We start from the raw sequence: 115,343 nt of genomic DNA, 5'->3' as shown, positions 1-115,343 counted from the left end.
AATGTCGCACTGTTAGCGAAAATCGTGTTATTGCCAATGATGCAATCGTGTGCAATGTGCACGTAAGCCATGATCCAGTTATCATCCCCGATCACGGTTTTGCCCTTGTCTTGCGCAGTGCCACGGTTCAAGGTGCAGCATTCGCGGATGACATTGCGATCACCAATGATTAACTCGGTCGGCTCACCGTTGAATTTTTTATCCTGAGGGGCAGCGCCCACTGAGGCAAACTGGTAAATCTGGTTTTCCGCACCAATGCGCGTCGGGCCGTCAATCACCACATGCGAACCAATGCGGCTGGCCTGACCGATGCTGACATCCGCACCGATCACGCTGTACGCGCCCACTTCCACGCCATCAGCCAGTTGCGCCGACGGGTGTATAATCGCGGTAGGGTGAATCAAACGGCTCAAGCCGCAGTCTCTTTTTTCGCCGCACACATCAATTCAGCCGACACCGCGAGCTTGCCATCGACCCGTGCTTCCGCCGTGAACACCCACATAATGCCTTTACGCTTCACCAATTCCACCTTCATCACCAACTGATCACCGGGAACCACCGCTTGTTTAAAACGCGCTTTATCCACTGCCACCAACAAATACAGGGTATCGGTTTGCGGCTCTTCACCCATCGTGCGGAAACCTAACAAACCAGTGGCTTGTGCCAAGGCTTCGATAATGAGCACCCCCGGCATAATCGGCTGATGCGGGAAATGCCCGTTGACCCACGGCTCATTCACAGTGACATTCTTAATCGCGGTCAATGACTTACCGACTTCGTATTCCACCACGCGGTCAACCAACAAAAACGGGTAACGGTGCGGTAGGTAATTTCTGATTTGTTCAACGTTCATGGTGCCCATAGCGGTTCACGTACTCCCTTTGTTTTGTAAAGCCGCCAGTTGTTTTTCTAACTCCTGTAAGCGGCGTGCTAATTTGTCCAACTGGTTAAAACGCACTGCGTTTTTACGCCAAAGCGCATTTTCCTCTATTGTTGTGCCAGAAGAGTATACCCCTGGTTTGGTAATCGAATGCGAAACCATGCTCGTCCCCGTTACCACGACATTATCGGCAATACTCAAATGCCCCGCAATCGCACACATTCCCGCAATCTGGCAATGCTTGCCAATCTGCACACTGCCCGCCACCGCAGTACAGGCAGCCATCGCGGTATAATCGCCAATCTGGGTGTTATGCCCAATCTGAATCAGATTATCGAGTTTAACCCCGTTACCAATAACGGTTGAACCCAGCGCCGCACGGTCAATGGTAGTGTTTGCACCGATTTCGACATCATCGCCGACTACCACGTTGCCCACTTGCGGAATTTTAAACCAAGTGCGCTGATCAGGGGCAAACCCAAAGCCATCCGCCCCCAATACCGCGCCGGAATGGATAATGCAACGCTGCCCAATCTGGGTATCGGCATACAAGGTCACATTTGCGTGCAACCAACTGCCCGCCCCAATCCGGCAGCTCGCGCCAATCACGCAACCCGCTTCAATCACCACACCCTCACCCAATTCAACCCCAGCACCGATCACCGCGCTAGGGTGAATCGCGGGCATGGGGCGCACGGTGGGGTAAATAATGCCGACTACTTGCGCATACGCAAGGTAAGGATTGGGATTGATCAAACAATTACCATCGTAGGCTTGTGCCATATCCGGTGGCAGAATCAAAGCACTGGCCTGTGAGGTTTGTAAATAATGACGGTATTTCGCATCACGGATGTAGCTAATCTCACCGACTTGCGCTTTTTCAATCGAAGCCACCGCATACAGGCGTAATTGCGCATCACCTTGCAAGGTAGAACCCGTGTGCTCGGCTAATGCCTGCAACGAAACGCCTTCGGGCATGGCCATCACTCCTGTTTACCTGTCGCGGGTGTTGCAGCGGCTTTTGCTTGGAATTTTTGCTCCAAATGCTGCATGACTTGCGCGGTCATATCAATGCGGTCGCTGGCAACAATGTAATTGCTTTCGCGTAACACGAGGTCAATTTTTTCCCGTTCACGCACTTCAACAATCGCCTGCACAATCTCGGCTTGCAAAGCACCAATCGCCGTATCGCGGGCAAGGCGGACTGCCTCACGAAAATCTTCCATCTCACGCGCATAAGTGCGCTGTAGGTCACGTAACTTGCGTTGGCCTTCCACTTTTTCAAGATCAGGCAATACACCGGATTGAATACTGGTGGACAGCTCGTCCTCCAATTGCCGGATAGCTTTTTGATCAGCCTCCAGCCTGCGTTCACGCGGCACAAAATCCAGCTTCAATTGAGCATCCGCTGCTTTAGACTGCGGCGCATTCTCCAGTAAACCCGCCATATTCACAATCGCAATACGCACCGGGCGTTGTTCTGCTTCATCAGCGGCAATAACCACGGATTGTTGCCCCATCAAGAGCAACAACCCGCACATGCATAACGCGCCTAATTTCAACATGGCTTAGAACGATGCCCCAATACTGAATTGTACCTTCTGCTCTTTATCCGTTTCTTCAGCATTCAACGGTTTCGCATAACTGACTTCCAGCGGGCCAATCGGCGATAACCAGACCGCGCCTACACCAGCGGAATAACGCATCTCATCCGCTTTAAAATCACCGGTATCATCAAACACATTCCCGCCGTCCACGAAGGCGCTCATTTTCAAGCCTTTCACATCTTCTGCTAAAGGAACAGGGAATTGCACTTCAGCCGTCGCCGTCACTAACAAATCACCGCCGGTTGGATCATCGTTTTCATCACGTGAACCCAATGAACTCTGGTCAAAACCACGCACACTGTTAATGCCGCCCGCGTAGTATTTATCGAAAAACGGTAAATTATCGAGATCACCGCCCGTCGTACTCGTACCAACTTTCCCTTTTACCGCGAACGTAACATTATCGGTAATGGGTTTATAAGCAGCACCGTCATAATTCAATTTGTGGTATTCCAAATCGCTACCCGGCACGGCTGTTTGCAAAGAAACCCGATGACGCTGGCCTTCAGTTGGGAAAACGGTACGGTTGCGGGTGTCATGCACATAGCTGACCGTCACTGGCAATTGATTGTATTCATCACCGTTGGTATCGACGAAATCTTTAATGCGCTGCGCCGGGGCAGTACCCAACACAATTTCACGCTTTTCCGCACCGACGCTGGCGTATACCGAATCATGCTCACTCAATGGCACGGTATAATTGACGCTGCCGCCGTAACGATTAGACGCATAGCTGGCAATATCTTCCGCCTCAGCATCGTATTCTTTGTAATAACCGCTGAAACCACGGCTAATACCATCAGGCGTATAATAAGGATTGGTATAACCGATGCTGTAATTTTTATTGACCTTGCTGTTATCAACGTTCACATCCAGCTTTTTACCGGTTCCCATGAAGTTATCTTGGTTAAGGTTAACGTTGAATAACACGCCTTGCGATTGTGAATAACCCGCCCCCACCCGGAATTGGTTAGAAGAACGCTCATTCACGGTGACAATCAAATCTACCTGATCTTCTGTACCAGCAACCGGTTCTACCTCAATCGTGGCTTCTTCAACGTAAGGCAGGCGCTGCAAGCGGGTTTTGGAACGCTCCACCTGCTCTTTCGAGAACCACGAACTTTCTACCTGACGCAATTCACGGCGGTACACTTCATCTTTGGTACGGTTATTACCACGAATGTCGATGCGGCGGACATACGTGCGCTTACCCTGATCGACGGACAGCAAAATACCTACTTGCTTATTGTTTTCATCAAAATCCGGGGTTGCCGCCACTTTGGTAAACGCATAACCTTGCGCACCAAGCTGATTGGAAAGGTTTTTACGGGTTTCTTCCAACGCTTTTTGTGAAAACACTTCACCTTTGCGTAATTTAACCGATTTAGCCAATTGTTCTTTGGATAAACCAGGATTTCCCGCGACACTCACGTCACCAATGCGGTATTGCGCTCCTTCGTTCACGCTGACATTCAGGAAAATATCTTTTTTATCCGGCGACATTGACACATCAGCCGAAGCGATTTCAAAATTGATATAACCACGGTCACGGTAGAAACTGTTGAGCGCATCCAAATCCGCCATCAGTTTTTCTTTGGAATACTTGTCGCTATCGCTCAAAAAGGGAATCGAAAACGCCCCGCGTGGCCCTGATTCCAATTGTTTCAGCAATACCGATTCGGGAAAAGCTTTATTGCCGATAATTTTAACTTTTTGAATACGTGCCACATTGCCTTCGTTAATATTAATATTAACGGCGACCCGATTGCGCGGCAAAGCTTCAATTGCAGTATTAATATCAACGCCGTAATGCCCCATGCCTTGGTATTGTTCCGCCAATTCGCGCTGAATGGTTGCCAAGGCCGCTTTATCAAGAGTATTGCCTTTGCTGATATTGCGCAGTTTCAACACTTCCATTAACTTATCGGTAGGAATTTTGCGATTGCCTTTAATGGTCAATTCACCAATAGCGGGGCGCTCCACCACCGTCACCACCAACACATCGCCACGCCGACCAAGTTGCACGTCTTCAAACAAACCCGTCTGGAATAATGTACGAATCGCTTCAGCCGATTGCGCATCATTAAACGGTTGACCAACTTGGGCGGGTAAGTAATTTAATACCGTACCGGCGGCAATGCGTTCCAAACCATTCACTTCAATGTCGCGGACTACGAAGGCAGCAGCCCAAACCGCTTGAGAAACTGCCAACAGACAGCTTACAGCCGAAATTACAAGAGTGTGTTTTTTCATAATTAATTTAATAACCGTGTAACGTCATTATACAAGGCAAGCACCATCAGTCCGCCAATGATTGCCATTCCTACCCGAAAACCGACGGCCTCCGTTTCTGCCGACACCGGGCTACCTTTTATCCATTCAATCAAATAATAAAATAAATGCCCACCATCCAACATCGGAATAGGCAGTAAATTCAATACCCCAAGGCTAACACTTACAATCGCAAGAAACCCTAGGTAAACCGTGAAACCAATCGACGCAGTAACACCGGCATATTGCGCAATCGTTACCGGCCCACTGACGTTTTTCAACGACACATCACCTGTCAGCATTCGTCCCATTAATTTCAAAGTCACGACCGACATCTGCCAAGTTTTATTCATTCCGCGCCATAGCGATTCGCCAAAACCATACGATTGAGTGAAATACACTTGCTCACGCAAACTCGCGGGCGGCGGGGCTAATTGCGCCCCAATGGTAGCAACCTCCACACCGCTGGCGGGATTAATACGCGGCGTAAGCGTCAAGGTTTGCACACTACCAGCACGCTCAAGCGTTAACGTCACCGCTTGATCGGCATGTTGCTGAATATGTTCAATGAAAACGCGCCCATTGGTCGGTTTCAAATCGTCAATTTGCAGAATTTTATCCTGCGCTTGCAAGCCTGCTTGCGCAGCGGGGGTATCCGGTAAAACCGCATGAACCACTACATCGTAGGGCGGCAACCACGGATTCAAACCGAGCTTATCCAATGCGCCCGCTTCTTCATCAAACATCGCCACCTTACTCAGATCCAATTGGCGTTGCAGGGCGACACCATCCGCCGCTTTCACACTGAACAACAATTGCGGGGATTTCAAATATTCATCAATCAACAACATGCGCATGTCTTCCCACGAATCCGTGGCAATGCCGTTAATCGCGGTCACTTCTTCACCGGGCTGAAAACCTGCCGCTGCCATCGGGGAATCTTTCACCACATCGACATACGGACGCATCGCATCCTGACCGATCATATTCACCAGCGCATAAATCAGGATAGCCAATAGGAAATTAGCCACCGGGCCTGCCACCACAATCGCGGCACGCTTCCACAACACCTGACGGTTAAATGCGCGGGGCAAATCTTTCTCAGGAATGTCGCAACCCTCTTCGCATTCGCGCTCGTCCAGCATTTTGACGTAGCCACCAAAGGGCAGCGCAGCTAACACATACTCAATCTGATCGGCATCGTTGGACACACGCCGCCACAGCGGTTTACCAAAACCCACCGAAAAACGCAGGACTTTGACGCCCAGTTTACGAGCGACCCAGAAATGTCCGAATTCGTGTACTGTGACCAATATACCAATCGCGACAAGGAATGCAGGAATTATGATTAACAAGTTCATGATTTAATGTATTTTCTTGTTTTTTATCCAAGATAGTGAACGCACACGGCTTTCCTCATCCTGAATAAGTATCTCTTCGAGGTTCATCGGCGTGCCGGTGGACGCTGTAAGCATCACAGCCTTGACCAGCACTGGAATATCGGTAAAACCGATTTCGCGCCCCAGAAAGGCTTTCACTGCCACTTCATTCGCCGCATTCAACGCGATCGTGGCATAACCACCGCGCACATGGGCATCATACGCCAGTTGCAGACATGGAAAACGTTCCCGATCCGGTTGTTCAAAATCCAATCTTGCGGTCGCAAACAAATCCAACGGTGCGACCCCTGACACCAAACGCTCAGGCCACCCCAAAGCATACGCAATCGGGGTACGCATATCGGGGTTGCCCAATTGCGCCAACACCGAACCATCATTATAGGACACCATTGAATGAATAGTGCTTTGTGGGTGTACAACCACCTCGACGCGCTCGGCTGGCAGACCAAATAACCAGCAAGCTTCAATGACTTCCAAACCTTTATTCATCAAGGTCGCCGAATCGACCGAAATCTTTTGCCCCATCGACCAATTCGGGTGTGCCACGGCTTGTTCGGGGTAATATCATGCAGATCGCGGGCTGCCCATGTACGGAAAGGCCCCCCAGAAGCAGTCAGCAAAATCTTTTCCACCCCGCGATGTTCGCGTTCCCTGAGCGAAGCCGAAGGGAGACACTGGAATACCGCGTTATGTTCGCTATCAATCGGCAATAATTCGGCACCGTGCGCACACACCGCATCAATGAACAATTGCCCCGACATTACCAACGCTTCTTTATTCGCCAACATGACGCGCTTACCGGCACGCGCCGCTGCCAACGTTGGCACTAAACCCGCCGCACCAACAATCGCCGCCATCACGTAATCGGTGTCAGGGCTGCTCGCAACCGCATCCAAAGCTTCCGCACCCGCTAACACCACCACGTCACTGCCCACCGCTTGTAAGCGCTTTTCCAGCAAGGACGCTGCTAGGGGATCAACCATTACCGCATAACGCGGCTGAAATTGCTGGCATTGCTCGAATAATTTATCCACATTGCTGTGCGCGGTCAGGGCGTAAACGTGAAAGCGCTCAGGGTGACGCGCCAAGACATCCAAGGTGCTGACCCCGATACTGCCACTTGCGCCTAAAATCGTAATGCCTTTAGATGCCACGCGAAATCCCCAGCCACAGTAAACCCAATGTGAATAACGGTGCTGCCGCTAACAGGCTATCAATGCGATCCAGAATGCCGCCGTGTCCCGGCAAAATGCGTCCGCTGTCTTTCACTCCCGCTTCGCGCTTGAGCAAACTTTCAAACAAATCACCTGCCACCGACATTAGCACCACAAACATGGATAACATCATAAAAATTACACCCTTGCCTTCAGGAATATCCAACCAGAAACTGGCTAAAGACGCCCAAACAGCCGTAGCAAGCACTGCGCCTGACATGCCTTCTCTGGTTTTACCGGGGCTTAAATCCGGGGCTAATTTATTTTTTCCCAGCTTACGCCCCGTGAAATACGCCGCTGTATCCGCCAATGCAATCAAGGTAATCAAATAGATAACATAGGTATAATGCATCACATGCAAATGCATCAACGCATACCAAGCAGGCAACAGCACCAAAATACCGGATAAACGCATCGCCAGCGCGTGCTTTTTATAAAATCCCGCGTTGCGCGGATATACTTGCAACGCCACCAACACCAGCAACCACACCGGAATACTCACCGCCAACACCCAAACGGGATCGGGGCGAATAAACACCAACGGAATCGAAGCGGTCAAAATCATCATCGTGCCAGCCATGCGCTTTTCAGGCAGGTAACAACCGGTCAACCCCGCCCATTCCCAAGCGCCCAAGCCAACAATAAACATCAATGAAAACAAACCAAACAACTCGACTGGCAGGAACACGATACCGGCAAATACCAATAAAATCAGTACCAGCCCCGTAATCACCCGTTGTTTAAGCATGTTTTCCTCCTGATACCTGTTCGCCAGTCATCCCGAAACGCCGCTGCCGACACGCAAAATCCGCAAAGGCATCACGCAAGCATTGTTCATCAAATTCCGGCCATAATACATCCGTGAAATACAATTCCGCGTATGCCATTTGCCACATCAGGAAATTACTGATGCGTTTTTCCCCACCTGTACGAATAAATAAATCAGGTTCAGGCACACCGCTAGTGGACAATAAACCGCTGAACGTTGCCTCATCCAACGCCACCGCATCCAACTCACCTGCCGCAATCTGACTGGCCACGGTACGCACCGCCTGCAAAATGTCCCAGCGCCCGCCGTAATTTGCCGCAATCAGCAAACGCATTCCGGTACAACTGGCGGTCATGGCCTCCACTTGCTGGATTTTTTCCTGCAAACTCACCGAAAAACCGCTGCGGTCGCCAATAAAACGCATGTTGACATTGTGACGGAATAAAGCAGCGGATTCACGCTCCAGCGCTGACATGAACAATGACATCAGACCGCTGACTTCTTCTTCGGGTCTGCGCCAATTTTCACTGCTGAACGCGAATAGCGTCAGGCATTCCACCCCAGCGCTATTGCAACCACGGATCACTTTGCGAGCAGCTTCAACTCCGCGATGATGCCCCATCAAACGGGGCAGATAACGCGCTTTCGCCCAACGTCCGTTGCCATCCATCACAATGGCAACATGCCGGGGAACCGCGTCTTTTGGCGTTGTATTTGTCATTCAGGCCCCATCGTATGCAAGCACGCCCCGAACCGAGGCAGCAGCAATCATCAAACCACCATTAATTCTTTTTCTTTGGTTTCCAGCACTGTTTCCACTTCTTTAATGAAATGGTCAGTCAGCTTCTGGATTTCCTCTGCCGCACGGCGCTCTTCATCTTCGGAAATCTCTTTTTCCTTGAGCAGTGCCTTGAAATCAGAGTTAGCATCGCGGCGAATATTGCGAATCGCCACCCGCGCACCTTCGGCTTCCCCTTTCACCACTTTTACCAAATCACGGCGACGTTCTTCAGTCAATGCAGGCAACGGCACGCGAATCACATTGCCATCGCTAGACGGGTTTAAACCCAAATTGGAGGTCAAGATCGCTTTTTCGATTTTCGCCGCCATTGGCTTTTCCCACGGCGTGACCTTCAAGGTACGCGCATCTTCCGTGCCGATATTCGCCACTTGGCTTAAGGGAACGTCCGAACCGTAGTAATCCACGGTGATTTGATCCAGCAAGCTGGGGTGAGCGCGACCTGTACGAATTTTTGCCAAATCATTGCGTAGCGCGTCAATACTTTTGTGCATCCGCTGCTCTGCATCTTTTTTAATGTCTGCAATCATTGCCTTAAACCTCAACCAATGTTCCAACAATCTCGCCGCGAACCATCGCAGCAAGCGCCCCCGGTGCGAACATATCGAACACACCCAACGGCAGTTTATTATCACGGCACATGACCATTGCCGTTAAGTCCATCACGCCTAATTGGCGCTGGATAGCGTCCTCGAAGGATAACCGATCGAAGCGTTTCGCCGTAGGATTTTTTTTCGGATCAGCATCATAGATACCGTCCACTTTGGTCGCCTTCAGCAATAGGTCACATTGTAATTCAACCCCGCGCAAGCTGGCAGCCGTATCGGTGGTAAAAAACGGGTTGCCACTGCCTGCTGCACAAATAATGATGTCGCCCTGCTCTAAATAACGGCGGGCTTGATGCGCAGAATAGCGTTCGCCGACTTGATCAATGCCGAGCGCGGTCAATACGCGGCAGTTACCACCGAGCTTTTCGATCGCATCCTGCATCGCGAGGGAATTCATCACCGTTGCCAACATGCCCATTTGGTCGCCACGCACCCGATCCATGCCTTTCTCCGCCAAGCCTGCACCCCGGAACAAGTTGCCGCCGCCAATGACGATAGCGACTTGTACGCCAGAACGTTGTACGGCAAGGGCTTCGCTCGCGACGCGATAGAGGATGTCGGGGTCGATGCCGGAATCTTGGTTGCCTAACAGGGCTTCACCACTGAGTTTTAATAAGATCCGACGGAAACGAATGGCAGGGTTGGATGCTGAAGAGGTCATGAGTATGCCTGTGTTAAATTAGATGGGTGTATTTATACAGGGGACAGCAAAAAGGGGCAACCAGTGCCCCTCCTTACTAAAGAACCCGAAGGTCTTCTTAGTTCCCTGCTGCCGCAGCCGCTTGCGCCGCTACTTCCTCAGCAAAGTTATCCTGTTTCTTCTCGATGCCTTCGCCCACTTCCAGACGCACAAACTGAGAAATGCTTGCGCCTTTGGATGCGAGGAATTCGCCAACGGTTTGATCAGGGTTCATGACGAACGGTTGACCCACCAAAGTGATTTCGCCCATGAATTTCTTCATGCGACCAACCACCATCTTTTCAGCGATTTCACGGGCTTTGCCGCTTTGCATCGCGATGTCGATCTGGATTTCGCGCTCACGCTCCACCATTTCAGGGGGTACGCCAGATTCGTCAACGCAAGCCGGACGGCTGGCAGCGATATGCATCGCAACGTGCTTGCCTGCTTCGCCATCATCGCCTGTCATGCAAACCACTACGCCGATTTTCGCGCCGTGTTGGTAAGTAGCCAGTTGACCGTCACCCGCATCGACCCATACCAAACGACGCACTTGCACGTTTTCACCAATTTTGGCGATTAACGCAGTACGGCTGGCTTCGGTCAGCGCTGACAAAGCTTCAACATCAGCAACATTGTTTGCCAGTGCAGTTGCGCCCACTTCATCAGCAAATGCCACGAAGAAGCTGTCTTTTGCCGCGAAGTCGGTTTCGCTGTTGACTTCAATAACCGCTGCACGTTTCGCATCAGCCGTCAGTGCAATCACCACGCGACCTTCCGCAGCAACACGACCGGCTTTCTTGTCAGCTTTCGCTGCACCGGATTTGCGCATCAGGTCGATAGCCGCTTCCATGTCACCATTGGTTTCAGTCAGGGCTTTTTTGCATTCCATCATGCCTGCGCCGGTACGTTCGCGCAGCTCTTTCACCATTCCAGCAGTAATTGCCATTAGGGTAACTCCTTGTTTGAACGGGCTGACTTATTCGCCAGCAGCGTCAGTGGTTTGTGCTTCGTCAGCAGCTTCTGCCGGTGCTTCCGCTTCTGGCATTGGCGTAATAGCCGCTGCGGTGTGACCTTCGTTGATCGCATCAGCAGCCGCAGAAACGTACAATTGGATAGCGCGGATCGCGTCATCGTTGCCCGGAATCACGTAATCAACACCTTGCAGGGAGTTGTTAGTGTCCACAATACCAATAACCGGAATGCCCAGTTTGTTAGCTTCTTGTACTGCGATTTTTTCGTAGCCTACGTCGATAACGAAAATCGCATCGGGCAGACCGCGCATGTCTTTGATCCCACCGAGGCTGCGTTCCAGCTTTTCGGATTCACGGGTCAAAGTCAGGATTTCTTTTTTGCCCAATTTCTGGAACGTGCCGTCTTCAGCCATGCGCTCCAGATCTTTCAAACGCTTGATGGATTGCTTAACGGTTTTAAAGTTAGTCAGCATCCCACCCAACCAGCGATGGTTGACGTAAGGCATTTTGCAAGCCGCAGCCGCTTCGCTGACCGCATCACGCGCTGAACGCTTGGTGCCAACGAACATGATTTTGCCGCCTTTCGCCGCCAACTTGCCGATGAAGTTGGTTGCATCATTGAACATTGGCAAAGATTGCTCAAGGTTGATAATGTGGATTTTGTTGCGCTCACCAAAGATGAACTGACCCATTTTAGGGTTCCAGTAACGGGTCTGGTGACCGAAGTGAACGCCTGCTTCGAGCATTTGGCGCATAGTAACTTTAGGCATGATAAGCTCCTGTATGGGTTATGCCTCCATACATCCCAACAAACGCAACCTGTTTTTTTAGTCAGGCACCCTGCGTGTCGTGTCGATGTATGTGTGGATTTAAAATAAAACAGTTAGACAATATGTAAAACTATTTGCGGAATTCGCGGGCGCTTTATACCATGAAACGCTTTTGAGTGCTACCGGGAACAACTAGAAATGGCAAAGACACAACGTGATCAAACAATAACGATCAAAACGGCGGACGAAATCGCCAAAATGCGGGTAGCAGGCAAGCTGGCAGCCGACGTGCTGGACATGATTGCAGAACACGTTAAACCCGGAATCACCACCGATGAATTGGATAAAATTTGCCACGACTACATTGTTAATGTGCAGCAAGCGATTCCCGCCCCGTTAAATTACGGTACGCCGCCTTTCCCTAAATCCATCTGCACATCGCTCAATAATGTCGTGTGTCACGGCATTCCCGGCGATAAGAAACTGAAAAACGGCGATGCCTTGAATATCGACATTACCGTGATCAAAGATGGCTACCACGGCGACACCAGCAAAATGTTCCACGTTGGTGAACCGACCATTGCAGGCAAACGCTTAAGCCACGTTACCCAGCAATGTATGTATCTTGGTATTTTGCAAGTCCGCCCCGGCGCAACCTTCGGCGAGATTGGCAAAGTGATCCAAAAACACGCGCACGCCTACAATTACAGTGTGGTCGAAGAATTCTGCGGACACGGCATCGGCAGCCGTTTCCACGAAGCGCCGCAAATCCTGCATTACTACAGCAAAGACAGCGATAAAATCATTATGGAAGCGGGGATGATTTTCACCATCGAACCGATGATCAACCAAGGCAAACGCCACCTGAAAATCCTTCCCGATCAATGGACCGCCGTCACTAAAGACCATAAATTATCCGCACAATGGGAACACACCGTGCTAGTGACCGAAGAGGGTTTTGAAATTCTCACCCTCCGCGCCGAAGAAGCTAACTGGCGTGCCAGTCTATGATTCAAACCAACGCCTTATTGGATGTTTATGACCAACTCCTGGCACGCGACCCGCCACGCACGGCCGATTACGCTCAAGCGATTAAGGATGCGCGGCGCTTATTAGGGGAAGCGTTTCACGCAGGCACCAACATTCGCACCCTATTGCAAGATCATGCGGAATTCATCGACACCCTGTTACAGCATTTGTGGGGGCTGAACGGTATTCCCCAACACCACCGCGCCACCTTGATTGCCGTGGGTGGTTATGGCAGGCGTGAACTTCACCCCGCCTCAGACATTGATTTGCTGATTCTGCTCACCGACACACCGGGCGAAGAATGCCGCGACCGTCTCTCCAGCTTTATCACCCTGCTGTGGGACATTGGCTTAGACGTGGGTCACAGTGTGCGCACCCTCGATGAATGTTTAGAAACCGCACGCGCTGACCTTACCGTCATTACCAATTTGATCGAATCGCGCTACCTCAGCGGCAATGAGCAATTGTTCCAGCGCTTACGTGAAGCCATTACGCCCGCACACATGTGGAGCAGCGCGGAATTTTTCCAAGCCAAATTTGAGGAACAGCAAAAACGTTACCTCAAATTAGGCGACACCTCGCACCGGGTTGAACCCAACCTCAAGGAAGGTCGCGGCGGCTTGCGGGATATTCAGACGATTAGCTGGGTAACACACCGCGAATACGGCACAATGTCCTTGCAAGAGTTGCACGAAAACCGGCTATTAGAATACGACGAATTCCAAACCTTACGCGAAGGCCGTGAATTTTTATGGCGAATTCGCTTCGCCCTGCACGAACTCGCCAACCGCAAAGAAGACCGCTTGCTGTTTGATTATCAGCGCAGTTTAGCGCACCTGTTCGGGTATACCGACGATGCCGATAATGCAGCGGTGGAGGCGTTTATGCAGCGTTATTACCGCACGATTACGGATCTCGAACGCTTAAACGATATGCTGATGGGGATTTTCCGCGACCGCATCCTCACGCAACACCCGCCATTACCCGAAATGTTAGGCGAGTGGTATCAAAAGCGCGGCAACCTGATTTCGGTGAATTCGCCCGATGTGTTCGTGCTCTACCCGACAGCGTTGCTGGAAATTTTCCTGCTGCTGCAAATGATACCGGGCGTAACCGGGCTGACACCCGATACCACCCGCTTGATTCGGCACAATTTGCACCGGATTGATGCCAGTTTCCGCCAGCAAGCCCGCCACCGGCAATTATTCGTCCAAATCTTGCGCCAACCCAAAGGCATTACCTTTGTAATGCGCTTGATGAACCGCTACGGCATTTTGGCGGCGTATATCCCCGCCTTTGCCAATATCGTCGGGCGGATGCAATACGACCTGTTCCACATGTACACCGTGGATGAACACACCCTGTTTGTGGTGCGCAATATACGGCGTTACAGCACCGCACTGGGCGCTCAAGAATTGCCCTTGTGTGCCGAAGTCTTTAAAACCTTGCGTGACCCGGAAATTTTGTACCTCGCTGGGTTATTCCACGACATTGCTAAAGGCCGTAAAGGGGATCATTCGGTATTAGGCGCAACCGATGCTTACGATTTCTGCCGGGAACACGGCCTCAATTTGCACGATGCTTCGCTGGTCAGTTGGTTGGTGCGCCATCATTTGCTAATGAGCATGACCGCGCAGCGCAAAGACATTAGCGACCCTGCCGTGATTCACGAATTCGCGGGCATTGTGGCATCGCAAAGCCGTCTTGACTGCTTATTTTTGCTCACCATTGCGGATATTCGCGGCACCAATCCCAAGCTATGGAACAGTTGGAAACAATCCCTGTTGCATGAACTCTACCACTCTACCCGCCGCTTATTGAGCAACCGAACCCTGCTGACCCACGAAAGCCAGCTATTGATCGAAGAAAAGCGCAGCGCAGCACTCGAACCACTCTTGCAAGAAGGCTTTAGCGCCGCCGAATGCAGCGCCCTCTGGCAGCAATTCGGTGCTGATTATCACCTGATGCATTCGGTGGAATCGGTACTCTGGCATACCCGCCACATTCTCGCCGAAGCCCCCTTCAAACCCACGCTGATTCACATCCGCCGCACCGTATCGGGCAGCAGCAACGTCCTGTTTGTCTACAGCAAAGACCGCGACGACCTGTTTTCGCGGGTGGTCGCGTCGTTGGAACAACTTAACCTCAACGTGGTGCAAGCCCGTATTGTCTCGACCACCGAAGGTTTCGACCTGTACACCCTGCACATCCTCGGCCCTGACAATCAACTCATTATCAGTGACATTGATCAGCAACACATTATTGATACGTTATGTAACAATTTGGAACGCGACCAACCCTACCATCACAGCCATCGCAAACCGCGCATTTTGCGTAATTTCAATGTGCCGACGCGCATTCACTTCAGCCAGCAACCCGAAAAAAACCTGACACTGCTGGAAATCAATGCCGGTGACATGCCGGGCCTACTTTCACGCCTTGGTGAAGCAATGGATGGCTTGGGGCTGCGGGTACACAACGCCCGCATCAATACCCTCGGCGAACAGGCGCAGGATATTTTCTACATCACCACCCGCAACTGCGAAATGATTGTGAATGAAGCGCAACAAGCCCACATTCGGCACACGCTCGAACAAGCCTTGCAACTCCATTAACCACACCGGATTAACCATGAGAACCGCCCATGACCCACACGTGTGACCTCTTACCCCCCGGCATTTTAAGTGTCGAACAGGCGCAAGCCCACATTCTCGGCAGTGTTGCGGGGTTGCAAGCCAGCGAATCCGTCACTTTATGGCAAGCGCAGGGGCGTATTCTTGCAGAAACGGTGTGCGCACCGCTGGATGTTCCGCCGCACCGCAATTCCGCGATGGATGGTTACGCCCTGCGTTATGCCGATCTTGCCAGCGACAAACCGCTGCACCTGGTGGGTGCATCCTTTGCAGGTCGCCCGTTTGCGGGTGAGGTACAGCCCGGTGAATGCGTGCGCATTATGACTGGAGCAGTCGTTCCTGATGGTGCAGACAGCGTAGTCATGCAAGAAAATGTGCAACGTGACGGCGACCATATCCGCATCACCAGCAGCCTGACGCACGGTGAAAATGTGCGGCATCCCGGCGAAGACATGCGCACTGGCGACACGGTTCTCGATGCAGGGCGCAAACTGAATGCGGCTGACCTTGGCTTGCTTGCCTCGCTCGGCATTAGCGACGTTAGGGTATTACGTCGCCCGCGTATCGCGTTTTGCTCCACCGGCGACGAACTCAAAAGCATTGGCGAACCCCTGCAACCCGGTGATATTTACGACAGCAATCGCTACACTTTGTACGGCTTGCTGCAAAATCTCGACGTGGAAATCATCGACCTCGGCGTGGTGCGCGATACCCCCGAAGCGGTGGAACATGCTTTCCAACAAGCCATGCAACAAGCGGATGTTTTCATCACCAGTGGCGGCGCATCGGTCGGAGAAGCCGATTACGTCACGTCTACATTGGAACGCTTGGGGCAGGTAAATTTCTGGAAAATCGCCATGAAACCGGGCAAACCGCTGGCGTTTGGCACCTTGGGTGAATGTGTATTCTTTGGGCTACCCGGCAACCCTGTGTCCGTTATGGCAACCTTTATGCTGTTTGTGCGCCCTGCCATTTTGCGGCTGCGCGGCGAAAGCCTACCCACCGTGCCGGAATACACCGCGCTGTGTACCACCCCGCTGAAAAAAGTACCGGGGCGCACCGACTATCAACGCGGCATTTGCGAACGTGACACACACGGGCAATGGCAAGTCCGCAGCACGGGCGGGCAAGGCTCACATATCTTGCGCTCCATGAGTCAGGCGAATTGCTTCATCGCCTTGCCACGGGAGGCGGGGAATTTGGAAGCGGGAGCGGCGGTGACGATTATACCGTTTGAGGGGTTTTTGTAGGCGTTGCCTTGAGATTTTCGGGAAATCTTCCTTCTAATAAGGAAGATTTCTACTAAAATAGCAGTATGACTAAGAAAGAACTGCTGAAAACCTTGATCCGTGACTTTCATCTGCGTGATATTCCCACGCTGAAACCGCGCCTGTTAGACATCCCCTTACACCTCAACAAAGTGGTGACATTGACCGGCGTGCGGCGTAGCGGCAAGTCATCCATCCTCTTGCAAGCTATTGAACAATTACGCCAAACCGTGCCGCGTGAGCAGATTGTTTACCTGAATTTCGAGGATGAGCGGCTGGATCTCGCTACCCACGAGCTTGATTTGATTGTGCAGGCTTACCGTGAACTGTATCCAGCATTGGATTTAGCGCAGTGCTACTTTTTCTTTGACGAAATCCAAAATATTTCACGTTGGGAGTTGTTTGTGCGGCGGCTGGATGACAGTGTGTCACGCCATTTGTTTATTACGGGGTCTAACAGCAAATTGCTGGGGAGCGAAATCGCGACTGCCTTGCGGGGCAGAACCTTGCGTTATGAAGTATTTCCGCTGTCATTTGGCGAATATCTGGCGTTTCAAGGGATTGTGCCTGACCTGCATTCTTCGCAATCCGTCGCCTTAATCAACGTTGCTTTTGAACAATTTATGCTGCACGGTGGCTTTCCTGAGGTGGTGTTGCTGGATGATGACAACATCCGCCGCAAACTGCTGACCGAATATTTCGATGTGATGATCTATCGCGACCTGATCGAGCGTTATCAGGAACGTAATGTGCAGGCACTCAAGTTTTTTCTCCGGCGTTGCATCGAGAGTGTGACTAGCCCGTTGTCAATCAACAAAATTCACAACGAACTCAAGTCTGCGGGATTTCGTGTCAGCAAAGATACCTTGCACCAGTATTTGGAACAAGCGAATGCGATTTACTTGCTGCAATTAGCGTACAAATATGACCCGTCATTGGTGCGGCGTGAATTAGGCGACAAAAAAGCCTATATCGTCGATAACGGCTTGATCAATGCCTTTAGCTGGCGAGCGGGGCAAGACAAAGGCAAGTTGCTGGAAAATCTGATGGCAATGGAGTTACGCAAACAAGGGTTGGAACTGCTGTTTGTGAAAGGGGCGCAGGAGTGCGATTTTGTGGTGCAGCAAGCAACGGGCGAGTTGTTACCGATGCAGGTGTGTTATGAGCTGGGTGATCCCACCACCCGTGCTCGGGAGGTGGCAGGATTGCTGGCGGCTTGCCGTTTTTGCGGCGTTCAGCAAGGGGTGATTGTGACGCGGGATGAAGACGCACAGTGGCAGGAAGATGGAGTGATGATCAGAGTTGTGGCGGCTTGGCGGTATTTGCTTTGAAAGCCATTCACCGCACCTTCACCACCTCCACCCGCACCCCATCGCTGACCAGCAACCAAGCACTGAGCTTAGGCAACACGGCGATATTGGGCAACTGCAAATACCCTTGCACTTGCTCAATGCCCGCTTGCCGCTTGGCTTGCCAACCCGCCTCACCATCGGTTTGTTTGCTGTATTTCAGCTCAATCAAATGCTGGTGATCCACCACAAACGGGCTGCGTTCCAGCAGCATAATGTCAGGGTACTTGCGATTAATTTCCCGCTCGCTCTGAATGAAATACACGGAGGTTTGGTACAGCAAGGTTAGCAGCAACACCTTAACGTGCTTCTCATCCATCCCCATCGCATCGCGGTTAGAGAGCAATTGCAACGCTTGCACCATTTCCACCACCAACGGCTGAATGTCGTCCTGCAACGCCAAGGCTTCCACCGCAAACGCAATTGCCTGATTAGAAATCGTCATTTGGTTGCGACGTTCCAACTCCACCTTGAAATACTGGAAATACAATTCCTGCATCACATAATTGGGGATGCTAAACACCTCGCCTGCCAGACTTTTCTTGATCGGTGAAACAAACCCCATATACGCCACTAAACTGATGAAATCGTCACGCCCAAAGCCTTTGTCAAAGTCAAATTTACGGCGTTGTTGCGCAGTGACCTCCCCGTTCGTGATCAAATCATCCAGCACCATAAAATTGTCATCACGATTGCCGATACTGAACATCCCAAGGATTTTGCCGTAATCCGAGGCAATGTTTTCATCCAACATAGGATCGGGGTAAGAGCAATCTCTGCGGCGGAAGTTCTTCAGGAAATACAACACCATATTGGCATTGAAAACCGTATCAATCGCTTTAGGATAAAAACGGTAGCCGTTGTACCAGCGCGTGATGTCCGCCAATAAAGCATCGGGATCAAGCTGGCAGGCATCCACCAACGGCTGAAGCAACCCCGCCACTTCGCTTCTGGTAAAACCCACTGCCTCATTGAAATCTTCGTGCAATGACAAATTTTCACCGATATTAAAACCACTGGTCATACTATCGAGCATGATCGGGGTAACACCCGTCACAAATAAACGGTCAATCGCGCCGCGCTGGGTCGCGGTTTTGAGCGTTTCGTAAAAGCTCCGCACGAAACCGCCTTTGCCCATCACTTGCTGGAATAATTTGAGGTCGTCCGCCAGAATGGTATTGGCAAAATGGTCGTATTCATCAATCAGCAGTAGGATTTTACTCCCCTCAGTCACCCTGAAAAAATATTTCATCTGGGATTGCGGGGATGGTTCACGCTCGATAGCAGCCAAGGTACTCTCTGGATAACCATAACGACTAAGAAACTTTTGCAATGCCTGCGCTATTTCGCGCCCAAAATCCTCATACAGCCGCTCGAATCCCTGCCCAGTCGCAATCCCGCTGAATTCCATGAACAGCACTTGGTAACTGCTTTTAAGGGGAGTAGGGTGTTTGCCGAGGTAGAGATTGCCAAACAACGCCTCAAAGTCGTCCTGATAAGCGATGTCGTAATAATATTCCATCGCCGACAGCAACAGGCTTTTACCAAAACGGCGCGGACGCAGCAGGATAAGGTGGCGACCTGCCGCTTCTAGTTTGGCGATGTAATCGGTCTTATCGACATACACATAGCCCTCGCTGATGACTTGCTTAAAATTGCTGAGACCGTAGGGGATTTTCATCCTAGTAGTTTAGCACACGCCGCGCCACTCAATCCAAACGCTGCAAATACGCCGCCCCACCAATCGAACGCATCTGCCGCATAATCCGCCCCTGCCGCGCTCGCACATACCCCGACGGCTTCACCGCGCTGTATTTACTCGGCGCAGGCAACACCGCCGCCAGCAACGCCGCCTCCGCCGCCCCCAGCTTACCCACCGGCTTATGCAGCAAATTCGCACTTGCCGCCCCCACGCCATAATCCGCCTTACCAAACTGCGCGGTATTCAGGTAAACCTCCAAAATCCGCTCTTTCGACCAGAAGATTTCCATCAAACCCGCAATACCCCACTCCAAGCCCTTGCGCAGATAACTCCGCCCTTCCCACAGGAACAGGTTTTTCACCAACTGCTGGGTAATCGTGCTGCCGCCACCTTTGCCACGCCCGCGCATTTCCGCCCGAATCGCCGCCTCCGTTGCCGCCACATCAATGCCCCAATGCTCCGCAAAACGCTGGTCTTCCGACGCAATCACTGCAATTTGCATGTGGCGCGGAATCTCCGCCAAACTCACCCAGTCATGGCGCACAAACGGCGTTTCCGCGCTAAAGATTGCCACCACATCTTGGCGCAACATAAACGCCGACGTCGGCACTGGCAGCCAACGAAAAATCAGCAACCACACACACAATGCCATGAACAGCAGCAATGGCACGCGCCACAGCCAGTGCACCCAATGTTGAGCTTTCCATTTCGCAAACAGATCATACAATTTCATAATGTCGCGCATTATGTCACAACAAAACCTCACCCGTGAGATACGTGGTAACATTCGCGTTTCGTTTTCAACAGAAAAACCACCATGACGACGGCTCTCGACATTCAAGGCTTACAAAAAACCTACGGCAACGGCTTCACCGCCCTCAAAGGCATCGACTTGCGCGTGGAACAAGGCGACTTCTTCGCCCTGCTCGGTGCGAACGGCGCTGGTAAATCCACCACCATCGGTATTGCCAGCTCCTTGGTGAACAAAACCGCAGGCAAAGTCAGCATTTTCGGCTACGACCTCGACACCCAACGCGAACAAGCCAAAGCGCACATCGGGCTAGTCCCGCAAGAATTCAACTTCAATATTTTCGAGCCAGTCGTCGAAATCCTCGTGAATCAGGGCGGCTATTACGGCATTCCCCGTGCGGAAGCCTTTGCTCGCGCCGAAGTCTTGCTCAAGCAACTCGGCTTGTGGGAAAAAGCCCGCGATCAAGCCCGCACCCTCTCCGGTGGCATGAAACGCCGCTTAATGATTGCGCGTTCGCTCATTCACCAACCGCGCCTGCTAATCCTCGACGAACCCACCGCTGGCGTTGACATCGAAATCCGTCGCTCGATGTGGGAATTCCTGCGCAAACTCAACGCGGATGGCACAACCATCATCCTCACCACCCACTATCTGGAAGAAGCCGAAAGCCTGTGCCGTAATATCGGCATTATCGACCGAGGCGAGTTGATCGAAAACACCAGCATGAAACAGCTTCTCAACCGACTGGATACCGAAAGCTACGTCTTCGACCTTGCCAGCCCCGTGGATGCATTACCGACCACCAGCAACCTGTGCCATTTCACCCTGCAAGACCCGACTACCGTGGAAGTGGTGTTCCACAAAGAACACTATTCACTCAACAAAGTCTTCGCCTTCCTCAATGAACACGGGGTCATCGTCAACAGTATGCGCAATAAAACCAACCGCTTAGAACAGCTTTTCATGGATTTGGTGGAGAACAACAAGCAATGAATGCACAACAACTCTGGACGGCCTACACCACCATTCTGGTCAAAGAAGTGCTGCGGTTTGCGCGAATTTGGGTGCAAACCATCATTCCCCCCGTGATTACCACGGCGCTGTATTTCGTGATTTTCGGCAATCTGATCGGCTCGCAAATTGGCGACATGGGCGGGCATAGCTACATCGACTTCATCACACCGGGGTTGATCATGATGACCGTGATTACCAACTCCTACGCCAACGTGGTGTCGTCGTTTTACGGCAGCAAGTTTCAAGGCAATATCGCCGAAATGCTGGTGTCACCCATGCCAAATTGGATCATTCTGGCAGGTTTTATCAGCGGTGGCGTGGCGCGGGGGTTAGCCGTCGGGCTGGCGGTCACGTTGGTGTCGTTGCTGTTCAGCGATTTGAGCGTGCAACACATTTTCATCACCTTTACCATCGTGCTGCTGACTTCCACGCTGTTTTCGCTGGCGGGGCTGATCAATGCGGTGTACGCGACCAGTTTCGATGACATCACCATTGTGCCGACCTTTGTGCTGACACCGCTGACGTATTTGGGTGGGGTGTTTTACTCGATTGCGATGCTTTCACCGCTTTGGCAGAACATTTCCTTGCTGAATCCCGTGCTTTACATGGTAAATGGCTTCCGTTATGGCATTTTGGGTGCGTCGGATATGTCGATCTGGCTGAGTTACGGGGTAATCATGGCATTTATCCTGCTGCTAGGCGGGTTTAGCCTGCATTTATTGAATAAAGGTATTGGGATTCGCAGTTGAGCGTGATCATTATTGGCGGCGGCCCCGCTGGGTTGATGGCTGCCGAACAGCTTACCAATGCGGGCTATGCAGTGGATTTGTACGATGCCATGCCGACGCTGGGGCGCAAGTTCTTGCTGGCGGGGATTGGCGGTTTGAACATTACGCACTCTGAACCGTTTGAGGCGTTTTGTGGTCGTTATGCTGAACGGCAGCCGCAGATACAGCCATTGTTGTCACGTTTTGGCGCGGAGGAATTGCGGGCGTGGTGTGCGGAATTGGGCGTGGAAACGTTTGTTGGCACATCGGGACGGGTGTTTCCCAAGGAAATGAAAGCTGCGCCGTTGTTGCGGGCGTGGTTGGCGCGGCTGAAGCGTAACGGATTGCGGGTGCATCCGCGTTATCGTTGGGTGGGGTGGGATACGCAGGGGCAGCTCGTGTTTGAAACACCCCAAGGTACAATTACCGTTCCCTACACCGCCGTCATTCTCGCGCTCGGTGGCGGTAGCTGGAAAAAACTCGGCAGCGATGGCGCATGGGTCAAGCTACTAACCGCCCGTCACATCCCCATCGCTCCCTTAAAACCCGCCAACGGCGGCTTTCTGTGTGTATGGAGCGAACACCTCAGCAGCCGCTTTGCCGGTTCACCCCTAAAATCCGTCACCCTAAGTTTCACCGATCTTAATGGTCAAACCGAAACGCGCATGGGTGAAATGATCGTCACCGCACGCGGCGTGGAAGGCAGCTTGATATACGCCTTTTCTGCTCGCTTGCGTGACACGCTAGATGTGCACGGTTCAGCCACCTTCCATCTGGATTTGCTCCCCAACCACAGCCACGCCCAACTTGAAGCCGCTTTACACAAAAAGCCCGCCAACAAAACGCTGGGCAACTTCCTGAAAAGTCACTGGAAATTGGATGGGGTAAAAGCAGCATTGCTGTTTGAAACGCTGGATAAAGCACACTGGCAAAACATTCCACTGCTCGTGTCGACCTTAAAAGCCATCCCGATTACCGTGACCGCCACCACACCCATTGATGAGGCGATCAGCACCGCAGGCGGCGTACCGTTTGAAGCCTTGGATGAAAATTTGATGTTGCGGCACTTACCGGGGGTATTTTGTGCGGGGGAAATGCTGGATTGGGAAGCGCCGACAGGTGGTTATCTCCTGACGGCGTGCTTTGCCAGCGGACGAGAGGTCGGAGAGGGCATCATCCGCTGGTTAGCATCAGTCAGTGAGGCACGTCTAACTCCGCCGCACTAAAGCCCGGCATCCGTGCCGCCATAATCGCATTCGTGAACGTTGCACTCGGACGCATCACCGCTTTGGTCTTTGCGGAATCGGCAAAGAAATGACCGCCAATATCAACTGGCTGCCCCTGAACATTCCTAATCTCGGTAATGATGTTTTCTTCATTTTCCGTCAGAACTTGCGCCAGCTTGCCGAAATGCTCCGCCATTTCCGGCTCTTCGGTTTGCTTGGCAAGTGCTTGCGCCCAATACATCGCCAAATAGAAGTGATTGCCGCGCGTATCCAATTCGCCGGTGCGTGGCTTCGGTGACTTATCGCTCAACAACACATTGCCAATGGCTTCATCCAACGTGACCGAGAGCACTTTGGCTTTATTGCTGCCGTATTGTCTCGCCACCTGTTCAAACGAAACCGTCAGTGCCAAAAACTCACCCAGCGAATCCCAGCTCAGGTGGTTTTCTTCCAGTAATTGCTTAACCAAGACTGGCGCAGTACCACCCGCACCGGTTTCATACAAACCGCCGCCTTTCATCAATGGGACAACCGACAACATTTTGGCACTCGTGCCAACTTCCATAATCGGGAACAGGTCGGTCAGGTAGTCGCGCAAAATATTGCCCGTCACGGAAATCGTGTTCTTGCCGCGAATAATCCGCTCCAGACTGAAACGCATCCCGCGCAGGGGCGACATAATGCAAATATCCACATCCGTCAGATCATGATCGTTCAGGTACAGTTTCACCTTTTTGATCAGCTCATGTTCATGCGGGCGGTACTCATCCAGCCAGAACACCGCAGGCAATTGGGATTCACGCGCCCGTCTGACCGCCAGACCCACCCAGTCACGCACAGGCAGGTCTTTGGTTTGGCACATACGCCAGATGTCGCCCGCTTCCACGTTTTGCTCAATCAGGACATTGCCTTGGTCGTCGACAATACGCGCCACGCCATCTTCGGGAATTTCAAAGGTCTTGTCGTGCGAACCGTATTCTTCGGCTTTTTGCGCCATCAGACCGACGTTCGGCACAGTGCCCAAGGTGCGCGGATCGAAAGAACCGTGGGTTTTACAGAAGTTGATAATCTCCTGATAAATACGCGCAAAGGTGCTTTCCGGCATCACCGCCTTGGTATCTTTCAACTTACCCGCCGGGCCATACATTTTGCCGCCATTGCGGATCATGGCGGGCATCGAAGCATCCACGATGACATGGTTGGGGGAATGCAGGTTGGAAATGCCTTTGGCGGAATCCACCATCGCCAGTTCCGGGCGGTGTTCGTAGCAGGCATGAATATCGCGCTCAATTTCTTCACGCAACGAAGTGGGCAGCGTGGCAATCTTTTCATACACACTGCTCATGCCGTTGTTGGGGTTGACACCCAATTCCTTGAACAACTGCGCGTGTTTTTCAAACAGCTCTTTGTAGAAAATCTTGACACAGTGACCGAACACAATCGGGTGCGACACTTTCATCATGGTGGCTTTGACGTGCAGCGAGAACATCACACCCGTTTCCTTCGCGTCCTCAATCTGCTTTTCATAGAACTCGCACAGGGCTTTTTTGCTCATGAACATGCTGTCGATGATTTCGCCTTCCAGCAGGGAAACTTTGGGCTTGAGCACGATGGTTTTGCCGCTGTTAGTCACCAAATCCATGCTGACATCGCAGGCACGATCCAGCGTCAGGCATTTTTCGCTGCTGTAAAAGTCACCGTGATGCATGTGCGAAACGTGGGTGCGTGAAGCTTGACTCCACTCCTTCATTTCATGCGGAAAGGTTTGCGCGTAACGTTTGACGGCGGCGGGGACGCGACGATCCGAGTTGCCTTCGCGCAGTACCGGGTTTACCGCACTGCCCAATACTTTGGAATAACGGCGCAGCAGGGCTTTTTCGTCTTCGGTTTGCGGGTCTTCGGGGTAATCCGGTAGTGGGTAGCCTGCGGCTTGCAATTCTTTGACCGTCGCTACCAGTTGCGGGACAGATGCGCTGATATTAGGCAGCTTGACGATGTTGCTATCCGGTTCTTGCGTCAGTTGTGCCAGTATCCCCAGATCGTCAGATACCTGTTGTGCTGCACTCAGATAGTCAGCGAACTCGACAAGGGTACGTGCAGGCAGTGACAGATCACTTTTGGTGATTTCAATGCCAGCGCCTGATGCAAAGGTGCGGATAATCGGTAGCAAAGAGCAAGTCGCCAGCAGTGGCGCTTCATCCGTCAGTGTGTAAATGACCTTTGGTGTTTCATTATTCATGTATAAGTATTCCTAGAAGCGGTATTGTCAGACAATTTTATATAAAACAGGCCGAAATCGCCACAAAATCCGCATAATAAAACACTAATTGTCGACAATATGCCATTTCAATGCGTTTGTTGCAGCGCACATAAATATTCCTGTAATATTCTGACCTCTTTCCTTGGATATTTTGGGTGGGTAGGGTATGGCAGAACAGGCTTTGCAGATTAATTCTCTTGCACGCGGCATCGCCACCACCATCCTGCAAGGCTTTAACCGGCACTTTGATATTTTCCAGCAAATCACCGCTGGTGCACGGCAGCGTTTTGAAGAAGCCGATTGGAAAGCGGTACAACTCGCCTCCCGCGAACGCATTGTGTTGTACGATTGGCGCGTTAAAGAAACCGTCTCAATGGTGCAAGAACTCTACGAAATCAAAACCGTGAATCTAGCGCTGTGGCGTGAAGTGAAACATTGCTACATGCGTCTGTTATTGGATCACCAACAACCCGAATTAGCCGAAACCTTTTATACCTCGGTATTCTGCCGCCAGTTTCCGCGTGAGCATTACACCAACGAATTTATTTTCGTGCGCAGTTCCATTTCGACCGAATACATTGATTCACAAGAAACCAGCTACCTGTGTTATTACCCCGGCAAAATTGGTTTGCGCGAATCCCTAGCGCGTATTCTACAAAATGCGGGATTTGAATTGCCATTTGAAAATTTGGAGCGGGATGTACGCAATATTTTCCGCGCCATTGTCAAACACTACCGAGGAAAATCCGCCCGCAAAGCGCAATTGAATTTCCAACTCTCGGTGATTCGCCACCCGTTTTTCCGCAATAAAGCCGCATATTTGGTGGGACGCATGATCAACGGGCGTGAAGACATTCCGTTCGCGCTGCCGATTCTCAATAATGAAAATGGTGGTTTGTACATCGACGCATTGTTGCTAGGGGAAAAGCAACTTTCGGTGGTTTTCAGCTATTCACAAGCGTATTTCATGATGGAACACCAAGTGCCTTCCGCTGTGGTGTCGTTTTTGCAGCACTTATTACCGCGCCGTGATACCTCAGAACTGTATTCGGCGATTGGCTTGCACAAGCAAGGCAAATCCGCGTTTTATCGCGATTTCTTGCACCATTTGCGGCATTCCAGCGATGAATTCGTGGTCGCGCCGGGGATACGCGGCATGGTCATGATGGTATTCACCCTGCCCTCTTACCCTTACGTGTTCAAAATCATCAAAGACAAATTTGCACCGCAAAAAGAATTCACCCGCCAACAAGTCGAAGACAAATACCAGTTGGTAAAACGCCATGACCGCGTGGGGCGCATGGCGGATATGCTGGAATATTCCAATGTGGTGCTGCCAATCGAACGTTTCGTACCAGAACTGCTGCAAGAATTGCAGGAAACCTGTGCCAGCAGCATTAGCTTTGACGGCGATAACATTATATTCCGGCATATTTATTTAGAACGGCGCATGATTCCGTTGAATATTTTCATCGAAACCGCCGATGATGAAACACTGGAACGGGTGATAGACGATTACGGCAATGCCATTAAACAACTGGCAGGCGCGAATATTTTTCCCGGCGATTTCCTGTATAAAAACTTTGGGGTCACGCAATTGGGGCGGGTGGTGTTTTACGATTACGATGAAATCACCTACATGACCGAATGCAATTTCCGCCGAATTCCGCCACCGCGCTTCCCCGAAGACGAATTCCGTTCCGAACCTTGGTATTCGGTCGAGCCTAACGATGTGTTCCCGGAAGAATTCGGTACGTTTTTGTTGTCTACGCCCAAAATCCGTAAGTTTTTCCTTAAATACCACCGCAATTTGTTGGATGCACGTTATTGGCAAGACAAAAAAGACAAGATTAATAACGGGCAATACGAAGATGTGTTCCCCTACCCAGAGGCATTGCGCTTCAAGCGATAGTATACTCACGGCATGACTGAAGCAGCCGAACCCGATTTTTTACAGCAACCTGTGACCGCCCTGCGTGGGGTGGGTGATGCGGTGGCGGAAAAATTGGTACGGCTCGGCATTTTGCGCGTGGCAGATTTGCTGTTTCATTTGCCGCTGCGCTATCAGGATCGCACCCGCATTTACCCGATCGCCAGCCTCAAAGTTGGGCAGGAAGTGCTGGTCGAAGGTGAAATCGAATACGCCGAAGTGGTGCAACGCGGGCGCACCATGTTGCTGTGCTACCTCAGCGACGGCAGCGGCACACTAATCCTACGCTTTTTCCACTTCACCTCTGCCCAGAAATACAGCTTGCGCAAAGGCGTATGGCTACGTTGCTTTGGCGAAGTGCGCCAATCCGGTATGAAGCTGGAAATGGCACACCCCGAATGCCATTACCTCAGAGCCGATGAACACGAACCGATTGCGAACACACTGACGCCGACTTACCCCACGACCGAAGGTTTGCAACAACGTAGTTTACGCCGCTTGATTGATTTGGCGTTGGAACATGTGGAGGAATTGCCCGATTTGCTGCCGGAAAGCGTGGTTAAGCAACACCGTTTTCCGCCGCTGGCGCACGAATTACGCAAATTGCATACGCCGCCATCGGGTTCAACGGTGGAAGGAATGCGTCCGTACCGGCTAATTTTCGAGGAATTACTCGCGCACCAACTCGGCGTGCAACAAGCGCGGCACGAACTCAAGCGCGTGCAAGCGCACACCATGCCAGAAACCAATCACTATTGGCGGCAATTGTTGCGCACCTTGCCATTCGCCCCGACGGGCGCACAAAATCGCGTGATTGCTGAAATCACCACCGATTTGCAACAAACCGTGCCGATGAATCGCTTGGTGCAAGGCGATGTCGGTTCAGGCAAAACGCTGGTTGCCGTTGCCGCAGCGTTACACGCCATTGCCAACGGTTTCCAAGTCGCGCTCATGGCTCCCACCGAATTGCTGGCGGAACAGCATTACCAAAATCTGGTGCGCTGGCTCGAACCGTTGGGGGTGGAAACGGTGTACATTTCCGGCAATCAAACCCCACGCCAACGCCGCCGCAAAGTCGAAAATTTGTTGCTGGGCATTGGGCATATTGCGGTCGGCACACACGCTTTGTTCCAGCGCACCGTCGAATTCCTGCAACTGGGGCTGATCATTATAGACGAACAGCACCGTTTCGGCGTGCATCAGCGCATGGCCTTGCGCGAAAAAGGCAAGCAAGGCGACCATTACCCGCACCAGTTGGTGATGACCGCAACACCGATTCCACGCACCTTGGCGATGACAGCTTACGGCGATCTGGATTATTCGGTGATTGATGAATTACCGCCGGGGCGTACCCCGATTACCACCGTTGCCCTGAACAATGAGCGCCGCGATGAGGTGATTGAACGCATTTCAGCCGCGTGCCGCGAAGGTCGGCAGGTGTATTGGGTTTGCACGCTAATCGAAGAATCGGAAGCCTTGCAATGCGAAGCGGCGGAAGTCACCGCTGCGATGTTGCACGAACGCTTGCCGCATGTCGCCGTGGGGCTGGTACACGGACGGCTGCATGGTTCGGAAAAAGAAAGCATTATGCGCCAGTTCAAGCTGGGGGAAATCCAGCTACTGGTGGCAACGACGGTGATTGAGGTCGGGGTGGATGTGCCGAATGCGTCCTTGATGGTGATCGAAAATGCCGAGCGTATGGGCTTGTCGCAATTGCATCAGTTGCGCGGACGGGTTGGGCGCGGCAGCGTTGCGAGTAGTTGTGTGCTGCTGTACCAACATCCACTCGGCAGGACGGCGCGGAAACGGCTGGATGCGATGCGCACCACCACCGACGGTTTCATGATTGCGGATATTGATCTGGAATTGCGCGGCCCCGGCGAAGTATTGGGAACGCGCCAGACGGGAGATGTGCGGCTGCGAATTGCCAGTTTGCTGCGCGATCAACATTTGTTGCCAGCGGTGCAAACCGCAGCGCGGGACGTGGTGGCGCATTACCCAGAGCGGGTGGAAGCGTTGACCCAACGTTGGTTACAGCAACCGGATGGCGAAACGGCTACGCAGTTTTTCCAGAGTTAAGTTTACAAACACAACCATTCCAGTACATGACGAATGTCGATGCTTAGACCGTCTTGCACCAGCGTTTCGCTCTCATCCAGTGTCAGAATCAGCGGCTTGATCGGCTTGTGTAACTCCGCTGCGGCAACCGCAAACACCCGCAATTCGCGCTGGCGGGTGGCACTGTCTTGCAGCGTTGCACACACCTGAATCAGTTCGTAGCAATCATCCCGTTCCACCAAAAAATCCACTTCCAGATTGTTGGCAGTCTTGTAGTAAAAAACGTTTTCATGCCGCCGTTTCAGCTCCAAAAACACGATATTTTCGAGATTCTGGGCAATCTTGGCGGATACGTTGAATGACACATTATTGGACAAGCCAGTATCTACCGCATAAAACTTCTTCGGATTAACCACCTGTTTTTTATACGAATAATCAAACTTGTTGAGCGTAAAAATCAGGTAAGCCCCTTGCAGAAATTCCACGTACTCGCGAATCATCTCAAACGACACATTGAAGGTGTTTTTCAGCTTGTTATAGGCATTAAGGGTGGCATTATTTGACAGCAAAAACAGCGACAATTCCTGAAGCACCGCGAAATTATTCAGCTTGTGACGGCTGACAATATCGCGCAGTAAGATGGAATCGAAGTAAACTTTGAGCGTTTCTTTCGCCAGTAATTCATCATCGGTCAGCGCAATTTTAGGGAAACCGCCAAACGCCACGTAACGCCGGAAAAGCTGCCTGATTTTAAGCTGTTGCTGGATGAAATCTGCCCGTGAATGGATTTCAACCGCGTGGAATAACAGGAACTCTTTGAAGCCCAGCGGGTAAACTTCTATATCAAGGTAACGCCCGGTGAGGGCTGTGCCGAATTCTACCCCCAGCAATTGTGAATTCGAGCCGGTGACGTACAGCTTACTATTGCCGATTTCGTATTCCTTCAGCACCCATTTTTCCCATTGGGGAATGTTTTGTACCTCATCCAGCATAATCACGGTATCGCCTTGTGGCTGCACGTATTCCAACCAGGTTTCCTTGATTTTTTCTAGCAGAGTGAGCGGCTCGAACAGGGAGAAACGCTGATCTTCCAAATTCACGAACAGGATATTTTTCGCGGGCATTCCCGACGCTTGCAGGCGTTTGATTTCGTTGATCAACAGGGTGGATTTACCGCTGCGGCGCACGCCCTTGATCACAATCACTTCGCCGGACTTAGCTTTGCGGGCGATTTCCTGCTCGTACAGCGGGCGGCTGAACGTGGCGGTTAAAGGCTTGTTCCAAGCGTTCCAATCGCTCAGGATAGCGAAGATTTTGTCTTTTTCCATGAGAAATCCTCCAACTTTACGACTGACCACATGTCAAAATCAGTCAAACTTACGACTGATTTTAGCACTGAATCTTTGAAATAGAAGATCATTCTTGAAATATGCTATGGTTAATCTCATGTAGAGAAAAGCTTAGGAGTACGACCAATGGGTGCAGCAGAAAAATTGCAAGAACACTTTACCTACGCCGATTACGCCAAATGGCCGGAAGATGAGCGTTGGGAGCTGATTGAGGGTGTCGCATATGCAATGGCTGCTCCGTCACGGCAACATCAGCGGGTAAGTTTTGAAGTGGGCTTTCAGATACGCTCTCATTTAACAGATAAGTCTTGCAGCATCTATTCTGCCCCGTTTGACATACGCCTCCCCAATCACAACGAAGCCGACAACGATGTAGACACCACTGTGCAACCCGACCTTGCCGTAATCTGCGACAAAAATAAACTGGATGACAAAGGCTGTCGGGGTGCGCCCGACTGGATTATCGAAGTGCTTTCGCCTTCCACCGCGCTCAAGGATATGGACAAAAAACGCTGGTTATATGAGCGTCATGGGGTGAAGGAATATTGGATTATCCACCCGATTGACCGTTGGGTGATGGTGTATACGCTGAAAGATGACGGGCAATACGGTTTGCCGCTGATGTTTGGGATGGATGAGGCGACGGCGGTGGGGTTGTTTCCTGAATTGCTGATTGATTGGGGGTTTATGCAGGAAGCGTAGTTGCCTTCGACTACGCTCAGGCAACGGTGGATGCTGCAACACTGGGGCGTATAAATATAACCATAGCACCATGTTGAGCCTTCCTAGATAGTCATACCTAATGACCGATGATGGCGTTAATCGCAGTACCGATCAATACATCCCCTATCACATTCCCAATAGCGTCATTAGGAGGGTTTAAAGGCTTGTTGTTTACCCATTCGCCTTCGTAATAAAGCGAACCATCAGCATAATAATATTTACCCTGACCTTCCCATTTATTATCTTTCCACTGCCCTTCGTAGCGATTACCATTAACGAAAGTCATTACTCCCTGACCTTCCCATTTATCATCTTTCCACTGCCCTTCGTAGCTTTTACGTTTACCATCGGCGAAAGTCATTACTCCCTGACCTTCCCTCTTACCATTCTTGTACTGCCCTTCGTGGCGATTACCATTGGCGAAAGTCATTACTCCCTGACCTTCCTTCTTATCATTCTTGTACTGCCCTTCGTAGCGATCACCGCTGGCGTAAGTGAATATTCCCTTTCCATTATATCTACCATCCTTGTACTGACCTTCGTAGCGGTTGCCATCACTCATTTCAGCTACTGCATATCCTTGGCACTTACCATCTTGGAAAGTACAAGTGAGCTTGGCATTCAAACTACCATCTTCTTGGAAATAAGATGCAGTGCCTTGTCCATTAGCTTTACCGTTGAGACAATCACCATCCCATGTAATGGTTGGTATACGACCACCTCCCCTCCACAGCAGACAACCTGTATTGGTGTCTTTGTACCAAAGGTTGGCGTCGTAGGCGACTGTTAGTGCGACAGCCTTGGCTTTCGCGGCGGCTGATTCAGCAGCGAGGCGTTCGGTTTCTTCGCGCTGTTGACGTTCTTGTTCGGCGGCGGCTTGTTCTTTTTCTTTCTCGGCAGCAGCGGCTTCGTTAGCCTTGCGGGTCGCTTCTTTTTTAGCGGCTACGCGCTCCGCTTCTTCTTTCTTAGCTTTTGCAGCAAGGGCTGCTTTGCGTTCTTTTTCCTTTTTGGCAGCAGCGGCCTCATTGGCTTTGCGGGTTTCTTCCGCTTTAGCAATGGCTTGTTTCGCAAGATCGTCGCCAATGCTAAGATTTTCAGCATAACTCGGCATACCATAAACCAAGGTGCCAACCAGACATAGCGTCAAAGCATGACGGTATTTATTTGCATTTGAGATCCGCATAAGTTTTCCCCGCTTGTGAGTGACCGTCTGCATCGGCCTGTTTATAGAGTTTACAACCTTCCTTGGTGCTGCGTTTTACGCCTTTACGACCAAGGTAATAAAGCCCGCCCAATATGTAACTAGTGCATTGCCAAATTCAGAAATTAGGGTTTTAAGTCACCTGATTTAGGTAGATGCTATGGGCAACACACGAAAGGTTAGCCCATGCAAAAGAAATACATTGTCCGCTTAAGCGATGAAGAGCGTCAGATCCTTGAAGAAACCATCAAGAAACTCCGTGGCAGTGGACAAAGAGTCCGCCGTGCACAGATTTTGCTGAAAGCTGATGTAGAAGGAGCCAACTGGACAGACCGTCAGATAGCTGAAGCCTTCAACTGCCGGACAAAGACCGTTGAAAATATTCGCCAACAGTTGGTGCAGCACGGTTTTCAGCAGGCATTGGACGGCAAGCGACGTGAACACCCACCCATCCCAACAATACTGGATGGCGAACAAGAGGCGAAGATTATCGCGTTGCGCTTAGGTTCGCCGCCAGCGGGTTATGCCAACTGGTCATTGCGCCTGCTCACCCGCCACGTGATTGAATTGGCGATCGTGGAGTCGGTTAGCCACGAAACCCTACGGAAGATGCTAAAAAAAACGGTATGACCTCGCGCAAGCTCCAATATTGGGTTATCCCACCGGACAGTGATGCCGAGTTTGTGGCTAATATGGAGGAAGTGCTTGAAACCTATGCGAAACCCTATGATGCCCAGCATCCGGTGATTTGCATGGATGAGCAACCCGTGCAGCTCACCAAAGAAACCCGCCAACCGATTGCAGCGACCCAAACCCATCCCCGTCGGGTGGATTACGAATACGAACGGGCGGGTACAGCCAGCATCTTTATGTTCACCGAACCGCTATCGGGTTGGCGCGAAGCCCATGCCCGCCCACGCCGGACGAAAGTGGACTGGGCGATTGAAGTTGCCGAGCTGCTGGAAGGGCGTTACGCGGAGTGTGACAAAATCACCTTGGTTAGCGACAACCTTAACACCCACACCAAGGGTGCATTTTATGAAGCCTTTGAACCGGAACGGGCGCGGGCATTGGTACGTCGGATTGAGTTCTGCCATACCCCTAAACATGGCAGTTGGCTCAACATCGCTGAAAATGAATTGAGTTCCATGACGCGCCAGTGTGTATCAGGTCGCCGTATTGGCGATATTGAAACCTTACAGAAAGAAATTGCAGCATGGTCTACCGACGTGAATAGCCAGCAGCGTGGGGTGGATTGGCAGATGAACATCAGCGATGCACGCTGTAAACTCAAATCCATTTATCCCAAATCTAAGGAATGACGATGCACTAGCTTCAGCGTTATCTGCTTCCGCTAATATCTTCAATTGTTTGATCGCCTCTGCCCATTGAATCTTATCTTTACCATCTAACCAAATTTCTGCCTGACTGATTTTTTCTGCCGGAGTAGGATCTGGAGGTGGTGGAGGCTCTTTCGCAACTTCAACCTGCACTACTGTTTCAGGAGTAACCCCATCCACAGATGATGTGTTACTCACAACCGAAACCGCCTTTTTATCGTCTGACGTACTGATAAATTGCCAAGAATAAATTCCACCAAATACGGCACTAGAGAGAAAAAGTACTGGAATCAACACAAATACATTGAAAGGAGGCTTTGGCTTCTTCTCATCATGTTGAGTTTGAATGCTTTCTTGATCAGCCTCAAGCTGTACTTGTTGAGTTTTTGCCTCACACTCTTTCTCTTTGGATGTTTTTTGTTCTACAACAATCTCTTCACCTAACTTTTTTTGCTCGGCTTCTTCTACCCATCGCTGACGTGATGCGGCTTCATGTTCAGCTAATACTTTTTCTTTTGCTAACCGTTCCTGTTCAGCAACCTCTGCTTCACGACGCAAACGATCTTCCTCTTCCAAACGTCGCAGGCGTTCGGCTTCTTCTTCCAGCAACTGTTGCTCCGCCGTTGCCTTTTCGCGGGCAAGCCGTTCACGTTCGGCAACCTCTTCTTCTGCTTCACGACGCAAACGATCTTCCTCTTCCAAACGTCGCAGGCGTTCGGCTTCTTCTTCTCGTAACCGTTGCTCAACCACTGCCTTTTCGCGGGCACGCCGTTCACGCTCGGCAGCTTCTTCTGCTTCACTGCGCAAGCGATCTTCCTCTTCCAAACGCCGCTGACGTTCCGCCTCTTCCTTTTCGGTTGCTAATCGTTCTTTTTCAGCAAGCTCTGCTTCACGCTTGGCTTGTCCCTCAAGCAATAAACGGATGCGCTCCGTCAGTCTAATGAACTCTGGATAATCCGTTGCCCCATTCCAGCCAACAAAATTACCTGCATGATCTTCCCTGAAACCGAACGGGGGCAATACATCATCCATACGGATAGGCATTAGCACATTACGGCTGATACCCTCAGATGCCTCCTCTTTGACCCATCTAGATTTAACGGAAGTTTGCGACCATACGACGAGAACACAACGACACTGACAAACAGCCTCCTCGATAACCTCCCGCCACTTCTCACCAATCGGTATAGAACGGTGATCCCAAAACACCGACCAGCCTTGTTCTTCCAAAGCGGCAACTAACGTTACAAGCCGTTCACGATCAACTGTTGAGTAACTCAGAAAAATGTCATACATATCGATAACTGATGATAAAGCCCAGATGAATGGATAATAAACTATATTTGGTATAATTTCTGCCTATCAGTAACACGCGAGAGACAAATTCTTAAAGGTTTGAAGACAGAACTTAGTGACACGTCATAACACCCTGCTACAATTACACCTTGTTATTGCTGGACTTCTCCATGCCCTCTAATCTCCCCCGCTTCGGTGAATTCGTCGCTCTAATCGCCATGCTCACTTCCCTAACCGCGCTGGCAATTGATGCCATGCTGCCCGCACTCGTCACCATCGGACGCGAATTGGGCGTGCAACACGACAACGACGCGCAATTAATCCTCACCACTTTATTTCTGGGTTTGGCGCTGGGGCAAATATTTTTCGGCCCCTTATCCGATGCGACCGGGCGCAAACCGCTGATGTACGTGGGCTTGGGCATCTTTATGCTCGGCAGTCTGCTCTCAATGTTCGCACAAGATTTTTCGCACATGCTGATCGGGCGCTTTTTGCAAGGGGTCGGCGCATCTGCCCCGCGTGTGTTAACGATGGCACTGGTGCGCGATTGCTATTCCGGGCGGGCAATGGCGCGGGTCATGTCATTCACCATGAGTATTTTTATCCTCGTGCCGATGATTGCGCCATCATTAGGGCAAGGTATTTTGCTTGTAGCAGGCTGGCGTAGTATTTTCACACTGTTTTTTGTGCTGGCGCTCAGCCTAGCGGTGTGGTTTTGGTGGCGAATGCCGGAAACTCTAGCCACTGATAAACGCCGTGCATTCCGTTTCGGTGAGTTCTGGCGAGGGCTAAAAGAAGTCGTCAGCAACCGTATCAGCATGACCTACACCCTCACGACGGGGATTGTGTTTGGCGCATTTCTCGGCTATTTGAGTTCCGCGCAACAAATCCTGCAAATCCAATACGGCTTGGGGGAACGCTTCCCGCTGTATTTTGCGCTGCTGGCACTGGCGATTGGCGGCGCATCGTTACTGAATGCCGAGCTGGTAATGCGCTACGGAATGCACTGGATTTCAAAGCGGGCATTGCTGCTGTTCACCTTGCTATCGGGAGCATTTTGGTTCGTGACCTACAGCAGCGCCGGACACCCGCCACTGCCGCTGTTGATGGCGTATTTCATGCTGGCCTTCTTGGCATTAGGTATGTTATTTGGCAATCTGAATGCGCTGGCGATGGAACCACTGGGGCATATTGCCGGAATTGGCGCATCGGTCATCGGCTCACTCTCGACTCTAATCGCGATTCCGCTAGGAACGTTTGTCGGGCAAGCCTACGATGGCACGGTATTACCCCTGATCAGCGGCTTCTTGATTTTCGGCTTAGCCGCCACCACCGCTCTATTTTCACAGCGAAAACCAGCATGACAACCACCCTGACTTTTTTACGCCACGCCACCGCTGAAGATCACAATCTGCCGATTCCTGATGAAGCACGCCACCTCACCCCCAAAGGTCACAAGCAAGTGCAACGGGTTGCCCGCTTTTGCCAACGCCACGCCTTACTGCCCAGCCACTTGCTGTGCAGCCCACTGGTAAGGGCGTTAGAAACCGCGCAAGATTTACGTAAACACCTACCCGATTGCCCCAAAATAATCATAGTGCCGTGGTTAGCGCATAGCGCAGATACCCAAACCGCGCTGCAAGCACTGGCAGCATTAGCCGCAAACGGTGACAACAATATTTGGCTGGTGGGTCATGAACCGGCATTTTCAACCCTAATCGCCCACTTGCTAGGCAGCCCTAACAGCCGTATTAAAGTCAAAAAAGCCGGATTGATACGCCTAGAAGTCGATATGACAAGCGGCGTTGGGGAACTCCAATGGAACATCCCCAACGCGCTAATGAAGTAGTGGGGAATCTATTACACGTTAAACAAGAAATTCAATACATCGCCATCTTTTACAATGTATTCCTTGCCTTCCGCACGCATTTTCCCCGCTTCTTTCGCGCCTTGCTCACCTTTGTAAGCAATGAAATCTTCAAACGCAATGGTTTGCGCACGGATGAAACCGCGTTCAAAGTCCGTATGAATCACGCCAGCCGCTTGGGGCGCAGTCGCATTTTTTGGAATCGTCCACGCCCGCACTTCTTTCACGCCTGCGGTGAAATACGTCTGCAAGCCCAGCAAGTCGTAACCGGCGCGAATCACGCGGTTCAAACCCGGCTCATCCAGCCCCATGCCCGCCAAAAACTCATCGCGTTCCGCATCGTCTAATTGCGAGAGTTCGGATTCCATTTCCGCACATACCGGCACCACCACGGCATTTTCACGTACCGCAATGGCGCGAACTTGATCCAGATACGGGTTGTTTTCAAAGCCGTCTTCACTGACGTTAGCAATGAACATCAACGGTTTGATGGTAATCAGGTGGAATTCGCGGATAGCCAAAGTGCGTTCTTCAGACGTCATGTCCATTGAACGTGCCGAATGCCCTTCGGACAAGTGCGCGAATAAGCGCTCTGCCAAAACTTTTTGCGCCAGTAAATCTTTGCTGCCGGATTTAGCCGAACGGGTCAAACGGTTCACTGCTTTTTCCGCCGTATCCAAATCCGCCAGCGCCAGTTCGGTATTGATGGTGTCGATGTCGGAAGCGGGGTCAATTTTGCCCGCAACGTGGATAATGTCATCGTTATCAAAGCAACGTACCACTTGCGCAATCGCGTCAGTTTCGCGGATATGCGCCAGAAACTTATTGCCCAAGCCTTCGCCTTGCGATGCGCCAGCCACCAAGCCTGCAATGTCCACGAATTCCATCGTGGTCGGGAGAATTTTGATCGGCTTAACAATGGCTGCTAAAGCATCCAAACGCGGATCAGGCATTGGCACAATGCCGACGTTCGGCTCAATCGTACAAAACGGGTAGTTAGCGGCTTGAATGCCTGCCTTGGTCAACGCATTGAATAATGTGGATTTCCCCACGTTTGGTAAACCAACAATGCCGCACTTGAATCCCATGAGTTGTACCTGCTTATGTTTACTTAGTGTGCAGTGCATTCATCGCTTTCTGCATTTCACCTGATAAAATCAATTCAATCTGGTCGGCGGCTTTATCAATCGCCCGCGAAATGACGATTTCATCATCCTGTGAGGGGCGTGACAGCACATAATCGACCACTTTATTACGGTCGCCGGGGTGTCCGACACCTAAGCGCAACCGCCAATATTCCGCGCTCAAATGCGCATGGCAATCACGCAAACCGTTATGTCCGCCGTGACCACCGGCTAGTTTCAAACGCACGTCACCGGGTGCAATATCCAGCTCGTCGTGCGCCACTAAAATTTGTTCCACCGAAATTTGGTAGAAACTGGCTAACTGCTTCACTGCCAGCCCGCAACGGTTCATGAAGGTCATGGGCTTAATCAGCAATACCGTGGTGCTGCCGACTTGCAGTTTACAGACTTCACCGGAAAAACGCTTCTCAACAGCAAACTTGCCGGAGTAACGCCTTGCCAGCTCGTCAACAAACCAAAACCCGGCATTGTGCCGGGTTTTGTCGTACTGGCTACCGGGGTTGCCCAAGCCTGCAATAAGGCGGATCGGGGTTCCCATCGGTATAAACCTTAGTGAATCGCCGCGATGGCGTTATCGTGGTCTTCGCCCAGTGCCAATGCGGGCAGGCTTACGCCTTCTGGCAATTTCAGATCAGACAGGTGCAGAATCTGGCCTTTTTCGACGTTGATCATGTCAACTTCGATAAATTCAGGCAAGTTCTTCGGCAAGCAAGACACTTCTACTTCAGAAATCATGTGGCTAACCGTACCACCTTGCTCTTTCACACCTTTTGACACGTCGTCATTGAGGAAGTGCAGCGCCACGTGGACGTTGATTTCTTCATCATCACGGATGCGCTGTAAGTCAGCGTGCATAATGATTGGCTTAGCCGGGTGACGTTGCAGATCACGCAAAATCACTTGCTCTTTACGATCACCGAAATCAACCGTGATGATTTGCGAGTAGAAACCTTCTTCCTGCAAATTACGGATCATTTCATTGTGACGCAAAGAAATGGATTGTGCTTCACCGCCTGCACCGTAAATAACGGCAGGCACTAAACCGGTGTTACGCAGGCGGCGGCTCGCACCCTTACCCTGCAATTCACGTACCTGCGCTTGCAGAACGTATTGTTTTGACATGTTATCTCTCCAACAAAATCGTTACCGAACGCGACCGGACGGCAACTAAAAAACCCGCGAACGGGGACTAAACTTATAAACCTTCAAACAGTGAGCTGACTGACTCATCCTGATTGATGCGTAAAATGGTTTTCGCTAACACCCCTGCTACCGAAAGCTGGCGAATCTTAGCACATTTTTTCGCAGCGTCGCTTAATGGAATGGTATCGGTGATAACCACCTCATCAAGCTGAGAATGTTCGATATTGCTGACCGCTTTACCCGAAAAGACGGCGTGCGTGGCATACGCGCGGACGCTTAATGCGCCGTGCTGCTTTAATGCAGTCGCGGCATTGCATAGCGTACCGCCAGTGTCGATCAAATCGTCGATCAAAATGCAATTGCGCCCTTCCACATTCCCGATGATATTCATAATCTCGGATTTATTGGGTTCAGGGCGGCGCTTGTCGATAATCGCCAATTCGACTTCACCAAGACCTTTGGCTAAAGCACGAGCACGTACTACACCGCCAACGTCCGGTGACACCACCATAATGTTATCCAGCTCACAGGCCAATACGTCTTTAATCAACACACCGGATGCATACACATTGTCCACGGGTAAGTCGAAAAAGCCTTGAACTTGGTCGGAGTGCAAATCAATGGTTAGAACGCGATCAACATGCCCTGTGGCAATCATATCGGCGACGAGCTTGGCAGAAATCGGCACACGCCGTGAACGTACCCGGCGGTCTTGCCGCGCATAACCGTAATACGGAATAACAGCGGTGATTCGCCCTGCGGACGCACGATACAACGCATCGGCGATGATCAGCAGTTCCATCAGGTTATCGTTGGTCGGTGCGCAGGTAGATTGCACGATGAAGACATCACGACCACGCACGTTTTCCAAAATCTCCACATGCACTTCGCCATCGCTGAAGCGTTCTGCTTTGATTTTACCGGGGGAAATTCCGAGGTGATCGACGATTTTTTCAGTGAGTTCAGGGTTAGCGTTGCCTGTAAACACCATCATTCTATCGTCAGACATGACATATCCGCATTGAGTGGGGAGGAAAAAATGGCAGGGCCGCCAGGATTCGAACCTGGGAATGCTGGAATCAAAATCCAGTGCCTTACCGCTTGGCGACGGCCCTTCTGAAACTAGTTGTGAAGCGCTGGCAATGTTAACAATTTCTGTTGCAACGGTGAAGTATTCACACTGCTTGCGACAAAACCGAACCACTGATCAGGTAAGTTTTGCAGGATTATTTCACCGTCTTGCTTACTTTCGACCGAGGCGAACAGGCAACTGCCTGAACCTGTCAACACCGCGTTTGAATACCGAGATAACCAACGTAAGGCCGTGGCAACTTCGGGATAACGCTTTTCTACCACCGGTTGAAAGACATTTCTGCCTAGCCCCGCGTGGAAGGTCGCTAATGTAATGGGAGGACAGTCACGTGTCAAGCCCGAATCAGAAAAAAGTTCGGCAGTAGGCACATGCACACCGGGATGAATCACCACATACCAAGCGTCAGGCAAGCTCACGGGGGTTAACTGCTCCCCGACGCCTTCCGCCCATGCTGCATGACCACGCACAAAAACCGGCACATCCGCCCCTAAACGCAAACCCAAAACAGCCAATTCATCCGTACTCAAGCCGCAACGCCATAGGTAGTTCAGCCCCAGCAACACCGTTGCTGCATCGGAGCTACCACCACCTAAACCACCGCCCATGGGAATGCGCTTCAACACCTGAATATCCGCCCCCAAAGAACAGCCCGTCACCTGCTGCAACAACCGCGCTGCCCGCACCGTCAGATCAGCCGCTTCCGGCACGCCCACCGCACCGACGGAGCGCTGAATCACCCCGTCATCGCGCACGCTCAAGGTAATTTCATCGCCAAAATCGAGAAACACAAACAGGGTTTGCAGCAAATGGTAGCCATCCGCGCGTCTGCCGGTAATGTGCAGAAACAGATTGAGCTTAGCGGGTGCAGGCAATATTAACGTTTGCATGGGAATCAATAACGTGTCTGCCAATCTTTCGCAATCACTTTCACCTTGGTGTTATCCGGGGTGCGACTCAGGTTGATTCTTTCCGGTAACGCTTTCCAATCCGTGCCTTTCCAGCCGCTGTATTCCACCTGCCAGCCGGATTGTTGCAGCAGTTCGGGGCGGCCTTGCGCATCCAGTTTGACTTGCTGCACGGGGGAATCGGGGGCAGGAATACCGCGCACCCAATATTTCATGCCATCCAGCGGTAAAGACACCCCCAGTTGCGCTTGCAACAAACGTTCGGCATTCGAGTCTTTATAAGTCTTGCCATTGGCTTGCATCACCACTTCGGAACGCTCGCCCTTGAGATAAGCGACAATTGAACCGGTCAGCGGATTTTTAATGTTCATCTCATACTGATCATTGCCGGTCTGAAGCCATGAAATATTGAACGAAGCGCTTTGCTCCTGAAACTGCACGCCCACTTTGCCTTGTAAACGCCAGCTACTCATGCGGGCAAATTCAGCCTGACGTTGCTGCCAAGCACTTTGCGCATCCGCAGGCTTATTCGGAACTTCAGCGCCTGCGGTGGGGCTTTTGGTTTGCGTTGCACACCCGCCCAGCGTCAGGGCGCAACACGCCGCAACCAGCATCCATTGTTTCATGAGTCGTTATCCTTAAGTAATGAGAAGCTTACAAACTAACCAGCTTTGCCTTGGCGTTAAGCAGCAAGCTATCGTCTGGAAACTTGCTGAGCATGGCATCGAGAATACCTTGCGCTTCGGTTTTATTGCCACGCGCCGCCAGCACTCCAATCAAATGGCTGGCAACTTCAGGGTCTGGTAACAGAGTATAGGCTTTGCGTAACCAAGTTTCTGCTTCTTGCGGTTTGCCCGACAGGAATAATACCCACCCCATGCTATCCATAATCGCCGGATCATCCGGGCGACCGGTGAGCGCTTTGGTGATCAAATCGCTGGCTTCTGCATAACGTTGCGTATTCACCGCCAGCATATACCCCAAGGCATTCAATACGGTGGCATTGTCAGGCTGTAATTTCAGTACCGCGCGTAAATCGGCTTCCGCTTTGCCGAAATCACCGAGCTTTTCGGTGCTCAAAGCGCGGGAATACAGCACATCCGGGTCATCGGCTTTCACCGCCAATGCCTTGCCAAAACTCTCGACAGCCTCCGCATATTTTTCCTGATCATGCAGAAGCTGCCCATCTAACTGTAACAACAACACTTTGCGCTCATTGTCAGATGTGGCCTTCAATTGCGCTCCCAGCCAGTCACGCGCACGCGCCAAACTCGTGGTTTCAACCAGTAAATCGGCAATACGTAACGTCGCTTGACGGCTGTATTGCCCGCCAAGCGCTTGTTGATAAACCTCAAGCGCTTGTTTGGGGCGTTGCAAACCTTCATGAATTTGCCCCATGAAATAACTGGCATCCGCCGCACGCTCCGGCACAGTCAGCAATTTAGTAATCAACGGCTCAGCAGCGGTGAAAGACTTTTGCTCAAGAAATAACAAGCTTAAGGTATAAATAATATCCACGTTATTGGGAAGCGTAGCGTAAAGCTGTTGGTAAATCGGTAGCGCTTCCACTCGCCGGTCCGCCAAAATCAGTAGGCGAGCGTAATCCAATTTAAATTCGGTATCCTGACTATCCTTGCCAAGGGCTTCCAGCTCTTGGATAGCGTCGGGTAATTTCCCCAAACCTGCTAACGCTTTAGCAACCCACCGCGCTGCCTGCACCTTCTCGGCGGCAGTACCCTGCTTTTTTGCCGCCTGACTCGCCTGCAAAGCCACCTCAAATTGCTCTACCTTAAGGGCAAACGACGCTAACGCGAGTTGCGCCTGCGGTGAACTGTCCACAGTCTCCACATAGCGCTTGAAGGTTTCGTAAGACTTATTCGAGTCCGGCTCCAATGCCAGCAAAGACACGATGAAAGCAAAACCATGCCCGGCTTCTTTTTCGGCAGCATCACGAATTTTCACCAAATCCTTGACCGCTTCTGCGTATTTTTCAGCACGTAAATTCGCCAAGGCTTGATACTGAACCGCTTCGGTGGAATCCGGCGATAACGTCATCCAACGTTCCAGCGCACGCCCTGCCAACGGCGTATCCTCGGCACTCATCGCCAATTCCACCGCTCGCTGCGCCACGGCTGGGTCGGTAGTCTGCTGAGCGGCAGCGACGTAATGCAACGCTGCCTGTGCTACATTGCCCTGTTTTACAAACATTTCTCCCGCAAGAATATTGTAAACCTGATAGCTTAAAGGACTACTAAAGGTAGCGACATTACCGATCGACTGGTCGGCAAACGGGGCGTTCCCCAACGTACACCCACCAATCAAGAGCGCGAGACCTAAACTCACAAAACGGCGCGGTAAACGGCTGCTGGGCATGTATTTCTCCGGTCTATCACAACACCTGATTGTGACTGATCGTATTATGTTGTCGGAAGTTTTAAGGATATATTCAGCGAATTACCTTGTAATAAGCCATAACGTATCAGAAAATTCGCGGTTCTGAAAGTTAACTACCTCGCCCTAGAAAAGTGCAAAGGCTGAAATGTATCTGTTGGTAAACTACTGAATGTCCATCCTGATCGTTGGAGTCAATCATAAAACCGCCCCAGTCTCCATCCGGGAAAAGGTTTCGTTCTCACTCGACAGCTTGCCGTTGGCCTTGCACGCTGCGCATCAGGTCGTGCCTGAAAACCTAATACTCTCGACCTGCAATCGCACCGAAATCTACGCCGCTGCGCACCCGCAACAGTCCGTCGCCGCGCTGATCGACTGGCTGGCAGGCTGGCACAAAATGTCCGCCGCGCAATTGCAACCCTATTTGTATATCTACCAGCAAGACGACGCGGTGCGCCACGCCTTGCGGGTTGCCTGCGGGCTGGATTCGCTGGTCTTGGGCGAACCGCAAATTCTGGGGCAACTCAAAACCGCCCTGCAAGCCGCCAGCGACCAAGCCACCACCGGCAATCAATTAAACCGTTTGATGCAGCACGCTTTTTCCACCGCCAAAAAAGTGCGCACCCAAACCAGCATCGGTGCCAACCCCGTCTCGGTAGCATTCGCCGCCGTCAGCCTTGCCAAGCAAATTTTCAGCAAACTCGAAACCCAAACCGCGCTGCTGATTGGGGCGGGCGAAACCATCGAACTCGTCGGCAAACACCTTGCCACCAATCACATTGGTAAAATCATCGTTGCCAACCGCAGCATCGACAAAGCGCAAAAACTCGCCGCAGAATACGGTGGCAAAGGCATCGGCCTGCCCGAATTAGCCGATCATTTGCCCCAAGCGGACATTATTATTTCCTCCACTGCCTCACCTGTACCCATTTTAGGCAAGGGTGCGGTGGAACGGGCACTAAAAATCCGCAAACACCGCCCCATGTTCATGGTCGACATCGCCGTTCCGCGTGACATTGAACAAGAAGTCGCGCAACTCGATGACGTCTATTTGTACACCGTGGACGATTTGCACTCGGTTATCGAAGAAAATCTCCAATCACGCCGCGCTGCCGCCGAACAAGCCGAAGGCATGGTCATCACCGAAGTCAGCAATTTCATGGCATGGCTGCGGGCGCAAGACCACATGAACACGATTCGGGCATACCGCGCTCGCACCGAGAGCATCCGCCAAGAAGTCTTCGACAAAGCCACTGCCTTGTTGCAAAACGGCAAAAGCCCCGCCGAAGCTTTGCAATTTCTGGCACACACGCTGACGAATAAACTCTCACACGACGCGACCCAAGCCATGCACGCGGCGGCACGCAACGGCGACCACCAATTGTTGGCACACGCCCGCACCTTATTTAACCTTTCTACTGACGACAACGGCTAACCCTCTGTGAAAGCATCTATCCTGCAAAAACTCGAAGCCTTAAGCGAACGCTACGCCGAAATTTCCGCCCTGTTGGGTGAACCGGATGTGATTGGCGATCAGCAACAATTCCGCAAACTCTCGATTGAATACAGCCAGCTCGAACCGGTGTCGCAAGGCTTTCACGCCTACCAACAAACCGCCGCCGACATGGAAGCCGCACAGGAAATGCTCGCCGACCCCGAAATGCGCGACATGGCACAAGAAGAAATCGAAGCCGCCAAAGCCCGTCGCGCCGCGCTCGAACTCGACCTGCAAAAACTGTTATTGCCGCAAGACCCGCACGATAACAGCAACGTGTTCCTCGAAATCCGTGCAGGCACGGGCGGGGATGAAGCCGCGATTTTCGCCGGAGACTTGTTCCGCATGTACGCGCGTTACGCCGAAAGCCGCCGCTGGCAGGTGGAAATCATTAGCCAAAACGAAGGCGAACACGGCGGTTTCAAAGAAATCATTTCGCGCGTCATTGGGCAAGGCGCGTATTCACGGCTGAAATTTGAATCCGGCGCACACCGGGTGCAGCGTGTGCCTGCCACCGAATCGCAGGGGCGGATTCACACCTCGGCTGCCACGGTTGCAGTCATGCCAGAGCTGGATGAAGTCGAAGCCACCGACATTAATCCGGCCGATTTGAAGGTGGATACCTACCGCGCGTCAGGGGCGGGTGGGCAGCACATCAATAAAACCGAATCCGCTATCCGCATTACCCACCTTCCCACCGGCATCGTGGTCGAATGCCAAGAAGAGCGTTCGCAACACAAAAACCGCGCCAAAGCGATGGGGCTGTTGCAATCGCGCATTTTTGAAGGCGAACGCCAAAAACAAGCCGCTGAACAAGCCGAAACCCGCAAAAGCTTGGTTGGGTCTGGGGATCGTTCCGAACGCATCCGCACTTACAACTTTCCGCAGGGGCGCGTCACCGATCACCGCATTAACCTGACGTTGTATAAGTTGGATGAAATCTTAGTGGGTAACGTTGATCAGGTGATTGAGCCGCTGATTAATGAGTATCAAGCCGATCAGTTAGCGGCGTTGGCGGATGAGTGAGAAGAACCCCCCTTCCCCAGCCCTTCCCCCGCAAGGGGGGCAGGGAGCAAGAATTCGGGACATTTTACGGGAAGCGGCGAAGCAATTAACCAGCACATCGGAATCGGCGCGGGCGGATGCGGAAATTTTGCTGGCACATTGCCTGCAAAAATCGCGCACTTGGTTGATGACATGGCCTGAAAAACGGATCGAGCCAGAAGCTGAAGCAGCATTTCAACAATTGCTGACGGAACGTATACGCGGCGTACCCATTGCGCACCTCACAGGACAACGCGAATTCTGGACGCTTAACCTAAAAGTTACGCCCGACACCCTAATCCCCCGCCCCGAAACCGAACTGCTCGTCGAAACCACTCTTTCTTTGCTCCCCTCGCCCCTTGAGGGAGAGGGGCTGGGGGTGAGGGGTCAGCGCGTCAGCGCTTTAGACCTAGGCACTGGCACTGGCGCAATCGCCTTAAGCCTCGCCAGCGAACGCCCTGACCTCAATATCACCGCCTGCGACTTTTCTGCCGCCGCCTTAGCCGTTGCCACAGAAAACGCTCACAGCAATCACATTCACACCGTGCAATTTATCCAATCCGACTGGTTCAGCAATCTATCGCCACAACGCTTTGCTGTCATTGTTTCCAACCCGCCCTATATCGAAACCAACGACCCGCACCTGACACAAGGCGATGTGCGCTTTGAACCGCTAACCGCGCTCACTGCGGGGCAAGACGGGCTGGATGACATTCGCCACATTGTGCAAACCGCGCCGCATTGGTTGACACACGGCGGCTGGTTGCTGCTAGAACACGGCTACAATCAGGGAACAGCGGTTACAACACTGCTGCAAATAGCGGGCTTCCAACAAGTACGCTGCCTACCGGATTTAGCAGGCAACGATCGGGTTAGTTTAGGGCAATGGCTGGCGGCCTAGTCAGTCACATTGTGATCCAACCAGAACATACGCGGTAAAATGTCAGTCAAATCAACGCTGCCCGTTACGCCACCGATACCGGTGCCGGGTTCGTGATTGCTTTCATCCAAGATCGGCATTTCTAGCTTACCGACTCGAATTTCCACCGTTTGTTGGCAATCACCGGCGGCACAATCACCCCCATCCGCAGCACTGGGCATACGGAAGATGATTTTGGCGGCATCCAAGATTTCGTTGAAACCTGCCACCACAAATTCATCTTTGCCACTGTTGCCTGTCGCGCTGTCGCGGTCAAGGTCAGCAACGGCTTTGCCGGTGAACAAATCCAGCACATAAGCGCGGGCGCTGTTGGGGGGAACGATGCATGGGTCATCCGGCGGTTCTTGCCCAGCTTCATCCACCGGCACAAACGTGGTAAAGACGACTTTGTTGAGGAATGTAACCGCAGGCGCGAGTACTTTTTCACCTTTGTGCGTGAAGTCGTAATACCAACCTTTGTGCGTGCCGTTGAGCAAATTATCGTTCGGATCAGTGAAACCGGTTTTAGCATTCACCAAATCGGTGTTAGTCAGCGTCACGAAATCGGCTGGCGGTTCGTTGTACACATTCGGTTCCATCAACACGTAGAAACGGTCTTCGGTGTTGGTATTCAAAGGGTGCGTGCGGTAGCCGCTGCCCAAGGAAATCGTCATGTGTACTTTGCCATTGTGTTGAATCAGTGCAGTATCGGGTTCGTAAAAGAACTTGCGGGTATCCGTGCCGTGATCGCCGTTTTCACCCAATTCCGCAATTTTGGTGAGAACTGCGTCATCGTAGTTGTACATATCCGGGTCGCTGTCACGCAAATCGTGATCCATATCCACGCGCCACAAATTGCCGCCGGTGTCCGCGAAATACAGCCGGTCGAGTGTGCCGTTGCGATCCATATCCAAGACCCGAATATCACCGGGGACACTGTGTTTGACCGGATTAGTAGCTGCGTTTCCACCGTAGACATCGCGTTGCAATGACCAGTGCAGTTCACCGGTTAAGGCATCCACAATCATGACGTCATTGCCGATTTGGTCGGGTTGGCGACCGGTTTCAGCATCTTTGGAGGCATCGTAACCCGCGCCGAAGACCAAAACATTGCGTACTTGACTGGAGGTCGAGCTGCCAATACGCATTTTTGCCAAGGAAGGTTTCGACCAAGTTTCGCCCAATTCATTCCAAGCGTTATCGTCAACCGTGAGGGTATTGTCTTTTTTCCACAAAATTAACGGGCTATCGGGGTTGGTAATATCCAAGGCGTAATAAGCTTTGCCCCCACGCCGCAACCCAAAGAACAAGACGCGCTTATCGCCGTCGGTGGCTTTGAGTTCACCGTCCATATTCGTGTCGTAATTCCACAAGGTTAGCGGGCCATCAATGCCGTAAACGTGGTCTTTGGTCGGTAGATTTTCCATAAAGGTTTTAATGTTGGGCAGCAAATTTTTCGGCATGAAGGCCCATTGTTCTTCGCCATCCGCTGTATTGATGGAGTGCAAGAAACCTTCATTAGTCGCCGCGAAAATGCGCTGCTCGCCATCACCGTAATCCACCACCAAAGGCTTGCTATTCAGCATATCCCCCATTTGTTTACGCGGAATCGTCACCGCCGGGTCACTGCTAGTGGGGTCATCCATTTCACCCCGTGCAAAGTTAATCAGGGTGTCGCGCTCAGGGTCTGTCAAATAATCGGTCGCGGGACAGGTAATGGCTACACTGGAAATCGTGATACAGCCGACTTTGGTTTCGTAATTACCCAAAACAATGTGTTTTTTACCGTCGCAGTCCGTGTAATAGCCTAAACAACTGGTACCATCACCGTCGGCGTCAGGCAGCCAATATTTGACCTTTTCCGCCGGATTTTCGGGCAAACCCAGCAATTTACCATCGGTTAAATTGTCGGTATTGCTAGTAGACAGAGCGTTTTTCGCATCAGTCAAATCGCTGTCAATACTCACATCGGTGTACAAATTGCGGCTATCCGGCGCAGGTAACTGGCTGGCAGCGCCACCACTGGTAACATCGGAACCACTGGGTGGCCCCCACAAATCATCCGCCGTATCCAAAAACTCGCCCTTGTCATTCACCACCGGATCACCACCCGTTACGCGGTTTTCATCATCACGTATTAGCGTTCCGCCGACGATTTTACCATCCACGGTGCGGGCGAATTTTTTCAAATTGCCTGACCACACCGCCGTGCTACTGCGGTCAAACATTGGAATGTAGACTTCATCGCTGTGTGCCAACATGTTTTTGGTGTCGATGGCATACGTGGGGGAACTGAACGATGACGAGGCTTTGCTGATGGAACTTAGAATCGCTTTGAATGCACCGGCTAATTCCTCCGCGTTGTCGGCGGTAAATGCGCCGTCTTCTTTGGTTGCTAAATCACTCAAGTAGGCGGTACCGGTTGGCTCATCGCCTAGCGCAAAGGCGACGGTGTAGGTTTCCACCTTTTGCTTGCCTTCCAAGGTGCTGCTGTGATCCGTGTCCGCCAACCAGCGGGTTAATTCTGGCCCACAACGCCCGCTGTTGTAACCGCGCGGTGCGGCGGCAGTCGTGCCACAATTGTTGGCGGCAGCCCCCAGATAATCCTGCAATGGCGGCGCTACTTTGATTTGGCTGTTATTGGCGGCAATCAGGCCGGTGAAGTAAGTCGTCCAATCGGGCGCGGGCATGGGGTTGAAATCACTCATCGCTAGATTTTTCACGGAAGGCGGGTAATAGCGCGTGCCGTCCGTATCCCCCAAGCCGGGAAAATAGGGGTATTCGGGCTTGCCATCCGACATTAAGACCAAGTAATTGGCTTGGCAACTGTATTGAATCGGGGATTTGTAGGTGGGAGCACCCTCAACGGTATCGCAGACGGTGTGTTTGCACTTTTCGATGACTGTCGAACAGGTGTAATTGTCATCTTTGCAATAACCTGAGCCGTCACCGCCGGTGGTGATCCAGTCGCAACATTCGTTGGTGCTGATGGCGCTACAACTGCCCGGCACAATATTGGTGTTGCATTGCCCCCAACTCTTCACGCAATCGGCTTGATGGGAAGCGGTACAAGTGGGCGCATTGTCATAGGTTAACGGGTGCGCTGCCCAGCCAATGCTGGGAACATCCATGCCCCATTCCACCGTATCGCCGCGAAAATAACGCGCGGCTTCGTACAAGGAATCAACAATCGGCGTATAGCCGTTGGCTTCCCAACTGTTGACAATGCTGGAGAGAAATTCGCGCACTACCGTGGTGCCGGTTGCAGGGTTCGGTAAATTATCGTCAGATTGGTGGGTGGCAATTAACGGCTGAACCGCCGCATCAATCGGGGAAACGGGGAAGTTTGCACCCTTAATCGAACTCCACCAATAATCTTCGCCCAACCCGTGGTTAGCGTAGTGCATTAAACCCACATTCAAATTGGTGGGCGCGGTGTTCATCACCTCTTGAAAGGAGGATTTCAACACCTGTAGGCGAGTACGGCTATCGGCATCGCCGGTTACGACTTGGCTCATGCTGCCCGATGCGTCAATCACAAACAGTACGTTGGGCGCTACTTCACCGCTTTTGTCGGTGAAGTAGATTTCGGTTTCGTCTGCCATTAAGACAGTGGCGAATAACAGGGGTGCGGTTAACAACAGCCACCGCAGGCTACAACGTATTTTTTTCATGGCATTATTTTTGTGATTAAGTTTAACGGGCAATCATTCACAGCAACGGCTGCTTATTTCCAACAGGTTTGCGCATTATCCGCAGCGGCTGTCGTCGCAGTTGTGCCACCGCGCCGTCTGCCTCGATCATCCAATGTAAATACTTGGCACGGCGTATCGTGAACTTGTAGCCCACCGAATACTGGTGTGGCAACAACTGTATAGTTGATACAGGCATCATTGTTTGTGCCATCACATCCGCCACCGTCTCGATCTGTTGCAAAAACAGTCAAATCATAGTGTTCATCATGGCTGACTGTACCATAACGAAGACTTTTAACACTCGGATCATCAGGAATGGGAATTGAGAGATCATGTGCGTAACTGCTGTTACGCAGGAAATACGCTTCTTGACGTTGCGCAATTTCTTGCAAGGCTATTTGTGCGTCGGCGCGACGGCTTTTTTGCACTTGCGCGGTATAGCTGGGGTAGGCAATCGCTGCCAAAATTCCCACAATCGCCACCGTGATCATGAGTTCAATCAGGGTAAAGCCTTGGTGATGTTTTATCGTTGTCATGGTTATTCCCGCTTGCTTAGTTGATTTTTGGCACAGGCTTTAAAGCACCTTCGGAATGCAAACTCTTCGCTCCCGTACCTGCTAGAGACGCCTCTGTATGGGCAGTAAAAATACGGCAAGCAATACCGCCAACATCCGGCGTCATTTCAGTAGTCATCGCAATGCCTCTAAGTGGTGGACAACCATCTTCTGCGCTCATATCCATCTCTCCATTCACCTCTACACCTACATCATTAGGGTCATCAAGATCATACTTATACGTCTTGAGAGGGAGGGGTAGTTCCTTCTCTGTGTTTTTGCTATTACCTTCCTCTGGTTTTGTACCATTTGTTGCTGTTTTCACTACATGGTACAAATCAATAGAATCCCGTAACATTGAATCTGTGCCTTGAAAGGTCAGCATAGTCGTCATTTGATTACCAGCAATCCGGCTATCAACCGTTGCCATGCGTGTTGCTGCAATACCAATAACCGTCATGGTCAATAGAATCACCATGCCCCACATCAGTACCGCACCTTGCTGTTTGTTTTTAATAGCTTGCATATTTGTTACCTTAACCTTCAACGACGTTACGCAGATGAATGACAGTGGTATACACTGCACGCTGAAAACGGTCTTTGCGTGTTTGTAAAACATCCAACACTTGATAAGAATGCTCTTCTTCTGCTGGTAATACCTTTTCCAGTGACCTAACCAATATGCCAACTTTAATGCTAATTACCCGTTGCCATTCCCCAGCATTCGTACCAACACCATCAGCATTAAGGTACTTATTAACGCCGCCATCTGCATCTGTGTCTACGCCGTACAAAAATTGGATATTTTCAACTCCCTGTGCAACAGGAGTTCTTGCTGTTAAACGAGAACTAGCACAATTCAAATTGGGTATGCCAGTACCATCCGGGGCAACAAAGAAATTGTTGTAAGCCAAAGCACCTGCTGTAGAAGCCGCAGGCCCAGCAGGTTCTTCAGTTGTCACGCGACAACCTTCCCAGCGATTGTTGTCATCTTTCTTGTTGGTGTTACCACCTGTATTGGCACAATCCAGAAATAAATCATCATCTGCAATAAAAACCACACCTGTTGTATCGCCATACGCCGTCACGCTATCAGTATCATTATTAGCGGTATCTCTTAATGAGGATGGTGAGCTTATGTTTGATTTACCATCTGCACATAATCCACTCACCAGCTTAGAATTGGCAACATCATCCGGTTTGATGAAATAATCATCCATTGAACGTTTACTAGACGTAGCATAACCAGCATGTTCCAAATGCTTCGTTAATGCATTTAAAGCGATACGAGCCGTTTCATCCATCAGAGATAACTGGTCACGAGCTTGGTAAGCACGCTTACTACTCATATAGACTGTGCTCACACCGGCGACTAACACCAGACTGACGACCATCGCGATCATCAACTCGATGAGGGAAAGCCCTCTCTGCCTATTATTTTTCATCGTTTTCCCTTACAGAATGGCCTTCAGCTTGATAATGAAAGATTCCATACCATCCGTGGCGTCATCAGGATCAGCCTGACTAGCATCGCGCTCATTCCATTGAAGGCTAACATTGCAATCAGCGGGCGGATCAGCAGCGGGGCTACCCGCAGGAGATGGGTCAAAACACGTCACGGTCAAAGCACCATTGATCAAAGTATTGCTGATGCTGGTATTCGCCCCACAAAGGTCATAAGCCGCCAACTCAGCAGGCGTACAGACTCCACTCCCACAAGCAGGCGGGGTCGCCGGGCAAACAGTCGTGGGCGTAACATTGTAGTTTTCGGCCAAAGCAGCAGCGCGGTTGGAACGCATTCGCTCCAGCAAGTCGTGCACAATCCACGTTGCTTGTTGCATCTGATAAGAATTGTGCGTGGTCTTCATGCCTGCGATTTGCAAACCGGCAAGACCTAACAACCCGGTGGACAGTACCACTGTGGCAATTAACACCTCGATCAGGCTCAAACCTGACTGCTGGCGTCGAGAAGCTAAACGTATCGGCATAGAGCCACCTATTACTTTTATGATTGGAGGCGTATTAACTACAGCTATTATACCGCAAACCAAACTCTATGCAGGAAAAATACAATTTATGCCGACAAGCTGTCGTATTCTAGGAATCAATGGTAATTGCTCAGCGATTGAGCAGCCCATAAAAAAACCCCGGCGAACCGGGGCTATAAACTCTCAACTCATGACTATCACAATACTACTGTTTTAACAGTCGTCGTAGCTGGATAAATGGTTCATGAAGTTGGCAATCATTTTTAGTGCACTCGCAAGGAAAATGCAGGGTCGAAAGTCGACCTCACCCCACGTTCCCGCAGCAAACGCTCCACTTGTTTGCCCAAATCGCCCAAATCGTGGCGGTAAAGCATTAAACCATCCAATAAAAGCTGAGCCGTGTTACGCTGTCCTACACTGTTTCTACCCTCAAGCCGTCTATTCATTTACAAGCTCCCCGTCTTTGACTGACCACTAGTACTAACCCTCGGTTTAACTATAGTGCAAAAACAATTTTTTGGCGTTGTCTTTGCACTAAATTTGGGGATAATACAAGAAGTTTAGTATATTACCAGTTACTGATTGAGCATGATAATGACAGAAACCCTCACCTATGAATCACGCACCGTATTTGTTGACGAATTAACACCGCAACAAGTTAAGCAATTACAGCAAGCGACTGCCGAAGAGCACCGCTTGTCCCCGCACTTTCATGACACGCTAAAAACCGGTAGCCCTGGCCCTGAGTTAGCCATCATCCCCGCTGGGCGCTTTGAAATGGGTTCAGAATCCAACGAACACGGGCATCAACGTGACGAAGCACCACGTCACCTCACCATGATCCGCAAAGCGTTTGCCATCGGTGTTTACCCTGTCACTGCCGAGGAATTCCAGCAATTTCGCCATGACACCGAGTGGTTTTTGCGCCCTGAACTGATTTGGCACACAGGCCGTTACCCGGTGATCAATATTCGCATGGAAGACATCAAGCTGTTTTTGGCGTGGTTAAGTGCGCAAACCGGTCAGAAATATCGCCTGCCAACCGAAGCAGAATGGGAATACGCGGCGCGTGCTGGAACCACGACCCCGTTTTATCATGGCGAAGATGTCAGTTGCCGTGAGGTGCATTTCAACCCGTTTTTCCCCTATCGGGAACAACAGGAAGATCGCCCTTGGTATCTGCCACGTTGCTTCCCCAGCCCGAAAGCCAGCGAAGTGGGCTTGCAAACCCCGAATGCGTGGGGATTACACGATATGCACGGCAATGTGTGGGAATTTACCCAAGATCATTGGACGACTTCGCACCTAAACGCCAATCGGGATGGCAGCCCATCGGTTGCCGCCAGCCCTTACTGGTATGCCACCAAAGGCGGCTCATGGTTTGACCCCGCCGCCCGCGCCCGCAGTGCTGCCCGTAAAAAGCGCTACATGGATGAAATGGATACCAACCTCGGCTTCCGCGTGGTCAGGGAACTTTAACGCTCAAATTCCAGCGCCATGCCAAAAGGCGCAACGTCCAGTAATTTGCCGTCTTGCCACACCAGTTGCCCGTTAACAATGGTGGCGGCAATGCTGGAACGGAATTCATAGCCATCAAACGGCGTCCACCCGCACTTCGACAAGCTGTTAGCGTGCGTCGACGTGAAGGGTTTTTCCACATCAACCAACACCAAATCAGCCCAATAGCCTTCACGGATATAACCACGCTCTTTGATATTGAACATCTCTGCCACCGCGTGGCTGGTCTTTTCGACGATAAATTCCAGCGTGAAAATGCCATCCTGATAGTTTTCTAACACCAATGGCAGCGCGTGCTGCACCAAAGGCAACCCAGAAGGCGCTTTGAAATAACTAGGGTTGTGCTTTTCTTCCCAGGTATGCGGCGCATGGTCAGTACCGATCACATCCAAGCGCCCATCCAACAATGCTTGAATAATACCCGCTCGATCTTCAGCGGTTTTAATCGCGGGGTTGCACTTGATTAACGCGCCTTTGCTGGCGTAATCCTCATCCGCAAAATGCAGGAAATGCACGCAAGCTTCGGCGGTAATGCGCTTGTCTTTCAGCGCAATATCCGAGAACATCTCGGCTTCTTTCGCGGTCGAAATATGCAAAATGTGCAAGCGCGTGCCGCAACGCTTCGCCAATTCCATCGCCATTGACGACGATTTGTAGCAAGCCGCCTCACTGCGAATGGTCGGGTGCAAATGAAACGGAATGCTGTCACCGTAAATGCTGCGGTAACTTTCCTCGTTTTCCGTAATTGTCGGCGTGTCTTCGCAATGAGCCGCCAGCAGTGTCGGCGCGTGTGTGAAAATTTTCTCCAATATTTCGGGATCATCGACCAACATATTGCCGGTTGATGCGCCCATGAATACTTTTACCCCACACGCATCGTTAGGATTCAGCGCTTTAATCGCCTCAAGGTTGTCGTTGGAAGCCCCCAGATAAAAGGCATAATTCCCAGCGGCACGCCCCGCTGCCAACTGTTTCTTTTCATTAAGAATGGCGGAGGTCAGCGCATTGGGTATGGTATTCGGCATATCCATAAAGCTGGTAATACCGCCCGCCAGTGCTGCACGGCTTTCCGTTGCCATATCCGCTTTATGCGTCATGCCGGGTTCGCGAAAATGCACCTGATCATCAATCATACCCGGCAGCAGATGACGCCCAGCGGCATCTAACACTTCAACACCCGGTGCGGACAAGTGCTTACCGATGGCGGCAATCCGACCATCGCGGATTAACACATCTGCTTCGACAATCTGCCCTTCATTGACAACATTCGCATTGACAATCAACAGTGAACTCATGAGGAAGCGTCTCCTTGGGATCAGGATTCCCGTTCAAGAACCAGGAAAGAATAAGGATAGGGGTTTTTAGCGTCAGCAGGATAATCAACCTGCTCTACGGTGCGCCATTGATGCTGATTATAGTCGGGAAAAAAAGTATCGCCTGCAAAATCAGCATCAATCAGGGTTAAATACAGACGGTCGGCATAAGCAAGGAAGTGCTGATAAATTTGCGCACCACCCACAATCATGATTTCTGGTGCATCGGCAACCGCAGCCAGTGCCGCATCCGGTGAGCCAACACGTTCCGCACCGACGGGTTGGAACGCCTCATCGCGTGAAATGACGAGGTTGCGCCGCCCCGGTAACGCCCGCCCAATCGAATCCCACGTTTTGCGCCCCATCACAATCGGTTTGCCAAGGGTATTTTGCTTAAACCACGCTAAATCAGCGGGTAAATGCCAAGGCATAGCGCCATTGCGCCCAATTACCCGCTGCGGTGTCATTGCTGCAATTAAAGACAGCATTGGGTTTATTTTACCACCCGCAAGAACGAAGGGCGGCTCGTGGGCTTCGGTGGTGGCGGCGGTTCATCATCACCATTCGCGTCATCGGTGGCATCGGCTTCATCGCTGGCGTCCGTGTCACTCACCGTCGCATCCGCTGCCGGTACGCTGGCCAAAGTAGGGCGTGAGGTCGCTGCCTCGGTAAGTGCCATGCTTTCGGCGTATTCCTCCAGCGGGAAATTCAAGCCGTCTTGGGTTTCACGCGCATAAATCGCCATGATTGACCACATCGGCAACCAGATCGACATCGCTTTGCCACCGAAACGGGCATTGAATGTGACTTGATCGTTATCCATCAGCAGATTATTGGCAGCGGTCATGCTCACGTTCAGCACGATACTGCCATCTTTGACAAATTGACGCGGCACTTTCACCTTAGGCGAACGCGCATCGACCATAATGTGTGGCGTCATGCCATTGTCCACGATCCATTCATAAAACGCCCGTAATAAATAAGGGCGCTTCGGCGTGGCAATAAATTCAGGAGGATTCGGCTGACTCATGGGCGGATCGACTTTTCAACCTTGCTTAATGATTGTTGGAACGCATCGCGTGAGAATACGCGCTCCATGTACTTCAGTATGGGCTTACCCTGTTTTTCGGGGACATCAATGCCGTATTTTGGCAAACGCCATAAAATCGGCGCAATCGTGCAATCCACTAAGGAAAAATCGTCACTGAGGAAATACGGTTTAACCGCAAATACTTCAGCGGCTGACAGCACACTTTCGCGCAAAATTTTACGGGCTTGGGAAGCAGTATCCGTATCGCCATGCTCAATATCGTGTACCAGTGAAAACCAGTCTTTTTCAATACGGAACAATGCCAAACGGGAATGCGCCCGCGTTACCGGGTCAACGGGCATCAGGGGTGGATGTGGGAAACGCTCATCCAAGTATTCCATGATAATACGGGCGTCATACAACACTAAATCACGATCCAACAAGGTTGGGGTGGTGTTGTAAGGGTTCAACTCCGCGAGATCTTCGGGTTTATTATCGGGGTTGATGTTGAGAATATCGACGGTAATATCTTTTTCCGCCAGCACAATACGCACCCGATGACTGTCTGCGCAGTCGGGGGCGGAAAATAATGTCATCACAGATCTTCGGCTGGAAAGCGAAGCCATATAAGCGGAACTCCCTGGACTGAAAACAAAAAAGCCACTCTATATTACACTAGAGTGGCTTCAAGGTGTTATACCGGTGAACGATTAATGCACGTCCTTCCAATATTCCTTCTTAAGGAAATACGCAACCACAGCGAACAATACCAAGAACAGCAACGTAAAGATGCCGTAAGTAGTACGGTGCAGCTTGGCTGGCTCACCCACATACGTTAAAAAGTTAGTAATATCACGAATGGTTTGGTCGTATTCAACCGGCGTCATGCTACCGGCTTTCACGAGTTTCAGCTCGCAATGTTCGGTCGCGTGTTCGCCTTCACCCTTGGTGCAATGCTTTTCCTGCATACCTTGCAGTTCCCACAACACATGTGGCATCCCCGCATTCGGGAATACGGTGTTGTTCACACCCAGTGGGCGAGTCGGGTCAAGGTAAAAGGCTTTCAGGTAGCTGTAAATCCAGTCTGACCCACGCGAACGCCCCACCAAAGACAAGTCCGGTGGCGGCGCACCGAACCATTCGGCGGACTGCTTCTGGGACATACCGTTTTTCATCAACACGCCGGGCTTATCGATTTCACCATCCGCATCACGGGTAAAGATCAGGTTTTTAGCCACCTGCTCTTCGGTCAAACCCAAGTCAGCCGCCATGCGGTTATAACGGCTGAAGTTCAGGGAATGGCAACCCATGCAGTAGTTAACGAAATACTTCGCACCACGTTGCAAACTTGGTTGGTTATGAATATCGACCTTCGCATCTTCCAGTTCCACGCCATCACCACTTGCCAATGCAGTAGTGGTCATCAGAGACGCGGACAGTGCGAACATTACACCAATAATAAATTTCTTCATGTTGCTACACCTCAACCTGTCACACGGTCTGGAACGGGCTTTTCTTCGTTGCAGCTTGCTTTGAAAGCAGGCAACAACAGCGTCAGCGCCAAGTACGCTACGGGCCAAATGAACTGCACCAGCATTTGGTTGGTAGCTTCTGCATCACCGGGGATGTAGCGGAACATAATGTCATACGCCACGATTGCCGCCAGCAAAATTCCAAACCACATCACATACTTCGCTTTCGCTGGCGTGCTGTGAATCCACAGAACCACAAAGAAGATGAAGTAGATTTGCGTCATGCGCGTACCCAGTTCTTTGAACGCGGGCGTAACGGCTTCAACACCCATCCAACCCAAGATCATGAATACCACCGCAAACAAGAGCAAGTTGATCTTGTGAGCGCTGGTACGGTAGCGCCAAGATTTAACCGGGTTACGGTCAATCCACGGTATAAGAAACAGTACTGCAATCGCACCAAACATGGCCAAAGTTCCTAAAAACGGATCAGGAATAGCCCGCAAGATGGTGTAAAACGGTGTGAAGTACCAAACCGGCGCAATATGCAGCGGTGTTTTCAAGGCATTTGCTGGCTCGAAGTTCGGGGCTTCAATGAAGTAACCGCCGCCTTCTGGCGCAAAGAACAGAATCGCAAAGAAACCGATCAGGAATACCACAACACCCACGATGTCTTTCACGGTGTAATAAGGGTGGAACGGAATACCATCAGCAGGAGCTGTATCGCTCCACTTGTTACCCTTAGGGCCTTTCTTGATTTCAACGCCATCCGGGTTGTTAGAACCGACCGCGTGCAATGCCACAATGTGTACAAAAACCAAGGCAGGCAATACCAACGAAGGCAGGAAGAAATGCAGCGCAAAGAAGCGGTTCAAGGTTGCATCACCGAGTACGAAGTCACCGCGAATCCACGTAGACAAGCCTTCACCAATGTACGGAATGGTGTTAAACAAGTTAATGATAACCTGCGCACCCCAGTAAGACATTTGTCCCCAAGGCAGCAAGTAACCCATGAACGCGGTTGCCATCAATACCAGATAAATCGCCATACCGATCAACCAGATCAGTTCACGCTTACCTTTGTAAGACCCGTAAATCAGGGCGCGGAACATGTGCAAATACACCACGATAAAGAACGCTGACGCGCCTGTGGAATGCATGTAGCGGATAAACCAGCCACCCGGCACATCCCGCATAATGTATTCAACGGAAGCAAATGCCAGACTAACATCCGGTTTATAGTGCAGTGCCAAAAATAGGCCAGAAACAATCTGGATAACCAGCACCAGCATCGCCAGTGAACCGAAGAAATACCAGAAATTGAAGTTTTTCGGCGCATAGTAACCAGCCAAATGCGCTTGCCAAGTTTCCATCATCGGGAAGCGGTCTTCGACCCACCCTAAGAAACCCGTGTAATTGTGTGCAGGACGTTCAGCCATTATGCAGTGCCTCCGTTTTCACCAACGACGATAGTGTTATCATTTTTGAAGTAGTAAGGGGGAACTTCAAGGTTTGATCCGGCTGGAACATTCTTGTAAACCCGACCGGCTAAGTCAAAACGCGAACCGTGGCATGGGCAATACCAACCACCTTTCCAGTCCGCGCCCAAATCCGCCGGAGCTACTTCAGGGCGGTAAGTCGGTGAGCAACCCAAGTGGGTGCAAATACCAACCAATACCAGAAACTGCTCTTTACCTTCACGGGTACGTGCCAAGTTTTTGGCATATTCCGGCTGCTGCTTCACATTCTCAGAATTCGGGTCTTTCAATGCTTCTGCCAAGCCTTCCAAGGCAGCCAGCATTTCCGGGGTGCGGTTCACCAACCAAACGGGTTTACCACGCCAAATTACACGAATCTGTTGTCCTGGCTCGGCCTTAGTCACAGAAATCTCCACCGGCGCACCAGCGGCAAGCGCCCGTGCACTAGGATTCCAAGAATTAAGGAACGGAGCCGCAATCGCTGCCACACCTGCTGCCCCAACCACGGATGTGGCGGCAATCAGGACGCGGCGGCGACCTTTATCTACTCCAGAATTTGCCATCGTTAGCACTCTCCCAAATGTTCAAAATGTAATCTGCTGTACCGCTGCAAAACACTGTGATGGTGCTTGCAACCGCACTAAATATCTGAGCCATTAACTTAAGTATAGCTATATTAGCATATACTGAAAGACTACGTAGAATGTCCGAACTCACACGTAAAATCAAGCATAAATCCGTGTCTTAACGGGTAAAACGCAAACGTTTTGATTTAGATCATTTACGGCTACCCCATCAGTAAGGCGCGGCAATAGTAGCATAAAAACAAACAAAATAACCTGACTTATGCCGGGTTATTGATGTCCAGAAAATAATGTTCCAACCCAAATTGGACTGCCAAATGGTTTCCTAGCGCCTGAATGCCGTAACGCTCGGTCGCGTGATGCCCTGCTGCCAGATAATGAATGCCGTTTTCCCGCGCAAAATGCACCGTGTGTTCGGAAATTTCACCGCTCAAATACGCATCCGCCCCCAGCTCAAACGCTTGCTGGATGTAACCTTGTGCGCCGCCCGTACACCAAGCAATGCGTTGGATGGGATGCTCACCGCCTGCAATCAGCAAAGGTTCACGTCCTAATACTGCCGCAACGTGTTGCCCGAATGCATCCAAACTCACGGCTTCAGCCAGCGAACCGACATTGCCCACGCCTTGCAGTTCACGTTCATCCATTACGCCTTCGGTGTGAATGCCCAGCCGTGCCGCCAGTTGTGCGTTATTGCCTAACGTCGGATGCGCGTCCAAAGGCAAGTGATAACCCAACAAACTGATGTCATGCTGAAGCAACGTCGCAATCCGGCGTTTTTTCATGCCGCGAATCACCTGCGATTCACCCTTCCAGAAATAACCGTGATGTACCAAAATCGCGTCAGCACCGTATTCTACCGCCGCATCCAGCAACGCTTGCGAAGCAGTTACGCCCGTAACAATGCGCTTCACTTCCGCCCTGCCCTCGACTTGCAAACCATTCGGCGCGTAATCGCGGAACTTGCCAACATTCAGCAAGCTATTAATGTGGGTTTCGAGTGTGTAGAGATTCATAGCGCAGCCAATACGCTCAGGAAGGTTGCCATTTCCTCATCCGTACCGATGGTAATCCGCAAATACTCGTTAATGCGCGGCTTATTGAAGTAACGCACCAACACGCCCCGCTGCTTCAGTGCCAAATACAGACTTTCCGCATTACCCGCAGGTGGACGTGCAAACACGAAATTCGCCGCTGACGGCAACACACTGAAACCCATCTCGGTAAGGCTTTGCACCGTCATCTCACGAGTAGTGATGATTTTCTGGCAAGTATCCTCGAAATACGCTTTGTCGCGCATCGCTGCTGCTGCGCCCGCAATCGCCATGCGCCCCAAGGGGTAAGAGTTGAAGGAATTTTTCACCCGTTCCAGCGCATTGATCAAATCAGGATGCCCCACCGCAAAGCCCACCCGCAAACCCGCCAGCGAACGCGACTTGGAAAAGGTTTGTACCACCAACAAATTTGGGTACTTGTCGATCAGCGGAATCGCGGTTTGCGCCCCGAAATCAACGTAGGCTTCATCGACGACCACCACGGATTTATCGTGCGTTTCCAATAGTGCTTCAATAGCATCCAAACCCAAGGCCATACTAGTGGGCGCATTCGGATTGGGGAAAATAATTCCACCGTTATCCACCGCATAATCACCCAAGCACACCCGAAAATCCTCACGCAACGGGATTTGTTGCGCATTAATCTGGTAAAGATTGGCGTAAACGGGGTAAAAACTGTAGCTAATGTCGGGGTATAGCAAGGGCGCGTCGTGCTTGAGCAAGCCTTGGAAAACGTGCGCTAATACCTCATCCGAACCATTCCCGACGAAAATATTGGCGCGTTGCACATTGTAATAGTCGGCAATCGCATCCTTCAGCTCGTCCGCATTCGGGTCGGGGTACAGCCGCAAGCGCTCATCCGCCGCCGCGTGAATTGCCGCGAGCGCATTCGGCGAGGGCGGGTACGGGCATTCGTTGGTATTCAGCTTGATGTAACGCTGGTCTTTCGGCTGTTCGCCCGGTGTATACGGGTCGAGGTCGTGTACCAGCTTGCTCCAATATTGGCTCATGCGTGCTTCCGGTGGGGAATATAAAGGGGGGATGATATAGGGGAAAGAAATCCCCCTCAATCCCCCTTTTTCAAAGGGGGAGGCTGGACATGCCAACCTTCTTGCTCTACGCCTTTGCAAAAGGAGGGGTTGGGGGAGGATTTACCGCCGCCGGATAAGAATCGTACCAATCCTGACACCATTCCCACACGTTACCATGCATTTCGTACAAACCCCACGAATTCGCCGGAAGTGATTTGACCGGAACAGTCCCTGCGAACCATTTGCCATATCGAACTTGATAATCACTAATAACGTTACTTCATGTTGGATTTCATCATCGCCTCGCTCCCTTTCTGATAACGGTGATCCCATCCACATCGTCATATCCCCCATATACATCCCTCGCTCCCTTTCTGATAACGGTGATCCCATCCACATCATCATATCGTCCATACCCATCCTCACCCATCGCTTTTGCCCAAGAGGGTTGGGTCTGCTGTTGAGGGGACGGTAGTGGCGAAACCGAGGGATGCGGTTGACGTGGTTGAGATTTTGTGGGTAACGGGATGTATGTACCAATCGTGTGCATCAGCCGTTGCCAATCGGGTTGGCTCGAAAAATTCAAGTGTCGCAGGGGAATTAACCACAACGGCATATCAGGCAACACCTCCGCCAGCACAGGCACAACCGGAATTCCCATATTCCTTGCCATCTGGAATTCGGCGAACACCCACTCGGAATGTTGCACCTTACTGGACACCACCAAGACCACAAGCTGGCTGGCTTTCAACTGGCTCTCAATTTCTTTGACCCATTGCATCCCTGCAATGACACCTGTTTCATCACGAAACACACGAAAGCCTTGCTCATGCAACTGCTGCTGTACCTCCTTTGCTAAGCGTTGACCGTGGGATTCGTCTTGGGCGTAACTGATAAATATTTGCTGCATTGGCTCGCCGGATGGGTAATTTGCTTATGATGGGCAAAGGATAGCATTTATGAAGGGGAAAAATCACACTTGGCGTAACCGCTCCATCCCCACAAACAAGCGCATCGGATCGTCGGTTAATGGCTCGAAAAAATCAAACCGCTGGTAAAAAGCCAACGCTTCCGTATCCAACACATCCAGTAACAGCCCAAAAGCGGGCAACCCTTGTTCTGTCAACTTGACGCTATGGCGCAAGGCACTGATGAGGATTTTCTCACCCAAACCTTGACCTTGGTGCTTACGATCAATCGCTAACCGCGCCAATAACACCACCGGAATGGGATAAGCCGGTAACGACTGCGTAGTCGGCAAACTGGCTTTATGCAACGTCGCTGCTGCCAAGGTATAGTAAGCCGCCACCGGCAACTTTTGTGCCTGCACATCTTCTAGCAATACCCATGTACTGCTTAACCCAAGATCGGCATGTTTGGCGGCAAAACGGCTCAGAAACTGATTCATCGCGGGCTTGCCACAATCCAATGCTTTGGTGTCGTGTTTGCTTTTATTCAGCCGTTCCAGCGTTTGTAAAAATGCCACGCTTAAAAACCTTCGGTATCAAGGCGTTTAGCCGTATCCAAAATGCGACGGCTAGGTGGGCTGGTTTGCTTACACAATAAACTGAAGCGCTCAAATTGAGCATTACTTAGCATGACTTCGGTTTCACCACGTAATACTTTGGGAGCATCCTGCTGAATCAAACGCACAAGGTATTCGGTTACGGTGCAACCCAGTGCGCTGGCTGCACGTTCGGCTAATTGTTTGACTTGCTCATTCACGCGCATGTCGATACGGTTGGCTGCAACGGTCATCATTGACATTTCCTGCTGAGTAACAAAGTTTATCTCATGCAGTTTAACGTACACAAATAATCCGTACAATATCAGGTTTTACGCATGGCTCAGTTAATCCTCTCTCAATTCCGCCCCGCATGGTGGTTACGCTCACCCCATCTGCAAACACTGTGGCCAGTATTCTTACGCCGTCGCGTGCAACTGCCCCTGCAAGCCGAACGGGTGGAACTCAGTGACGGCGATTTCATCGACCTTGCTTGGTATCCGCGCCCCAATTCGCCGCTGGTGTTGGTGATTCATGGGCTGGAAGGTTCGTTGCAATCGCACTACGCACAAACGCTGATGCAGGCGTTGCAACAAGCAGGTTTTGCGAGTGTCTTCATGCATTTGCGCGGTTGTAGCGACGAACACAATCGCTTACCGGAAAGTTACCATTCCGGGCGCACGGCTGATATTGCGGAAATGCTGGCACATTTGCAGCAAACCCAACGAATGCCTGATGCTGCCATCGGCTTTTCACTGGGTGGCAACTTGATTTTGAAATACCTTGGCGAAACGGGCGCAAACGCTGGTTTGCAAGCGGCGATCGCGGTTTCCGTACCGTTCCAACTACAGGAATGCGCTCGCAAGCTGGAACGGGGTTTCTCGGTCGTTTACGGGCGCTATCTGGTCAACAAACTCAAGGCTTCCTATCGCCGCAAATTCAGCCAGATGAACAGCCCGTTAGCGGTCAATTTGGATGCGCTCAAGACGCTGTTTGCTTTCGATGACCAAATCACCGCGCCGTTGAATGGCTTTGCTGGGGCAGAAGATTATTACAGCCGCAGCAGTTCACGGCAATTTCTGCAACGCATTGAAACCCCAACGCTGATTATTCATTCGCAAGATGATCCGTTTATGTACCCGACCACTGCACCGACGGAAGCCATGTTGAGTGATAGCGTTACGCTGGAATTGACGACGCACGGCGGACATGTGGGTTTTGTGGCGGGCAATGTGCCTTGGCGGGCTGACTATTGGTTGGAAACGCGGATGATCGAATGGATAAAAAGTCAGTTGCGTCAAAAATCAACATGAGTGTTTAAATTCCTAGCCAAACTGCCAAATGATGATATACATTTACTCGCCAAATCAATTAAAAATATATAGGCATCAAATAAAATGGAAACACTCAAAAAACGCTTACAATCAAGACTAAAAGAAATGGGACGTAATATGTCTGATCTCGCCAGAGAGCTAGACATTGAGAGACAACACATTTATGGCTGGACACGACGTGACAAAGTGCCAAATAACTACCTATTTTCGGCGGCAAAGTACCTAACATGTGATCCACAATGGTTACAACATGGCGAATATTCACACCCAAACTCAATAAACATCTCGTCTGGTCAAATAATCATACCCATTTTTAAACAGGGTGATTACAAGGATATGAACGAAGGTGACAGACCTCAGCATGAAAACCTTATCTGTCGAGATGATTGGCTCACTGAGCTGTTTGGGATGAGTCCTTCGCAAGGTAATTATACGATCTACCGAATGGAATCCAGCGAGATGCAGCCATCTATCCGACGTGGTGATCTAGTAGTCATTGATAGCGATGCAAAAACACACATCAACGGGCTATATGGCATCCAGAACAAAGGTGAAGCATTGAGCATTGCCCGCATTCAGTTCGAACCAGATGGCGAACATGTTTGTGTGAGCTACGACAATCCTAATTTTGCCACTGTGTGGATGAAAACGGCGAAGTTAGTGATTTCAGGACGTGTAATCTACGTTTGGCAGGGCAAGCGGGATATTTGAGGACGCCAGAGGGAAATTAAGCAATAACTTCTTCATGCCGCCGCTTTGCTCTCACCCTTCAAGGTGAATTCTGTCCTGATTTCCGTAAAGGGGGAAAATACCCGCCCTACTTCGTCACGCTCCAGCAAGCCAATTTCCAAAAGCTTGCTTACATCCGTATGGACGTTCTTCACATCCCGCCCCAATTGCTTAGCAAGTTCGCGGATACTCACCGCCGCTTTGCCTTGCAGCCTGTCCAACAGTTCCCAACGCTTGGGGGTAATCGCCTGAAACAATCCCATAGGCGTTTCAAAGGTGAATACCTCACCCTGATAACTGCCGATTTCCAGTGCATCCACGAAAGCCGCGCCCATTTCCAGCAAATCGGCTTCTAGGTTGGGTTCAATGCGAATAATTGCGTATCTCATGGCTTGCCCCTCTCTGTGAGGATGTCAGTTACAAAATCCCGCCATACCTGTTCCGGTGTGGTGAAGGTGTAAGGCGTTTCGGTGTCGTAATAGTGCTTATGGTCGCCCTTGCCGCGTTCGTTGTCGTAACCGATAACACGTTGCCCCGGATAACCATAAAACAAGCGGTATTTGTACAGGTGGCTAGAACCCATAACGGCTTGGGGCAATGACCACGCCACGCCCTCAATAATTGCGCCGTCCGCAAATTCACGCCGCCGCTTGTAAATCAACACTGCTTTTTCCATGTTGGCAAGTATACCAACGCTTTGGGGTGGGTGCATAGGCGCAAAGGTTAGCCGCTGCTAGGTGCTGCCCTGCCCGCCCTTCATTCTGTTACACCTTGCTACACCTTGTTACACCTAAAAACGCCACAAGGTGTAACAGAGGTTCAGCACTATAAATACATGAAAATAAAAGAAAATAAATGTGTATTTACATTCTTTTTCTTTCTGTTACACCTGTTACACCCTGATTTCATTCTTTCCAACAGAAAAAAAATATTTTTTGTATGCCTGCCCTTCCGATTTCAGCTAAACCTATGAAATACAGACATAAAAAAACCGCAACGTGTGCGGCTCTCTGTGGTGGTGTGCAGTAGCTTGGCTAACTGGTTGCCCGTCGTATCGGTATGACTTGCGCCCCATCTCGCAAACTGTCCAGATAATCAGCCCATTGCTGCATCATGGCGGTACGCTGGTCTAGGTGCTGTGATCGGTCGTAAGCCCTGCGAACCTCATTCCCTACCGTGTGGGCTAACTGCCGTTCAATGAGTTCTGAGTGAAAGCCCATCTCATACAACCGGGTACTGGCAAGCGCCCTAAATCCGTGCGCGGTCATGGTGTCGCTTTCATAGCCTAGCCGTACCAGTGCCGACCTCACTGTATTAGCGCTCATGGGTTTTTTGGTATCCGTGCGGGACGGGAACACATAGCGCCGTTTACCTGTTAGCGGTCGCATTTCTTCCAGCAAAGCTAATGCCTGTTTGCACAATGGCACTACATGCACACGCCCTGCCTTCATCTTTTCCGCTGGGATTGTCCAAACATCCCCTTCTATCTCTGCCCATTCCATTTGTCTGAGTTCGCCCGGTCGGGTGAACAGGTAAGCCGACAATTGCAAAGCTATACGGGTTTCAATAGCCCCACGGTAGCCAGCCATAGCCCGCAACAATGCCCCTATTTCCTTCGGGTCTGTGATCGCTGCAAAGTGGTTGCCTTTTGCGGGTGGCAGTGCGCCTTTCAGGTCTGCGGTTTGGTCACGTACCGCCCGACCTGTTGCCACGGCATAGCGGAACACCTGCCCTATGATGGTTTTCACCCTGTGGGCAGTTTCCAGCGTTCCAGCGGCTTCGATACGCCTTAGCACGGCTAAAATATCCGGTGGTTCAATTTCCCCAATGATGCGCCCGCCTATCCACGGGAAAACGTGACGTTCTAGCCGCCGTTTCTGCCGGTCGGTGTGTTCTGGTGCTTGATCTGCGGTGAACTTAACAAGCCATTCTGTCGCGATTGCCTGAAAGGTATTAGCCGCTTCTGCCAGCTTTGCGCCCTTGGTGGCTTGCTTGTGTTGTGATGGGTCAACACCACGCGCCCACAATGCCCGCGCCTCTTCGTGCAGTAACCGTGCATCCTTCAGGCTGATTTCTGGATAACTGCCAATGGCTAGAAGTTTCTCTTTTGGTAGCTTGTACTTGTAACGCCACAACTTAGACCCGTTGGGCTTAACCAGTAAGTACAACCCTCCCCCGTCGCTCAATTTGTATTCTTTGTCTTTGGGCTTGGCGTTCTTAACTGCGGTGTCGTTCAAGCTGCGTTTCATAAAAGGGGTATCGCTTTTCTGAGTTTGGAAGATACCCCCCAAGATACCCCCAAAAGTGTGCGATGTCATGACACTGGATAAGACGCCATGCAACAAAAAACCCCTTACAGATTGCCGCCTGTAAGGGGTTTTAATACTTCATGAGACTGCATGAAACAGTAAATTGGTGGAGGCGGCGGGAATTGAACCCGCGTCCGCAAACCCTCCATCTGAAGGCTACTACATGTTTAGTCAGTCGTTTATTTAACCCGATTGCCGCCAACTGACAGGCTGCTCACAGGCTGTCCCAATACTGTTTAGTGGTTTGGCCTTGGGCGAGCCTCCCGCACGATCTTATGATTGGATGATGCCTGAATATTCGTACTGCATAAGCACAGTAGCGATCAGACAGCTAACTACCGGTTATTAAGCGGCGAGAGCGTAAGAGTCGTCGTTTGCGACTATTGTTTGTGACTAGGATTTAAGTGGTCACCACACCCACTACATGCTCCCCAGACTTTGTGATCCACGTCGAAGCCAAGTCGCCCCCGGAATCCTGCAAAAGTTGCTGGACTCACGATTATACGGCTTGATACAGCAAGTGTCATGCAGTTCCGTAAGATCGCACCGATTTAGCTGATCAACGGTGAAAAAGAGAGGAGAAGATACACCTACCTTGACCACAAAACAGGCAATTATTAAGCGTTTATTAATTAAGCTGGTGCTAAACTATTCCGCACTAATGGAGAGAAGTGATTCACCTATCACTGCACGGGCACAGGGAAATTAATCAATAAAAACAATCGGAGGTATCGTTATGGATATTGAATATAAATTTATCTTGATACTAATCTCAGTGGCAATGATCAATCTAATGACGGCATATCACCTCATTTAGGCATCACGCCACCCATAAAAAAAGCCCCGTAATGGGGCTTTTTTTATGGCAAAGCAAATAAGCGCTTACTTTGCTTGGGCAACCATCCAATCAACGGCTGCTTTCACTTCTGCATCAGCCAGTGCTGGGTTGCCGCCTTTTGCTGGCATCGCACCTTTACCATTCAAAGAAGAGGTGTACAAAGCGTCCATACCGGTTGCGATACGTGGCGCCCATGCCGCTTTATCACCCAACTTAGGTGAACCAGCAATCCCCATGTCATGGCAACTGAAGCACAGACCTTTGTAAACTTTTTCGCCGTCAACCGCGCCAGCCGCTGCTACTGCGCCTGCTGCCGCTTCAGTGGTCGCATCCGCCGCTTTAGCAGCAGTATCGCCCACGGCTTGAGCCGCATCGCCTACTGCCTGCGTGGTAGCATCCGCCGCTTTAGTAGCGGTATCGCCCACGGCTTTAGCTGCATCACCCACTGCTTGCGTGGTGGAATCAGCCGCTTGTGCAACCGCATCACCGGCAGCTTTAGCCGCATCGGTCATCGCCGTCATTGGGTTAGGCATCACGGCTGGGTCAGCCGCTGCTACTGCTGGGGTAGCGGCTGGTGCAGGTTCTGCGGCGGGCGCTGCGGGTTGAGCAACTTGTTCAGCAGGCTTTTGCTCAGCAGCAGGTGCTTCCGCTTTCGGCGCTTCTTCTTTTTTCTCGCCGCAGCCGCTCAGAACGCCCAGCGCTAAGAACAAAGCAGAAATACTAACGGTAATTTTTTTCATGACTAACTATCTCCTGGATGTGTCCTATCGGACTTTGAATTACATTATTGTGGAAGGAATATCAATGGGCAGGCATCGTAATAGACGCCTATAACGATGTCAATTAAGTACACTCAAAAACGCTTTCTGGCTTGAGTATCGCGTGCCAGCGAATTATGCTCATGAATTTTTGGCGCACGACTTACACATGCCTACTAAAGACCCGATTACTGCCATTGGCGCACTGGCTTCGCTTATGCTGATTGCTGGAGGAGTCATGCTTTATTTGACACCTGCCGCGCAAGCGCCTCAAGAACAAACCCTGACGTTAACCAGCCCATTCAAAGAATTGGAAGCTCCCCCCAAGCCAGCACCCGAACCGGCAGTCGCGGCGGAGCCATCCACCGAATCCCCCTTCAGCGCACCCGAACTGACACCGGAGGAATTGGCAAAGCTGACCCCAGACGAACGCACCCGCTACGACAAGATGCGCGAATCCCTGCAACACGTGGTGCAACAAGTACAAGCCTTGGAGCAAGAAAATACCCGCCTGCAACAAACCCTCACCCAAGGCAACGCCAGCAATCAAGCGCTCGACACTGAAATCGACAAATTGCGCCCTCCGCAACACGTCGCCCAGCCTGCCGAACCCTAACCGCGCTTAAGCTGACGAATCAGAAACCGGGCCGGATGCAAATGGCGATACAACGTCGCCTGCATCGGCAACGGTTCCCCCGTCAGCAAAGCCGCCAGCAACTCCGCACACAAACCGCTGGTGGTAAGCCCACGCGAACCAAAACCCGCCGCTATCCACACACTCGGCTGATAATGCGCCAGTGGAAACGGCTGGTTTGCGCGACCATGCCGCAATTCGGCGTAGGCTTGCTGGAAAAATGCGACATCCGGCAGCGCCCCCACCACCGGATAGCGATCCGGCGTTGTCATGCGAATCGCCGCGTGGCTGGTTTGCACCGTGCCAAGTGAGGCGGCAAAAGCGGGCAGGTATTGCGCCAATTGCTGGTGATTCACGGTATCGGCGGCGGCATCCAGCCTAGGTTCGCGCCTATTACGCACAAACGTTGCCCCGAAAATGTGTTGCCCCGCCAGCGCTGGGGTTAAATAGCCTTCGTGTCCTAGCGTTGTCTTCAGTTGCTGGCTAAACGCCGAAGCGGTCGCCGCGCTGGTTTGCCCCAATACCGGCATAAAGGGCAGAAACTGACTCGCGGCAAACCGATCCGCCTCGCGTCCACTGGCAATAATCGTCACACCATCCATCGGCAAAACGCTCGCATCTGTCAGCGTGCGCACTTCAATATTGGGGTGCGCCACCAACGCCGCACACAAACTGGCAGGATTCAGCCAACCTGCTTGCGGGAAATAACTCGCGCCACTCGGTAACGGAATCCCCGCTACGGCGGAAGCCTCTGCCTGATCGAGAATCTGGATGAAATCGGCAGGCAACTCACGCACCCGAAGCGCTTGCTGACGCGCCGCTTCACGCGGTTCGTGTGCCAGTTGCAACGCGCCGCATTGCGCCCAGTCGATCGCCTGCCCCGCTGCTTGCAGTTGGCGAATTTGCTGCACGGCAAACAAGAACGCTTGGCGGTAAAAGGTTTCGCCCCAACCAGCTTCTGCTGTCATTTTCGGGGTTAGCACGCCCGCACGGTTGCCGGATGCTTCCATCGCAAGGCGGGTGTGGCGTTCGTACAAGGTGACTTCCCAGCCGCGTTTTGCCAGCGCGTGCGCGATTTGGCAACCTGCGATGCCGCCGCCGATGACGTTGGCGTGTGTCACGGGGGAAGGTGCTGGCAAGGCATACCAGGGTTCCAGCGCAGGGATGAGGTGTTCAGGCGAATACCAGACATCGACGCGGGCGACGAGTTCGGAGAGGGCGGTTGGCAGAGCCATGAAGCACAGGGTAAGGGTGAGGTGGCCTTGGGCAAACGTCAGGCGGTGGAATCCGTCGAGCAGCGGGGGATAGTGAGCGATGAGTTCAGCGGCAAAGGGTTGCAATTCCGGGTAATTTGCCAATAACTCACGCAAGGTCGCGGGTTGAAGGGGGTGCGGTTCGATGGCAATGAAATGCAGGCGGGCGCAACGCTGCGGGTCGGCTTGCCATGCTTGCCAAGTGGTGAGGAAGTCTACGCCCGTGCCGAAGCGGGGGGCGGCGATGGTGAATTGGGATTTGCCCCGCCAACGCTGCGGGAGTTGGTTATCTTGCAGGCGTTGTTCGCTGGCGGTGGTGGGTAATTCTTGCATAGCGGCAATGTTATAGCGGTTAAGGTTTGGATTGCTGCATTATGCACAAGAATGGCAAGCTTGACCGCAGTATTGGCGGGGTAAGCAGCCCCGCCAACGCTGAAAGCAATAGGATTATTCGGCGTTAATGACGGTCATGACCAGTTTGCCATCAACTTTCACCGGGCCATCCTCCTTGGCTCCAAGCGTGTATTCAAATATGCCCGTTTTCATGCCACCCTCTTCACCGTGCAGCATGAACATCAACTTGTCGCCTTTTGCGACTCGCTCGGTCAGGATTGCGCTCACTTCGTTGTTTTCACCTTTTTTCAAGGGAGCATACGCAATGACGGGGCCGGGCTTCATCTCAGCATCAGTACGGTGCACGACCAGCCAGCCATTCGCCGCTGCCATGATTTTGTCAGCCGTTACCGTGCCGCCGGATGTATCCTGATCTTTGGCGGAAACCGACAGATCGCCCATGTCCATTTTTTCTTGCTCCGCAGCGAAGGCAACACCAGAAGCCGCCAGCGCGGTGGTAAAAGCAAAAGCGATAAACTTCGTATTCATCTTCATTCTCCACCTATTGTGATTGAAATTGGGAAACAGGGAGTCAAGCGCGGCATTCACATACCTGCAACTTGCTCATCACAGAAGGATACGTAAGTGCGAAGGAATTGGATTTTATTGCCTTGTGGTTTGGCGGTTTAACAATCTGGTAAGGACAACGGCTCATCCCAACAGACGCGGGGAACACTAGCACAGGCTGATTTAATCTTTCGGTGCAACTCGGTTCATCCCCACAGACGCGGGGAACACGAAACCCGTTACCCCGGCAGGCAGCGTTATTACGGTTCATCCCCACAGACGCGGGGAACACTTTTCTCCCGGTCAAGAATTTAAGGCAATTGACGGTTCATCCCCACAGACGCGGGGAACACTTTTTTACAAGACCCATCTTGTCGTATGTCAGCGGTTCATCCCCACAGACGCGGGGAACACTTTTCTCCCGGTCAAGAATTTAAGGCAATTGACGGTTCATCCCCACAGACGCGGGGAACACTTGGTGTCATTCCCACAACCTCAGCAGTTTCACGGTTCATCCCCACAGACGCGGGGAACACTGTGCGGTTAATGGCGGTTGCGAGGTAGCTTTCGGTTCATCCCCACAGACGCGGGGAACACGCATAGGCGTATGCTCCAGCAAGACTAAGAGCCGGTTCATCCCCACAGACGCGGGGAACACTTCATGCACGAAATCGAGACGGAAATACGAGCCGGTTCATCCCCACAGACGCGGGGAACACACAATAGTGCTGGCAATGCAGGAACTCGCCACCGGTTCATCCCCACAGACGCGGGGAACACTATTTCATTTGAGCGCGGGCAGCAATCAACAACGGTTCATCCCCACAGACGCGGGGAACACCGCAAATACACCTTGCTCATCATCGGATCAGCCGGTTCATCCCCACAGACGCGGGGAACACATACAGCGTTTGCCGACTGAGTACATTTGTGTCGGTTCATCCCCACAGACGCGGGGAACACATCTCACCACCTATGCCCCAGTCGACCTGCGCCGGTTCATCCCCACAGACGCGGGGAACACTCAGCGTCGCAGTTAATTATTGGGGCAATTATCGGTTCATCCCCACAGACGCGGGGAACACGGGTTTTTTTGGCGTTTCGCTTCGCAAAAGTGCGGTTCATCCCCACAGACGCGGGGAACACTGGAAAACAACCTGACTGCCATCGCCTCCAAGCGGTTCATCCCCACAGACGCGGGGAACACTTCCCGCCACAGGTTGGGCATTTCCCCACCGACGGTTCATCCCCACAGACGCGGGGAACACCAGTTCATCACATCCCCAGAAATTGACAAGGGCGGTTCATCCCCACAGACGCGGGGAACACCACATCATCGAAACCAACCGTTATCCAATCAGCGGTTCATCCCCACAGACGCGGGGAACACCCCAAACTAGCCAATGACCGTCTGGTAGACGGCGGTTCATCCCCACAGACGCGGGGAACACATTTCCCGACCGTCGGCGGTGCGGCTGCCTGACGGTTCATCCCCACAGACGCGGGGAACACTTTCATTTGTCACCTACCGGTACGGCTGAAACCGGTTCATCCCCACAGACGCGGGGAACACACCAGCAGGTTCATCATCATCTATGGCATAAACGGTTCATCCCCACAGACGCGGGGAACACATTTGTTTGTGACGGGTGAGCGTAAATGGACACGGTTCATCCCCACAGACGCGGGGAACACCCTTTCTGGAGCAAGTGCGCTCATCCGGCGTACGGTTCATCCCCACAGACGCGGGGAACACAACACCGTATGAGATGGATGGTGTCACTGAGGCGGTTCATCCCCACAGACGCGGGGAACACTAACCATACAGACGTTTACACGGTTTACACGGCGGTTCATCCCCACAGACGCGGGGAACACATAGTAAGCCAACCACTCTTAAGCTAACCTCTCGGTTCATCCCCACAGACGCGGGGAACACGCCCAAACCCTCATTAGCGGAAATCTAAAAGGCGGTTCATCCCCACAGACGCGGGGAACACTTTTAAGCGCTCGTTGCATCGAGCCAGTTTAACGGTTCATCCCCACAGACGCGGGGAACACGGGTTTTAAGATGTGGCGCTACGCACCAGAACCGGTTCATCCCCACAGACGCGGGGAACACGGCAATAGTGGCATTCTTTCGCGGTCTGCTGCCGGTTCATCCCCACAGACGCGGGGAACACCAGGTCGGCTTCAGCGCGTTGCTGTACCAGTGCGGTTCATCCCCACAGACGCGGGGAACACCCCGTTGGCATTACGATAGTTTGGGCGTTGGCCGGTTCATCCCCACAGACGCGGGGAACACTTGGCGGTGTCTTTACCGATCAAAGCTATACCCGGTTCATCCCCACAGACGCGGGGAACACCGGGCTACCGCTGGTTGTCACCATGTAATTTTCGGTTCATCCCCACAGACGCGGGGAACACGGCGACACCCACACGATCAGGCAGTGCCACGACGGTTCATCCCCACAGACGCGGGGAACACTTAGTGACAATTATTCGGTAAGCACTAAGACGCGGTTCATCCCCACAGACGCGGGGAACACCGAACGTCGCCCGTTAGACCTGATGGATGTGGCGGTTCATCCCCACAGACGCGGGGAACACGTGATGATGAATGTCCAGCGGGGTATAGGGTGCGGTTCATCCCCACAGACGCGGGGAACACGGGTATCCAGCCGAAGCCGTTCCACCACAGCCCCGGTTCATCCCCACAGACGCGGGGAACACTCCACATCTTTCTAGCTGCGAATTGAATCATGCGGTTCATCCCCACAGACGCGGGGAACACCATTGCTGAAAATGGCAGACATAGCCACCATGCGGTTCATCCCCACAGACGCGGGGAACACAATGTCGGGAAGTGTTGTGGTGGGAATGAAGCCGGTTCATCCCCACAGACGCGGGGAACACCGGCATCAGCGGAATAGTGCGCTATCCGTGCGCGGTTCATCCCCACAGACGCGGGGAACACCTCACCAATACCGACATACCGCTGAGCAAGGTCGGTTCATCCCCACAGACGCGGGGAACACGCCGCAGCAAGGCGCATCCTGCGTCTCTGTTGCGGTTCATCCCCACAGACGCGGGGAACACCGTAGCATTCAGCGGTATATCGCTCTCACTGCCGGTTCATCCCCACAGACGCGGGGAACACCGCAGATGTGGTTGTTGGATGGCGGCAAACGTCGGTTCATCCCCACAGACGCGGGGAACACCCGTTGTTTACATTGCACGGACGTAGTGCCAACGGTTCATCCCCACAGACGCGGGGAACACTGCGGTACTCAGGCGCACCCAGCGGGTTCATGCGGTTCATCCCCACAGACGCGGGGAACACATCAGGCTGTTGCAGTGCTGCCATTAGAACACCGGTTCATCCCCACAGACGCGGGGAACACTTTTTCGATCATTTCGTTAAGACGTAAAAAGTCGGTTCATCCCCACAGACGCGGGGAACACTGCCGACAACAGCTTTGCATCATCTTCGCGGGCGGTTCATCCCCACAGACGCGGGGAACACTTCTACATGCGCCCCGAAAACAATCCTATAGCCGGTTCATCCCCACAGACGCGGGGAACACTTGCAATCACGCTGTTCATGCTGCCACCTCAACGGTTCATCCCCACAGACGCGGGGAACACCCTAGGGCGTAGTCGGCTGATATTCCGGTTATCGGTTCATCCCCACAGACGCGGGGAACACACCATTTCTATTTCATTGATTCACAAAACAAAAAATGGACTTCTCAATTCTACCGATTTTAACGCTCACTTTTCACCCACCCTGAAACAGCAAATTAGTGAAGGGATGGCTATTTTTCCACCGATATGCATTAAAATCACGCTGATCAGTCGAAAGAATTCTGCCATGCCCCAATTCCTCTGCCAAAATTACCAAAGAAGCATCAGCCAAATCCATCGACAAATCAGCATACTTCCCCATTAGCGCATCTATCCGCGCAAAATGCTGGTAGCCAACCGCGAATGTTCCTTCAACCCTTGATACAAGTATTCTTTGTAATTGACGGACAAATCCTCTGCCCCTTCACCGCTACCGATAAAATCACTGTCTAGCAACGCCTTCATCTTGCCACCTTCGTGAGACTTTTTCTCTTGCAGCAAACGAGCCGCAACCACAAGCGAATACTTGACCGTATCAGCAATAGAAGAACCACCCAATTCCTTACGCAGAAAATGCAAACTGGCGAGAGTATCGTCGTCCAGTAGCGTATTGACCCTAAGCTGTTCCATCACTTCACTCCCAATAACTATGTTCCATCAGTTTACACCGAATTCCCATTCGCAGGCATAGAGCGCGACATCCCAAGACCTGCGGTCAATCTCAATTGTTAAAGAGCATTTTCACCCGCCTCAGGGAAAAAAGACACCAGCCGCAAACCATCCATATCCACCGGAAGTCGCCGATTTTTGCCCACTGTCTGAAAATCAAAACCCGACTCGGTATTGGTCGCCCACGCCATCACGATATTGCCCTCATCGCACAGCTCGGTGCATTGCTGCCAAATCATCTCCCGCACCCGCCGCGACACCTCGCCGACGTACACCCCCGCCCGCACCTGCAACAACCAAATCGCCAACCGCCCCCGCAAACGCGGAGGCACATTTTCCGTCACAACCACCACCATCGACATATCACTTACTCCTATGCCCCGCCTCGCCAATCGACTCAGCAGGCGGAATCGCAGGCGGCACGGACTCCGGCGGCATTTCCGGCGGTTGAATCTCGCCTGCTGCCAAAATCTCCTCAATCATCGGGATAATCTTCGCCAGCGTATTCTGCGCCCGAAACGCATCCCGACACGCCAGCCGCACCTCACGATCCGGGTTGTGCGGATTCTTCGCCGCAATCTTAAACGCAATCGGCACGACGGTATCAAACTTGAACACATCCGCAATGTCATACACAAACGACAGCGGTTTCCCCCAATGGATAAACCCAATCGCAGGCGCATACCCCGCCGCCAACACCGCCGCCTCGGTAATCCCGTACAAACACGCCGTCGCCGCACTCATGCACCGGTTCGGCACATCGCTCAAATCCCAATTATCCGTATCATAATTGCGCCGTTTCCACTCCACCCCGTATTTTTTCGCCAGCAACTCATACGTCTTGCGCACCCGCGCCCCCTCGATCCCGCGCAACTGCTCCACACTACGCTTCGCTGGAGCCGCCTCACCGAAACGAATCTCGTACATTTTGCGCACGACTTTCAGGCGCAACTCATCATCCAACGCCAACTTCGCCTGATACAGCAAGCGATCCGAACGCGCCCCGCCAGGTTGCCCCGACGAATACACCCGCACCCCAGCCTCGCCCACCCACACCAACAACGTTCCCACTTCCGCCGCCAGCTTCACCGCCGCATGAGAAACCCGCGTCCCCGGTTCGAGCATAATGCACGCAATCGACCCCACCGGAATGTGGGTACGCACCTCATTCTCCTGAATCAGCACAAAGGCGTTATCTTTCACATCAATCTGCCCGTATTGCAGAAAGATCATCGACACGCGGTCTTTCATCATCAGCGGTTTAAGCGGGAGGTAAGGGGTGTCAGCCATGATTACGCCCTCCGAATTAACATAAGACCACAGCCGAAGGCTTTGGCAGCACCAACACCACTGGATAACATCACATTCAATGATTCAGGATGCTGAACTTGAAAAACACCTTCAAATGTCGTCATAACAATCTTTCCGGGCTTATTCCCTTTACGGAAATAAACAGGGGGATGATCCTGTATTCCTACAGAATCCACATCCACCAATACATTCTCGCTCAACTTACGTCCTAACCATGCCCGTTGCTGCTCCCTTTTGAGCAACGGCACACGAATTTTGCGCTCAGGATCAACCTCATCGCGGATAGTTTTAGTGACATTCGCCGTTAGCAAAAAATGTAACCGTTGCCCTTCATGAAATTGTGGCTCAAAACGCTTTTTTGCCAGCACTTTAGCCTTATCTGACTCAGGCATTGGCTCAAGAGTGGAATACATCAGCACACTTGCCCCCTCGACCAAATGCATCCGCTCAACCCGAAACAAGAAAGGGGACGGTGTATTTTCTTGTCGTTCAATACCCGGAAACAATGTCCATAATGCCCGATGCCACTCCCAAGCATTATCCAGTCGTCCCGGTTTCAACAACACTTTACTCAGGAACATGTGCAGACTCCTTACCGGGCAGTTGGTAAATATAAAGCTGCCGGGATGCAAATTGACGCTTTCTCGCATACAACGGCACATCCCGCATTCTCATTGGCGTAGAGGTTTCTTGCGGCTTGGTTTCGCTATAAACCGTTCCTGCAACAGGCTCAATCATGGAAAAAGCATTTCTAAAATCAATCGCGTCCAAGGTATCTTCATACAATGGACGTGACAGAACACAGGAACGCCTACCTAAAAACGGGCTATAAACAGGCTTTTTCACCGCTTGTTCTAAACGATCCCGTGTTATTGCTGCATTGGATTGAATCTCCAACAAAACGGTAAACATTGCATCGCACAAGTATTCACGTCGTGAAACAACAGGGTATTCATTTGCCTTACCACTGACTTTGCGGGCATCCATAACCGTATGAAAGTCCATAATACGTTGCGGCACAGTATCCGCACGCAAAGCCACTCTCACACTCGCAGCTAATGCTTCAAGCTGCTCTATGTCATCACGATCAATCCCCAAACAAGCAGCCAATAAACCCAACACCCCACTGCGGGTTGGTATCAATTCGGTGTGGCGTAAATCCTCATAGGTATGTCCGCCCCACGCCTGCATGACACCTTGCAGCTTCAATGCAAGGTATTGGTTCATGCGGCTGCTCCATTGGCATTGCTGGCAACCCAGTTTTCAAGCTCAGGTAAAGCAGCAAAGGTCAGCAAGTCGCCTGACTCATCTTTTGCACCCACTTGGAATACAGCCACTTTTTCATCTAAGCCATAGCCAACATGAATACCCCGCCAGTAATCTTTCAAACACTTGATAGACGGAGCAAGAAAACCACCCTGATCTTTGACAGGCTTTTCAAACGCATTAGCAAGGGATACGGGAATATCGCTGAAGCTAACCAATACATAATCTGCCAGATTGAACGGTGCTGTACTCTGGTTTTTAGCACTCGGCACAACGGTCGCCAACATGTGTAATACATATTTGGCAATCTCCAAGGCACGCTCCCGCGCAACACCGCCAAGATTTTTCTGCAATTGAGCAATATTCAAACTAGCATAGCGGTAGAAAACACCCGAACTGAACTCTTGGGTATTCAAGTGACCCGCTCCAACTTCACCCGCATCAGACACCAAATCATCCACCGCAGTAAACCAATCAATATCAGCATCAACCGCGTGGGTTGTAATGGCATGTGCCACCGCCATTGCACCATCCATATTGGTCATCAAACCAGAGGTTGCCATGCGTCCCGACAAGGCAATATCTACGGCTTGACCACAGGCTTTTAACAAAGTATTTGCCTGCTCTTTTACGACCTTTTCTGTTTTCTTTAACAAAAAACCATCCTTAATATCTTCATCAGACTTCTTGGGGTTCTTCTTTGTTGGCTTTCTGCTTCTTTCTTTCTCTAACAGCTTACTTAATGACTCCTCTTCTTTATCGGATAGTGGTGCTTCAAAAGTTTCTTTCACTAATTTATAAAAAACCTTAAACTCAGAAATAGACCAAGGTGCTACAGCAATTTTCTTTTTATCAGATGCAGATGAATCCTGTTCATCTTCAGTCTCTTCTGCATCATTTTCAGTCGTATCTTCGGTAGTAGTGCTATTATTACTGACAAACGCAAATACTGCCTTCTCTATCCAGTATTTATCAAAATCAGCGCTATCTTTGAGCAACTCTGTTGATAGATTTTCCACAAGTAAATTCAACTGCCGTGTTCTAATAGATTTTTCAGGAAGATGAGTCTTATAGTATGGACTTGTTCTCATAGTGCGTTTTAAGCTTTGGCTTGAAATGCGCACCCGCCGCACACCACCAAAAATAGCAGACTTCTGCATATTCATATCATCACGATTTAAACAAGATGGACTATGAGAAATCAGAACATGAAAGTTAATGAAATTTTTGTTGTTCATAAGTTTCAACTCTTTTTAGGCAATGGAAGATTTATAAAATAATTTTCTAACAACTGGCGCTTAGATTGATCACCCCAAAAATACAAGAATTTCCCAAAATCTTGCCAATCAACTACAGGCTCAATTTGTTGAACCAAACGGCGTAACTGTATTAGATCATTGGGTTCATCAGAACGAATAACTTGAAACAAACGCTGTTCATTCACAACACCGGCTAGTTGCTTACCTAACGATGTTGAACCAGCAGCATGTTTAACCCAAGGCAATAAATAAACAATACGCTGCCAACGTTTATCAGGTTTAACTCCCACTAACAAACGGTAAAATGCAGGCTCTAAAAGTAAATCATCTGGTGAACGTATCCGCCTTAATTCGGCTTGCTGTGCCTTACTTAACTCAGCATAGCGTTGTGCCACACTGACAAAATCTATGCTTAACTCACTCATGCTGACTCTCCTTTGAGTTTGCTAAATTCTTTCCCAAGCGTTAGCTTGGCGATTGCTAATGCCTTGATCATCTTCGGCTCATGGCTGTAGGGTTGTGTAACCTGAGCGAATATACTCCAACTCAAGCAAATCAATTTATTTCTTAATGATTGAATATACTGAGCAGCATCTGCCCAATCTACTTCTCTCAGTGCTTGATGAATCAAAAACTCTGACTGGTGATAGAATATAGTCTCCGCCTGCTCATGAACACCTTCAGCACCCGATGCCTTAACAAACCCATATAATTTGTTACGCAACAAATTCTTGATTTCATAGGCACTATTTACCAAGGCAGTAATTTGCGCTCCATTTTTATCCCATCCAGCCTTTAAAGGAAAAACATCGTGCCGCCGTTGCAAAATAGCGGCTTGCTTATTGCGGTAGCCTCCCACAATCAACTGATTTGATGCGACCATTTCATGAAATTGTCGTACTACTGCTGCCGGATAATGCCCCTCCTTTTGATCATCAGTACTGACCACAAAATGATTGAGCTGTGTCCATGCCGGTGCAGTCGTTGTGAAAGATCGGTATTTTTGTACTTTGCTTTTCAAGTCTACAACTCTGGGGGAATGTGGGTGAATCCAGTCACCGATCATCTCATAAACAAACTTCTCTTTCTTGAAGCTAACGACCCGCCCATCTTCAACGGGCATACCATAAAATTCACACGCCCCAGCACTGTCTTCAAACTCCAATTCAATATGGGCAGGCTGCCAGAAAAGCCCACACAACAAACCGATTTCATGTGCGTAGATAGTTGATTTAGCCTTAATCGGTTCAACCCAAACTGGCTTATCCTGAAGCTTAAGTACTTCATAATCAGGCATCAACGTCAGAACACTTTGCTTATGCAACACATTGAACCAAATACTATGTCGCAACTTATCACCCGCCATTAGAGTAGTAATCGGTGCTCCTCCACGAAAACCACCTTTGAATCCACCGCCAAAACTAGGGCTATTCATTGCTTGATTAAACAACACAATCGTTGCCGCTGATTCACTGATGGACTGAATATCACCTGCATCATTGAAAAACGCATGATTGTTACCTTCCGGTAGACCGACAAATAACTTCTGGATAGGGGTTGTCTCTTTTGAACTAACACCCCTTATCTGCATAAATGGCGTTTCGGGATGGCGCAAATCAAACCAATCTTTATAATTCTCAATACCTTGCTCGTACTCGGCTTCAGCAAGGGGTGTCCTTATCCGCTGCTTCCAAGCCTTAACGTCTTCTGGCAGGAACAAAACCTGCGTCAGACATATCAGCAACTGCAAGCAAGCCAGTTCCATATCATCACGCGACAGTGCTATTTCATAAGGCTCGTCACTGCACAGCACCGATTGCAAGGTAACAAGCTGCGTCTTTGAGTTTTGTTGCGTTGGTATCCACGCATCCGTCAGTAAATTCATGTTTTAACTCCCGTGAAGCAACGTTGAGCAAAAGACTAACGCCCATTTTAAAAAATTGCAAGAGTGTAATTTGTATGATTAAATTCATTTGTTCCCCGCGTCTGAGGGGATGAACCGAGTGTTATTTGCATACAAATCAATCACTCAAAGGTGTTCCCCTGCTGTAGTGGGGGTGAAGGCAAGTGCAACAAGTGTACTTGCCTTCTTTTCAAAATATGTTAATGTATAAACATTATTGTATATACAGGAGTTATCAAAATGGCGATAACACGAGTCTTTCAAAGCGGCAACTCCCAAGCAGTGCGCATTCCACGGGAATTCCAAATAGACGCAGCAGAGGTCGAAATCTTCCGCCGTGGCGATGAACTTATTTTGCGCAAAAAACAGGACAACCTTCTGGATGTTCTGGATATTTTTGCGGCCATGCCTGCTGATTTCATGGAAGACAGTCGTAATGACCCGCCGCCACAGGAGAGGAACTTCGACGCATGAATGCACGCTACATGATGGATACAGACACTTGTATCTACTTGAAAAACCGCCGACCACCGGAAATTGCTGAACGCTTCCGTATCCTGCAACGGGGAGAAGTGGTGATGTCCATGATTACCTATGGTGAGTTGTATAATGGCGCGATGAAAAGCCGCGAGTCCGAAGCGGCGCTGAAAAATCTGCAACTGTTGAGCGAACGCTTGCCCATTCAGCCCATGTCTGTTGAAGTCGCCAAGAACTACGGCATCATCAGAAGTACACTGGAAAAGCAAGGCAACAAAATCGGGGGCAATGACCTCTGGATTGCTGCACACGCCCTGACTATGAACCTGATCATCATCACCAACAATACGGGTGAGTTTGAACGTGTTCCCGGTTTGCAGGTAGAAAACTGGCTGGAAACCCCGTTGCATTAACGTTGCTCCATCGTCAAGCCAGTATCGGCGGTATAACTGAATCTAGCCTTGTCAGTCACACATTCCCAACGCCCTTCAGAAGCTGCCAACATCACCAGCCAGATGACCCCTTCTTTTTCACTGGGCAATCCCTGCTTTTTCCATGAAGCAGGGGCTGGAATCGTATTCAGCATGACCTCCTCTGCCCTCTGCCACTCCTCCAAAGCACTTATCAGCCGGGTATTCCCCAAAAAACATTGATCTGCTGAGGTTTCAACAACAGGAATAATGTTCAAGCTCATTTCACCATCACGAGTTAGTAAGCTAACGTTACTATCATCGTCATCCCAAACCGCATGAACATCTGTGATCAGATTCGCTTTTAAATAACTGGCGTAGTCTTCTTTCCAAAACCGTTCATACTCAGAGACAATAGCCCCTGGCTCATCCTCCCATGCTTCTTCTTGGTAAACAGCCTCAATCATGGGGCGATACACCAAAGGAAACACCATGATTGGGTTATCACGAACCTTACGCTCCGTGCGCCATAAAACTCGTGAGTTTGGTGCGTTTTTATTGCCGTAAATCAGCTTGTGTAATTCGTACTGTTGATTCTGCGGTAATAGCACTGTGCATTGAGGCTGTTCAAACCCCTCAAGCCTTACACGCTCATGTCGATGCAAACGCCCCAAGCGTTGGAACAACAAATCTATTGGGCAAAGCTGGGTAATCATCCAGTCAAAATCCAGATCAAGACTTTGCTCAACCACTTGGGTAGCAACCAGAACCCCACCCTGCTTACGCTTCTCACCCTTGCCATAAGCATCCAACACCGTTTGCTCCTTCGTTTGCCGATCTCTGAAACGGAACCGTGAATGAAACAAATCGACAGGCAATGAGGTTTTCCCTGATAAACTGATCTTTAATGCTTGTGCATCAGCCACTAAATTGCAGATAACCACCACGTTTGCCCCTGTTTCAGCGGCGGCAACAATACGCTGTTGTAAGATGTCATCGGGTAGCATATCAGCGGCTTCATCCCAACTTACCTGAACCTCCCGCACTGGCAATTGGGCAAGCCGTTGTTTTTCTGAATCGGGTAGCGTAAAGCATTCAGGCTTTACAACACCAACACAGGTAATCATTGGGTATTCATCTTGCGGTGAAAACACATCAGCTTGACCGCCCCACGCGGCGACCAATGCCTCACGTTGTTGTAAGGGCAAAGTAGCCGATAATAGAATAACACTGCCCTGCATAGCTCTTTGTTGCTTCAATACCTTATTCAATAACCCATACATGTAGCTGTCATAGGCATGAACTTCGTCAATAATCAGTACACTTTTTCCCAAACCGAAGCTACGCACAAAACGGTGTTTGACCGGCAAAACCGACACTAATACCTGATCGACCGTACAGACACCCATCTGGCCAAGAAAAGCCCGCTTCCTACTTTGACCCAACCAACGGGCACAATGCACACTGGCTTCCAATTCGTTTTGCTCATCTTGTGGTGTGTGCCTTGATGCCCCCCGTTTTAAATCAATAAAGCGCGGATTAAAACCTGCTTTCCCATGTGCCAGCACCATGTCAGTTTGTTCAAATAACCTATCTGCCACTTCAAGTAAACGGTCTAACATCGCATTTGCTGTTGCCTGCGTTGGCAAGGCAAACACAATGCTTTCTGCCATACCTTCAGCCAGCAAATAACTGGCGTAAGCAAGTGCCGCTTCCGTTTTTCCTGAACCTGTGGGTGCTTCAATCAGTGTCAGACCCTGCTGGATAGGTAATACATCCACCAGTGTTTGCACCTGCTGGGGTGTTTTAAATTGAGAAAAAACCTCTGCCATGCCACCAACAGTTACAACCTTGACTAACAAACCGCTCTCTTCCAATAATGTGCGAGCTATCGGCACACGCTTGTTGAAGTAATCTGCTGGTTTTTCATCAGTCGATTGATAACCAAATCGTATTTCACCATCCCGGTTATGCGTTGTTGAACCTAGCCAATCACAGACTGAACAAAATCCGGCGAGAAACAACACATCACAGACGGGTGGTTGATCCGAAATAGATAACCCAGCAGGCTTCAGGAATAAGGCTTCAATCTCAGTAATGAACTCAAGTCGGGCTTGTTTATCATGCGCCAAAATAGCGGGAGAAACGCCCCAAGGCTCATCTTGCCCATTAAAATTAGTTGGCTCTTTGCCATGATGCCCAGCAACGGCTTGAATCCACGGTTGCCATGCCTCCCAAAGCTTTTCACCCTCCATCTCATCCCAGAAATTTGCTGGGGGCTTCCATTGCAAACGTTCAGCAAGATCGTGATATGCCCAAAAATGTGCATATTCACCATGCCAATAATTCCTTGAAATATTAGCGGATGGCAAAGGTAATGCAGACTCTGCACACAAATCTTTGAGCAAATCGGGTACTTTAAGCTGGAAACGAATATCGAATTTTCCAAGATCATGGAGTGCGACAAAAAACTTTAACCACGCCACCACGTGCTGCTCATCAGATTGCGCAATAGTGCTAAAACGTCGTCGAATGACAGAACTTGAATCTAGCCATACAGCAGCCACTGCCGCCACATCCAACGAATGATACGGCAACAAATGCCATTGCGCCCCCGCCTCATCCTGCCCCGGCTTCGCCTTACCCCAATACCGAAAATACGGCTTAACATCCATTCTTCAGCCCCATAACTTGCAAAAATAGCCCTAACAAACCGATTATTAACGCTAAACACCCGACATTCAACAAAAATTAACCACCCGTCACCGTCCAGCCAAAAATCCCCAATCCCCCGCCAAAACCATCTACACTCCACCCAACAAAACAGGAATCCCCCATGCAAACCCCCTACAAACTCCGCAAACCCCTCCTCGCCGCACTCTTATCCCTGCTATTACCCGGCTTAGGGCAGCTTTATAACGGCGAATGGCACAAAACCGTCTGGTTATTGCTAGGTTTCGGGCTGCTAAGTGTGTTGGGGATTGTGGTCATCGGGCTATACCTGCCCATCAGTTGGACACTGCCCGCGCTCATCATCGGGGTATTTTCGCTCCTAATACTCTGGCTTTACAGCATTACACAGGCTTTCCGCAGCGCTCGCCGTCAGCGTGAATACACCCTCAAAAGCTGGCAAAGCGCAGGCGTATACAGCTTGGTTTGGGTGGTATGCAGCCTAATCGCCCTGCCCCTGCTCAGTGATTACGTGCAACAACACCGCGTCGAAGCCTTCCTTGTCCCCTCCAACAGCATGAATCCCACTGTGCTGAAATACGATCTATTGTTTGCCGACAAACGCTACAACCGCATCGGCGCAGTTCACCCCGTGCAACGCGGCGACATTGCCATTTTCATCTACCCCGACAGCCGCAATACCTATTTCATCAAACGGATTATCGGACTACCGGGGGATAAGGTGAAAATCAAAGGCGCGGATGTTGCCATCAACGGCAAATCCCTGCGTCACAGCACCATAACCGGCGCACACGGTTTACTCGTCACCGAAACCAGCGGTGAACGCACGTGGCAAGTTTTCTGGAATAATCAACAGGCGCAACTGCCCCAAACGGATATAACAGTGCCGCACGGGGAAGTGTTCGTGATGGGGGATAATCGCACGGATAGCAACGATTCACGCTTTTTTGGCACAGTCCCCTTGCAGGATGTGGTCGGCAAAGCGCGGCAAATCTGGTTTTCAGCCGAAGGTAACACGATACGCTGGGAACGCATCGGCACAGCGCTTCATTAAAACGGCATAAAGGACTTAAACATATTCATAAACGGGCTGACCGTCGCAGCGGCTTCCCCCATCGGCGCAGCAGCTTGCGCCAATGTGCCAACTTTCTGGTTCATTTGCGCCACATTGCCGCTCATATAGGCGACATTATTATTCATGTAATACATGGACTGGTTCATCGACTGGGTGCTGTACGCCATCGTTTGCGTATCGGCTGCCATCGTGCCGATGTGACCGTTCATGGTGTTGATATTGCCCGACATCGTGATCATGGATGTTTGCATACTGCTCATGATGTACATCATATAGCCACCTGCCGCCCCCGCTACCACGATCATCGGCACTAGCCAGACTTGGCGTTTGGTTTTGGTCGCTGCCAAGGTTTGCTGCGCGTGCTGTAACTCGTGCATTTTGGCTTCGAGTTGTTGCTCACGTTCGTTGAATTCGTGGTGTAAGCGTTTGAAAGCGTGTTCCAAACGTTCATTTACCCCATCGACCGCTGGCGGGTGTTCAAGCGCTGGCTTGGCTTGCACCCACCAAGGCACTAAACGTTCCAACAGATTGGGGGTAACAGAAATCAAGGCTTTGGAAGTGGATTTTTTTACCCGCGTCGCCGCACGTACCCGTTTCGGGCTAGGTTTCAGCACCGTGTCATGGCGTTTCACAATGCGCAGTGCGATGGCTTTGCCCGTCCCTTCCACTTGTGCAGATTTTATTTCAGGGATGGCATTGCCGAAGACGTCCAGTCCAACGTTCACGTGGTGAGCCGGTTTGCTCTTGGTGTTAGTATGTTTCATGCCACAAGTATATAAGTGGATACTGATACACACAAGCAACAGAGCGGGCAAATTTAGCCCACCCTGTCAAGCCTCAGCTTAGTCCAGCAAGTAAGACACCACACCATCCGCCAGTTTCGGCTCAAACCACGTCGACTTTGGCGGCATTACATCGTTGTTATCGGCTACCGCCATCAGGTCTTGCATACTGGTGGCGTAAAGCGAGAACGCGACGGCCATTTCACCGCTATCCACGCGCTTTTCCAAGCCCGCCAAACCGCGAATTCCGCCCACAAAATCAATGCGGTCATCACGACGCGGGTCACTAATGCCCAAGATCGGCTCGATCAAATAACGCGCCAAACGGCTCACATCCAAACGCGCTACCGGATCGTCATTCGGCATCAGTTCGGGGTTCAGGGTCAATTTGAACCACTGCCCATCCATGTACATCCCAAAAATACCGGGTGCATCCGGCTTAACCGGTGTGGCAGAAGGCTCTAGCGCAAAATGTTCCTCAACCGCCGCGAGGAATTGTGTGGGGTCAAGCCCGTGCAAATCCTTAATCACGCGGTTGTAGTCGAAGATTTTCATCTCATGCGCGGGGAAAATCACCGAGAGGAAAAAATCAGACCCTTGCTGATTATTGCGCATTTTCGCAATCCGCGACGCCGCCGCCGAACGGTGATGCCCATCCGCAATGTAGATCGCGGGCATCGCATTAAACGCGGCAGTCAATTGCACAATGCTCGCCGCATCGTCAATCACCCATAACGTGTGTTGAATGCCATCATCAGCGGTCACATCCAACGCCGGTGCCGCTTGCGAAGCCGCCGCCAAAATCGCATCCACCACCGGCGTATCGGGGTAAGCCAGTAACACGGGGCCAGTTTGCGCATTCACCGCATCAATCTGACGCACCCGATCATCTTCTTTCACCGGGCGGGTAAATTCGTGTTTACGAATTCGGTTGGTATCGTAATCCGCCACCGACGCACCCGCCACCAAGCCGGTTTGCGAATGCCCATCCATAATCAAGCGGTAAGCGTAATAACACGGCTGCTCATCGCGCACCAACAAACCCGCGTCGATAATACGCGCCAGATTTTCAGCAGCTTTGGCATACACTACTGGGCTATACGGGTCGGTATCTTCCGGCAAATCAATTTCCGGCTTGGAGACATGCAAAAAACTCCAGGGTTTGCCTGCTGCCCGCTCCCGCGCTTCCGCAGAATTCAGCACATCATACGGCGGGGCAATCACTTCAGCGGCACGACCCGGAGCGGGGCGCAAGCCTTTAAATGGCGAAATCAGATTCATGTTGGAACATTTCCTACAACGCTAAAAGATTGCCGCATTATAACGGTCATTGCCAGTGGCGGCTATGCAATCGCAACGTTACCGTCATTTCACTTGAGGCGCTGCACTAGGTTGGCTAGACTCAGCCACTTAGCGGATACATTGAGTGAATTAAGGAGCGCAGGGTGAAACAACCTATTGTCATTATCGGAATCGGCGAAATCGGTGCAGTGCTGGCACACGGTTTCTTGCGCCTAGGGCATCCGGTTTACCCGATCACCCGCAGTATGCCAATGTCAGCAGAAGCCGCGCAAATTCCCGAACCCGCGCTAGTCATCGTTGCCGTGGGCGAAGCCGACTTGCACCCCACTTTGGCACAACTCCCCGATGCTTGGAAAACGCGGGTAGCCCTGCTCCAAAACGAATTATTACCGCCAGATTGGGAACAGCATGGGTTGATTGACCCCACCGTGATTTCGGTTTGGTTTGAAAAAAAGCGTGGGCAAACCGTTAAAATCGTCGTTCCCTCCCCCGTGTACGGGCATAATGCTGCATTATTAGCCGCCAGTCTGAATGCGCTGGATATTCCCCATTATCTGGTGCATGATCACGCGGAATTATTATTCGAGCTGGTGCGCAAAAACTACTATATTCTGGTCAGCAACATTGCGGGGCTACGTGTTGGCGGAACAGTAAGCACACTTTGGGCGCAACACTCCGCCTTGGTTGAAGCACTGGCGCACGATGTACACGCCCTGCAACAATACTTAACGGGCAAAACCTTGGATCATGCGGAACTGTTACAAGCCATGTTGGTTGCCTTTGCTGGCGACCCCGAACACCCATGCATGGGGCGCAGCGCTCCCGCACGCTTGCAACGTGCCATACAGATTGCGGATACTGCGGGGCTTGCCGTACCAACCTTGCGGGACATTGCCGCCAGCCGATCGTAAACGGATACAGGTCTTTAATGAAATCGCACCACCATAAACGCAGTTCCCTTTTTTCCAGCAGTCTTTTGGCTTGCTCGCTCTGGCTATTAACCACAAGTGCAGCCTTAAATGCGGAAGATGCCACCCGCATTAATCTGCAAGATACTGAAATCCGCCAGTTGATTGATATTGTAGCCAAAACCACCGGCAAGAATTTCATCGTCGATCAGCAAGTACGCGGCAAAGTTACCTTTATTTCCGGGCGTGGGTTAGACAAAGACGGCTTGTACGAAGCCTTTCTGTCAGTGCTGCAAGTTCACGGCTTTGAAGCGGTGGAAAGCGGCGACCTCATCAAAATTGTTCCCGCCGGAAAAGCCCGTGGCAACGTCGCCCCGATGGTGGCTAACCCAGCAGAAAGCGACCCGGATGCCACGATTTCCCAAGTGGTCAAACTCGAATACATCCCCGTTACTACCGCGATTCAAACCCTGATGCCGCTGAGTGGTCAGGGCGAAACCAGCATTCTGCCCAACCAAGCCAGCAACACCATCGCTTTAAAGGGCAAAGCCCAAAACGTTGCCCGCTTAATGGAAGTGATTGCCAGCGTCGATAAACCCAATAACGAAGATTTTGAACTGGTGCCGCTCGAATACGCGGTGGCTTCACAAGTTGCCGTTACCTTACAAGGCTTGGTTGGCGGTGGTAATGCAGCGGCTGCCGCCGGTGGCATGATGCCTGCCGGGGGGAGCAAAATATCAGCCGATGAACGCACCAACAGCGTCCTGATTTCCGGCGACCGGCAAACCCGCGAACGCCTGAAAAGCGCCATCGCTAAACTGGATGTCAAACGCGCCATTGAAGGTGACACCAAAGTCATTCAACTGCGCTACGCCAAAGCCGAAGATGTGGTCAATGTGCTGAATGGGGTCGCGCCAAATATTCAGCAATACGGCGGAAGTGGTTACTACGACTACAGTGCAGCCAATGCAGGCGGCGCGGGCATGTCGCCTGATGGCACGCCCGGCGCCACCGCTGGCAGCAGCAACATCAAGGTCTTGGCAGATAAAAGCAGCAATTCGATTATCATCAGCGGTCCCCCCACCATGCAGAAAAACATGATTGCGGTGATCAATCAGCTTGACCGCCGCCGCGCTCAAGTTTTGGTCGAAGCCGTCATTGCTGAAGTCTCCACCGACCTTTCCAACCAACTTGGCGCAACCTTGCTGGCGAACGGCGCGAATGACGGCAGCGGCCCGGTCGGTTACAGCAACTTTGGTGGCATTAGCACACTCGCTGGCATTGTCGGCGCAGTGCAAGCCAATACCATCCCCAGCATTCCTAACGGTTTATTGCTGGCGGGGGGTAACAACAGCTTCGGCGCAATTGTCGAAGCGCTCAAAGGCGATGCCGCCACCAATATCCTTTCCACCCCAACGCTGGTGACGATGGATAACGAAGAAGCCGAAATCACCGTCGGGCAAGAAGTCCCCTTCATCACCGGGCGTTCCACCAATGCCGCGAACGACACCACCAACCCGTTCACCACGATTGAACGCAAAGATGTCGGTTTGAAATTCAAAATCACCCCACAAATCAACCGGGGCGAAACCGTGAATCTCAAAATTGAACAGGAAACTTCCAACGTCGCCTCCAGCAGTTCCGGCGCGTCGGATCTCATTACCAATAAACGCCGCATTACCACCAATGTCATGGTGGAAGACGGGCAAATACTGGTGTTGGGCGGTTTGATCGAAGACAATTACCGCGATTCCGAAAGCAAAGTGCCGTTATTGGGTGATATACCCGTTATCGGCGGCGCTTTCCGCAACAACACCACCAATAAAACCAAAAACAACCTGATGGTGTTCATCCACCCGATTATTATGCCGGATGGCAAATCCGCCGATGCCTACACCCGCATGAAATACCAAACCATGCAGCAGCAACAACAGCGCAGCAAAGTATTACAGCGCAATCGTTTGTCCGAAAGCGCATCCACCCTGCCGCCGGATATGAATCGCGTCATCAACGGCTCGGCTGACAGCTTGCACAATCCGCCGCCGCGCCCACCCGCCCCCGTGCAACCAGTCACTCAGGGAAAAAGCACCTGCAACAAATCCGACCCATTCTGTAGCGGGGCATTATGAGCGGGCAGGATGCATTAGCCATTGCCGAAGAGCCACTCAGCCTTGCGTTGAGCTTGCCGTACAGCTTCGCCAAACGCCACGGCATTTTGCTGCAAACCAGTGGGCAACAACCACTGGTGCTGTGTCGTACTGGAGTCACACCACTGGCATTGGCAGAAGTGCAACGCCTCAGCTACGCCGATTTGCAGTTTCAAACGGTTGACAATGCCACCTTTGACCGCTTGCTGGCAGCGCATTATGACCGCAGCCAAGTCGGCGCGTCGATGATGCAAGACATCGGTGATGATGCCGATTTGCAAGACATTGCCGGGTCATTACCCGAACCGGAAGACTTGCTGGAATCCGAAGACGATGCCCCGATTATCCGCCTGATCAACGCATTGTTGACCCAAGCGGTGAAGGAAGGCGCATCCGACATCCATATCGAAACCTTTGAAACCCGTATGTCGGTGCGAATGCGTGTCGATGGGATTTTGCGTGAAATCATCGAACCACCGCGAAAACTCGCGCCCGTGATTATTTCGCGGATCAAAGTCATGGCACGCTTGGATATTGCCGAAAAACGCCTGCCTCAAGACGGACGCATTTCCTTGCGCGTTGCCGGACGCGGCGTCGACGTGCGGGTTTCCACCCTGCCCTCCGGTCACACCGAACGGGTGGTATTGCGCTTATTGGACAAGCAAGCCGGACGCTTGAATCTGTCACACCTGGGCATGGATCCGAAAATTTATGACCGCCTGCAAGCACTGATCGAAAAGCCACACGGCATTATTCTCGTTACCGGTCCCACCGGTTCAGGGAAAACCACCACGCTGTACGCGGGTCTGACGCACTTAAACGACCAACGCCGCAATATTCTCACCGTCGAAGATCCTATCGAATACTACATTGACGGCATTGGGCAAACCCAAGTCAATAGCAAAGTCGACATGACCTTTGCACGCGGCTTACGCGCCATTTTGCGCCAAGACCCGGATGTGGTCATGGTCGGTGAAATCCGCGATCTGGAAACCGCTGAAATTGCGGTGCAAGCCAGTTTGACCGGGCATTTGGTATTTTCCACCTTGCACACCAATACTGCTGTGGGTGCTGTCACCCGTATGCAAGACATGGGTGTCGAACCTTATTTGCTCGCTTCCAGCTTACTCGGTGTGGTCGCGCAACGGCTGGTACGGGTGCTTTGCCCCGAATGCAAACAAGCTTCGCCTGCTGATGACGGTGAAATGCAAATCCTCCGCGCCGACCCGCACACTGCCCGCCCGATTCTCTACAAGCCGGTCGGTTGCCCTGCCTGTAACCATCGCGGTTTCGTCGGGCGCTTGGGGATTTACGAACTGGTGGCGCTGGATGACGGCTTGCGCCAAATGATCCACGACCACAAAAGCGAAATGCAACTCGAAGCTTACGCCCGCCAACACAGCCCCAGCATTCGCGAAGACGGTATTCGCTTAGTCTTGGAAGGCCGCACCTCGCTAGACGAAGTATTGCGCGTCACCCGTGAGGATGCGCATTAATGCCCGCGTTTGAATACCTCGCCCTGAATGCCGCCGGTAAGGAAGAACGCGGCATTATGGAAGCGGATACGCCGCGCCAAGTACGCCAATTATTGCGCAATGGCGATTTGATCCCGCTGGAAGTCAATGAAGTCGCGCAAAAGCAGAAAAAATCCGAAAGCCGTTCCTTGTTTGGTGGCGGGCGACTCAACCCTGCCGATCTTGCGCTGATGACACGCCAACTTGCTACTTTAGTACGTGCGGGTTCGCCGATTGAGGAAGCCTTGGGTGCGGTGGTGCGCCAAACCGAACGCAACTCCTCGCGCCGTATTTTTTCGGCGATACGCTCACGGGTCATGGAAGGTCACACGCTGGCAGGCGCATTAGGCTTATTCCCCGGTGCGTTTCCGGTGTTGTATCGCGCAACGGTGGGCGCGGGCGAACAATCTGGGCATTTGTCCGAAGTCTTGGAACGCTTGGCGGATTACACCGAAAATCGCCAGCATAATCAGCAAAAAGTCACCACTGCGCTGGCTTACCCCTTGATTTTATTGCTGGTTGCGATTGGCGTGGTATCCGCCTTGCTGCGCTTTGTTGTCCCCAAAGTCGTGGAAGCATTTTCGACGTTGGACATTGAGTTGCCCTTGCTCACGCGAATGCTGATTGCTGCCAGCGAATTCCTGCAAAACCACGGCTTAACCTTGCTCATTGGCATTATTTTGGTGATTGCGGGAATCGTGTGGCTATTGCAACGCCCTGTGTGGAAAGCGCGTTACCACCGGCTGCTGTTGCGTTTGCCGGTCATCGGGCGCATTACCCGTGGCATTAACACCGAAAACTTTGCCCGCACCTTCAGCATCCTCAGCAGCAGTGGCGTAACGGTGTTGGACGCGATGAAAATTTCTGCGGAAGTCGTCATCAGCATTCCGATGCGCCGCTCGGTGCTGGAAGCGGCTGAAAAAGTGCGTGAAGGGATGCCGATTCACAAAGCGCTGGAACGTTCCGGCTATTTCCCACCAATGATGGTTTATCTGATTGCCAGCGGTGAAGGCAGTGGCAAACTCGATGAAATGCTGGAACGCGCCGCCATTCAGCAAGAGCGCGAAGTGCAAACCAAAATTGCCACCATGCTCAGTTTGCTCGAACCCGGATTGATTCTGGTGATGGGCGGTATCGTGACCTTAATTGTCCTTTCTATCATGCTCCCGGTCATGGGCGGCATGTCGCAGATCATGCGTTAATTTCCATTAATTTTTCTCATTAAGCATTTCGTCAGCTAAATAGCCGCGATTATAGGTCATGGCGTTGAGGCACACCTGCGCCCGTCGCATAGTATCCACAAGCAATAAATATTTCATTCTAACCAATATTAAAAATAATGGCCTGTGGAAAAGTGTCCCCGCACGGTCTTTGTGGAGCAAGCGTCATGACATATGTGTATGTACCTAGTAGGGTTGACTTACTAAAAGACAGTGGCAAACGGCAGCATACAAGCAGTTACTACCCATTCCTGAAGCGCGGGCTGGATGTGGGCGTATCCTTATTGCTGTTAATCATGACATTACCCCTTTGGCTGATCACGGCTATCGCGATCAAATGCGAATCGCCCGGCGCAGTCTTTTTCAAACAACGGCGCACCGGCTTGTTTAATCAAGAATTTAACATCTTCAAGTTTCGCTCAATGTGTGAAGACGCCGAAAAAGATGGCGCACGCTGGGCTTCTAAAAATGACAGCCGCATTACACGAGTCGGCAAATTCATCCGCAAAACCCGCATTGATGAATTGCCGCAACTGCTCAATGTACTCAAAGGCGATATGTCGCTGGTTGGGCCGCGCCCAGAACGTGAAGTGTTTATCCATGATTTGGAAAAACATATCCCGTTTTACCGCGTGCGCCACAGCGTCAAGCCCGGTGTGACTGGATTGGCGCAAGTCAGCTACACCTATGGCGCATCGGTGGAAGATGCCAAACACAAACACCGTTACGATATGGAGTACATCAAGCATCAAAGCGTGTGGATGGATATGCGGATTCTGTTCGATACCGTGCGGGTCGTGCTGACGGGTCAAGGGGTGTGATGTATGATGCAGTCCTTTGCTTTGCCAAGGATTGCCGTACATGGAAACCCCCATCCGCATGACCGAATACAGCCACGGCTCCGGTTGTGGCTGTAAAATTGCCCCCGCCGTACTGGATGTCATCTTACACAGCCAACTGCCACCTGATGTTTGCGATGCTTTGCTGGTCGGTAACAGTTCCCGCGATGATGCTGCCGTTTACGATTTAGGCAATGGCACTGCTGTCATCAGCACTACCGATTTTTTCATGCCGATTGTCGATGATCCGTTCACTTTTGGACGCATTGCCGCCACCAATGCCATCAGCGATGTCTACGCAATGGGCGGTAAACCGATCATGGCGATTGCGATTTTCGGCTGGCCGCTCGACAAATTGCCGCCAGAAGTCGGGCGTGAAGTCGTCGAAGGTGGGCGCAAAGCATGTCAGGATGCAGGCATTCCCCTCGCAGGCGGTCACAGCATCGACGCACCCGAACCCATTTTCGGCTTGGCAGTCACGGGCATTGTGCAAACCCGTCACCTCAAGCAAAACAGCACTGCGCAAGCCGGATGCAAGCTGTATCTCACCAAACCGTTGGGTATCGGCATCCTCACCACCGCGCAAAAACGCAAAGTTTTGTTGCCAGAACATGCCAATCTTGCGATTGATACCATGTGCCAGATGAACAGCATCGGCGCACAATTCGGCGAAATGCCAGCCGTCACCGCGCTCACCGATGTCACCGGCTTTGGGCTGGGCGGGCATTTACGCGAAATGTGCGAAGGCAGCGGCTTGCAAGCAGTTATTCAGTTCGACCAAGTGCCGGTATTGCCACACATCCCGCAATATCTGGAAATGGATTGCTCACCCGGTGGGGCGAAACGCAATTTCGACAGCTACGGTTATGCGCTGGGTGCAATGACAGAACGCCAACGGCAAATCATTTGCGACCCCCAAACCAGCGGCGGCTTGCTGGTCGCACTTGCGCCCGAAGGCGAAGCGGAATTCTTAGCCGTGTGCCAACAGGCAGGTATGGACTTGCAACCGATTGGCTACTTACGCGAACCCGTTGCCGGTAACGCGCTGATTACGTTGGAATAAGCATCATGAATCCCAAAGACCTTGGTAAGCATCTACCGCTGATTGACGATTTGCACAGCCTGTTCCTATCCGACCGACCATTGTTGGATGTCCGCGCCCCCGTGGAATTTCTGGAAGGGGCATTTCCTAACGCTGTCAATCACCCGCTGATGGATGACGCGGATCGCGAAGCCATCGGCACCTGCTATAAACAGCAAGGGCAAGACGCGGCGATTGCCTTGGGGATGCAACGAGTCAGCGGCGATATTAAGGATGCACGGGTAGCGGCGTGGGCAGCCTTCGCCCGTGAGCACCCTGATGGTGTGTTGTACTGCTTCCGGGGGGGATTGCGCTCGCGCATCTCGCAGCAATTGCTGTACGAATACACAGGCATCGAATACCCGCGTGTTGATGGTGGCTATAAGCAGATGCGGCAGTTCTTGCGGGAACAATTGGACAGTTTACCGAACCGACTACAGCCTATTATTCTCAGCGGACGCACGGGTTCTGGCAAAACCCGTTTTCTGCAAACCATCACTCAAATGATTGATTTGGAGGGAACAGCGAACCATCGCGGCTCAGCATTCGGCTCACAAGCACAGCGTCAACCGACGCAAATCCAGTTTGAAAACACCCTGAGCATTGCCTTACTGCGCAAGATTAGCCAACAGCAAACCACCCTATTATTTGAAGATGAAAGCCGCAGTATCGGCTCGGTACATTTACCCGAAACGTTTTTCAAGCGGCTCTCGGAAGCGCCGGTGATCTTGATGCAATTGCCGGATGAGGAGCGGGTAGAAATCAGTTATCAGGAGTATGTGCTGGATAATTTGCAAGCCTTCATCACGCTGCATAACGGTGATGAAGCCGCAGGTTTTGCCGCGTTTAGTGCGTACTTGCTGGGCAGTTTGGATAAAATTCAGCGACGCTTGGGCGGGGTTCGTTACCAACAAGTACGCCAGACGATGCAGGCTGCATTGGCGCACCAAGAACGGACGGGGCAAACTGAGGGGCATTATGATGTGGTGCGCCTCATTTTGTTGGATTATTACGACCCGATGTATGATTACCAGATCAGTAAGAAGCAGGATCGGCTGGTGTTTACGGGTTCACCAGCCGAGGTGCGGGATTACCTTAACGCACAAGGCATTCAATAAATCAAATATCAAATATCAAATATCAAATATCAAATATCAAATATCAAATATCAAATATCAAATATCAAATATCAAATATCAAATATCAAATATCAAATATCAAATATCAAATATCAAATATCAAATATCAAAAAAATATCAAATATCAAATATCAAATATCAAATATCAAATATCAAATATCAAATATCAAATATCAAATATCAAATATCAAATATCAAATATCAAATATCAAATATCAAATATCAAATATCAAATATCAAATATCAAATATCAAATATCAAATATCAAATATCAAATATCAAATATCAAATATCAAATATCAAATATCAAATATCAAATATCAAATATCAAATATCAAATATCAAATATCAAATATCAAATATCAAATATCAAATATCAAATATCAAATATCAAATATCAAATATCAAATATCAAATATCAAATATCAAATATCAAATATCAAATATCAAATATCAAATGGCTCTTCGGTAATTCCCGTGGTGAGCCACAACATATAGTATTGAGGCTATATCAACCATCGGCAGGTAGAAGCTAACAATGACCGCAACCTTCCAAATTCCGCTCGACATTCCCGATGTTCACATACTATCAAACCGTTCTGGTGAAAAGGGTGAATTCATCCTAGAGGTGGAAAGCAGCCTGAACGCGACGACTTGCCGCCGTTGTGGGCGGGAGATCACGGAGTTTCATGGTTATGATCAACCGATCCTGCTGCGCCACCTGCCGGTATTTGGGCGTGATGTATGGATAGAAATCCGCCCCAAACGTTACCGTTGCCCTCACTGTGATGATCACCCGACCACAACTCAACGACTAAGCTGGCACGAACCCCGTAGCCCGCACACCAAAGCGTTTGATGCTTGGTTGGTGAGCATGTTGGGTAATTCCACGGTAAGCGATGTTAGCCGCCGTTGCCATGTCGGGCATGATGCGGTGGAAGGGGCGGTTAATCGTTGCATCCGTGCCAAGGTGGAGTGGGCGGATTACACCCAATTACGCACCTTGGGTATTGACGAGATAGCCCTGAAGAAAGGTCACAAGGATTTTGTCGCGATCATCACCACCTTGGATAAGAACGACCAAGTTTGTGTACTGGCAATCCTACCCAATCGCCTAAAAGAAACGGTGGTGACGTTTCTCAACAGCATTCCCGCGCACCTGAAAGCCACGGTAAAGCGCGTTTGCTGCGATATGCATGAAGGTTACAGCAACGCCGTCAAGGAAACGTTGCCCCATGCGCACATCGTGGTTGACCGTTTCCATGTGGCACAATACTACAACAAGGCGGTGGATAATTTGCGCAAAGAAACGCTGACAACACTCAAGAAAAACCTTCCAGAGGACATCTACCAACAGTACTGTCAGGGGATGTTATGGCCGTTTCGTCACCATTTCTGGTCGCTGGACGCAGAACAACAAGCACAAGTCAGCCATTTCTTGGGCTATGCACCGGAACTGAAACAAGCATGGCTGTTACGTCATGAACTGACGGCAACCTTCATGAAATACCAAACCAAAGCCGAAGCCAACCAACAATTGGATGCTTGGAAACAGAAAGTGACGGAATCAGGGCTAAGCTGTTTCGATAAATTCCTGACCTTGCTCGAAACTTGGCAAGACAGCATTACCAACTATTTTGAAGACCGGCATACGTCGGGTTTTGTCGAAGGCTTGAACAACAAGCTTAAAGTCATCAAACGACGCTGTTATGGCTTGTTGGATGTTAAACGATTTTTTCAGCAGATTCAGATTGACCTACGCTTTGCGCGAGGACAATCTTTTGCATAAGGTCAAAACTACATGTTGTGGCTCACCACGGGAATTACCGAAGAGCCTATCAAATATCAAATATCAAATATCAAATATCAAATATCAAATATCAAATATCAAATATCAAATATCAAATATCAAATATCAAATATCAAATATCAAATATCAAATATCAAATATCAAATATCAAATATCAAATATCAAATATCAAATATCAAATATCAAATATCAAATATCAAATATCAAATATCAAATATCAAATATCAAATATCAAATATCAAATATCAAATATCAAATATCAAATATCAGGTCACAACATCCGCCGCTTCGCGCCCAGTAAAGTGCTCGATTCTGGCAACCTGTTGCACGATGGCGAGAAGATCAGCCAGCGCGTCTTGCACCTCCTGATCGTGTTTGCTGACATCGGCTTCGTACTTTTCGAGGTAAACGCGCAAGGTTGCGCCCTGTGTCCCCGTACCCGATAAGCGGAAGATAATGCGCGAACCGTCGGTAAACAGGATGCGAATTCCTTGATTCTTGCTCACTGAACCATCGACCGGATCGGTGTAAGTGAAATTATCGGTTGCTCCGACCGTCAAAGCACCAAACTGTTTGCCTACCAAACCCGGCAACTGTGCCTGCAACGCATCCACCAGAGCATTGGCGTCTTTCAGCTCAATCGCTTCGTAATCGTGACGTGAATAGTAGTTACGCCCGTATTCCGCCCAATGCTTGCGCACGATGTTTTCCACCGAATCCTGCTTTTCCGCCAGCAAGTTCAACCAGAACAACACTGCCCACAAACCGTCTTTTTCGCGCACATGATCAGAACCTGTACCAAAGCTCTCTTCACCGCACAGCGTGATCTTGCCAGCGTCCAATAAGTTGCCGAAAAACTTCCAGCCGGTCGGGGTTTCAAAACACGGGATACCCAGTTTCGCCGCAACACGATCCGGCGCTTGGCTGGTCGGCATGGAACGCGCAATGCCTGCAATGCCGTCTTTGTAGCCCGGAATCAGGCGAGCATTTGCTGCCAAAATCGCGAGGCTATCGCTAGGGGTGACAAAAAAACGCTTGCCCAAAATCATATTGCGGTCGCCGTCGCCGTCCGAGGCGGCGCCGAAATCAATGTCGGAATTCCGCGCATACAGCATTGCCATCAACTCGTGCGCGTGCGTTTGATTCGGGTCAGGATGCCCGCCACCAAAGTCTGCCAACGGTTCGCCTTGAATCACCGTATCGACAGGTGCACCCAAGCGTTCTTCCAATATCCGATGACCGTAAGGGCCTGTCACCGCGTGCATCGCATCAAAACGCATCTTGAAATGATCGGAGGTCAGCAACGCAGCAATTTTGTCAAAATCGAAAATGGTTTCCATCAGTGCAAGGTAAGCGCTTACGGAATCAATCACTTCCACCGACATGCCCGCCACTTGGTACGTCCCCAACTTGTCGACCGGAATCGGCTGAAGTGGCGCAATATGGTATTCGTGAAGCTGTTTGGATTCCGCAAACATCGCTTCCGTCAGACTTTCTGGAGCGGGGCCGCCGTTAGCACCGTTGAATTTGATACCGAAATCGCCATCCGGTCCGCCCGCGTTGTGGCTTGCCGATAAAATAATGCCACCGATGGCTTGGTATTGCCTGATCAGATTAGACGCAGCAGGAGTCGATAGAATTCCCCCCTGCCCCAAAATCACCCGCCCAAACCCAGCGGCGGCGGCCATGCGCAGAATGATTTGAATCGCCTCGCGGTTAAAATAACGCCCGTCACCGCCGAGAATCAGGGTGCTTCCTTGTACATTGTTCAAGGTATTGAAAATGGCTTGTACAAAGGTTTGCAAATAATCAGGCTTCTTGAATTGCTTGACGCTTTTCCGTAAACCGGATGTTCCCGGTTTTTGGTCATCGAAAGGTGTGGTTTTAATGGTCTGGATAGTCATGGGAGTACGCTTGCCAGTAGGTTTTTGTTAGGATTCGAGACTTCATCTGCACAGCATCGCAGCCGCACAAATCATTTAGTCATTATGGATTTATGTTAGTCAAAGAACAACCCGCCACCTTCGCGCCACGCCCAAAATCTTTCGCCGCGCTGATGGAAATGTACGAAATAAATTATATCCAGTTGCGTCTATTATGCGGCGACATACGTATCTTACCGCAAGCAACGGTATCACGGGTGGCAAACGGCATTCCGGTTTCACTCACGATTCTCGATCACACGTCTCATACCAGCACGTTGATGCTGACGTATTTGTTTGACGAAAGCCATAATGCCAAAGACAACCGCCCGGATATGCTGATTCGGGTTTACCACGATTCGCGCCAAGCTGAGGTGGTGAGTCACCGCTGCCGACTGACCGAAGACCCTGTACAGTATTGGAATAAAGAGTTAGACACGATGCTACTGTGTCGGTGGCGCATGAACAGATTCTTGTACAAGTGGACAAATTACTTACGCCGACAGGGGCACTGTTTCACCTAGGGTTAATACTGTGAAACAACCGTGTACAGCTTTTGCAATATTTGTTGCGCATACCTATACTAATGCTACTTAACACAGTCTATCTTTTGTATAACTTAAACGTACAAATATTCTTGACTAGTACGCTAGGTTTATTTAAGATACTGAGTAATTCAGTCGGGATTTAAAACGCAGTCACACTGCTAAGGAGCATCTCCATGAAACTGTCAACAAAAGGTCGGTACGCGGTCACTGCCATGATGGATCTGGCGATTCACGATCATCAAGGCCCTGTCACGCTGGCAGATATTTCACAATGCCAAGGCATTTCTTTGTCTTATCTTGAGCAATTGTTTGCAAAGTTGCGTAAAGAAGGTTTAGTGGAAGGGGTGCGCGGCCCAGGCGGTGGTTATCGTTTAGGCCGCCCTTCCAGCCAGATCAGCATCGCGGAAATCATTAATGCGGTAGACGAAAACATTGACGTAACCCGTTGCCTTGGCACTAAAGATTGCCACGGTGGTGAGAAATGCTTAACCCATCAACTGTGGGAAGATTTGAGCGGACGTTTGTATGAATTTTTGGATAATTTGACCTTAGCCAGTTTCATCAATCGCCCTGAAATCCGCGAAGTGTCGCGCCGTCAAGACACGATTGCCAGCCGGATTGCCACGATGTTCCCTCCACGTCCCACAATTGGTGCAGCCGTAAGCGCTAGTTGCTGAGAGGTGAATGTGTTGGGTAACGGTAAATGCGAAAAAGGGCGGAATATCATCCGCCCTTTTTTGTGCCGGTTCGGTTAATAATCACGCCGGAGCGTGAACATCTTCCTCAGTGCGCACATCCAATTGATGCAACGCCATCACCGGATGAATTTGCAACAAGGTTAATGTGCCTAAAGCTTTGTCATCTAACAACGCAGCACCGGTGTCAATATAATAGAAATTCGCGGTGTGTAACGGCTTACTGACTGGCGTATGCCCAAATACCACCAAGTCAATGCCATCGACAGCCACAGTGCGCCCCATCATCTTGAAATGTTTGTAGCGATTGCGCGACCACAGCGCGTATTCTTCCATATCGGGGTCTGATTCCAACGAACGGATGAATTGATGCCAAGGAATCCCCGTCGGAATATCAGCATGAACAATGCCAATATGCCCGTTCGCCGTCGATACCTCAAAGGCCAGTGGCAATTGCGCCAACACATTGCGAATGCGCGGTCGAATATGCTCAGGGACACGCTTCCACCAAGCACCGCCGTTGTAGCGAGTCCAGTTTTCCAACACTGCGGCGTTGTATTCTGAGTCCAGCAACATGCGTTCATGATTTCCCATGATTGAATGAAACCAACTGTGGTTGAGAAACTCAATCACGCGATGCGACTCCGCACCACGATCAATCAGATCCCCGACCGAAAACACCCGATCAGCCTCAGGATCAAAATCAATACGCTGCAACAGCCGTTCTAGCGCTGAAAAAGAGCCATGAATATCACCGACGACAAAATCGCGCCCGCGTGAATTTTTACCAAAAAATTTAAACGGTGTATAACTCATGGTCATATTCCAAGAATAACCTAACTACAGTTAGCCAGTTAGTATAGGGTTTGCTTATCTATTTCGTTGTGACACCCACGCTACCAGCACCCATCCTAAAAAAATCATAACGCAATTGATGGCAATAAGAAATAAATTTATCTTATCTTTTCTCTGAATAGGCACTGTTTTTTGCAGAAAAAGCCAGTAGCACCCATCCCACAATAAAGCTAAGCCCACCTAGGGGCGTTACCAGCACGAATGCTTTAATTTCTGTTAAAACATACAGATAGAGACTACCAGAGAACAACACAATGCCTAACAAAAATGCACAACCGGCATAATAAACATACTTATTTTTTATCTGTTTATATAAAATACTAATCAATAATAATGCCAAGGAATGGTAAAACTGGTACTCGACACCGGTATGAAAACGTTGCAACATCCTCGCATCGACTAATTTTTCCAAACCGTGTGCACCAAATGCCCCTAATGCAACTGCGAGCATTCCTGACACACTGGCGATTAACAGAAAATGATCTTTTTTCACAACGACACGACCTTATGAATACACATGAAAAACGTCAATTATACCGCGTCATTCTCAGAGTCATGGCATGGGTCGGTATTTTATTCCTGATGGGCGTGTTCTTGCGCAGTTGCCTTGCCTAAATAAACATCATAACGCACGGTTTTACCACTGATGACAAAAGCCGGTTTACAGCCGTGTAATTCAGGCGCGTGACGTGGGCGCTTAACGACGACCCGCCGCTTAGCGCGTTCCTGAGCCAATGCTAACAATCCATCACTGTCGGGATCGGCTCCCACTACTTCGTGAAAAAAACGCATCTCTTTTTGTACCAAAGCGGATTTTTGCCGATCGGGAAACATGGGGTCGAGATAAATTACATCAGGCCATGCCACTGCCGGAAGTTCTGTTAGCCATACGTGCGCATCTGCCGGATACAAGGTCATGCGCGAAGCAATTTCCAGCGTTTCCTGATCATCACTCGCCAGCGCCCGTTGCAAACCATCGGCAAGCAAGGCATGAACCACCGGCGAACGTTCCAGCAACGTCACCGTGCAACCCAACGTCGCCAGCACGAACGATTCGCGCCCTAAACCTGCGGTTGCATCAATCACCTGCGGGTGTTTGAATTTGTGTAAACCAATCGCTTTGGCAATGTCCTGCCCTTTGCCGCCACCGAATTTACGGCGGTGTTGGGCTTTGCCTTCCACGAAATCGACGTACACCGCACCCACTTTGGGGTCGTGGGTATCGTGTAGTTCCAGCCGTGCAGGGGTTTGCACCAATTGATAGCGATCAGACATCAATAATGCGGGGGTGGAGTTTCATCCGCCTGACTACCGACGGCAGATGGGGTGATGGATTTGAGCTTTTCGTTAAGCCGTTCGATTTCCAGCAACGCCGAGGTAATGTCTTTTTGTTGCAGGTAAATCTGGCGACTTAAGGCTTCGAGCGTTTGCTCCTGTTCCATGAACAGGAGTTCCAATTTTTCCAAGCGTGCTTCCATCAGGAATTAACGACCCTTGACCGCAGCAATTCGCATCCGCAGCGCATTCAGCTTGATGAAACCTTCCGCATCTTTCTGATTGTACGCGCCGCCGTCATCGTCAAAGGTGGCAATGCGTGCGTCGAACAAGCTGTCGTCGGATTTGCGACCAGCAACCGTGACCGCACCTTTGTACAACTTCATGCGCACTGTGCCGTTCACGAAGGCTTGCGATGCGTCGATCATGGTTTGCATCATTTTGCGCTCAGGACTCCACCAGTAGCCGTTGTAAACCAGTTCGGCGTACTTGGGCATCAGGCTGTCTTTCAGGTGCGCGACTTCGCGGTCGAGGGTGAGTGATTCAATGGCACGGTGCGCAGGCAACAAGATTGTGCCGCCGGGGGTTTCGTAGCAGCCGCGTGATTTCATGCCGACGTAGCGATTTTCCACCAAATCCAAACGCCCGATACCGTTTGCACCACCCAATTTGTTGAGGGTTTCGAGGATGGCAGAGGCGGACATTTCTTGACCGTCTAACGCTACCGCATCGCCGCCTTTGAAGGTGATTTCGACATAGGTAGGCTTGTCTGGTGCAGTTTCTGGCGAAACGCTCCAGCGCCACATGTCTTCTTCGGCTTCAAACCACGGATCTTCCAAAGGGCCGCCTTCATAAGAAATGTGCAGCAGGTTAGCATCCATCGAGTACGGGGATTTTTTGCCAGCCTTTTTGAAATCGACGGGGATATTGTGCTTTTCCGCATACGCCATCAAATCAGCACGGGAATTCATGTCCCATTCGCGCCAAGGGGCAATTACTTTTACGCCCGGCTTCAGCGCGTAAGCACCGAGTTCAAAGCGCACTTGGTCGTTGCCTTTGCCGGTTGCGCCGTGGGAAATCGCATCCGCTCCCGTGTCGTTCGCGATTTCAATCAAACGCTTAGCGATTAATGGGCGGGCGATGGACGTACCCAGCAGGTATTCGCCTTCGTAAATGGTGTTGGCGCGGAACATCGGGAACACGTAGTCGCGCACGAATTCTTCGCGCAGGTCTTCGATAAAGATTTCTTCCGGTTTAATGCCCATTGCCAAGGCTTTGGAACGCGCAGGTTCGACTTCTTCGCCCTGACCGATGTCAGCGGTGAAGGTGACGATTTCGCACCCGTAATTTTCTTGCAGCCACCGCACGATGATGGAAGTATCCAAGCCGCCGGAGTAGGCTAACACGACTTTGTTGACAGACTGTGCCATGTTTTAAGTGTTCCCGTTGTGGTAATCGAAACCGCGCATTATATGCGCTACACTCACACCTTGCACTACAAACGAGAAAGAGGAGAAACTATGGAACGTCGTTCATTTCTGAAACAAACCGCTGCGGGTGCTGCGGCACTGGTGGCGGCCTCTGGTGCTGCTTTGGCTGCTGATGAAGCGGCAAAAGCGATTACTGCCGATTTACCCACCGTCAGTTGGCGCTTAACCTCTAGCTTCCCCAAATCACTTGACACCATTTTCGGCGCATCCGACGTACTCGCAACGGCACTGGCTAAAATCACGGGCGGCAAATTCACCATCAAAGTCTTCGCAGCAGGTGAAATCGTTCCCGGCTTGCAAGTATTGGATGCGATTCAAAACGGCACGGTCGAAGCAGGTCATACAGCCTCTTACTATTATTTCGGCAAAAATCCTGCCCTCGCCTTCGATTGCGCCGTACCCTTCGGCCTAACCTCACGCCAGCAAACCGCGTGGATGTTGCACGGCAACGGCATGAAATTAATGCGCGAACTCTTCGCTGAATACAACGTCGTCAATTTCATGGGCGGCAATACCGGCGTACAAATGGGCGGCTGGTTCAACAAAGAAATCAACACGGTCAAAGACTTGGAAGGTTTGAAATTCCGCGTCGGTGGTTTTGCAGGGCGCGTCTTGAGCAAACTCGGCGTTGTGCCACAGCAATTACCCGGTGGCGAAATTTATCCCGCACTGGAAAAAGGCACGATTGACGCGGCGGAATGGGTCGGCCCTTACGACGACGAAAAACTCGGTTTTGCCAAAATCGTCAAAAACTACTACACCCCCGGTTGGTGGGAAGCAGGCCCGCAAATGTCGTTCTACGTCAATAAAGAGCAGTGGGAAAAATTACCGGATGCCTACAAAGCCGCGTGGGAAGCCGCTTGCCAACAAGCCCACAACGATATGCAGGCGAAGTACGACGCGAATAACCCGCAAGCCCTCGCTAACTTGTTGCAAGGTGATGTGAAATTGCGCCAGTTCAACGACGAAATCATGGAAGCCTGCTTCAAAGCTACTGTGGAAACTTACGAAGAAGAATCCAAAGCCAACCCCAAATTCAAAAAGATCTACGACGATTGGAAAGTGTTCCGCAATAACCAAGCGCAATGGTTTAGCGTGGCAGAACAATCCTACGCCAAATTCGCATTCGCCAAAAAACTCTAACGATTGGCATCTTAGCCCCTCGCCCCTTGAGGGAGAGGGGTTGGGGTGAGGGGAACTCTTCATGCTACTAACCTTTTCGCGTGCCGTTGACGCGATGAACGACAAGTTCGGGCAACTCGCCAACGTCCTAATCCTGCTTGCCTGCGTCGTCAGTGCAGGCAACGCCCTACTCCGCTACAGCCTCGACATCAGCGACAACTGGCCACTGGAATTGCAGTGGTACTTGTTCGGTGCAGCCGTCATGCTAGGCGCATCTTACACACTCGCGCAAAACGGGCATGTGCGCGTAGACATCATTTACGGCAACGTTTCCGACCGCGCCCGCTTGTGGATCGACATTTTTGGCCTACTGCTATTTTTGCTCCCCGCCTGCACCCTGTTCGCATGGCTGTCGTGGAAAACACTGTTTTTGCCCTCATGGGACATCATGGAACACTCCAGCAACTCCGGCGGCTTACCGCGTTACCCCATAAAATTCATGCTGCCTCTCGGCTTCGGTTTGCTAGTCCTACAAGGCTTGTCGGAACTGGTGAAACGCTTCGCCGCGCTCAAAGGCGAGATCCAGCTTGATACCCACTACGAGAGGCCAGAGCAATGATTACCTTGGAAATGATGCCCCTGCTAATGTTTGCGGGGCTGGTATTGTTCATGCTGGTCGGCTTCCCCGTCGCGTTTTCGTTGATGGCGGTCGGGCTGTTTTTCGGCTTTATTTCGATTGAAATGGGCTTTTTCACTCTGTCTTTTTTGCAGGCGATTCCGCAGCGAATTTTTGGCAGTGTCATTGCCAACGAATTGTTGCTGGCGATACCGTTTTTTACCTTCATGGGCGCGGTGCTGGAACGTAGCCGCCTTGCCGAAGACATGCTTGATTCGATGGGGCAATTGTTTGGGCGGGTACACGGTGGCTTGGGTTATTCGGTGATTCTGGTCAGCTTTGTGCTGGGCGCAATTACTGGCACGGTCGCAGCGCAAGTGATTGCAATGGCGATGATTTCGTTACCCGTGATGATGCGTTACGGCTACAACATGCGCTACACCACGGGCGTATTAGCCGCGTCGGGAACGATTGCGCAGATTGTACCACCGTCGTTGGTGCTGATTATTCTGGCTGACCAGTTAAAAACGCCTACCGCGAGTGCGGATGTCGGCACGATGTATCTGGGGGCGTGGATTCCTGCGATGATGCAAATCGGTTTGTTCATGGGTTACACCTTTTTACTCACCCGCATTCGCCCCGATTGGTTGCCGCCGATTCCCGAAAAAGAGATCACGCTTAAAGGCACTGCCCTGTTGAAGAAAGCGTTACTCGGGATTATTCCCACTGCCGTGCTGATTTTTTTGGTGTTGGGTACGATCATGCTGGGGATTGCTACGCCGACCGAATCCGGCGCAATGGGAGCAATGGGTGCGGTATTGTTGGCGTATTGGCGGCGTAAACAGCTCGGCGGCACAGCAATATGGTGGAGCTTAATAAAGCAAGCCTACAAAAATACCGCACGCATTACCTCAATGGTCATCTTCATTTTAATCGGGGCAACCACGTTTTCAGTGGTATTCCAAGGCGTAGACGGCGGGCATTGGGTCGAAAGCCTGTTCTCGGACTTGCCCGGTGGCTGGATGAGTTTCTTAATTATCGTCAATCTGTTTATTTTCTTTTTGGCATTTTTTCTCGATTTTTTCGAGATTGTATTCATTCTTGTGCCGTTGCTCGCCCCCGTTGCCCAAAAAATCCTTACCCCTGTATTGGTGTCGATGGGGTTCAGTGAACCTGCGGCAGCAACGGCGGCGTTGGTGTGGTTTGGCATTATTTTAAGTGTGAATATCCAAACTTCGTTTATGCACCCGCCGTTTGGGTTTGCGCTGTTTTATTTACGCGGTGTTGCGCCGAAAGAGGTAAAAAGCAGCGATATTTATTGGGGCGCAGTGCCGTGGGTCGGTTTGCAAATGCTTATGACGGTCATTGTGATGTTCTCACCGGGGTTGGTAACAACGTTCTTGGATAAGGGCAAAGCACCTGTAGAACAAAGTCAAGAAATCAATTTCCAGATGGAAAGCAGCAGCAAACCCGCAGCGAGTTCAGGCAGTAACGAATTGCCGTTTAGTTTGGATGGGCAAGCTCCGGCGAAACCACCAGAGCCAGCCAAGAAGGACAGTAACGAGCTGAACTTCCAGTTGGATAAGTAGCCGTTGATAAACCACACCGCCGTAGAGACGCAAAATTTTGCGTCTCTACCCCATCCATCGTTCGTTATCGTGTCCGTTATTCGCCCAATAGCGCAACGGGAGACACGATCATCCCGTCCTCATCTGAATACAGGTATTGACCCGGCGTAAACGTCACATCGTGGAAACGCACCACTTCGTTACGCAAACCAACACCACGCTTGACGCTTTTCAGCGGCAATGTGCCGAGGGCTTTGACACCAATGTCCATCTGACCGATGTCAACGGAATCGCGTATCAGACCGTAAACGACAATGCCGTTCCAGCCGTTTTTCGCGGCTTTTTCAGCGAGCATATCGCCCAGCAGTGCGCAACGGGTAGAACCGCCGCCGTCAATCACCAGTACTTTGCCTTTGCCATCTTCGGCAACCAGTTCGCGTACTAGGGAATTGTCTTCGTAAATCTTGATGGTGACGATTTCGCCCGCAAATTTGGAACGACCACCGTAGTTGTTGAAACCCGGTTGTACCACTTGCAGTGGCTTGTCTTCGTTGTCGTCTAAGAGGTCGGCTGTTTTGAATGTCATCATGAATCTCCTTGCAATAGCTGAAATTAAAAAGCCCGACGTGTTAGCGCCGGGCTTTTCCAGATTACTTATTCAAACCGCGAAGTCTGAACATCAAATCTTAATGGAATTGCTCTTCTTCAGTAGAGCCAGTCAACGCTGTTACGGATGAAGAACCACCTTGGATGACGGTAGTCACGTCATCGAAGTAGCCAACGCCCACTTCTTGCTGGTGAGAAACGAAGGTATAACCTTTTTCACGCGCCGCAAATTCAGGTTCTTGAACCATGTTGACGTAGTGCTTCATGCCTTCGCCGCGAGCGTAAGCGTGTGCGAACTGGAAGCTGTTGTACCAGTTAACGTGGATACCCGCCAAGGTGATGAACTGGTATTTGTAACCCATTGCTGCCAAATCTTCTTGGAAAGAAGCGATTTGTGAGTCAGACAGGTTTTTCTTCCAGTTGAAAGACGGTGAGCAGTTATAAGACAACAACTGACCGGGGCAAGCTGCTTGTACCGCTTGGGCGAATTCACGCGCAAAGCCAAGGTCAGGCTTGCCCGTTTCACACCACACCATGTCAGCGTAAGGCGCGTAAGCAACGCCACGGCTGATGGACTGTTCCAGACCGTTCTTAACGCGGTAGAAACCTTCAGCAGTACGCTCGCCAGTCAGGAATGGCTTGTCGTTTGCGTCATGATCAGACGTGATCAGGTTAGCTGCTTCAGCGTCAGTACGCGCCAAAATAACGGTAGGAACGCCCATGACATCAGCCGCGAAACGTGCAGAAATCAGTTTTTCAATCGCCTCAGACGTTGGAACCAACACTTTGCCGCCCATGTGACCGCATTTCTTAACAGCAGCCAATTGGTCTTCAAAGTGAACGCCAGCCGCGCCTGCGGTGATCATGTTCTTCATCAGTTCAAAAGCGTTCAAAACGCCGCCGAAACCGGCTTCTGCGTCAGCAACGATAGGCAAGAAGTAGTCGATACCGCCTTCGTCAGTCGGGCTGATACCGCGACCCCATTGGATTTCATCAGCACGCTTGAAGGTGTTGTTGATACGGCGAACCATGGTTGGTACGGAATCATAAGCGTACAGAGATTGGTCAGGGTACATGGTTTCTGAGGTATTGCCGTCAGCCGCAACCTGCCAGCCGGACAGGTAAACCGCTTCCAAACCTGCTTTAGCTTGTTGCATCGCTTGACCCGCGCTGATTGCGCCGAAAGCGTTAACGTAGCCTTTTTTCGCGCCGCCGTTAACCAGATCCCACAGCTTAGCTGCACCACGCTTTGCCAGCGTGTGATCAACTTGCAAAGAACCACGCAGGCGTACTACGTCAGCCGCACTGTAAGTGCGCTTAACGCTTGCCCAACGTGGATTTTCTGCCCAGTCTTTTTCCAGAGCTGCAATCTGTGCTTCACGAGTTGTCATGTAGTGTTCCTCAGAATCAATAAAAGTAAACGAAACCGGTAAAATGTCGGCAATCTGTGCTTAGTTACCTAAGACAAGCCGTTGTTCATCTCTTTGCTCGCTGCTGCGAATCTTGCTTTTTCTATAGAATGTCGGACAACCATTAAAATTATCCGCTGATTGGATAGTAATGAACCGGCAATCTGTCGACAATAAAATTAATTCAATCCTTATCATTGCCTGAGTCAATGATCAGACGCTAATTTGATTAAACCCAATGTCGACAATGTGGATGCACGCACTTCTTGGAGCAACGCGGTGTTATTCACCAACGACTCGCCATAAGAGGGAATCATCGCCTTCAGCTTGGTTTTCCACGCAGCGGATGCCATTTCTGTCGCAAAACATTTCTCCAACACTTGCAACATTGCCGTCACCGTGACCGACGCACCGGGAGACGCACCCAGCAACCCTGCCAGTGAACCATCGGCAGCGGTGATAACCTCGGTACCGAATTCCAACTTGCCGCCTTTCACCGGGTCTTTTTTAATGATTTGTACCCGTTGACCGGCACTCGCCAATGTCCAGTCTTCATCACGCGCTTCGGGATAATATTCGCGCAAAGCGTCCATGCGTGAATCATGGTTCTGCATCACTTCCGACACCAAGTAGCGAATCAGGTCAAAACTGCTCAAACCCACCTTTGCCATTGGCAATAAATTGTTCGGCTTGATCGACTCGACCAAATCCAACACCGAACCTTCTTTCAGGAATTTGGTGGTGAAACCGGCAAAAGGCCCAAACAACAACGCTTTTTCGCCATCAATAATGCGCGTATCCAAATGCGGCACTGACATTGGCGGCGCACCAATCGACGCTTTGCCGTAAACCTTGGCAAAGTGTTGACTCACAATTTCCGGTTTTTTACAGACTAACCATTGACCACTAACAGGGAAACCGCCGTAGCCCTTGCCTTCTTCAATGCCGGATTTTTGCAACAATGGCAAAGCACCACCGCCAGCGCCTAAAAACACAAAATCTGCCGTCAGGGTCAGCGTGTCTAAAATGCTATCGGTTTCTTGGGTCACAATGCGCCATTTGCCATCGGCTTGTTTGCGCAGGCTTTTCACCTCGTGCTTGACAAGAACGTCAACGTTATCAAAGTTCTGCAAATAGCCGATCATGCTGCGCGTCAATGAGCCGAAATTCACATCCGAACCGTGCAGCACCCGTGTTCCGGCGACGCGCTGGTTGGGATCGCGCCCATTCATCACCAGTGGCATCCAAACTTTCAAGACAGCCGGATCTTCACTGTATTCCATGCCTGCGAACATCGGGTGTTGGCTCAGTACTTCAAAGCGTTTGCGTAAAAAATCAACGTTTTTTTCACCCCACACAAAGCTCAAGTGCGGGGTCGGATTAATGAAAGATGGCGGCTCTGGCAAGGCTTCTTGCTGCACCAAATATGACCAAAATTGCAGGGTACGCTCAAATGACTCGTTGATTGCAAACGCTTTACTGGCGTCTACCGAGCCATCGGCTTTCTCTGGGGTGTAATTCAATTCGCAATAGGCGGCATGACCCGTACCGGCATTATTCCAGCCGCTGGTGCTTTCCATCGCCACATCATCCAGACGCTCAATGATGCTGATTGTCAACAATGGGTTTAGCTGTTTCAGCAACACGCCCAAGGTAGCACTCATTGTGCCTGCGCCTACCAGCACCACGTTTACATTCTTCGCAACCATATTCACCTTCAAAGAGCTAAGGATAAGGAAGTACAGATAATAGAACGGGAAGGTCGGTCATTTCTAGCGGTGCTTAACCGATTTTTCATAAGATTGTCGACAATCTTGCCGAAAGCGACCGACAAAGTGAGGTGTGATGCGGCATTGCAGCATTTTACCTGAATGAAATATTTTTTGCACACATTCGCGCATTATCATAAAATTTAATTATCAAATAAATTAAATTATTATTAATAAACCAAGAAAATAGGG

General features: G+C 51.0%; 108 protein-coding genes, 1 tRNA gene, 1 other RNA gene, 2 pseudogenes and 1 CRISPR repeat array (1 of these 113 only partly in view). Of the genes and pseudogenes, 37 read left to right on the top strand and 75 right to left on the bottom strand.

The annotated features are described in order from the left end of the window. The 14 genes and pseudogenes from lpxA to rpsB all read right to left on the bottom strand — a co-directional run. Positions 1-404, bottom strand: partial view of an acyl-ACP--UDP-N-acetylglucosamine O-acyltransferase gene (gene lpxA, locus HMY34_RS16065; protein ID WP_202719224.1) — the 5' portion only. The gene continues 367 nt to the left of window position 1, outside the view; the window shows 404 of its 771 coding nt (coding positions 1-404); the start codon lies at positions 402-404; the stop codon falls past the left edge of the window. A gap of 5 nt (positions 405-409) precedes the next feature. Beyond that, entirely contained in the window at positions 410-862 is a 453-nt protein-coding gene (gene fabZ, locus HMY34_RS16060) for a 3-hydroxyacyl-ACP dehydratase FabZ (protein ID WP_202716450.1), read from the bottom strand. A 6-nt stretch (positions 863-868) separates the two neighbouring features. Continuing rightward, the gene (lpxD, locus tag HMY34_RS16055) at positions 869-1,858 is read right to left on the bottom strand and encodes a UDP-3-O-(3-hydroxymyristoyl)glucosamine N-acyltransferase (RefSeq protein WP_202716449.1); all 990 of its coding nucleotides are present in this window, start codon (positions 1,856-1,858) and stop codon (positions 869-871) included. Positions 1,859-1,863: 5 nt separating this feature from the next. Next, a complete protein-coding gene (locus HMY34_RS16050; RefSeq protein ID WP_202716448.1) occupies positions 1,864-2,445 on the bottom strand; it encodes an OmpH/Skp family outer membrane protein in 582 nt (193 codons plus the stop codon). Positions 2,446-2,448: 3 nt separating this feature from the next. Beyond that, complete coding sequence (bamA, locus tag HMY34_RS16045) at positions 2,449-4,698, bottom strand: outer membrane protein assembly factor BamA (RefSeq protein WP_228287891.1); 2,250 nt, start codon at positions 4,696-4,698, stop codon at positions 2,449-2,451. Positions 4,699-4,742: 44 nt separating this feature from the next. Continuing rightward, the gene (gene rseP, locus HMY34_RS16040; RefSeq protein WP_202716446.1) at positions 4,743-6,119 is read right to left on the bottom strand and encodes an RIP metalloprotease RseP; all 1,377 of its coding nucleotides are present in this window, start codon (positions 6,117-6,119) and stop codon (positions 4,743-4,745) included. 3 nt (positions 6,120-6,122) lie between these two features. Next, positions 6,123-6,497: a hypothetical protein gene (locus HMY34_RS20605; RefSeq protein ID WP_407701859.1), complete on the bottom strand. Its 375-nt coding sequence runs from the start codon at positions 6,495-6,497 to the stop codon at positions 6,123-6,125. A gap of 168 nt (positions 6,498-6,665) precedes the next feature. After that, positions 6,666-7,312, bottom strand: a pseudogene (locus HMY34_RS20600) (NAD-dependent epimerase/dehydratase family protein); the annotation flags it as partial. Further along, positions 7,302-8,120, bottom strand: a complete 819-nt coding sequence (locus HMY34_RS16030; protein ID WP_202716445.1) for a phosphatidate cytidylyltransferase — start codon at positions 8,118-8,120, stop codon at positions 7,302-7,304. The gene HMY34_RS16030 and the pseudogene HMY34_RS20600, both read right to left, overlap by 11 nt. Further along, positions 8,113-8,862, bottom strand: coding sequence for a polyprenyl diphosphate synthase (gene uppS, locus HMY34_RS16025; RefSeq protein ID WP_202716444.1), 750 nt, complete (start codon positions 8,860-8,862; stop codon positions 8,113-8,115). The genes HMY34_RS16030 and uppS overlap by 8 nt, the downstream gene beginning before the upstream one ends. Positions 8,863-8,912: 50 nt before the next feature. After that, positions 8,913-9,470: a ribosome recycling factor gene (frr, locus tag HMY34_RS16020; RefSeq protein WP_202716443.1), complete on the bottom strand. Its 558-nt coding sequence runs from the start codon at positions 9,468-9,470 to the stop codon at positions 8,913-8,915. 4 nt (positions 9,471-9,474) lie between these two features. Then, a complete protein-coding gene (pyrH, locus tag HMY34_RS16015; protein WP_202716442.1) occupies positions 9,475-10,209 on the bottom strand; it encodes a UMP kinase in 735 nt (244 codons plus the stop codon). A 97-nt stretch (positions 10,210-10,306) separates the two neighbouring features. Continuing rightward, positions 10,307-11,176, bottom strand: coding sequence for a translation elongation factor Ts (gene tsf, locus HMY34_RS16010; protein WP_202716441.1), 870 nt, complete (start codon positions 11,174-11,176; stop codon positions 10,307-10,309). 30 nt (positions 11,177-11,206) lie between these two features. Continuing rightward, positions 11,207-11,971 carry a 30S ribosomal protein S2 gene (rpsB, locus tag HMY34_RS16005; RefSeq protein ID WP_202716440.1) on the bottom strand — a complete coding sequence of 255 codons (765 nt, stop codon included), beginning with the start codon at positions 11,969-11,971 and terminating at the stop codon, positions 11,207-11,209. A gap of 198 nt (positions 11,972-12,169) precedes the next feature. On the opposite strand from rpsB, the gene map reads away from it, so the two are divergent. The 4 genes from map to HMY34_RS15985 all read left to right on the top strand — a co-directional run bounded on the left by map (position 12,170) and on the right by HMY34_RS15985 (position 18,232). Next, entirely contained in the window at positions 12,170-12,982 is an 813-nt protein-coding gene (gene map, locus HMY34_RS16000; RefSeq protein WP_202716439.1) for a type I methionyl aminopeptidase, read from the top strand. After that, a complete protein-coding gene (gene glnD / locus HMY34_RS15995) occupies positions 12,979-15,615 on the top strand; it encodes a [protein-PII] uridylyltransferase (RefSeq protein WP_202716438.1) in 2,637 nt (878 codons plus the stop codon). The genes map and glnD overlap by 4 nt, the downstream gene beginning before the upstream one ends. Positions 15,616-15,644: 29 nt before the next feature. After that, positions 15,645-16,883, top strand: a complete 1,239-nt coding sequence (gene moeA / locus HMY34_RS15990) for a molybdopterin molybdotransferase MoeA (RefSeq protein WP_202716437.1) — start codon at positions 15,645-15,647, stop codon at positions 16,881-16,883. A 65-nt stretch (positions 16,884-16,948) separates the two neighbouring features. Next, complete coding sequence (locus tag HMY34_RS15985; protein WP_202716436.1) at positions 16,949-18,232, top strand: ATP-binding protein; 1,284 nt, start codon at positions 16,949-16,951, stop codon at positions 18,230-18,232. Positions 18,233-18,239: 7 nt separating this feature from the next. On the opposite strand, the gene HMY34_RS15980 is transcribed toward HMY34_RS15985, so the two are convergent. Continuing rightward, positions 18,240-19,931, bottom strand: a complete 1,692-nt coding sequence (locus HMY34_RS15980; RefSeq protein WP_202716435.1) for an AAA family ATPase — start codon at positions 19,929-19,931, stop codon at positions 18,240-18,242. 28 nt (positions 19,932-19,959) lie between these two features. Then, positions 19,960-20,685 carry a monofunctional biosynthetic peptidoglycan transglycosylase gene (gene mtgA / locus HMY34_RS15975; protein WP_202716434.1) on the bottom strand — a complete coding sequence of 242 codons (726 nt, stop codon included), beginning with the start codon at positions 20,683-20,685 and terminating at the stop codon, positions 19,960-19,962. 84 nt (positions 20,686-20,769) lie between these two features. On the opposite strand from mtgA, the gene HMY34_RS15970 reads away from it, so the two are divergent. From HMY34_RS15970 to HMY34_RS15960, 3 genes are read left to right on the top strand one after another with little or no spacing between them, the layout of a single operon-like run. Next, complete coding sequence (locus HMY34_RS15970) at positions 20,770-21,696, top strand: ABC transporter ATP-binding protein (RefSeq protein WP_202716433.1); 927 nt, start codon at positions 20,770-20,772, stop codon at positions 21,694-21,696. Further along, positions 21,693-22,466, top strand: coding sequence for an ABC transporter permease (locus HMY34_RS15965; protein ID WP_202716432.1), 774 nt, complete (start codon positions 21,693-21,695; stop codon positions 22,464-22,466). The genes HMY34_RS15970 and HMY34_RS15965 overlap by 4 nt, the downstream gene beginning before the upstream one ends. A gap of 2 nt (positions 22,467-22,468) precedes the next feature. Then, on the top strand, positions 22,469-23,710 hold the full coding sequence (locus tag HMY34_RS15960; RefSeq protein WP_228288060.1) for a TIGR03862 family flavoprotein: 1,242 nt from the start codon (positions 22,469-22,471) through the stop codon (positions 23,708-23,710). On the opposite strand, the gene HMY34_RS15955 is transcribed toward HMY34_RS15960, so the two are convergent. After that, on the bottom strand, positions 23,679-25,949 hold the full coding sequence (locus HMY34_RS15955) for an NADP-dependent isocitrate dehydrogenase (protein ID WP_202716431.1): 2,271 nt from the start codon (positions 25,947-25,949) through the stop codon (positions 23,679-23,681). The two genes, HMY34_RS15960 and HMY34_RS15955, sit on opposite strands and share 32 nt — an antisense overlap. 187 nt (positions 25,950-26,136) lie before the next feature. Here HMY34_RS15955 and aceK point away from each other — a divergent pair, with 187 nt between their 5' ends. Together aceK and recG are read left to right on the top strand one after the other, a co-directional pair. Beyond that, positions 26,137-27,882 carry a bifunctional isocitrate dehydrogenase kinase/phosphatase gene (gene aceK / locus HMY34_RS15950; RefSeq protein WP_202716430.1) on the top strand — a complete coding sequence of 582 codons (1,746 nt, stop codon included), beginning with the start codon at positions 26,137-26,139 and terminating at the stop codon, positions 27,880-27,882. 12 nt (positions 27,883-27,894) lie between these two features. After that, positions 27,895-29,979: an ATP-dependent DNA helicase RecG gene (recG, locus tag HMY34_RS15945; protein ID WP_202716429.1), complete on the top strand. Its 2,085-nt coding sequence runs from the start codon at positions 27,895-27,897 to the stop codon at positions 29,977-29,979. A gap of 2 nt (positions 29,980-29,981) precedes the next feature. Here the strand turns inward: recG and HMY34_RS15940 are convergent, their stop codons facing one another. After that, positions 29,982-31,286, bottom strand: a complete 1,305-nt coding sequence (locus HMY34_RS15940) for an ATP-binding protein (RefSeq protein ID WP_202716428.1) — start codon at positions 31,284-31,286, stop codon at positions 29,982-29,984. Between the two features lie 147 nt (positions 31,287-31,433). Between HMY34_RS15940 and HMY34_RS15935 the strand changes: the two genes are divergently transcribed. After that, positions 31,434-32,009, top strand: coding sequence for a Uma2 family endonuclease (locus tag HMY34_RS15935; protein WP_202716427.1), 576 nt, complete (start codon positions 31,434-31,436; stop codon positions 32,007-32,009). Positions 32,010-32,106: 97 nt separating this feature from the next. On the opposite strand, the gene HMY34_RS15930 is transcribed toward HMY34_RS15935, so the two are convergent. Beyond that, positions 32,107-33,213, bottom strand: coding sequence for an MORN repeat-containing protein (locus HMY34_RS15930; protein ID WP_202716426.1), 1,107 nt, complete (start codon positions 33,211-33,213; stop codon positions 32,107-32,109). Positions 33,214-33,417: 204 nt separating this feature from the next. Here HMY34_RS15930 and HMY34_RS15925 point away from each other — a divergent pair, with 204 nt between their 5' ends. Next, positions 33,418-33,861, top strand: a complete 444-nt coding sequence (locus HMY34_RS15925; protein ID WP_202716425.1) for a helix-turn-helix domain-containing protein — start codon at positions 33,418-33,420, stop codon at positions 33,859-33,861. Continuing rightward, a pseudogene (locus HMY34_RS20280) lies at positions 33,858-34,403 on the top strand (IS630 family transposase); the annotation flags it as partial. The gene HMY34_RS15925 and the pseudogene HMY34_RS20280, both read left to right, overlap by 4 nt. A 24-nt stretch (positions 34,404-34,427) precedes the next feature. Here HMY34_RS20280 and HMY34_RS20405 read toward each other — a convergent pair. Further along, a complete protein-coding gene (locus HMY34_RS20405; protein WP_202716424.1) occupies positions 34,428-35,867 on the bottom strand; it encodes a toll/interleukin-1 receptor domain-containing protein in 1,440 nt (479 codons plus the stop codon). A gap of 170 nt (positions 35,868-36,037) precedes the next feature. On the opposite strand from HMY34_RS20405, the gene HMY34_RS15915 reads away from it, so the two are divergent. Continuing rightward, positions 36,038-37,231 carry a multidrug effflux MFS transporter gene (locus tag HMY34_RS15915; RefSeq protein ID WP_202716423.1) on the top strand — a complete coding sequence of 398 codons (1,194 nt, stop codon included), beginning with the start codon at positions 36,038-36,040 and terminating at the stop codon, positions 37,229-37,231. After that, on the top strand, positions 37,228-37,716 hold the full coding sequence (gene sixA / locus HMY34_RS15910; protein WP_202716422.1) for a phosphohistidine phosphatase SixA: 489 nt from the start codon (positions 37,228-37,230) through the stop codon (positions 37,714-37,716). The genes HMY34_RS15915 and sixA overlap by 4 nt, the downstream gene beginning before the upstream one ends. A gap of 11 nt (positions 37,717-37,727) precedes the next feature. Here sixA and ychF read toward each other — a convergent pair whose 3' ends face one another. From ychF to HMY34_RS15870, 8 genes are all read right to left on the bottom strand, one after another. After that, the gene (gene ychF / locus HMY34_RS15905; protein ID WP_202716421.1) at positions 37,728-38,822 is read right to left on the bottom strand and encodes a redox-regulated ATPase YchF; all 1,095 of its coding nucleotides are present in this window, start codon (positions 38,820-38,822) and stop codon (positions 37,728-37,730) included. Positions 38,823-38,841: 19 nt separating this feature from the next. After that, complete coding sequence (pth, locus tag HMY34_RS15900; protein ID WP_202716420.1) at positions 38,842-39,417, bottom strand: aminoacyl-tRNA hydrolase; 576 nt, start codon at positions 39,415-39,417, stop codon at positions 38,842-38,844. A gap of 11 nt (positions 39,418-39,428) precedes the next feature. Beyond that, positions 39,429-40,001, bottom strand: a complete 573-nt coding sequence (locus tag HMY34_RS15895) for a 50S ribosomal protein L25/general stress protein Ctc (protein ID WP_202716419.1) — start codon at positions 39,999-40,001, stop codon at positions 39,429-39,431. A 73-nt stretch (positions 40,002-40,074) separates the two neighbouring features. Next, the gene (locus HMY34_RS15890; protein WP_202716418.1) at positions 40,075-41,031 is read right to left on the bottom strand and encodes a ribose-phosphate pyrophosphokinase; all 957 of its coding nucleotides are present in this window, start codon (positions 41,029-41,031) and stop codon (positions 40,075-40,077) included. A 31-nt stretch (positions 41,032-41,062) separates the two neighbouring features. Next, positions 41,063-41,137: transfer RNA gene (locus tag HMY34_RS15885), tRNA-Gln, on the bottom strand. Between the two features lie 7 nt (positions 41,138-41,144). Further along, on the bottom strand, positions 41,145-42,002 hold the full coding sequence (gene ispE / locus HMY34_RS15880) for a 4-(cytidine 5'-diphospho)-2-C-methyl-D-erythritol kinase (RefSeq protein ID WP_202716417.1): 858 nt from the start codon (positions 42,000-42,002) through the stop codon (positions 41,145-41,147). Positions 42,003-42,007: 5 nt separating this feature from the next. Then, positions 42,008-42,646 (bottom strand): lipoprotein insertase outer membrane protein LolB, encoded by a 639-nt coding sequence (lolB, locus tag HMY34_RS15875; RefSeq protein ID WP_202716416.1) that lies wholly within the window; start codon positions 42,644-42,646, stop codon positions 42,008-42,010. 28 nt (positions 42,647-42,674) lie between these two features. After that, complete coding sequence (locus HMY34_RS15870) at positions 42,675-44,393, bottom strand: tetratricopeptide repeat protein (protein WP_202716415.1); 1,719 nt, start codon at positions 44,391-44,393, stop codon at positions 42,675-42,677. 190 nt (positions 44,394-44,583) lie between these two features. Between HMY34_RS15870 and hemA the strand changes: the two genes are divergently transcribed. From hemA to prmC, 3 genes are read left to right on the top strand one after another with little or no spacing between them, the layout of a single operon-like run. Continuing rightward, positions 44,584-45,846 (top strand): glutamyl-tRNA reductase, encoded by a 1,263-nt coding sequence (gene hemA / locus HMY34_RS15865; RefSeq protein ID WP_202716414.1) that lies wholly within the window; start codon positions 44,584-44,586, stop codon positions 45,844-45,846. Positions 45,847-45,852: 6 nt separating this feature from the next. Continuing rightward, on the top strand, positions 45,853-46,932 hold the full coding sequence (gene prfA / locus HMY34_RS15860) for a peptide chain release factor 1 (RefSeq protein ID WP_202716413.1): 1,080 nt from the start codon (positions 45,853-45,855) through the stop codon (positions 46,930-46,932). Continuing rightward, positions 46,925-47,851, top strand: a complete 927-nt coding sequence (gene prmC / locus HMY34_RS15855) for a peptide chain release factor N(5)-glutamine methyltransferase (protein WP_202716412.1) — start codon at positions 46,925-46,927, stop codon at positions 47,849-47,851. Before prfA ends, prmC begins: the two co-directional genes overlap by 8 nt. Here the strand turns inward: prmC and HMY34_RS15850 are convergent. The 6 genes from HMY34_RS15850 to HMY34_RS15825 all read right to left on the bottom strand — a co-directional run bounded on the left by HMY34_RS15850 (position 47,848) and on the right by HMY34_RS15825 (position 54,552). Continuing rightward, positions 47,848-51,543, bottom strand: coding sequence for a PilC/PilY family type IV pilus protein (locus HMY34_RS15850; protein WP_202716411.1), 3,696 nt, complete (start codon positions 51,541-51,543; stop codon positions 47,848-47,850). The genes prmC and HMY34_RS15850 overlap by 4 nt on opposite strands. Positions 51,544-51,596: 53 nt before the next feature. Next, complete coding sequence (locus HMY34_RS20270) at positions 51,597-52,100, bottom strand: type IV pilin protein (protein WP_323127445.1); 504 nt, start codon at positions 52,098-52,100, stop codon at positions 51,597-51,599. A gap of 16 nt (positions 52,101-52,116) precedes the next feature. Further along, positions 52,117-52,644: a pilus assembly PilX family protein gene (locus HMY34_RS15840; protein WP_202716410.1), complete on the bottom strand. Its 528-nt coding sequence runs from the start codon at positions 52,642-52,644 to the stop codon at positions 52,117-52,119. 10 nt (positions 52,645-52,654) lie between these two features. Beyond that, complete coding sequence (locus HMY34_RS15835; protein ID WP_202716409.1) at positions 52,655-53,563, bottom strand: PilW family protein; 909 nt, start codon at positions 53,561-53,563, stop codon at positions 52,655-52,657. Between the two features lie 9 nt (positions 53,564-53,572). Continuing rightward, on the bottom strand, positions 53,573-54,106 hold the full coding sequence (gene pilV, locus HMY34_RS15830; protein WP_202716408.1) for a type IV pilus modification protein PilV: 534 nt from the start codon (positions 54,104-54,106) through the stop codon (positions 53,573-53,575). Positions 54,107-54,369: 263 nt separating this feature from the next. Then, positions 54,370-54,552 carry a hypothetical protein gene (locus HMY34_RS15825; protein ID WP_202716407.1) on the bottom strand — a complete coding sequence of 61 codons (183 nt, stop codon included), beginning with the start codon at positions 54,550-54,552 and terminating at the stop codon, positions 54,370-54,372. Positions 54,553-54,700: 148 nt separating this feature from the next. On the opposite strand from HMY34_RS15825, the gene HMY34_RS15820 reads away from it, so the two are divergent. Then, the gene (locus HMY34_RS15820) at positions 54,701-55,585 is read left to right on the top strand and encodes a formylglycine-generating enzyme family protein (RefSeq protein ID WP_228287889.1); all 885 of its coding nucleotides are present in this window, start codon (positions 54,701-54,703) and stop codon (positions 55,583-55,585) included. On the opposite strand, the gene HMY34_RS15815 is transcribed toward HMY34_RS15820, so the two are convergent. From HMY34_RS15815 to HMY34_RS15755, 13 genes are all read right to left on the bottom strand, one after another. After that, complete coding sequence (locus tag HMY34_RS15815) at positions 55,582-56,919, bottom strand: dihydroorotase (protein ID WP_202716405.1); 1,338 nt, start codon at positions 56,917-56,919, stop codon at positions 55,582-55,584. The two genes, HMY34_RS15820 and HMY34_RS15815, sit on opposite strands and share 4 nt — an antisense overlap. 20 nt (positions 56,920-56,939) lie before the next feature. After that, the gene (gene folA, locus HMY34_RS15810) at positions 56,940-57,425 is read right to left on the bottom strand and encodes a type 3 dihydrofolate reductase (RefSeq protein ID WP_202716404.1); all 486 of its coding nucleotides are present in this window, start codon (positions 57,423-57,425) and stop codon (positions 56,940-56,942) included. A 5-nt stretch (positions 57,426-57,430) separates the two neighbouring features. After that, positions 57,431-57,967 carry a ClpXP protease specificity-enhancing factor gene (locus HMY34_RS15805; protein ID WP_202716403.1) on the bottom strand — a complete coding sequence of 179 codons (537 nt, stop codon included), beginning with the start codon at positions 57,965-57,967 and terminating at the stop codon, positions 57,431-57,433. Continuing rightward, the gene (locus tag HMY34_RS15800) at positions 57,964-58,593 is read right to left on the bottom strand and encodes a glutathione S-transferase N-terminal domain-containing protein (protein WP_202716402.1); all 630 of its coding nucleotides are present in this window, start codon (positions 58,591-58,593) and stop codon (positions 57,964-57,966) included. The genes HMY34_RS15805 and HMY34_RS15800 overlap by 4 nt, the downstream gene beginning before the upstream one ends. Before the next feature lie 84 nt (positions 58,594-58,677). Continuing rightward, complete coding sequence (locus HMY34_RS15795) at positions 58,678-59,439, bottom strand: cytochrome c1 (protein ID WP_202716401.1); 762 nt, start codon at positions 59,437-59,439, stop codon at positions 58,678-58,680. A gap of 11 nt (positions 59,440-59,450) precedes the next feature. Beyond that, positions 59,451-60,878 (bottom strand): cytochrome b, encoded by a 1,428-nt coding sequence (locus tag HMY34_RS15790; protein WP_202716400.1) that lies wholly within the window; start codon positions 60,876-60,878, stop codon positions 59,451-59,453. Continuing rightward, the gene (petA, locus tag HMY34_RS15785) at positions 60,878-61,480 is read right to left on the bottom strand and encodes a ubiquinol-cytochrome c reductase iron-sulfur subunit (protein WP_202716399.1); all 603 of its coding nucleotides are present in this window, start codon (positions 61,478-61,480) and stop codon (positions 60,878-60,880) included. The genes HMY34_RS15790 and petA overlap by 1 nt, the downstream gene beginning before the upstream one ends. A 281-nt stretch (positions 61,481-61,761) precedes the next feature. Beyond that, the gene (locus tag HMY34_RS15780) at positions 61,762-62,517 is read right to left on the bottom strand and encodes a Nif3-like dinuclear metal center hexameric protein (RefSeq protein WP_202716398.1); all 756 of its coding nucleotides are present in this window, start codon (positions 62,515-62,517) and stop codon (positions 61,762-61,764) included. Next, on the bottom strand, positions 62,514-63,566 hold the full coding sequence (gene hisC / locus HMY34_RS15775) for a histidinol-phosphate transaminase (protein ID WP_202716397.1): 1,053 nt from the start codon (positions 63,564-63,566) through the stop codon (positions 62,514-62,516). The genes HMY34_RS15780 and hisC overlap by 4 nt, the downstream gene beginning before the upstream one ends. Positions 63,567-63,672: 106 nt before the next feature. After that, entirely contained in the window at positions 63,673-63,858 is a 186-nt protein-coding gene (locus HMY34_RS15770; RefSeq protein WP_202719222.1) for a formylglycine-generating enzyme family protein, read from the bottom strand. 24 nt (positions 63,859-63,882) lie between these two features. Then, positions 63,883-64,497 (bottom strand): toll/interleukin-1 receptor domain-containing protein, encoded by a 615-nt coding sequence (locus HMY34_RS15765; protein WP_202716396.1) that lies wholly within the window; start codon positions 64,495-64,497, stop codon positions 63,883-63,885. A gap of 63 nt (positions 64,498-64,560) precedes the next feature. Then, on the bottom strand, positions 64,561-65,073 hold the full coding sequence (locus HMY34_RS15760) for a GNAT family N-acetyltransferase (RefSeq protein ID WP_228287888.1): 513 nt from the start codon (positions 65,071-65,073) through the stop codon (positions 64,561-64,563). A 2-nt stretch (positions 65,074-65,075) separates the two neighbouring features. After that, a complete protein-coding gene (locus tag HMY34_RS15755; protein ID WP_228287887.1) occupies positions 65,076-65,348 on the bottom strand; it encodes a type II toxin-antitoxin system TacA family antitoxin in 273 nt (90 codons plus the stop codon). 81 nt (positions 65,349-65,429) lie between these two features. Here HMY34_RS15755 and HMY34_RS15750 point away from each other — a divergent pair, with 81 nt between their 5' ends. Both HMY34_RS15750 and HMY34_RS15745 read left to right on the top strand, forming a co-directional pair. After that, positions 65,430-66,404 (top strand): hydrolase, encoded by a 975-nt coding sequence (locus HMY34_RS15750; protein WP_202716395.1) that lies wholly within the window; start codon positions 65,430-65,432, stop codon positions 66,402-66,404. A gap of 84 nt (positions 66,405-66,488) precedes the next feature. Then, positions 66,489-67,136, top strand: coding sequence for a S24 family peptidase (locus tag HMY34_RS15745; RefSeq protein ID WP_202716394.1), 648 nt, complete (start codon positions 66,489-66,491; stop codon positions 67,134-67,136). A gap of 32 nt (positions 67,137-67,168) precedes the next feature. On the opposite strand, the gene HMY34_RS15740 is transcribed toward HMY34_RS15745, so the two are convergent. From HMY34_RS15740 to HMY34_RS15720, 5 genes are all read right to left on the bottom strand, one after another. After that, positions 67,169-67,543 carry an HVO_A0114 family putative DNA-binding protein gene (locus HMY34_RS15740; RefSeq protein ID WP_202716393.1) on the bottom strand — a complete coding sequence of 125 codons (375 nt, stop codon included), beginning with the start codon at positions 67,541-67,543 and terminating at the stop codon, positions 67,169-67,171. After that, positions 67,540-67,830: a toxin-antitoxin system TumE family protein gene (locus tag HMY34_RS15735; protein WP_202716392.1), complete on the bottom strand. Its 291-nt coding sequence runs from the start codon at positions 67,828-67,830 to the stop codon at positions 67,540-67,542. The genes HMY34_RS15740 and HMY34_RS15735 overlap by 4 nt, the downstream gene beginning before the upstream one ends. 358 nt (positions 67,831-68,188) lie before the next feature. Next, the gene (locus HMY34_RS15730; RefSeq protein WP_202716391.1) at positions 68,189-69,403 is read right to left on the bottom strand and encodes a tyrosine-type recombinase/integrase; all 1,215 of its coding nucleotides are present in this window, start codon (positions 69,401-69,403) and stop codon (positions 68,189-68,191) included. 164 nt (positions 69,404-69,567) lie between these two features. Beyond that, positions 69,568-69,932, bottom strand: a transfer-messenger RNA (tmRNA) gene (gene ssrA, locus HMY34_RS15725). 413 nt (positions 69,933-70,345) lie between these two features. Continuing rightward, positions 70,346-71,041 carry a c-type cytochrome gene (locus HMY34_RS15720; protein WP_202716390.1) on the bottom strand — a complete coding sequence of 232 codons (696 nt, stop codon included), beginning with the start codon at positions 71,039-71,041 and terminating at the stop codon, positions 70,346-70,348. 187 nt (positions 71,042-71,228) lie between these two features. Between HMY34_RS15720 and HMY34_RS15715 the strand changes: the two genes are divergently transcribed. Then, the gene (locus tag HMY34_RS15715) at positions 71,229-71,675 is read left to right on the top strand and encodes a hypothetical protein (protein ID WP_202716389.1); all 447 of its coding nucleotides are present in this window, start codon (positions 71,229-71,231) and stop codon (positions 71,673-71,675) included. Here the strand turns inward: HMY34_RS15715 and mnmC1 are convergent. The 11 genes from mnmC1 to casA all read right to left on the bottom strand — a co-directional run bounded on the left by mnmC1 (position 71,672) and on the right by casA (position 83,863). Beyond that, on the bottom strand, positions 71,672-73,279 hold the full coding sequence (gene mnmC1, locus HMY34_RS15710; RefSeq protein ID WP_202716388.1) for an FAD-dependent 5-carboxymethylaminomethyl-2-thiouridine(34) oxidoreductase MnmC1: 1,608 nt from the start codon (positions 73,277-73,279) through the stop codon (positions 71,672-71,674). The two genes, HMY34_RS15715 and mnmC1, sit on opposite strands and share 4 nt — an antisense overlap. 114 nt (positions 73,280-73,393) lie before the next feature. Next, complete coding sequence (locus tag HMY34_RS15705) at positions 73,394-73,828, bottom strand: DUF7282 domain-containing protein (RefSeq protein ID WP_202716387.1); 435 nt, start codon at positions 73,826-73,828, stop codon at positions 73,394-73,396. A gap of 158 nt (positions 73,829-73,986) precedes the next feature. After that, positions 73,987-77,555: a CRISPR direct-repeat array (repeat unit 29 nt; unit sequence CGGTTCATCCCCACAGACGCGGGGAACAC). Positions 77,556-77,627: 72 nt separating this feature from the next. Further along, on the bottom strand, positions 77,628-77,795 hold the full coding sequence (locus HMY34_RS15700; RefSeq protein ID WP_202716386.1) for a PIN domain-containing protein: 168 nt from the start codon (positions 77,793-77,795) through the stop codon (positions 77,628-77,630). 8 nt (positions 77,796-77,803) lie between these two features. Then, on the bottom strand, positions 77,804-78,103 hold the full coding sequence (locus HMY34_RS15695) for a hypothetical protein (protein WP_202716385.1): 300 nt from the start codon (positions 78,101-78,103) through the stop codon (positions 77,804-77,806). A 98-nt stretch (positions 78,104-78,201) separates the two neighbouring features. Continuing rightward, complete coding sequence (cas2e, locus tag HMY34_RS15690; protein ID WP_202716384.1) at positions 78,202-78,504, bottom strand: type I-E CRISPR-associated endoribonuclease Cas2e; 303 nt, start codon at positions 78,502-78,504, stop codon at positions 78,202-78,204. Position 78,505: 1 nt separating this feature from the next. Then, on the bottom strand, positions 78,506-79,432 hold the full coding sequence (gene cas1e / locus HMY34_RS15685; protein ID WP_202716383.1) for a type I-E CRISPR-associated endonuclease Cas1e: 927 nt from the start codon (positions 79,430-79,432) through the stop codon (positions 78,506-78,508). Positions 79,433-79,434: 2 nt separating this feature from the next. Then, on the bottom strand, positions 79,435-80,034 hold the full coding sequence (cas6e, locus tag HMY34_RS15680) for a type I-E CRISPR-associated protein Cas6/Cse3/CasE (RefSeq protein WP_202716382.1): 600 nt from the start codon (positions 80,032-80,034) through the stop codon (positions 79,435-79,437). Continuing rightward, positions 80,021-80,680, bottom strand: a complete 660-nt coding sequence (gene cas5e, locus HMY34_RS15675; RefSeq protein ID WP_202716381.1) for a type I-E CRISPR-associated protein Cas5/CasD — start codon at positions 80,678-80,680, stop codon at positions 80,021-80,023. The genes cas6e and cas5e overlap by 14 nt, the downstream gene beginning before the upstream one ends. Then, positions 80,677-81,957, bottom strand: coding sequence for a type I-E CRISPR-associated protein Cas7/Cse4/CasC (gene cas7e / locus HMY34_RS15670; RefSeq protein ID WP_202716380.1), 1,281 nt, complete (start codon positions 81,955-81,957; stop codon positions 80,677-80,679). Before cas7e ends, cas5e begins: the two co-directional genes overlap by 4 nt. 5 nt (positions 81,958-81,962) lie before the next feature. Next, entirely contained in the window at positions 81,963-82,403 is a 441-nt protein-coding gene (casB, locus tag HMY34_RS15665; protein WP_202716379.1) for a type I-E CRISPR-associated protein Cse2/CasB, read from the bottom strand. After that, on the bottom strand, positions 82,400-83,863 hold the full coding sequence (gene casA / locus HMY34_RS15660; protein ID WP_202716378.1) for a type I-E CRISPR-associated protein Cse1/CasA: 1,464 nt from the start codon (positions 83,861-83,863) through the stop codon (positions 82,400-82,402). Before casA ends, casB begins: the two co-directional genes overlap by 4 nt. A 258-nt stretch (positions 83,864-84,121) precedes the next feature. Between casA and HMY34_RS15655 the strand changes: the two genes are divergently transcribed. Next, entirely contained in the window at positions 84,122-84,355 is a 234-nt protein-coding gene (locus HMY34_RS15655) for an antitoxin (RefSeq protein ID WP_202716377.1), read from the top strand. After that, complete coding sequence (locus HMY34_RS15650) at positions 84,352-84,771, top strand: type II toxin-antitoxin system VapC family toxin (RefSeq protein WP_202716376.1); 420 nt, start codon at positions 84,352-84,354, stop codon at positions 84,769-84,771. The genes HMY34_RS15655 and HMY34_RS15650 overlap by 4 nt, the downstream gene beginning before the upstream one ends. Here HMY34_RS15650 and cas3 read toward each other — a convergent pair. Beyond that, on the bottom strand, positions 84,768-87,443 hold the full coding sequence (gene cas3 / locus HMY34_RS15645) for a CRISPR-associated helicase/endonuclease Cas3 (protein WP_202716375.1): 2,676 nt from the start codon (positions 87,441-87,443) through the stop codon (positions 84,768-84,770). The genes HMY34_RS15650 and cas3 overlap by 4 nt on opposite strands. Before the next feature lie 161 nt (positions 87,444-87,604). Here cas3 and lepB point away from each other — a divergent pair, with 161 nt between their 5' ends. Further along, on the top strand, positions 87,605-88,513 hold the full coding sequence (gene lepB / locus HMY34_RS15640) for a signal peptidase I (protein ID WP_202716374.1): 909 nt from the start codon (positions 87,605-87,607) through the stop codon (positions 88,511-88,513). Here lepB and HMY34_RS15635 read toward each other — a convergent pair. Both HMY34_RS15635 and HMY34_RS15630 read right to left on the bottom strand, forming a co-directional pair. Beyond that, on the bottom strand, positions 88,510-89,259 hold the full coding sequence (locus tag HMY34_RS15635) for a hypothetical protein (RefSeq protein ID WP_202716373.1): 750 nt from the start codon (positions 89,257-89,259) through the stop codon (positions 88,510-88,512). The two genes, lepB and HMY34_RS15635, sit on opposite strands and share 4 nt — an antisense overlap. Positions 89,260-89,376: 117 nt before the next feature. Beyond that, entirely contained in the window at positions 89,377-90,597 is a 1,221-nt protein-coding gene (locus HMY34_RS15630; RefSeq protein WP_202716372.1) for a DUF1015 domain-containing protein, read from the bottom strand. A gap of 164 nt (positions 90,598-90,761) precedes the next feature. On the opposite strand from HMY34_RS15630, the gene HMY34_RS15625 reads away from it, so the two are divergent. From HMY34_RS15625 to HMY34_RS15590, 8 genes are all read left to right on the top strand, one after another. Next, positions 90,762-91,529, top strand: coding sequence for a hypothetical protein (locus HMY34_RS15625; RefSeq protein ID WP_202716371.1), 768 nt, complete (start codon positions 90,762-90,764; stop codon positions 91,527-91,529). A gap of 65 nt (positions 91,530-91,594) precedes the next feature. After that, positions 91,595-93,655, top strand: a complete 2,061-nt coding sequence (gene gspD, locus HMY34_RS15620) for a type II secretion system secretin GspD (RefSeq protein ID WP_202716370.1) — start codon at positions 91,595-91,597, stop codon at positions 93,653-93,655. Continuing rightward, the gene (gene gspE, locus HMY34_RS15615; protein ID WP_202716369.1) at positions 93,652-95,169 is read left to right on the top strand and encodes a type II secretion system ATPase GspE; all 1,518 of its coding nucleotides are present in this window, start codon (positions 93,652-93,654) and stop codon (positions 95,167-95,169) included. The genes gspD and gspE overlap by 4 nt, the downstream gene beginning before the upstream one ends. Continuing rightward, entirely contained in the window at positions 95,169-96,389 is a 1,221-nt protein-coding gene (gene gspF, locus HMY34_RS15610) for a type II secretion system inner membrane protein GspF (protein WP_202716368.1), read from the top strand. Before gspE ends, gspF begins: the two co-directional genes overlap by 1 nt. A 185-nt stretch (positions 96,390-96,574) precedes the next feature. Continuing rightward, the gene (locus HMY34_RS15605) at positions 96,575-97,228 is read left to right on the top strand and encodes an exopolysaccharide biosynthesis polyprenyl glycosylphosphotransferase (RefSeq protein WP_228287886.1); all 654 of its coding nucleotides are present in this window, start codon (positions 96,575-96,577) and stop codon (positions 97,226-97,228) included. Positions 97,229-97,268: 40 nt separating this feature from the next. Continuing rightward, positions 97,269-98,309, top strand: a complete 1,041-nt coding sequence (gene selD, locus HMY34_RS15600; protein ID WP_202716366.1) for a selenide, water dikinase SelD — start codon at positions 97,269-97,271, stop codon at positions 98,307-98,309. 5 nt (positions 98,310-98,314) lie between these two features. Continuing rightward, positions 98,315-99,445 carry a tRNA 2-selenouridine(34) synthase MnmH gene (gene mnmH, locus HMY34_RS15595; RefSeq protein ID WP_228287885.1) on the top strand — a complete coding sequence of 377 codons (1,131 nt, stop codon included), beginning with the start codon at positions 98,315-98,317 and terminating at the stop codon, positions 99,443-99,445. Between the two features lie 559 nt (positions 99,446-100,004). Next, positions 100,005-101,255, top strand: coding sequence for an ISL3 family transposase (locus HMY34_RS15590; RefSeq protein WP_202716365.1), 1,251 nt, complete (start codon positions 100,005-100,007; stop codon positions 101,253-101,255). A 287-nt stretch (positions 101,256-101,542) separates the two neighbouring features. Here HMY34_RS15590 and HMY34_RS15585 read toward each other — a convergent pair whose 3' ends face one another. Next, positions 101,543-103,180 carry an alpha-D-glucose phosphate-specific phosphoglucomutase gene (locus HMY34_RS15585; RefSeq protein WP_202716364.1) on the bottom strand — a complete coding sequence of 546 codons (1,638 nt, stop codon included), beginning with the start codon at positions 103,178-103,180 and terminating at the stop codon, positions 101,543-101,545. Between the two features lie 92 nt (positions 103,181-103,272). Between HMY34_RS15585 and HMY34_RS15580 the strand changes: the two genes are divergently transcribed. Together HMY34_RS15580 and HMY34_RS15575 are read left to right on the top strand one after the other, a co-directional pair. Then, positions 103,273-103,722, top strand: coding sequence for a DUF1249 domain-containing protein (locus tag HMY34_RS15580; RefSeq protein ID WP_202716363.1), 450 nt, complete (start codon positions 103,273-103,275; stop codon positions 103,720-103,722). 197 nt (positions 103,723-103,919) lie between these two features. Continuing rightward, positions 103,920-104,423, top strand: a complete 504-nt coding sequence (locus tag HMY34_RS15575) for a Fe-S cluster assembly transcription factor (RefSeq protein WP_202716362.1) — start codon at positions 103,920-103,922, stop codon at positions 104,421-104,423. Positions 104,424-104,504: 81 nt separating this feature from the next. On the opposite strand, the gene HMY34_RS15570 is transcribed toward HMY34_RS15575, so the two are convergent. The 5 genes from HMY34_RS15570 to HMY34_RS15550 all read right to left on the bottom strand — a co-directional run bounded on the left by HMY34_RS15570 (position 104,505) and on the right by HMY34_RS15550 (position 108,001). Beyond that, positions 104,505-105,257 carry a metallophosphoesterase gene (locus HMY34_RS15570; protein WP_202716361.1) on the bottom strand — a complete coding sequence of 251 codons (753 nt, stop codon included), beginning with the start codon at positions 105,255-105,257 and terminating at the stop codon, positions 104,505-104,507. Between the two features lie 142 nt (positions 105,258-105,399). Then, positions 105,400-105,789 (bottom strand): DUF423 domain-containing protein, encoded by a 390-nt coding sequence (locus tag HMY34_RS15565; protein WP_202716360.1) that lies wholly within the window; start codon positions 105,787-105,789, stop codon positions 105,400-105,402. A gap of 80 nt (positions 105,790-105,869) precedes the next feature. Continuing rightward, entirely contained in the window at positions 105,870-106,571 is a 702-nt protein-coding gene (locus HMY34_RS15560; RefSeq protein ID WP_202716359.1) for a class I SAM-dependent methyltransferase, read from the bottom strand. Continuing rightward, positions 106,571-106,774, bottom strand: a complete 204-nt coding sequence (locus HMY34_RS15555) for a SlyX family protein (RefSeq protein ID WP_202716358.1) — start codon at positions 106,772-106,774, stop codon at positions 106,571-106,573. The genes HMY34_RS15560 and HMY34_RS15555 overlap by 1 nt, the downstream gene beginning before the upstream one ends. Before the next feature lie 6 nt (positions 106,775-106,780). Next, the gene (locus HMY34_RS15550) at positions 106,781-108,001 is read right to left on the bottom strand and encodes an argininosuccinate synthase (RefSeq protein WP_202716357.1); all 1,221 of its coding nucleotides are present in this window, start codon (positions 107,999-108,001) and stop codon (positions 106,781-106,783) included. Between the two features lie 90 nt (positions 108,002-108,091). On the opposite strand from HMY34_RS15550, the gene HMY34_RS15545 reads away from it, so the two are divergent. From HMY34_RS15545 to HMY34_RS15535, 3 genes are all read left to right on the top strand, one after another. Beyond that, positions 108,092-109,204, top strand: coding sequence for a TRAP transporter substrate-binding protein (locus HMY34_RS15545; RefSeq protein WP_202716356.1), 1,113 nt, complete (start codon positions 108,092-108,094; stop codon positions 109,202-109,204). A 61-nt stretch (positions 109,205-109,265) separates the two neighbouring features. Then, positions 109,266-109,802, top strand: coding sequence for a TRAP transporter small permease subunit (locus HMY34_RS15540; RefSeq protein ID WP_202716355.1), 537 nt, complete (start codon positions 109,266-109,268; stop codon positions 109,800-109,802). Next, positions 109,799-111,388, top strand: coding sequence for a TRAP transporter large permease (locus tag HMY34_RS15535; protein WP_202716354.1), 1,590 nt, complete (start codon positions 109,799-109,801; stop codon positions 111,386-111,388). Before HMY34_RS15540 ends, HMY34_RS15535 begins: the two co-directional genes overlap by 4 nt. Before the next feature lie 76 nt (positions 111,389-111,464). Here HMY34_RS15535 and rraA read toward each other — a convergent pair whose 3' ends face one another. The 3 genes from rraA to mqo form a co-directional block, all read right to left on the bottom strand. Further along, the gene (gene rraA, locus HMY34_RS15530; RefSeq protein WP_407701835.1) at positions 111,465-111,953 is read right to left on the bottom strand and encodes a ribonuclease E activity regulator RraA; all 489 of its coding nucleotides are present in this window, start codon (positions 111,951-111,953) and stop codon (positions 111,465-111,467) included. Positions 111,954-112,053: 100 nt separating this feature from the next. Next, a complete protein-coding gene (gene aceA / locus HMY34_RS15525) occupies positions 112,054-113,364 on the bottom strand; it encodes an isocitrate lyase (protein WP_202716352.1) in 1,311 nt (436 codons plus the stop codon). 224 nt (positions 113,365-113,588) lie between these two features. Continuing rightward, on the bottom strand, positions 113,589-115,091 hold the full coding sequence (gene mqo, locus HMY34_RS15520; protein ID WP_202716351.1) for a malate dehydrogenase (quinone): 1,503 nt from the start codon (positions 115,089-115,091) through the stop codon (positions 113,589-113,591). Between the last annotated feature and the right edge of the window lie 252 nt (positions 115,092-115,343).

It is taken from the genome of Thiothrix subterranea (assembly GCF_016772315.1).
Lineage (GTDB): Bacteria > Pseudomonadota > Gammaproteobacteria > Thiotrichales > Thiotrichaceae > Thiothrix > Thiothrix subterranea.
The sequence above is the reverse complement of the archived record's forward strand: the minus strand, read 5'-3'. Positions and strand labels throughout refer to the sequence as shown.

Bases quoted from the DNA above. Each gene is read 5' to 3' on its own strand.
- HMY34_RS15795 (WP_202716401.1), bottom strand. From the start codon at position 59,439: ATGAAGAAATTTATTATTGGTGTAATGTTCGCACTGTCCGCGTCTCTG.
- cas3 (WP_202716375.1), bottom strand. From the start codon at position 87,443: ATGGATGTTAAGCCGTATTTTCGGTATTGGGGTAAGGCGAAGCCGGGG.
- HMY34_RS15940 (WP_202716428.1), bottom strand. From the start codon at position 31,286: ATGGAAAAAGACAAAATCTTCGCTATCCTGAGCGATTGGAACGCTTGG.
- folA (WP_202716404.1), bottom strand. From the start codon at position 57,425: ATGCTGTCTTTAATTGCAGCAATGACACCGCAGCGGGTAATTGGGCGC.
- HMY34_RS20605 (WP_407701859.1), bottom strand. From the start codon at position 6,497: ATGCGTACCCCGATTGCGTATGCTTTGGGGTGGCCTGAGCGTTTGGTG.
- selD (WP_202716366.1), top strand. From the start codon at position 97,269: ATGGAAACCCCCATCCGCATGACCGAATACAGCCACGGCTCCGGTTGT.
- HMY34_RS15890 (WP_202716418.1), bottom strand. From the start codon at position 41,031: ATGTCTGACGATAGAATGATGGTGTTTACAGGCAACGCTAACCCTGAA.
- HMY34_RS15535 (WP_202716354.1), top strand. From the start codon at position 109,799: ATGATTACCTTGGAAATGATGCCCCTGCTAATGTTTGCGGGGCTGGTA.
- HMY34_RS15735 (WP_202716392.1), bottom strand. From the start codon at position 67,830: ATGGAAAAAGCAGTGTTGATTTACAAGCGGCGGCGTGAATTTGCGGAC.
- lolB (WP_202716416.1), bottom strand. From the start codon at position 42,646: ATGAAACAATGGATGCTGGTTGCGGCGTGTTGCGCCCTGACGCTGGGC.
- HMY34_RS15985 (WP_202716436.1), top strand. From the start codon at position 16,949: ATGACTAAGAAAGAACTGCTGAAAACCTTGATCCGTGACTTTCATCTG.
- lepB (WP_202716374.1), top strand. From the start codon at position 87,605: ATGCAAACCCCCTACAAACTCCGCAAACCCCTCCTCGCCGCACTCTTA.
- HMY34_RS15825 (WP_202716407.1), bottom strand. From the start codon at position 54,552: ATGAATAGACGGCTTGAGGGTAGAAACAGTGTAGGACAGCGTAACACG.
- tsf (WP_202716441.1), bottom strand. From the start codon at position 11,176: ATGGCAATTACTGCTGGAATGGTGAAAGAGCTGCGCGAACGTACCGGC.
- HMY34_RS15650 (WP_202716376.1), top strand. From the start codon at position 84,352: ATGAATGCACGCTACATGATGGATACAGACACTTGTATCTACTTGAAA.
- HMY34_RS16030 (WP_202716445.1), bottom strand. From the start codon at position 8,120: ATGCTTAAACAACGGGTGATTACGGGGCTGGTACTGATTTTATTGGTA.
- HMY34_RS15835 (WP_202716409.1), bottom strand. From the start codon at position 53,563: ATGAAAAATAATAGGCAGAGAGGGCTTTCCCTCATCGAGTTGATGATC.
- sixA (WP_202716422.1), top strand. From the start codon at position 37,228: ATGACAACCACCCTGACTTTTTTACGCCACGCCACCGCTGAAGATCAC.
- HMY34_RS15820 (WP_228287889.1), top strand. From the start codon at position 54,701: ATGACAGAAACCCTCACCTATGAATCACGCACCGTATTTGTTGACGAA.
- HMY34_RS15955 (WP_202716431.1), bottom strand. From the start codon at position 25,949: ATGAATAATGAAACACCAAAGGTCATTTACACACTGACGGATGAAGCG.
- pth (WP_202716420.1), bottom strand. From the start codon at position 39,417: ATGGGAACCCCGATCCGCCTTATTGCAGGCTTGGGCAACCCCGGTAGC.
- HMY34_RS15790 (WP_202716400.1), bottom strand. From the start codon at position 60,878: ATGGCTGAACGTCCTGCACACAATTACACGGGTTTCTTAGGGTGGGTC.
- HMY34_RS15545 (WP_202716356.1), top strand. From the start codon at position 108,092: ATGGAACGTCGTTCATTTCTGAAACAAACCGCTGCGGGTGCTGCGGCA.
- HMY34_RS15850 (WP_202716411.1), bottom strand. From the start codon at position 51,543: ATGAAAAAAATACGTTGTAGCCTGCGGTGGCTGTTGTTAACCGCACCC.
- HMY34_RS15700 (WP_202716386.1), bottom strand. From the start codon at position 77,795: ATGGGGAAGTATGCTGATTTGTCGATGGATTTGGCTGATGCTTCTTTG.
- HMY34_RS15755 (WP_228287887.1), bottom strand. From the start codon at position 65,348: ATGATGACCGTTGCAGCCAACCGTATCGACATGCGCGTGAATGAGCAA.
- rpsB (WP_202716440.1), bottom strand. From the start codon at position 11,971: ATGCCTAAAGTTACTATGCGCCAAATGCTCGAAGCAGGCGTTCACTTC.
- cas5e (WP_202716381.1), bottom strand. From the start codon at position 80,680: ATGAACCAATACCTTGCATTGAAGCTGCAAGGTGTCATGCAGGCGTGG.
- mnmH (WP_228287885.1), top strand. From the start codon at position 98,315: ATGAATCCCAAAGACCTTGGTAAGCATCTACCGCTGATTGACGATTTG.
- HMY34_RS15655 (WP_202716377.1), top strand. From the start codon at position 84,122: ATGGCGATAACACGAGTCTTTCAAAGCGGCAACTCCCAAGCAGTGCGC.
- uppS (WP_202716444.1), bottom strand. From the start codon at position 8,862: ATGACAAATACAACGCCAAAAGACGCGGTTCCCCGGCATGTTGCCATT.
- HMY34_RS15965 (WP_202716432.1), top strand. From the start codon at position 21,693: ATGAATGCACAACAACTCTGGACGGCCTACACCACCATTCTGGTCAAA.
- casA (WP_202716378.1), bottom strand. From the start codon at position 83,863: ATGAATTTACTGACGGATGCGTGGATACCAACGCAACAAAACTCAAAG.
- HMY34_RS15705 (WP_202716387.1), bottom strand. From the start codon at position 73,828: ATGAATACGAAGTTTATCGCTTTTGCTTTTACCACCGCGCTGGCGGCT.
- ychF (WP_202716421.1), bottom strand. From the start codon at position 38,822: ATGGGATTCAAGTGCGGCATTGTTGGTTTACCAAACGTGGGGAAATCC.
- aceA (WP_202716352.1), bottom strand. From the start codon at position 113,364: ATGACAACTCGTGAAGCACAGATTGCAGCTCTGGAAAAAGACTGGGCA.
- HMY34_RS16050 (WP_202716448.1), bottom strand. From the start codon at position 2,445: ATGTTGAAATTAGGCGCGTTATGCATGTGCGGGTTGTTGCTCTTGATG.
- cas6e (WP_202716382.1), bottom strand. From the start codon at position 80,034: ATGTTCCTGAGTAAAGTGTTGTTGAAACCGGGACGACTGGATAATGCT.
- HMY34_RS15895 (WP_202716419.1), bottom strand. From the start codon at position 40,001: ATGTCAAAACAATACGTTCTGCAAGCGCAGGTACGTGAATTGCAGGGT.
- moeA (WP_202716437.1), top strand. From the start codon at position 15,645: ATGACCCACACGTGTGACCTCTTACCCCCCGGCATTTTAAGTGTCGAA.
- cas1e (WP_202716383.1), bottom strand. From the start codon at position 79,432: ATGGCTGACACCCCTTACCTCCCGCTTAAACCGCTGATGATGAAAGAC.
- HMY34_RS15740 (WP_202716393.1), bottom strand. From the start codon at position 67,543: ATGAGATACGCAATTATTCGCATTGAACCCAACCTAGAAGCCGATTTG.
- hemA (WP_202716414.1), top strand. From the start codon at position 44,584: ATGTCCATCCTGATCGTTGGAGTCAATCATAAAACCGCCCCAGTCTCC.
- HMY34_RS20405 (WP_202716424.1), bottom strand. From the start codon at position 35,867: ATGTATGACATTTTTCTGAGTTACTCAACAGTTGATCGTGAACGGCTT.
- frr (WP_202716443.1), bottom strand. From the start codon at position 9,470: ATGATTGCAGACATTAAAAAAGATGCAGAGCAGCGGATGCACAAAAGT.
- HMY34_RS20270 (WP_323127445.1), bottom strand. From the start codon at position 52,100: ATGACAACGATAAAACATCACCAAGGCTTTACCCTGATTGAACTCATG.
- mnmC1 (WP_202716388.1), bottom strand. From the start codon at position 73,279: ATGCAAGAATTACCCACCACCGCCAGCGAACAACGCCTGCAAGATAAC.
- HMY34_RS15730 (WP_202716391.1), bottom strand. From the start codon at position 69,403: ATGAAACGCAGCTTGAACGACACCGCAGTTAAGAACGCCAAGCCCAAA.
- HMY34_RS15915 (WP_202716423.1), top strand. From the start codon at position 36,038: ATGCCCTCTAATCTCCCCCGCTTCGGTGAATTCGTCGCTCTAATCGCC.
- HMY34_RS15605 (WP_228287886.1), top strand. From the start codon at position 96,575: ATGACATATGTGTATGTACCTAGTAGGGTTGACTTACTAAAAGACAGT.
- HMY34_RS15970 (WP_202716433.1), top strand. From the start codon at position 20,770: ATGACGACGGCTCTCGACATTCAAGGCTTACAAAAAACCTACGGCAAC.
- petA (WP_202716399.1), bottom strand. From the start codon at position 61,480: ATGGCAAATTCTGGAGTAGATAAAGGTCGCCGCCGCGTCCTGATTGCC.
- cas2e (WP_202716384.1), bottom strand. From the start codon at position 78,504: ATGTCGATGGTGGTGGTTGTGACGGAAAATGTGCCTCCGCGTTTGCGG.
- HMY34_RS15585 (WP_202716364.1), bottom strand. From the start codon at position 103,180: ATGACTATCCAGACCATTAAAACCACACCTTTCGATGACCAAAAACCG.
- HMY34_RS15630 (WP_202716372.1), bottom strand. From the start codon at position 90,597: ATGAATCTGATTTCGCCATTTAAAGGCTTGCGCCCCGCTCCGGGTCGT.
- glnD (WP_202716438.1), top strand. From the start codon at position 12,979: ATGATTCAAACCAACGCCTTATTGGATGTTTATGACCAACTCCTGGCA.
- HMY34_RS15550 (WP_202716357.1), bottom strand. From the start codon at position 108,001: ATGGCACAGTCTGTCAACAAAGTCGTGTTAGCCTACTCCGGCGGCTTG.
- mqo (WP_202716351.1), bottom strand. From the start codon at position 115,091: ATGGTTGCGAAGAATGTAAACGTGGTGCTGGTAGGCGCAGGCACAATG.
- HMY34_RS15930 (WP_202716426.1), bottom strand. From the start codon at position 33,213: ATGCGGATCTCAAATGCAAATAAATACCGTCATGCTTTGACGCTATGT.
- HMY34_RS15570 (WP_202716361.1), bottom strand. From the start codon at position 105,257: ATGAGTTATACACCGTTTAAATTTTTTGGTAAAAATTCACGCGGGCGC.
- ispE (WP_202716417.1), bottom strand. From the start codon at position 42,002: ATGCAAACGTTAATATTGCCTGCACCCGCTAAGCTCAATCTGTTTCTG.
- HMY34_RS15815 (WP_202716405.1), bottom strand. From the start codon at position 56,919: ATGAGTTCACTGTTGATTGTCAATGCGAATGTTGTCAATGAAGGGCAG.
- HMY34_RS15720 (WP_202716390.1), bottom strand. From the start codon at position 71,041: ATGAAAAAAATTACCGTTAGTATTTCTGCTTTGTTCTTAGCGCTGGGC.
- map (WP_202716439.1), top strand. From the start codon at position 12,170: ATGGCAAAGACACAACGTGATCAAACAATAACGATCAAAACGGCGGAC.
- HMY34_RS15580 (WP_202716363.1), top strand. From the start codon at position 103,273: ATGTTAGTCAAAGAACAACCCGCCACCTTCGCGCCACGCCCAAAATCT.
- HMY34_RS15560 (WP_202716359.1), bottom strand. From the start codon at position 106,571: ATGTCTGATCGCTATCAATTGGTGCAAACCCCTGCACGGCTGGAACTA.
- rseP (WP_202716446.1), bottom strand. From the start codon at position 6,119: ATGAACTTGTTAATCATAATTCCTGCATTCCTTGTCGCGATTGGTATA.
- HMY34_RS15555 (WP_202716358.1), bottom strand. From the start codon at position 106,774: ATGGAAGCACGCTTGGAAAAATTGGAACTCCTGTTCATGGAACAGGAG.
- HMY34_RS15575 (WP_202716362.1), top strand. From the start codon at position 103,920: ATGAAACTGTCAACAAAAGGTCGGTACGCGGTCACTGCCATGATGGAT.
- HMY34_RS15780 (WP_202716398.1), bottom strand. From the start codon at position 62,517: ATGAATCTCTACACACTCGAAACCCACATTAATAGCTTGCTGAATGTT.
- pyrH (WP_202716442.1), bottom strand. From the start codon at position 10,209: ATGACCTCTTCAGCATCCAACCCTGCCATTCGTTTCCGTCGGATCTTA.
- recG (WP_202716429.1), top strand. From the start codon at position 27,895: ATGACTGAAGCAGCCGAACCCGATTTTTTACAGCAACCTGTGACCGCC.
- gspF (WP_202716368.1), top strand. From the start codon at position 95,169: ATGCCCGCGTTTGAATACCTCGCCCTGAATGCCGCCGGTAAGGAAGAA.
- HMY34_RS15840 (WP_202716410.1), bottom strand. From the start codon at position 52,644: ATGCAAGCTATTAAAAACAAACAGCAAGGTGCGGTACTGATGTGGGGC.
- HMY34_RS15745 (WP_202716394.1), top strand. From the start codon at position 66,489: ATGGAAACACTCAAAAAACGCTTACAATCAAGACTAAAAGAAATGGGA.
- HMY34_RS15765 (WP_202716396.1), bottom strand. From the start codon at position 64,497: ATGCAGCAAATATTTATCAGTTACGCCCAAGACGAATCCCACGGTCAA.
- HMY34_RS15590 (WP_202716365.1), top strand. From the start codon at position 100,005: ATGACCGCAACCTTCCAAATTCCGCTCGACATTCCCGATGTTCACATA.
- HMY34_RS15935 (WP_202716427.1), top strand. From the start codon at position 31,434: ATGGGTGCAGCAGAAAAATTGCAAGAACACTTTACCTACGCCGATTAC.
- prmC (WP_202716412.1), top strand. From the start codon at position 46,925: ATGAGTGAGAAGAACCCCCCTTCCCCAGCCCTTCCCCCGCAAGGGGGG.
- aceK (WP_202716430.1), top strand. From the start codon at position 26,137: ATGGCAGAACAGGCTTTGCAGATTAATTCTCTTGCACGCGGCATCGCC.
- HMY34_RS15805 (WP_202716403.1), bottom strand. From the start codon at position 57,967: ATGAGTCAGCCGAATCCTCCTGAATTTATTGCCACGCCGAAGCGCCCT.
- HMY34_RS15540 (WP_202716355.1), top strand. From the start codon at position 109,266: ATGCTACTAACCTTTTCGCGTGCCGTTGACGCGATGAACGACAAGTTC.
- hisC (WP_202716397.1), bottom strand. From the start codon at position 63,566: ATGAGCCAATATTGGAGCAAGCTGGTACACGACCTCGACCCGTATACA.
- HMY34_RS15750 (WP_202716395.1), top strand. From the start codon at position 65,430: ATGGCTCAGTTAATCCTCTCTCAATTCCGCCCCGCATGGTGGTTACGC.
- pilV (WP_202716408.1), bottom strand. From the start codon at position 54,106: ATGCCGATACGTTTAGCTTCTCGACGCCAGCAGTCAGGTTTGAGCCTG.
- lpxD (WP_202716449.1), bottom strand. From the start codon at position 1,858: ATGCCCGAAGGCGTTTCGTTGCAGGCATTAGCCGAGCACACGGGTTCT.
- HMY34_RS15715 (WP_202716389.1), top strand. From the start codon at position 71,229: ATGCCTACTAAAGACCCGATTACTGCCATTGGCGCACTGGCTTCGCTT.
- cas7e (WP_202716380.1), bottom strand. From the start codon at position 81,957: ATGAACAACAAAAATTTCATTAACTTTCATGTTCTGATTTCTCATAGT.
- HMY34_RS15870 (WP_202716415.1), bottom strand. From the start codon at position 44,393: ATGCCCAGCAGCCGTTTACCGCGCCGTTTTGTGAGTTTAGGTCTCGCG.
- casB (WP_202716379.1), bottom strand. From the start codon at position 82,403: ATGAGTGAGTTAAGCATAGATTTTGTCAGTGTGGCACAACGCTATGCT.
- HMY34_RS15925 (WP_202716425.1), top strand. From the start codon at position 33,418: ATGCAAAAGAAATACATTGTCCGCTTAAGCGATGAAGAGCGTCAGATC.
- HMY34_RS15800 (WP_202716402.1), bottom strand. From the start codon at position 58,593: ATGGCTTCGCTTTCCAGCCGAAGATCTGTGATGACATTATTTTCCGCC.
- HMY34_RS15695 (WP_202716385.1), bottom strand. From the start codon at position 78,103: ATGGAACAGCTTAGGGTCAATACGCTACTGGACGACGATACTCTCGCC.
- mtgA (WP_202716434.1), bottom strand. From the start codon at position 20,685: ATGAAATTGTATGATCTGTTTGCGAAATGGAAAGCTCAACATTGGGTG.
- gspE (WP_202716369.1), top strand. From the start codon at position 93,652: ATGAGCGGGCAGGATGCATTAGCCATTGCCGAAGAGCCACTCAGCCTT.
- fabZ (WP_202716450.1), bottom strand. From the start codon at position 862: ATGGGCACCATGAACGTTGAACAAATCAGAAATTACCTACCGCACCGT.
- rraA (WP_407701835.1), bottom strand. From the start codon at position 111,953: ATGACATTCAAAACAGCCGACCTCTTAGACGACAACGAAGACAAGCCA.
- HMY34_RS15980 (WP_202716435.1), bottom strand. From the start codon at position 19,931: ATGAAAATCCCCTACGGTCTCAGCAATTTTAAGCAAGTCATCAGCGAG.